Annotated in this window: 94 protein-coding genes, 4 tRNA genes and 5 rRNA genes (2 of these 103 cut by a window edge); 74 read left to right on the forward strand and 29 right to left on the reverse strand. The window is 42.8% G+C overall.

All coding sequences use genetic code 11. The features are described 5' to 3' along the window. Together AADY36_RS01445 and rrf (AADY36_RS01450) are read left to right on the forward strand one after the other, a co-directional pair. Positions 1-2,312 (forward strand): 23S ribosomal RNA (locus AADY36_RS01445) (it extends 571 nt beyond the left edge of the window). A gap of 125 nt (positions 2,313-2,437) precedes the next feature. After that, a 5S ribosomal RNA gene (gene rrf, locus AADY36_RS01450) occupies positions 2,438-2,552 on the forward strand. A gap of 1,089 nt (positions 2,553-3,641) precedes the next feature. On the opposite strand, the gene AADY36_RS01455 is transcribed toward rrf (AADY36_RS01450), so the two are convergent. From AADY36_RS01455 to hslR, 3 genes are all read right to left on the reverse strand, one after another. Next, positions 3,642-5,180, reverse strand: coding sequence for a phosphoenolpyruvate carboxykinase (locus tag AADY36_RS01455; RefSeq protein ID WP_055199452.1), 1,539 nt, complete (start codon positions 5,178-5,180; stop codon positions 3,642-3,644). A 277-nt stretch (positions 5,181-5,457) separates the two neighbouring features. After that, positions 5,458-6,303, reverse strand: coding sequence for an Hsp33 family molecular chaperone HslO (hslO, locus tag AADY36_RS01460; RefSeq protein WP_054564046.1), 846 nt, complete (start codon positions 6,301-6,303; stop codon positions 5,458-5,460). 12 nt (positions 6,304-6,315) lie between these two features. Then, positions 6,316-6,738, reverse strand: a complete 423-nt coding sequence (gene hslR / locus AADY36_RS01465; protein WP_370316790.1) for a ribosome-associated heat shock protein Hsp15 — start codon at positions 6,736-6,738, stop codon at positions 6,316-6,318. Positions 6,739-6,944: 206 nt separating this feature from the next. On the opposite strand from hslR, the gene gspC reads away from it, so the two are divergent. The 13 genes from gspC to AADY36_RS01530 all read left to right on the forward strand — a co-directional run bounded on the left by gspC (position 6,945) and on the right by AADY36_RS01530 (position 19,014). Beyond that, positions 6,945-7,886: a type II secretion system protein GspC gene (gspC, locus tag AADY36_RS01470; RefSeq protein WP_054564048.1), complete on the forward strand. Its 942-nt coding sequence runs from the start codon at positions 6,945-6,947 to the stop codon at positions 7,884-7,886. A 22-nt stretch (positions 7,887-7,908) separates the two neighbouring features. After that, a complete protein-coding gene (gene gspD / locus AADY36_RS01475) occupies positions 7,909-9,972 on the forward strand; it encodes a type II secretion system secretin GspD (RefSeq protein WP_054564049.1) in 2,064 nt (687 codons plus the stop codon). Next, entirely contained in the window at positions 9,965-11,530 is a 1,566-nt protein-coding gene (gene gspE, locus AADY36_RS01480) for a type II secretion system ATPase GspE (RefSeq protein ID WP_054564050.1), read from the forward strand. The genes gspD and gspE overlap by 8 nt, the downstream gene beginning before the upstream one ends. A gap of 2 nt (positions 11,531-11,532) precedes the next feature. Continuing rightward, positions 11,533-12,768, forward strand: a complete 1,236-nt coding sequence (gene gspF, locus AADY36_RS01485) for a type II secretion system inner membrane protein GspF (protein ID WP_054564051.1) — start codon at positions 11,533-11,535, stop codon at positions 12,766-12,768. Between the two features lie 78 nt (positions 12,769-12,846). After that, entirely contained in the window at positions 12,847-13,266 is a 420-nt protein-coding gene (gene gspG / locus AADY36_RS01490) for a type II secretion system major pseudopilin GspG (protein WP_054564052.1), read from the forward strand. Positions 13,267-13,321: 55 nt separating this feature from the next. After that, the gene (locus tag AADY36_RS01495; RefSeq protein WP_054564053.1) at positions 13,322-13,921 is read left to right on the forward strand and encodes a prepilin-type N-terminal cleavage/methylation domain-containing protein; all 600 of its coding nucleotides are present in this window, start codon (positions 13,322-13,324) and stop codon (positions 13,919-13,921) included. Further along, positions 13,921-14,295 (forward strand): type II secretion system minor pseudopilin GspI, encoded by a 375-nt coding sequence (gene gspI / locus AADY36_RS01500; protein ID WP_054564054.1) that lies wholly within the window; start codon positions 13,921-13,923, stop codon positions 14,293-14,295. The genes AADY36_RS01495 and gspI overlap by 1 nt, the downstream gene beginning before the upstream one ends. Beyond that, positions 14,295-14,942 (forward strand): type II secretion system minor pseudopilin GspJ, encoded by a 648-nt coding sequence (gene gspJ, locus AADY36_RS01505; RefSeq protein WP_055022236.1) that lies wholly within the window; start codon positions 14,295-14,297, stop codon positions 14,940-14,942. Before gspI ends, gspJ begins: the two co-directional genes overlap by 1 nt. Before the next feature lie 2 nt (positions 14,943-14,944). Continuing rightward, on the forward strand, positions 14,945-15,940 hold the full coding sequence (gene gspK, locus AADY36_RS01510; RefSeq protein ID WP_054564056.1) for a type II secretion system minor pseudopilin GspK: 996 nt from the start codon (positions 14,945-14,947) through the stop codon (positions 15,938-15,940). Further along, a complete protein-coding gene (gspL, locus tag AADY36_RS01515) occupies positions 15,937-17,148 on the forward strand; it encodes a type II secretion system protein GspL (protein ID WP_055022237.1) in 1,212 nt (403 codons plus the stop codon). The genes gspK and gspL overlap by 4 nt, the downstream gene beginning before the upstream one ends. Further along, complete coding sequence (gene gspM, locus AADY36_RS01520; RefSeq protein ID WP_054554848.1) at positions 17,145-17,618, forward strand: type II secretion system protein GspM; 474 nt, start codon at positions 17,145-17,147, stop codon at positions 17,616-17,618. Before gspL ends, gspM begins: the two co-directional genes overlap by 4 nt. A gap of 3 nt (positions 17,619-17,621) precedes the next feature. Beyond that, entirely contained in the window at positions 17,622-18,380 is a 759-nt protein-coding gene (locus tag AADY36_RS01525) for a type II secretion system protein N (protein ID WP_285222147.1), read from the forward strand. Between the two features lie 19 nt (positions 18,381-18,399). Next, entirely contained in the window at positions 18,400-19,014 is a 615-nt protein-coding gene (locus tag AADY36_RS01530) for a YecA/YgfB family protein (protein WP_342408418.1), read from the forward strand. Here the strand turns inward: AADY36_RS01530 and AADY36_RS01535 are convergent. Beyond that, the gene (locus tag AADY36_RS01535) at positions 19,011-19,214 is read right to left on the reverse strand and encodes a hypothetical protein (RefSeq protein ID WP_054564061.1); all 204 of its coding nucleotides are present in this window, start codon (positions 19,212-19,214) and stop codon (positions 19,011-19,013) included. The two genes, AADY36_RS01530 and AADY36_RS01535, sit on opposite strands and share 4 nt — an antisense overlap. After that, entirely contained in the window at positions 19,214-19,573 is a 360-nt protein-coding gene (locus tag AADY36_RS01540; RefSeq protein WP_054564062.1) for a hypothetical protein, read from the reverse strand. The genes AADY36_RS01535 and AADY36_RS01540 overlap by 1 nt, the downstream gene beginning before the upstream one ends. 277 nt (positions 19,574-19,850) lie before the next feature. Here AADY36_RS01540 and ccoG point away from each other — a divergent pair, with 277 nt between their 5' ends. The 5 genes from ccoG to AADY36_RS01565 all read left to right on the forward strand — a co-directional run bounded on the left by ccoG (position 19,851) and on the right by AADY36_RS01565 (position 24,145). Next, positions 19,851-21,281: a cytochrome c oxidase accessory protein CcoG gene (ccoG, locus tag AADY36_RS01545; RefSeq protein WP_054564063.1), complete on the forward strand. Its 1,431-nt coding sequence runs from the start codon at positions 19,851-19,853 to the stop codon at positions 21,279-21,281. Between the two features lie 65 nt (positions 21,282-21,346). Beyond that, entirely contained in the window at positions 21,347-22,321 is a 975-nt protein-coding gene (locus tag AADY36_RS01550; protein WP_054564064.1) for a serine/threonine protein kinase, read from the forward strand. 30 nt (positions 22,322-22,351) lie between these two features. Continuing rightward, positions 22,352-22,975, forward strand: a complete 624-nt coding sequence (locus AADY36_RS01555) for a thiol:disulfide interchange protein DsbA/DsbL (RefSeq protein WP_054564065.1) — start codon at positions 22,352-22,354, stop codon at positions 22,973-22,975. A gap of 17 nt (positions 22,976-22,992) precedes the next feature. Continuing rightward, entirely contained in the window at positions 22,993-23,631 is a 639-nt protein-coding gene (locus AADY36_RS01560) for a thiol:disulfide interchange protein DsbA/DsbL (protein ID WP_054554856.1), read from the forward strand. Positions 23,632-23,692: 61 nt separating this feature from the next. Further along, a complete protein-coding gene (locus tag AADY36_RS01565; protein ID WP_054554857.1) occupies positions 23,693-24,145 on the forward strand; it encodes a DUF523 domain-containing protein in 453 nt (150 codons plus the stop codon). A gap of 2 nt (positions 24,146-24,147) precedes the next feature. Here the strand turns inward: AADY36_RS01565 and trmA are convergent, their stop codons facing one another. Beyond that, on the reverse strand, positions 24,148-25,245 hold the full coding sequence (gene trmA, locus AADY36_RS01570) for a tRNA (uridine(54)-C5)-methyltransferase TrmA (RefSeq protein WP_342408419.1): 1,098 nt from the start codon (positions 25,243-25,245) through the stop codon (positions 24,148-24,150). A 164-nt stretch (positions 25,246-25,409) separates the two neighbouring features. On the opposite strand from trmA, the gene AADY36_RS01575 reads away from it, so the two are divergent. Both AADY36_RS01575 and murI read left to right on the forward strand, forming a co-directional pair. Next, positions 25,410-26,528 (forward strand): DUF5610 domain-containing protein, encoded by a 1,119-nt coding sequence (locus AADY36_RS01575; RefSeq protein WP_054554859.1) that lies wholly within the window; start codon positions 25,410-25,412, stop codon positions 26,526-26,528. 66 nt (positions 26,529-26,594) lie between these two features. Continuing rightward, positions 26,595-27,389: a glutamate racemase gene (gene murI, locus AADY36_RS01580; RefSeq protein WP_342408420.1), complete on the forward strand. Its 795-nt coding sequence runs from the start codon at positions 26,595-26,597 to the stop codon at positions 27,387-27,389. Here the strand turns inward: murI and AADY36_RS01585 are convergent. Further along, positions 27,352-27,831: an RNA recognition motif domain-containing protein gene (locus AADY36_RS01585; RefSeq protein WP_054564068.1), complete on the reverse strand. Its 480-nt coding sequence runs from the start codon at positions 27,829-27,831 to the stop codon at positions 27,352-27,354. The genes murI and AADY36_RS01585 overlap by 38 nt on opposite strands. A 615-nt stretch (positions 27,832-28,446) precedes the next feature. Here AADY36_RS01585 and AADY36_RS01590 point away from each other — a divergent pair. The 5 genes from AADY36_RS01590 to rrf (AADY36_RS01610) all read left to right on the forward strand — a co-directional run bounded on the left by AADY36_RS01590 (position 28,447) and on the right by rrf (AADY36_RS01610) (position 33,669). Further along, positions 28,447-29,987 (forward strand): 16S ribosomal RNA (locus AADY36_RS01590). A gap of 76 nt (positions 29,988-30,063) precedes the next feature. Beyond that, positions 30,064-30,140: transfer RNA gene (locus tag AADY36_RS01595), tRNA-Ile, on the forward strand. Between the two features lie 44 nt (positions 30,141-30,184). Then, positions 30,185-30,260, forward strand: a tRNA-Ala gene (locus AADY36_RS01600). Positions 30,261-30,544: 284 nt separating this feature from the next. Further along, a 23S ribosomal RNA gene (locus tag AADY36_RS01605) occupies positions 30,545-33,428 on the forward strand. A 126-nt stretch (positions 33,429-33,554) separates the two neighbouring features. Continuing rightward, positions 33,555-33,669: ribosomal RNA gene (gene rrf / locus AADY36_RS01610) — 5S ribosomal RNA — on the forward strand. Together the 16S, 23S and 5S rRNA genes with 2 tRNA genes alongside form the textbook arrangement of a ribosomal RNA operon. An 893-nt stretch (positions 33,670-34,562) precedes the next feature. Here rrf (AADY36_RS01610) and AADY36_RS01615 read toward each other — a convergent pair. The 7 genes from AADY36_RS01615 to cysG all read right to left on the reverse strand — a co-directional run bounded on the left by AADY36_RS01615 (position 34,563) and on the right by cysG (position 41,637). Then, complete coding sequence (locus AADY36_RS01615; RefSeq protein WP_054564013.1) at positions 34,563-35,825, reverse strand: aromatic amino acid transport family protein; 1,263 nt, start codon at positions 35,823-35,825, stop codon at positions 34,563-34,565. Positions 35,826-35,978: 153 nt separating this feature from the next. Then, positions 35,979-36,170: a hypothetical protein gene (locus AADY36_RS01620; protein WP_055022144.1), complete on the reverse strand. Its 192-nt coding sequence runs from the start codon at positions 36,168-36,170 to the stop codon at positions 35,979-35,981. 171 nt (positions 36,171-36,341) lie between these two features. Next, complete coding sequence (gene cysQ, locus AADY36_RS01625) at positions 36,342-37,112, reverse strand: 3'(2'),5'-bisphosphate nucleotidase CysQ (RefSeq protein WP_055199437.1); 771 nt, start codon at positions 37,110-37,112, stop codon at positions 36,342-36,344. 3 nt (positions 37,113-37,115) lie between these two features. Further along, complete coding sequence (gene cysC / locus AADY36_RS01630; RefSeq protein WP_054564010.1) at positions 37,116-37,712, reverse strand: adenylyl-sulfate kinase; 597 nt, start codon at positions 37,710-37,712, stop codon at positions 37,116-37,118. Between the two features lie 144 nt (positions 37,713-37,856). Beyond that, positions 37,857-39,281 (reverse strand): sulfate adenylyltransferase subunit CysN, encoded by a 1,425-nt coding sequence (cysN, locus tag AADY36_RS01635; RefSeq protein WP_054564009.1) that lies wholly within the window; start codon positions 39,279-39,281, stop codon positions 37,857-37,859. Continuing rightward, the gene (cysD, locus tag AADY36_RS01640) at positions 39,281-40,180 is read right to left on the reverse strand and encodes a sulfate adenylyltransferase subunit CysD (protein WP_054564008.1); all 900 of its coding nucleotides are present in this window, start codon (positions 40,178-40,180) and stop codon (positions 39,281-39,283) included. The genes cysN and cysD overlap by 1 nt, the downstream gene beginning before the upstream one ends. Before the next feature lie 35 nt (positions 40,181-40,215). Continuing rightward, the gene (cysG, locus tag AADY36_RS01645) at positions 40,216-41,637 is read right to left on the reverse strand and encodes a siroheme synthase CysG (RefSeq protein WP_054564014.1); all 1,422 of its coding nucleotides are present in this window, start codon (positions 41,635-41,637) and stop codon (positions 40,216-40,218) included. A 271-nt stretch (positions 41,638-41,908) separates the two neighbouring features. On the opposite strand from cysG, the gene deoC reads away from it, so the two are divergent. Genes deoC through AADY36_RS01660 form a run of 3 tightly spaced genes read left to right on the forward strand, consistent with a single transcriptional unit; the run spans position 41,909 to position 44,009 of the window. Then, entirely contained in the window at positions 41,909-42,652 is a 744-nt protein-coding gene (deoC, locus tag AADY36_RS01650; RefSeq protein ID WP_342408421.1) for a deoxyribose-phosphate aldolase, read from the forward strand. Next, on the forward strand, positions 42,642-43,142 hold the full coding sequence (locus AADY36_RS01655; RefSeq protein ID WP_054554823.1) for a hypothetical protein: 501 nt from the start codon (positions 42,642-42,644) through the stop codon (positions 43,140-43,142). The genes deoC and AADY36_RS01655 overlap by 11 nt, the downstream gene beginning before the upstream one ends. Before the next feature lie 18 nt (positions 43,143-43,160). Further along, positions 43,161-44,009, forward strand: coding sequence for an SPFH domain-containing protein (locus AADY36_RS01660; protein ID WP_054564005.1), 849 nt, complete (start codon positions 43,161-43,163; stop codon positions 44,007-44,009). 40 nt (positions 44,010-44,049) lie between these two features. On the opposite strand, the gene AADY36_RS01665 is transcribed toward AADY36_RS01660, so the two are convergent. Both AADY36_RS01665 and AADY36_RS01670 read right to left on the reverse strand, forming a co-directional pair. Continuing rightward, complete coding sequence (locus AADY36_RS01665; protein WP_055022148.1) at positions 44,050-45,180, reverse strand: CsgG/HfaB family protein; 1,131 nt, start codon at positions 45,178-45,180, stop codon at positions 44,050-44,052. A gap of 125 nt (positions 45,181-45,305) precedes the next feature. Then, entirely contained in the window at positions 45,306-49,190 is a 3,885-nt protein-coding gene (locus tag AADY36_RS01670) for a hybrid sensor histidine kinase/response regulator transcription factor (RefSeq protein ID WP_342408422.1), read from the reverse strand. 216 nt (positions 49,191-49,406) lie between these two features. Between AADY36_RS01670 and AADY36_RS01675 the strand changes: the two genes are divergently transcribed. From AADY36_RS01675 to AADY36_RS01775, 21 genes are all read left to right on the forward strand, one after another. After that, positions 49,407-49,483, forward strand: a tRNA-Trp gene (locus AADY36_RS01675). 132 nt (positions 49,484-49,615) lie between these two features. Then, positions 49,616-49,993 carry a preprotein translocase subunit SecE gene (gene secE / locus AADY36_RS01680; RefSeq protein ID WP_036971579.1) on the forward strand — a complete coding sequence of 126 codons (378 nt, stop codon included), beginning with the start codon at positions 49,616-49,618 and terminating at the stop codon, positions 49,991-49,993. Positions 49,994-49,997: 4 nt separating this feature from the next. Further along, on the forward strand, positions 49,998-50,555 hold the full coding sequence (nusG, locus tag AADY36_RS01685; protein ID WP_054554826.1) for a transcription termination/antitermination protein NusG: 558 nt from the start codon (positions 49,998-50,000) through the stop codon (positions 50,553-50,555). 215 nt (positions 50,556-50,770) lie between these two features. Continuing rightward, the gene (gene rplK / locus AADY36_RS01690) at positions 50,771-51,199 is read left to right on the forward strand and encodes a 50S ribosomal protein L11 (protein ID WP_054554827.1); all 429 of its coding nucleotides are present in this window, start codon (positions 50,771-50,773) and stop codon (positions 51,197-51,199) included. A gap of 4 nt (positions 51,200-51,203) precedes the next feature. Beyond that, entirely contained in the window at positions 51,204-51,908 is a 705-nt protein-coding gene (gene rplA, locus AADY36_RS01695) for a 50S ribosomal protein L1 (RefSeq protein WP_054564002.1), read from the forward strand. A 319-nt stretch (positions 51,909-52,227) separates the two neighbouring features. Next, on the forward strand, positions 52,228-52,722 hold the full coding sequence (gene rplJ / locus AADY36_RS01700; RefSeq protein WP_054554829.1) for a 50S ribosomal protein L10: 495 nt from the start codon (positions 52,228-52,230) through the stop codon (positions 52,720-52,722). Positions 52,723-52,803: 81 nt separating this feature from the next. Then, entirely contained in the window at positions 52,804-53,166 is a 363-nt protein-coding gene (rplL, locus tag AADY36_RS01705) for a 50S ribosomal protein L7/L12 (RefSeq protein ID WP_054554830.1), read from the forward strand. A gap of 272 nt (positions 53,167-53,438) precedes the next feature. Next, positions 53,439-57,464 carry a DNA-directed RNA polymerase subunit beta gene (gene rpoB / locus AADY36_RS01710; RefSeq protein WP_055022150.1) on the forward strand — a complete coding sequence of 1,342 codons (4,026 nt, stop codon included), beginning with the start codon at positions 53,439-53,441 and terminating at the stop codon, positions 57,462-57,464. A gap of 97 nt (positions 57,465-57,561) precedes the next feature. Then, positions 57,562-61,734 (forward strand): DNA-directed RNA polymerase subunit beta', encoded by a 4,173-nt coding sequence (gene rpoC / locus AADY36_RS01715; RefSeq protein WP_054564000.1) that lies wholly within the window; start codon positions 57,562-57,564, stop codon positions 61,732-61,734. Between the two features lie 192 nt (positions 61,735-61,926). Continuing rightward, positions 61,927-62,301 (forward strand): 30S ribosomal protein S12, encoded by a 375-nt coding sequence (gene rpsL / locus AADY36_RS01720; RefSeq protein ID WP_002958885.1) that lies wholly within the window; start codon positions 61,927-61,929, stop codon positions 62,299-62,301. Between the two features lie 97 nt (positions 62,302-62,398). Beyond that, positions 62,399-62,869, forward strand: a complete 471-nt coding sequence (gene rpsG / locus AADY36_RS01725) for a 30S ribosomal protein S7 (protein ID WP_054554834.1) — start codon at positions 62,399-62,401, stop codon at positions 62,867-62,869. Between the two features lie 27 nt (positions 62,870-62,896). Continuing rightward, positions 62,897-65,011 (forward strand): elongation factor G, encoded by a 2,115-nt coding sequence (gene fusA, locus AADY36_RS01730; protein ID WP_054563999.1) that lies wholly within the window; start codon positions 62,897-62,899, stop codon positions 65,009-65,011. A 60-nt stretch (positions 65,012-65,071) separates the two neighbouring features. Continuing rightward, entirely contained in the window at positions 65,072-66,256 is a 1,185-nt protein-coding gene (gene tuf, locus AADY36_RS01735) for an elongation factor Tu (protein ID WP_054564107.1), read from the forward strand. Positions 66,257-67,114: 858 nt separating this feature from the next. Next, the gene (locus AADY36_RS01740) at positions 67,115-68,704 is read left to right on the forward strand and encodes an alkaline phosphatase (protein WP_342408423.1); all 1,590 of its coding nucleotides are present in this window, start codon (positions 67,115-67,117) and stop codon (positions 68,702-68,704) included. Between the two features lie 11 nt (positions 68,705-68,715). After that, entirely contained in the window at positions 68,716-70,512 is a 1,797-nt protein-coding gene (locus AADY36_RS01745) for an alkaline phosphatase (protein WP_054561178.1), read from the forward strand. 73 nt (positions 70,513-70,585) lie between these two features. Next, entirely contained in the window at positions 70,586-71,302 is a 717-nt protein-coding gene (locus tag AADY36_RS01750) for a hypothetical protein (protein WP_342408424.1), read from the forward strand. A 185-nt stretch (positions 71,303-71,487) separates the two neighbouring features. Further along, on the forward strand, positions 71,488-72,282 hold the full coding sequence (locus tag AADY36_RS01755) for a VOC family protein (protein ID WP_342408425.1): 795 nt from the start codon (positions 71,488-71,490) through the stop codon (positions 72,280-72,282). Between the two features lie 277 nt (positions 72,283-72,559). After that, positions 72,560-73,225, forward strand: a complete 666-nt coding sequence (locus tag AADY36_RS01760) for an SDR family oxidoreductase (protein ID WP_054561175.1) — start codon at positions 72,560-72,562, stop codon at positions 73,223-73,225. 138 nt (positions 73,226-73,363) lie between these two features. Beyond that, positions 73,364-73,744, forward strand: coding sequence for a hypothetical protein (locus AADY36_RS01765; RefSeq protein WP_342408426.1), 381 nt, complete (start codon positions 73,364-73,366; stop codon positions 73,742-73,744). After that, a complete protein-coding gene (locus tag AADY36_RS01770; RefSeq protein ID WP_342408427.1) occupies positions 73,741-76,077 on the forward strand; it encodes a fatty acid cis/trans isomerase in 2,337 nt (778 codons plus the stop codon). The genes AADY36_RS01765 and AADY36_RS01770 overlap by 4 nt, the downstream gene beginning before the upstream one ends. A 93-nt stretch (positions 76,078-76,170) precedes the next feature. Beyond that, positions 76,171-77,922: a response regulator gene (locus tag AADY36_RS01775; protein WP_342408428.1), complete on the forward strand. Its 1,752-nt coding sequence runs from the start codon at positions 76,171-76,173 to the stop codon at positions 77,920-77,922. A 13-nt stretch (positions 77,923-77,935) separates the two neighbouring features. Here AADY36_RS01775 and AADY36_RS01780 read toward each other — a convergent pair whose 3' ends face one another. Then, complete coding sequence (locus AADY36_RS01780) at positions 77,936-78,559, reverse strand: hypothetical protein (protein ID WP_054561171.1); 624 nt, start codon at positions 78,557-78,559, stop codon at positions 77,936-77,938. A 129-nt stretch (positions 78,560-78,688) separates the two neighbouring features. On the opposite strand from AADY36_RS01780, the gene modF reads away from it, so the two are divergent. After that, positions 78,689-80,146 (forward strand): molybdate ABC transporter ATP-binding protein ModF, encoded by a 1,458-nt coding sequence (gene modF / locus AADY36_RS01785; protein WP_342408429.1) that lies wholly within the window; start codon positions 78,689-78,691, stop codon positions 80,144-80,146. A 26-nt stretch (positions 80,147-80,172) separates the two neighbouring features. Here modF and AADY36_RS01790 read toward each other — a convergent pair whose 3' ends face one another. Continuing rightward, positions 80,173-81,051, reverse strand: coding sequence for a TraB/GumN family protein (locus tag AADY36_RS01790; RefSeq protein ID WP_055198457.1), 879 nt, complete (start codon positions 81,049-81,051; stop codon positions 80,173-80,175). Between the two features lie 535 nt (positions 81,052-81,586). Here AADY36_RS01790 and ilvG point away from each other — a divergent pair. From ilvG to can, 7 genes are all read left to right on the forward strand, one after another. Then, on the forward strand, positions 81,587-83,236 hold the full coding sequence (ilvG, locus tag AADY36_RS01795; protein WP_055198455.1) for an acetolactate synthase 2 catalytic subunit: 1,650 nt from the start codon (positions 81,587-81,589) through the stop codon (positions 83,234-83,236). Next, complete coding sequence (gene ilvM, locus AADY36_RS01800) at positions 83,233-83,478, forward strand: acetolactate synthase 2 small subunit (RefSeq protein ID WP_054554110.1); 246 nt, start codon at positions 83,233-83,235, stop codon at positions 83,476-83,478. Before ilvG ends, ilvM begins: the two co-directional genes overlap by 4 nt. A 103-nt stretch (positions 83,479-83,581) precedes the next feature. Beyond that, positions 83,582-85,438 (forward strand): dihydroxy-acid dehydratase, encoded by a 1,857-nt coding sequence (gene ilvD, locus AADY36_RS01805; RefSeq protein WP_054561167.1) that lies wholly within the window; start codon positions 83,582-83,584, stop codon positions 85,436-85,438. 2 nt (positions 85,439-85,440) lie between these two features. Continuing rightward, a complete protein-coding gene (gene ilvA / locus AADY36_RS01810; RefSeq protein WP_054561166.1) occupies positions 85,441-86,991 on the forward strand; it encodes a threonine ammonia-lyase, biosynthetic in 1,551 nt (516 codons plus the stop codon). A 131-nt stretch (positions 86,992-87,122) separates the two neighbouring features. After that, positions 87,123-88,127, forward strand: coding sequence for an ABC transporter substrate-binding protein (locus AADY36_RS01815; protein ID WP_342409257.1), 1,005 nt, complete (start codon positions 87,123-87,125; stop codon positions 88,125-88,127). A 49-nt stretch (positions 88,128-88,176) separates the two neighbouring features. Beyond that, positions 88,177-89,355 (forward strand): methyltransferase, encoded by a 1,179-nt coding sequence (locus AADY36_RS01820; RefSeq protein WP_342408430.1) that lies wholly within the window; start codon positions 88,177-88,179, stop codon positions 89,353-89,355. Between the two features lie 18 nt (positions 89,356-89,373). Beyond that, entirely contained in the window at positions 89,374-90,036 is a 663-nt protein-coding gene (gene can / locus AADY36_RS01825; RefSeq protein ID WP_054561164.1) for a carbonate dehydratase, read from the forward strand. 50 nt (positions 90,037-90,086) lie between these two features. Here the strand turns inward: can and ubiK are convergent, their stop codons facing one another. Then, positions 90,087-90,350: a ubiquinone biosynthesis accessory factor UbiK gene (gene ubiK / locus AADY36_RS01830; RefSeq protein WP_054561163.1), complete on the reverse strand. Its 264-nt coding sequence runs from the start codon at positions 90,348-90,350 to the stop codon at positions 90,087-90,089. Positions 90,351-90,461: 111 nt separating this feature from the next. On the opposite strand from ubiK, the gene rep reads away from it, so the two are divergent. Then, positions 90,462-92,474: a DNA helicase Rep gene (rep, locus tag AADY36_RS01835; RefSeq protein WP_054561162.1), complete on the forward strand. Its 2,013-nt coding sequence runs from the start codon at positions 90,462-90,464 to the stop codon at positions 92,472-92,474. Here the strand turns inward: rep and AADY36_RS01840 are convergent. The 3 genes from AADY36_RS01840 to elbB form a co-directional block, all read right to left on the reverse strand. Further along, on the reverse strand, positions 92,464-95,028 hold the full coding sequence (locus AADY36_RS01840; protein WP_054561161.1) for a bifunctional diguanylate cyclase/phosphodiesterase: 2,565 nt from the start codon (positions 95,026-95,028) through the stop codon (positions 92,464-92,466). The genes rep and AADY36_RS01840 overlap by 11 nt on opposite strands. 200 nt (positions 95,029-95,228) lie before the next feature. Beyond that, positions 95,229-95,621 carry a c-type cytochrome gene (locus tag AADY36_RS01845; protein ID WP_239963792.1) on the reverse strand — a complete coding sequence of 131 codons (393 nt, stop codon included), beginning with the start codon at positions 95,619-95,621 and terminating at the stop codon, positions 95,229-95,231. A 182-nt stretch (positions 95,622-95,803) separates the two neighbouring features. After that, complete coding sequence (gene elbB, locus AADY36_RS01850) at positions 95,804-96,454, reverse strand: isoprenoid biosynthesis glyoxalase ElbB (protein WP_239963791.1); 651 nt, start codon at positions 96,452-96,454, stop codon at positions 95,804-95,806. Between the two features lie 511 nt (positions 96,455-96,965). Between elbB and polA the strand changes: the two genes are divergently transcribed. Further along, entirely contained in the window at positions 96,966-99,701 is a 2,736-nt protein-coding gene (polA, locus tag AADY36_RS01855) for a DNA polymerase I (RefSeq protein ID WP_248530122.1), read from the forward strand. A gap of 266 nt (positions 99,702-99,967) precedes the next feature. Here the strand turns inward: polA and AADY36_RS01860 are convergent, their stop codons facing one another. Further along, positions 99,968-100,888: a lipase family alpha/beta hydrolase gene (locus AADY36_RS01860; protein WP_342408431.1), complete on the reverse strand. Its 921-nt coding sequence runs from the start codon at positions 100,886-100,888 to the stop codon at positions 99,968-99,970. Between the two features lie 423 nt (positions 100,889-101,311). Here AADY36_RS01860 and AADY36_RS01865 point away from each other — a divergent pair, with 423 nt between their 5' ends. Both AADY36_RS01865 and AADY36_RS01870 read left to right on the forward strand, forming a co-directional pair. Beyond that, positions 101,312-101,899 (forward strand): YceI family protein, encoded by a 588-nt coding sequence (locus AADY36_RS01865; protein ID WP_054561156.1) that lies wholly within the window; start codon positions 101,312-101,314, stop codon positions 101,897-101,899. Further along, positions 101,899-102,417, forward strand: a complete 519-nt coding sequence (locus AADY36_RS01870; protein WP_342408432.1) for a DUF1285 domain-containing protein — start codon at positions 101,899-101,901, stop codon at positions 102,415-102,417. Before AADY36_RS01865 ends, AADY36_RS01870 begins: the two co-directional genes overlap by 1 nt. Positions 102,418-102,421: 4 nt before the next feature. Here the strand turns inward: AADY36_RS01870 and yihA are convergent, their stop codons facing one another. Next, positions 102,422-103,069 carry a ribosome biogenesis GTP-binding protein YihA/YsxC gene (gene yihA, locus AADY36_RS01875; RefSeq protein WP_054561154.1) on the reverse strand — a complete coding sequence of 216 codons (648 nt, stop codon included), beginning with the start codon at positions 103,067-103,069 and terminating at the stop codon, positions 102,422-102,424. A 283-nt stretch (positions 103,070-103,352) separates the two neighbouring features. On the opposite strand from yihA, the gene AADY36_RS01880 reads away from it, so the two are divergent. The 3 genes from AADY36_RS01880 to AADY36_RS01890 all read left to right on the forward strand — a co-directional run bounded on the left by AADY36_RS01880 (position 103,353) and on the right by AADY36_RS01890 (position 105,848). Further along, on the forward strand, positions 103,353-103,985 hold the full coding sequence (locus AADY36_RS01880) for a c-type cytochrome (protein WP_054561153.1): 633 nt from the start codon (positions 103,353-103,355) through the stop codon (positions 103,983-103,985). Positions 103,986-104,736: 751 nt separating this feature from the next. Then, the gene (gene yihI / locus AADY36_RS01885; RefSeq protein WP_239964758.1) at positions 104,737-105,336 is read left to right on the forward strand and encodes a Der GTPase-activating protein YihI; all 600 of its coding nucleotides are present in this window, start codon (positions 104,737-104,739) and stop codon (positions 105,334-105,336) included. After that, positions 105,333-105,848, forward strand: coding sequence for a DUF2489 domain-containing protein (locus tag AADY36_RS01890; RefSeq protein WP_054561152.1), 516 nt, complete (start codon positions 105,333-105,335; stop codon positions 105,846-105,848). The genes yihI and AADY36_RS01890 overlap by 4 nt, the downstream gene beginning before the upstream one ends. Before the next feature lie 62 nt (positions 105,849-105,910). On the opposite strand, the gene hemN is transcribed toward AADY36_RS01890, so the two are convergent. Then, entirely contained in the window at positions 105,911-107,284 is a 1,374-nt protein-coding gene (gene hemN / locus AADY36_RS01895; protein ID WP_342408433.1) for an oxygen-independent coproporphyrinogen III oxidase, read from the reverse strand. A gap of 274 nt (positions 107,285-107,558) precedes the next feature. Here hemN and AADY36_RS01900 point away from each other — a divergent pair. From AADY36_RS01900 to AADY36_RS01915, 4 genes are all read left to right on the forward strand, one after another. Further along, positions 107,559-107,635, forward strand: a tRNA-Ile gene (locus AADY36_RS01900). 256 nt (positions 107,636-107,891) lie between these two features. Then, on the forward strand, positions 107,892-108,599 hold the full coding sequence (locus AADY36_RS01905) for a hypothetical protein (RefSeq protein WP_342408434.1): 708 nt from the start codon (positions 107,892-107,894) through the stop codon (positions 108,597-108,599). A 21-nt stretch (positions 108,600-108,620) separates the two neighbouring features. After that, positions 108,621-109,124 carry an RNA polymerase sigma factor gene (locus AADY36_RS01910; protein WP_054561138.1) on the forward strand — a complete coding sequence of 168 codons (504 nt, stop codon included), beginning with the start codon at positions 108,621-108,623 and terminating at the stop codon, positions 109,122-109,124. 5 nt (positions 109,125-109,129) lie between these two features. Beyond that, complete coding sequence (locus tag AADY36_RS01915; protein WP_054561137.1) at positions 109,130-109,699, forward strand: hypothetical protein; 570 nt, start codon at positions 109,130-109,132, stop codon at positions 109,697-109,699. 241 nt (positions 109,700-109,940) lie between these two features. Here the strand turns inward: AADY36_RS01915 and galE are convergent, their stop codons facing one another. Beyond that, entirely contained in the window at positions 109,941-110,954 is a 1,014-nt protein-coding gene (gene galE, locus AADY36_RS01920) for a UDP-glucose 4-epimerase GalE (protein WP_054561136.1), read from the reverse strand. A gap of 230 nt (positions 110,955-111,184) precedes the next feature. Between galE and AADY36_RS01925 the strand changes: the two genes are divergently transcribed. Then, positions 111,185-111,688, forward strand: coding sequence for a DUF3016 domain-containing protein (locus AADY36_RS01925; RefSeq protein ID WP_342408435.1), 504 nt, complete (start codon positions 111,185-111,187; stop codon positions 111,686-111,688). A gap of 176 nt (positions 111,689-111,864) precedes the next feature. Here AADY36_RS01925 and AADY36_RS01930 read toward each other — a convergent pair whose 3' ends face one another. Continuing rightward, the gene (locus AADY36_RS01930; protein ID WP_054554123.1) at positions 111,865-112,155 is read right to left on the reverse strand and encodes a hypothetical protein; all 291 of its coding nucleotides are present in this window, start codon (positions 112,153-112,155) and stop codon (positions 111,865-111,867) included. A gap of 72 nt (positions 112,156-112,227) precedes the next feature. Here AADY36_RS01930 and AADY36_RS01935 point away from each other — a divergent pair, with 72 nt between their 5' ends. Beyond that, positions 112,228-112,440, forward strand: a complete 213-nt coding sequence (locus AADY36_RS01935) for a hypothetical protein (protein ID WP_054554124.1) — start codon at positions 112,228-112,230, stop codon at positions 112,438-112,440. Here AADY36_RS01935 and epmB read toward each other — a convergent pair. Next, complete coding sequence (epmB, locus tag AADY36_RS01940; RefSeq protein WP_199530000.1) at positions 112,437-113,450, reverse strand: EF-P beta-lysylation protein EpmB; 1,014 nt, start codon at positions 113,448-113,450, stop codon at positions 112,437-112,439. The genes AADY36_RS01935 and epmB overlap by 4 nt on opposite strands. A gap of 41 nt (positions 113,451-113,491) precedes the next feature. On the opposite strand from epmB, the gene efp reads away from it, so the two are divergent. After that, positions 113,492-114,058 carry an elongation factor P gene (gene efp, locus AADY36_RS01945; protein WP_054554126.1) on the forward strand — a complete coding sequence of 189 codons (567 nt, stop codon included), beginning with the start codon at positions 113,492-113,494 and terminating at the stop codon, positions 114,056-114,058. Positions 114,059-114,125: 67 nt separating this feature from the next. Continuing rightward, positions 114,126-115,100: an elongation factor P--(R)-beta-lysine ligase gene (gene epmA, locus AADY36_RS01950; protein ID WP_054561131.1), complete on the forward strand. Its 975-nt coding sequence runs from the start codon at positions 114,126-114,128 to the stop codon at positions 115,098-115,100. Between the two features lie 61 nt (positions 115,101-115,161). On the opposite strand, the gene AADY36_RS01955 is transcribed toward epmA, so the two are convergent. Beyond that, a protein-coding gene (locus AADY36_RS01955; RefSeq protein WP_342408436.1) for a TonB-dependent receptor crosses the window boundary here: on the reverse strand, positions 115,162-115,343 show its end. Its footprint extends 1,918 nt past the window's final position; 182 of the gene's 2,100 nt are visible here — the last part of the coding sequence; its start codon lies beyond the right edge, outside the window; its stop codon occupies positions 115,162-115,164.

The following is a 115,343-nucleotide window of genomic DNA, read 5'->3' on the forward strand; positions in this document are numbered from 1 at the left end:
TTATATTTTGTAGCGAGGTTAACCGATTAGGGTAGCCGTAGGGAAACCGAGTCTTAACTGGGCGCGTAGTTGCAAGGTATAGACCCGAAACCCGGTGATCTAGCCATGGGCAGGTTGAAGGTTGAGTAACATCAACTGGAGGACCGAACCCACTAACGTTGAAAAGTTAGGGGATGACCTGTGGCTAGGAGTGAAAGGCTAATCAAACCGGGAGATAGCTGGTTCTCCCCGAAATCTATTTAGGTAGAGCCTCGGACGAATACTTACGGGGGTAGAGCACTGTTAAGGCTAGGGGGTCATCCCGACTTACCAACCCTTTGCAAACTCCGAATACCGTAAAGTACTATCCGGGAGACACACGGCGGGTGCTAACGTCCGTCGTGAAGAGGGAAACAACCCAGACCGCCAGCTAAGGTCCCAAAGTCATAGTTAAGTGGGAAACGATGTGGAAAGGCCCAGACAGCCAGGAGGTTGGCTTAGAAGCAGCCATCCTTTAAAGAAAGCGTAATAGCTCACTGGTCGAGTCGGTCTGCGCGGAAGATGTAACGGGGCTAAACTATGCACCGAAGCTGCGGATTCAAACTTTGTTTGAGTGGTAGGGGAGCGTTCTGTAAGCCGTTGAAGGTGTACCGGGAGGTATGCTGGAGGTATCAGAAGTGCGAATGCTGACATGAGTAACGATAATGCGGGTGAAAAACCCGCACGCCGGAAGACCAAGGGTTCCTATCCCATGTTAATCAGGGTAGGGTAAGTCGACCCCTAAGGCGAGGCCGAAAGGCGTAGTCGATGGGAAACGGGTTAATATTCCCGTACTTGGTATAATTGCGATGGGGGGACGGAGCAGGCTAAACAAGCATGGCGTTGGTTGTCCATGTGAAAGTGAGTAGGTTGAGAGTTTAGGAAAATCCGGACTCTTAAGACTGAGACACGAGACGAGCACCCAAGGGTGTGAAGTTGTTGATGCCATACTTCCAGGAAAAGCCTCTAAGCTTCAGATTATACCGAATCGTACCCCAAACCGACACAGGTGGTCAGGTAGAGAATACTAAGGCGCTTGAGAGAACTCGGGTGAAGGAACTAGGCAAAATTGTACCGTAACTTCGGGAGAAGGTACGCTCCTATCTGTGATGAGACTTGCTCTCTAAGCGGACGGGAGCCGCAGTGACCAGGTGGCTGGGACTGTTTATTAAAAACACAGCACTGTGCAAAATCGCAAGATGACGTATACGGTGTGACACCTGCCCGGTGCCGGAAGGTTAATTGATGGGGTTAGTTTTCGGACGAAGCTCTTGATCGAAGCCCCGGTAAACGGCGGCCGTAACTATAACGGTCCTAAGGTAGCGAAATTCCTTGTCGGGTAAGTTCCGACCTGCACGAATGGTGTAACCATGGCCACGCTGTCTCCACCCGAGACTCAGTGAAATTGAAATCGCAGTGAAGATGCTGTGTACCCGCGGCTAGACGGAAAGACCCCGTGAACCTTTACTACAGCTTGGCACTGAACATTGACCCTACATGTGTAGGATAGGTGGGAGGCTTTGAAGCAGAAACGCTAGTTTTTGTGGAGCCGTCCTTGAAATACCACCCTTGTAGTGTTGATGTTCTAACGTTGGTCCCTAATCGGGATTACGGACAGTGCCTGGTGGGTAGTTTGACTGGGGCGGTCTCCTCCCAAAGAGTAACGGAGGAGCACGAAGGTTGGCTAAGTACGGTCGGACATCGTACGGTTAGTGTAATGGTAGAAGCCAGCTTAACTGCGAGACAGACACGTCGAGCAGGTACGAAAGTAGGTCATAGTGATCCGGTGGTTCTGAATGGAAGGGCCATCGCTCAACGGATAAAAGGTACTCCGGGGATAACAGGCTGATACCGCCCAAGAGTTCATATCGACGGCGGTGTTTGGCACCTCGATGTCGGCTCATCACATCCTGGGGCTGAAGTCGGTCCCAAGGGTATGGCTGTTCGCCATTTAAAGTGGTACGCGAGCTGGGTTTAGAACGTCGTGAGACAGTTCGGTCCCTATCTGCCGTGGGCGTTTGAGAATTGAGAGGGGTTGCTCCTAGTACGAGAGGACCGGAGTGAACGAACCGCTGGTGTTCGGGTTGTCATGCCAATGGCACTGCCCGGTAGCTACGTTCGGAACTGATAAGCGCTGAAAGCATCTAAGCGCGAAGCAGGCCTCGAGATGAGTTCTCACTAGACTTTTAAAGTCTCTGAAGGGCCGTTGAAGACTACAACGTTGATAGGCAGGATGTGGAAGTGGTGTGAGCCATTAAGCTAACCTGTACTAATTACCCGTGAGGCTTAACCATACAACGCCAAACGCGTTTTATGACAGCGTAACGAACAGAAGTTAAGTTACTAAAGTAGACATTTACTTGATATCAGAATTCCAGATTTATTAATTTGCTCAGATGAGCGAATTAAACCAAATTTGCTTGGTGACAATAGCGTTTTGGACCCACCTGACCCCATGCCGAACTCAGTAGTGAAACGAAACAGCGCCGATGATAGTGTAGCAGCTGCTATGTGAAAGTAGGTCATCGCCAGGCTCCAAATAAGAGAAAGCCCGATTCGAAAGAGTCGGGCTTTTTTGCGTCTGGAGCTTTCAGTTTTCAGCTATCAGCTGTCAGCCGTCAGTTGAACTGTGGGGTTGTTTAGTGCAGATACTCCCTCAGCAACAAACCCCGTAGGAGGCACTTCAGTGCCGAATTTAGACCAGAACAAACACATTCATGGCTAAAGCCATTCCTACGTGATGAGAAGGTTAGACGTTAGATATTAGATGTCAGTTGATCTACCGGGTTGTTAGGTAACTGAGTCACCCTCAGCAACAAACCCCGTAGGGGTACTTCAGTGCCAAATAGACAAGAGACGTTAGATAATAGATGTTAGTTGATCTACCGGGTTGTTAGGTAACTGAGTCACCCTCAGCAACAAACCCCGTAGGGGTACTTCAGTGCCAAATACACAAGAGACGTCAGATAATAGGTGTTAGTTGATCTACCGGGCTGAGTCACCCTCAGCAACAAAACCTCGTAGGAGGCACTTCAGTGCTGAATCTAGACCATAACAAACACATTCACGGCTAAAGCCATTGCATATCTCAGATGTCAGCTAAGCGGTGGGGTTGTCCTGTACAGAGTCTCCTTCAGCAACAAACCCTGTAGGAGGCACTTCAGTGCCGAATTTAGACCATAACATAAGCATTCATGGCTAAAGCCATTCCTACGTGATGCGTATCTCAGACGTCAGTTGAGCGGTGGATTTATTTAGTACTGTGTCACCCTCAGCAAGAATCCGCGTAGGAGGCACTTCAGTGCCGAATTCAGACCTTTACAAACACATTCACGGCTAAGCCATTCCTATAAGTACAATTTCCCTAGAGCCTAGAGCCTAGAGCCTAGAGCCTAGAACCCCCGGCAGAGGAAGACGCAGCACCAAACACCTCCACCGCGCGGCTGATAGCTGACGGCTGAAAGCTGATAGCTCTGTGATGTGTTTGGTTTCGCTCCGCTCTACCCAACCTACGCCAGACCCTAAACTTTCCCCTCGCTAACTTTACTCTTTCTAACTTATACCCCAAAAACAAAAACGCCAGCATTTAGCTGGCGTTTTCTAATCTGAAGGTAAGCTTGTTATTAAGCTTTTGGACCTGCTGATTTGATTGCTTCTGAAACATCGTATTTAGCGAAGTTTTCAGTGAAGTCAGAAGCTAGTTTGTTCGCGTATTCTGCGTACTTCTCTTTATCTTCCCATGTGTTGATTGGGTTAAGAAGTTGGCTATCTACACCTGGAACTGCAACTGGTACATCTAGGTTAAGTACGTCGATGTGTTGCGTTTCAACATCAGCAAGTTTACCTGATACGATTGCATCAACTACAGCACGAGTTGTTGGGATATCGAAGCGTTGACCAGTACCGTAAGGGCCACCTGTCCAACCTGTGTTAACTAGGTATACTTTAGCGCCGAATTCACGTACACGCTTCATTAGAAGCTCTGCATAAACGCCAGCAGGACGTGGGAAGAACGGAGCACCGAAACATGTTGAGAATGTAGACTCGATGTCGCTTGTTGAACCGATTTCAGTTGAACCTACTTTTGCTGTGTAACCGCTTAAGAAGTGGTATGCAGCAGCTTCTTCAGTTAGTACTGAAACTGGTGGTAATACACCGCTCACGTCACATGTTAGGAATACAACCGCTTTTGGCTCGCCAGCACGGTTTTCTACTTTACGTTTTTCAACGTGCTCTAGCGGGTAAGCTGCGCGGCTATTTTGTGTCAGGCTTGTATCATGGAAATCTGGAACACGATTTTCGTCAAGTACCACGTTTTCTAAGATGGTACCGAAGCGAATCGCATTCCAAATAACTGGTTCGTTCTTTTGTGAAAGGTCGATACATTTAGCGTAACAACCACCTTCGATATTAAATACGCTACCAGGTGCCCAACCGTGCTCGTCATCACCAATAAGGAAACGAGTAGGATCTGCAGATAATGTTGTTTTACCTGTACCAGATAGACCGAAGAATAACGCAGTATCGCCTGCTTCACCTACGTTTGCAGAGCAGTGCATTGGTAATACACCTTTTGCAGGAAGCAAAAAGTTTTGTACAGAGAACATTGATTTCTTCATTTCGCCTGCGTAGCGCATACCAGCTAGTAGTACTTTACGTTGTGCGAAGTTAATGATTACAGTGCCGTCACTGTTAGTGCCATCACGCTCTGGGTCACATACAAATGAAGGTACATTCATTACCTGCCACTCAGGGAAGTCAGCAGTATTGTATGTTTGAGGTTCGATAAACATGTTTTTGGCAAAAATATGATGCCATGCAGTTTCTGTTGTAACTACAACTGGTAGATAGTGCTCAGGATCAGCGCCAACTTCTAGGTGAGAGATGAAGTGGTCGTTGCTTTTCACGTGTTCTTCTACACGGGCCCATAACGCATCAAACTTGTCTGCATCGAATGGGCGGTTTACGTTGCCCCATTGGATTTCGTTTTCAGTGCTTGGCTCTTGAACAATAAAACGATCTTTTGGAGAGCGGCCAGTGCGTACACCGGTTTTAGCAACAAAAGCACCATTAGCGGCTAGAGTCCCTTCGCCACGACGAATAGCGTGTTCGACAAGTTCAGCTGCTGTAAGATCAACAAAACTAGTAGCGTTTGCAGTCATGTTTATACCTAAATTGTGAGAGATTGAACGGGATAGCTCTGGGGTTCTTAGTTTTCCCTTTTGCTAAAATAATAGTAACAGAAGGATTAGGGATATTCGAGTGTCTGAAGGGCTTAAAAAGGCATATATTTGGCAAAAAACATGAATAATTTCAATGATACCGGTGTCATAAAATGACGCTTTTTCATGACACCGGTATCATTAGTTTTGATATTTTTTTTAATAAAAAAGCCGCACTGATGGCGGCTTTTAATATAATAATATTTATTGTGGTATATTAATTAAATATGGCTTTAATATCTTGCTCGTTAAAGATGTATTCTTTTAAGCAATAATGACAGCTAATTTTTACTTCACCATTTGCTTGCACGTCGGCAAGTAATTCGTCTTGACCTACATTTACTAATGCAGCAATTGTTTTGTCTCTGCTACAGCCACAACGGAAGCTAATAGACTGTGGTTCGAATAACTGAGGATTATCTTCATGGTAAAGTCGAGTCAGCACAGTATTGGCATCTAAACCTAGTAACTCTTCATCTTTAATCGTGTTACTGATCGCTTCAAGGTGAGTGAAGTCTTCAACTGATTTGTCTTTATTTACAGGTAATACTTGCAAGAATAAGCCTGCAGCTTTGGCTGTGTCTGCTGTTACTTCAGTCGCAAACCAAAGACGTGTTTTTAACTGTTCCGATTGCTCAAAATAGTTTTCAAGGCATTTATCTAAGCTATCGTGCTCTAACGGTACAATACCTTGGTATCGCTCACCTTTTGTTGGCGTAATTGTAATAACCATATAGCCATTACCAATTAAGTCTTTTATTGAGCTACCGGTTACTTCACCTTGTAGACGTGCGATGCCTCGCATGTTTTGTTTATCGTCACCATTAATTACCGCATATTTAACAGGGCCGTCGCCTTGTAGTTGAACGGCAATTTCGCCTTCAAACTTTAAAGTAGCTGTTAATAAGCAGGTAGCAACAAGTAGTTCACCTAATAAGGTTTGCACAGGTGCTGGGTAATTATGGTTTGCGATCATCTCTTGATAAGTGTTTTCAATTTGTACGAGTTCGCCACGTACATCGAGCTGATCAAATATATAACGATGAAGTAAATCTTGTTGCATGAGTTGCATTACCTAACTTGATTTCATTTTTAACAGTTCACGTCTTTGCTTCTTATCTGGTTTACGATCAGGATGTGGAGCAAAGAAGCTGTTGTTCTTACGGGCGATAGCATTTGCTTCGCGTTTTTCAATACTAGCTTGAGTTTCTTGATATAAGGTTTGTGCAATGGGGGCACCTTGACGTTTTTCAAGGATCTTTTCGATTGTCACAACCTTTTCGTCGACCCCTTGTAGCAGTTTTACCACTGCACCTACTTCGACAATTTTGCTGGGCTTGGTACGTTGTCCATTATAATGTACTTTGCCGCCTTGCACCATGTCTCGTGCTATTGAGCGGGTTTTATAAAAGCGGGCAGCCCATAACCATTTATCAAGGCGCACGCTTAATTCGTCTTGTTTGTCTTGCGACTTTTGAGTGTTACCTTTTGACACAATTGTGCTCTTTTAAAGCTGCTTATATGTAGGCAAAATTTACCATGAAACTTAATCACAAAGAAATAGTCATAGTTATTCCTTGCAGCCCCTGTTTGTCGAAATTACCTTGTTTACAAAGTTTAATATACGTGCGCTTGTTGAATGAAAAATGAAAAGGTACTATAGGCCAGCTATCAAGCAGTAAATTAAAATAAGAAATAGAGTTTATGGATCAACACTTACAACAAGTTAAACAGTTTTTAAACGGCTTACCTCATGCCAAGCTAAGTGCATTTGTAGTGCTGTTAGTTGTTGTTTACATTGCTTTTTTGTCATCTAAGCTGTTTTGGCTTGTGTGGCCAGAACCCGATACAAGAGCACTGCCAGTAACCGGTGTTAACAGCATGGCTAAACGAGTTGAGACAGTCAGCTCTCGCCAAATTATTGAACAAAATCTATTCGGCAAAGTTGTTGTCGAAACTAAAAAACCTGCCGCGAAACAAAATCAAGTCATTAACAACGCCCCTGAAACACGTCTAAGTATTAACCTAACTGGTATTGTTGCGGTCAGCCAAAATGATCAAGCGGGTCTTGCTATTATTGAATCTCAAGGCAAGCAAGAAACCTATGTTGTCGATGATGCAATTAAAGGCACTCGTGCCAAGCTTGCTCAAGTATTACCTGACCGAGTAATTTTAGATGTAAGCGGCCGCTTTGAAACTTTAATGCTGGATGGCCTCGACTTTACTAAAAAAGTCTCTATGCCTGTATTGGCGGAGCGCAAAGAGTCAGAATTAACCGCAGGCCCTCAGCTTGTCGAAAATAATGAAATAAATGCGACTGAAGATGAAGATGTAAAAGAAGCTCTTATCGAAACGCGTGAAGAAGTATTAGACGATCCCGGTAAACTATTTGACTACATTCGCGTCTCTCAAGCGATGGTTGATGGCGAGTTAGTGGGTTATCGCTTAAGCCCAGGTAAAGATCCTGCTTTATTCAAGCAGATGGGATTAATGAACAATGATTTAGCTATTGCGATTAATGGCTATCAATTAAATGATTTAAAACAGGCAATGTCAGCAATAAACGAATTACGAAATAGTACTGACGCAAGTATCACTATCGAACGCGATGGTGAGCAAATTGATGTGCAATTTAGCCTGCAATAACTAGCTTTGGAGTTTTTATAGAATGGTTCACGCGCTACACCTCACAAAAATCAAAAAAGGGTTAGCTAAATATGCAGCGCTTTTTTTATTAACAGGATTATCGCTTTCAGTATCTGCTGTTGAGTATGCGGCTAATTTTAAAGGCACTGATATTAATGAATTTATTAATATCGTTGGTAAAAATCTAAATAAAACCGTCATTATTGACCCGAATGTGCGCGGCAAAGTCAATGTGCGCAGTTACGAGCTAATGGACGAGAAGCTTTATTACCAGTTCTTTTTAAATGTACTTGAGGTTTATGGTTATTCAGCTGTAGAGATGGATAACGGTATTATCAAAATTGAAAAAAGTTCTGACGCTAAAAAGTCGAACGTACCGCTGATCACTGAAGATAACCAAGCCAGTGGCGATATGATGGTGACACGTGTTGTACGTGTTAAAAATGTAAGCGTACAAGAGCTTGGCCCTCTAGTTCGTCAATTTAGTGATCAAAAAGATGGCGGCCACGTTGCTAACTTCAATGCAGCAAACGTGATGATGTTGACCGGTCATGCCGCGTCAGTTAACCGTTTAGTTGAAATCATTCGTTCGGTTGACCAAGCCGGTGATAAGCGTGTTGATATCGTCAAACTTAAATTTGCTACCGCTGACGATGTAGTGTCTGTTGTTGAGAATATTTACAAAGATGGCGGCAAAGGGAGTGTTCCTGAGTTTTTAATCCCTAAAGTTGTTGCTGATGGTCGTACTAACAGTGTGATTGTCAGTGGTGAAGCACAAGCGCGTACACGTGCTGTTGAATTGATTAGCCGTTTAGATGGTGAGCTAGAAAACCAAGGTAATACTAAGGTTATCTATCTTAATTACGCCAAAGCAGAAGACCTTGTAAAAGTATTGCAGGGCGTAAGCAAGACATTAGCAGAAGACGCGCAAGGCGGTGCAACAAAAACTCGCTCACGTAATCAAAACGAAACAAGCATTGAAGCACACCCAGATTCAAACTCACTCGTAATCACTGCACAGCCTGACACCATGCGTTCGCTTGAGCAAGTTATTGAACGTCTTGATGTTCGTCGTGCTCAGGTTTTAGTTGAAGCTATTATCGTTGAGGTGTTAGAAGCCGATGGTATCAACTTAGGCTTACAGTGGATTTCAGAGCAAGGCGGAATGATGCAGTTCAACAATGGCACCACAGTACCTGTTGGTTCGTTAGCTGTTGCTGCTGAACAAGCGCGTGATAAAACGATTGAAGGCACGGTAGTCGGTACTGAAACTGGCACTGTAACAAGTACCTCTGAAACACAAGAAGGTGACTTAACAGCACTTGCGTCACTACTTGGTGGTATTAATGGTCTAGCTATGGGTATTGTTAAAAATGACTGGGGTGCAATTATCCAAGCTGTTTCAACGGACACTAACTCTAATATTCTTGCTACGCCGTCTGTAACGACCATGGATAACGAAGAAGCATCAATGATTGTTGGTCAAGAAGTACCTATTATCACAGGTTCGCAAACAGGCTCAAATAACGCTAACCCATTCCAAACAGTTGAACGTCAAGAAGTGGGTGTGAAACTGAAAGTAACACCACAGATCAATGATGGCTCAGCAGTTCAATTAACTATTGAGCAAGAGGTTTCGAGTGTAAGTGGTGCGACTGCGGTTGATATTTCAGTAAACAAACGTGCTATTAAAACCACGGTTATGGCTGATGATGGCGGCATGGTTGTACTTGGCGGCTTGATTGATGAAGACGTGCAAGAAAGTGTCTCTAAAGTACCATTATTAGGTGATATTCCGGTACTTGGTCATTTATTCCGCTCAACCAGCACGAGTAAGCGTAAGCGTAACCTAATTGTATTTATTCGTCCTACGATTGTTCGCGATGGCATCAGCATGAATAAATTGAGCCACTCGAAATATAACTTTATTCGTGGCGAACAACACAAACAAAAAGAAGATGGTATTGATTTAATGCCGTTGACGGATGCACCAATTCTTCCTGAATGGAATGATGCTTTGATATTACCGCCAACGTACGAAGAGTACCTAAAACAACAAAACGCGAATGAGCGCAACGATGACTAATGCAATTACAGAAATCAATGATGAGTTAGCGTCAGAAGCGCCGGCAAGTCATGATGAGCTGCTAACAAGTGATGATCTTGTTAGCTTGCCAACCAAGCGTTTGCCATTCTCGTACGCGCGTCGTACAGGCGTATTATTGAGTAAAGATCAGGATAACTGGACTGTGTATTACCGCGGTGAGTTAGATGTTGATGCTTTACTTGAAGTACGCCGTATTGCGGGTCATGGTTTTTCGCTAGAACAATTACCTGATGACAAATTTGAGCTGTTGCTTGAGGCTTCTTATCAGCGTGATAGCTCTGAAACACAGCAAATGATGGAAGATATCGGTAACGAGGTTGATTTATTCTCGCTTGCAGATGAATTACCGCAAACTGAAGATCTACTAGCTGGTGATGACGATGCACCAATCATCAAACTGATCAACGCAATGCTCAGCGAAGCAATCAAAGAAGGTGCTTCAGATATTCATATCGAAACCTTTGAGCAAGAGCTGGTAATTCGCTTTAGGGTTGATGGCGTATTAAAAGAAGTGTTAAAGCCGAACCGCAAACTCGCTTCACTGCTGGTGTCGCGTATTAAGGTTATGGCAAAGCTAGATATTGCTGAAAAACGTATTCCGCAAGATGGTCGTATTAGTTTACGTATTGCTGGTCGTGCTGTTGATGTGCGTGTATCGACAATGCCATCAAGTTTTGGTGAGCGTGTTGTATTGCGTCTACTTGATAAAAACAACGCGCGCCTAAACCTAGAAGATTTAGGTATGACTGAGCGTAACCGTGAATTGTTTGCTGATTTAATCAGTAAGCCGCACGGTATTATCTTAGTAACCGGTCCTACGGGTTCTGGTAAAAGTACCACCTTGTATGCGGGGATGAGCCAAATCAACTCACGAGACCGCAATATTCTTACTGTTGAAGATCCAATCGAGTACGAGATCCCAGGTATTGGTCAAACTCAGGTTAATACCAAGGTAGATATGACCTTTGCCCGAGGCTTACGTGCCATCCTTCGTCAAGATCCTGATGTAGTAATGGTTGGTGAGATCCGTGACCTTGAAACGGCACAAATTGGTGTGCAAGCGTCATTAACCGGTCACTTGGTTATGTCAACACTGCATACTAATACAGCTGCTGGTGCTATCACGCGTATGGAAGACATGGGCGTGGAGCCTTTCTTACTGTCATCATCGTTACTCGGTGTATTGTCACAACGTCTTGTACGTACTTTATGTAATAGCTGTAAAGAAGGTCACATTGCTGATGAGCGCGAGTGCCAGTTATTAGGTGTTAATCCTGCTGAGCCGCCAACAATTTATCGTGCAGTTGGTTGTGAAGAGTGTAACTTTAATGGTTATCGCGGTCGTACTGGTATTCATGAATTGCTGGTTGTTGATGAAACAATTCGCGAAATGATCCACAGCGGTAAAGGCGAACAAAGTGTTGAAAAATACATTCGCAAACATAGCCCAAGTATTCGCCAAGATGGCTGTAATCGCGTACTTGCAGGTCGCACTACCTTAGAAGAAGTCCTGCGTGTAACACGTGAGGAAGGTTAATCATGGCAGCATTTGAATACCGTGCCCTCGATGGCAGAGGTAAAGAGAAAAAAGGCATTCTTGAAGCTGATACGGTAAAGCAAATCCGCCAAACCTTGCGCGATCAAGGTTTAATGCCTTTAGAAGTCGTTGCTGCTGCAGAAGGTGAAAAGCAAGCGACTGGGGCAAAGGGCTCTCTATTTGGTAGCTTCTTTAAACCAAAAATTTCGACTTCAGATTTAGCATTAATCACTCGCCAGCTCGCAACTTTAATCCAGTCAGCATTACCTGTTGAAGGGGCTGTCATGGCGGTGGCTGAGCAGTGTGAAAAGCCGCGTTTAAAGCGAATGCTTATGGCTGTGCGCTCAAAGGTTGTTGAAGGTTATACCTTAGCAGATGGCATGAGTGAATTTCCGCATGTATTTGATGATTTGTATCGTGCCATGGTGGCAGCCGGTGAAAAATCAGGTCACCTAGACCAAGTTTTAAATCGTTTAGCTGATTACACGGAACAACGTCAGCATATGCGCAGTCAAATCACACAGGCGATGGTTTATCCAACTATTCTGGTGGTATTTGCTATTGCGATTGTCTCTGTATTGTTAGGTACTGTGGTACCAAAAATCCTGAAGACCTTCGAAAAATCAAAACAAGTATTACCCTGGACTACCGAATGGGTAATGGCCGCCAGTAATTTTGTGCAAAACTACTGGTTTATTAGTTTAGTCATTATAACCGTGTTAGCTGTGGCCATTAAGCAAGCGCTTAAGCAGCCGCATATTCGTTACTGGTATGACGAAAAAGTGCTGTATTTACCGGGCATTGGTAAGGTAGCACGCGGTGTTAATACGGCGCGTTTTGCTCGAACTTTAAGTATTTTATCGTCAAGCTCAGTGCCGCTACTTGAAGGGATGCGTATCTCAGGTGGTGTACTGGCTAACGAAAAAATGAAAAAGTCAGTGCAAGATGCTGCAACACGTGTGAGTGAAGGGGCGAGTCTTCGTGCTTCACTTCAGCAAACCAAACTTTTCCCACCTATGATGCTGCACATGATAGCCAGTGGTGAAAAATCAGGTGAACTTGAGCAAATGCTTGAGCGTGCTGCAAATAACCAAGATCGTGAGTTTGAGAGCATGGTAAACGTGTCTCTGAAACTATTAGAGCCCGCGATGATTGCTTCAATGGCGGTAATTGTATTGTTTATTGTTATGGCAATACTACAGCCGATTATGGCAATGAATAAGGCTGTAGGTCTTTAAATTAGGGAACACTAGAGCAATTAGCAGCTAACACTGCCGCTCTATAATAAATTTTTGAAGAAAGTTAGAGGTATTTTTGTGAACAAACAGTCAGGTTTCTCATTACTAGAAGTCATGGTAGTACTGGTTATCATCGGTATGATCATGTCAATTGTGGCGCCAAATATCATGGGTCAGCAAGAAGAAGCTGCAATCGATAAAGCACACCTAGATATTCAACAAATTGAAGATGCGTTAAGCTTATACAAGCTTAAAAACAAAGCGTATCCAACCACAGAGCAAGGCTTAGAAGCGCTAGTAAATAAAACAAGTATTGAGCCAATTCCAAGACGTTTTCCTGATGGCGGTTTCCTTGAGAAATTACCAGAAGATCCATGGGGTAACCCTTACCAGCTAATCAGCCCAGGAGAAGTCGGTAAAATTGATATCTTCTCAATGGGTCCTGACGGTGAAGCAGGTACTGATGATGACATCGGTAACTGGGATGAAGAAAAGTAATAATGCCTAAATTCAGCCAACTGAACAAAGCTTATACACATCAAGGCTTACTATTATGGTAAGCCTTGGTCGTTTGCGTTTGGCTGGCCGTGCTAAGCACGCGAAAGGGTTTAGCCTCATCGAAATATTAATGGTGCTCGTGGTGATTGGTTTTGTCACCAAAATGGTTGCCTACAGTTTTGATGGTGGTGCTGAAGAAGAACTCGAAAAACAAGCGCTCAGATTACATACTACGATTAATATGGCGTCAGAGTTTGCGATTTTAAATCAGGTTGAGCTGGGTTTTCATCTTGACCAAGATACATTTGAATTTTTAGTTTTTGACGGTGATAAGTGGGTTACGTTTGACCGTGAAAAATTGTTTGCCCCAATTAAGGTTGATGAGCGCTTTAAGCTCACTCTTAACCTTGATGATTTAGCCTGGGCACAAGATAACTTACTAGAGCAGTCAAACTGGCGCGAATTAATGAGCGGTGGTGACGAAGACAGCCTACTTGAGCTTCAAAAGCTCAAAATACCGCAGGTACTTATTTTATCTTCTGGCGAAGTCAGTGCGTTTCAATTGGTTTACGAGCTTAAAGAAGAGCGTGAACCTCAGTATTTTATCGAAGGCGAATTTATGGCCCCGGTAAAGTTTCGTATGGAGCCTGAATAATGAATAAGTCAGCAGGTTTTACCTTACTTGAAGTGATGGTTGCACTGGCTATTTGTGCAATGGCCGGTATTGCCGCAATGCAGGCAACCGGTGAGCATATTAATCATCTTTCGTCGATTGAAGAGCAAACTTATGCTTCTTGGGTTGCTGAGAACGTAATGGTTGAGCAACGCGCCAAAGGCGATAAATGGACAGGCAAAAATGGCGTTAAAGGTACTGAAACGCTCGCTGGTTTTGAATGGTATTGGCGTCAGGACGTGGTTCCTACTGCTGATAAAACCTTTGTAAAGGTCACCATTAACGTGTTCGCCGATGAAAAGCTTGAATACCCAGTTTATGAGCTTTCTACTTATTTGAATAAAGGTGATAAGTAGTGAAGCAACGCGGTTTTACCTTACTTGAAGTGATTGTCGCCATGGGCATCTTAGCCTTTGTGGTGTTATCGACCCATCAAATACTGGATTCGACAACCAAAGCAAAAGAAGCCTCAGACGAGACAATTGCTGAGTTAAATGGCTTTCAAACCTTATTTCGTTTGATGGACCAAGATTTTAGTCAAATGACTAAACGTCAGGTGCGAAACGAAGCCGGTGATTTTCAAGACACGTATGTGTTAGCTGGTCGTTATGTTCTTGATAGCCAATACGATGGCATTGGTTTTGTTCGTGATGGTTGGGTTAACCCAATTAACTTACTGCCGCGTTCTGAACTGCAAGCGGTTGGTTATCGCGTTATCGATGACAAGCTTGAGCGAGTGTATCGGGTGTATGTTGATCAACTAGATAACATGGAGCCGCGTTCACAAGTTATTTTGGAAGATATTGAAGATCTTAAATTTGAATTTTTAGATGATAAAGACGAATGGCAAGAACAGTGGCAAATTAAAGCACTGCCAAAAGCGGTGGCAGTTACAATTCAAAAAATAGAACAAGAACCCATTCGTCGCGTGTTTTTAGTGCCAGGTGAAGGCAAAGTCACTGCCCAAGCAAATAATGGTAATAATAACGGAACGGGTGGTTAGCTATGACTACTATTAAACGTTCTAAAGGTGCTGCGCTTGTTATTGTGCTATTTATTGTGGCGCTGGCTGCAATGTTAGCCGTTGAGATGAGTGCTAATTTAATGGTGCAAGTGCAGCGTAGCAGCAATATTCAAAACCATCAACAGGCTAAATGGTATGCCTTTGCAGCTGAAGAGCTGGCAATTAAAGCACTAAAACAAACTAAAAAAGATGATCCTGATAAAACGCATTTAGAGCAGGTCTGGGCGCAGCAGGGTGGGGTCCCTTACCCTGTTGATAATGGTACCTTAAGTGGCACAATTACAGACTTACAAGCATGTTTGAATTTAAATGCATTGCATGTAAAGCCTGATCAACAAACGGATCCAAATAATAAAACGAACCCAGCACATAAGGCATTGTTGGCATTATTAGAAAATATTGAAGACTTACCAACAGATGAGTCTGAAGAAGCCATGGCCGATAGCGTGTTTGATTGGTTAGACGCTGATAGTATTACCTATCGCTCAGGTGCAGAAGAAGATGAGTATTTATCTCGACAATACCCATATATGACGGCAAATAGCTATTTTGCTTCGACCTCAGAACTTCGTTTAGTAAAAGGCTTTAACCCACTCGTTATGGAGAAACTTTTACCATTTGTGTGTGTTATTCCAGGTAGTGAGTTATTGGAAATAAACGTTAATACACTACCTGTAGAAAGCGCCATTATATTAAGCTCGCTTATTGATGGCTTAAGTCTTTCAGGCGCTGAAGCGGTATTATCATCACGTCCTCAAGATGGTTATGATGATTTAGAAGCATTTTTTGAAGAGGTTAATCAACAAGGCGCACAAAATGTGAAAGCCGTTGAAGACCTATTCAGTATCAACAGTGAATATTTTAAACTACAAACGCAGGCTGAATTTGCAGAACTGCGTTTTTCGATGACCACCTTACTCCATGCCACTAATGGTACAGTAACGATACTGGCGCGAAAATTTGGAGGCGTACAGTGACAGAGATATTGTTGATCCGTACGGGTCAAACATTAAAAGACAGCCTTAACTGGCTAATTTACTCACCAACAGAACAAGAAATAATTGCTAGCGGCGAAATTGCCAATGCAACACAACTTGGTGAGCTAACAGAGAGAGCACAATCACGGGAAGTGGTTGTACTACTACCAAGTGATCAAGTACAACTAAAAACGGTCGCATTGCCAACCAAGTGGAGCCGCAAGTTAGAGCAAGCACTTCCTTACATGCTAGAAGAAGAAATAGCCTGTGATGTTGATGACTTATTCATAGCGATTGCAGAGCCAACACTTATTGATGAGAAGCACGCGATTAACATCGCGATGACCGATCGTGAATGGTTTGAGCAATGGCTGGCTGAGTTTAATGAGCATGGCATCGAAGTATATAAAATACTGCCGGATGCTTTATTGTTACCTGATGTCGATGACAACACTCAGTTACGCGCTATTGAGCTTAATGGTCAGTGGCTATGTAAGCAGGGTAACTGGCATATTGCCGCTGTAGAGACAAGTTGGCTTGCTGGCTATTTAACAGCATTAGGTAACCCTGATGTTGCACACTTTAGCCCTGCAACGGCTTTTCCTGATACGGTTAACCTTAGTGCTCAAACGCAGCAATACGATTTACCTTTAGCCTTATTTGCTAAGCAGTTACCTGAGGTGAAATTCAACCTTCGCCAAGGTGTTTATCAGCTTAAGAAGAAATCAGCAATTTGGTGGGGCTATTGGCAAAAAGCAGCTATTGCAGCAGGTGTTGCATTAGTTTGCAGTGTAGGTGTTAAGTCGCTTGAGCTTTATAAGTTAAATAACCAGCTTGAAGCCGCAAAAGCTGAAGTGGTTGCTAATTATCAGCGTGCTTTTCCAAATAAAAAAGTGCGTCCTCAGCTTATTCGTAGCCAAATTCGCAGCGAACTTGCATTGATAGAAAGTGGCAGTACAGCTGGCTTCTTAGATTTGACTAACGATCTGGTTGCGATTTTTAGTGAAGTAAAAGATTTCACACCAGAAACGCTTCGCTATGATCAAGGTCGTAACGAATTACGTATTCGTGCGCGCGGCAAAGATTTCCAGTCATTTAGTAAAGTAAAAGCAATTTTAGAGCAGCGTGGCTTAACCGTAGATCAAGGCTCGCTAAATAATGATGGTGATTTTGTCGTTGGTGAAATTAAGTTACGAGGTGCGGCATGAAAAACCAAATAATCAATTATTGGCGCTCGTTAAAAGAACAAGAGCAGCAACTTGTAATGGTTGCAGGTGGTGTGTTTGTTATTTTTGTGCTGGTTATGGGGGTCTTTCGTCCACTTAACGCTGCTATCGAAAAAGCAGAGCAAGACACAATAAAACAGCAAGAGCTGCTAGCGTGGGTTGATGAAAGTATTGTTAAACTTAAAGCGAGTGGTAACGCGCGTAATACGAGCAGCCGTAGCTTAAGCCAAATCGTTAATAGCACCCGCAATCGTTATCAAATTATCATTAGTAAAATGCAGCCAAATGACAATTCACTTCGTTTAACCATTGACTCTGTTGAGTTTAATAACCTCGTTGAATGGCTTGATGAACTGGTTAATTCTCATGGCGTGCTAATCGAGAATTTAGATTTAAGTAAAGATGACAAATCAGGCTTTGTGCGTGTAAGTCGTTTGGTACTAGAGAAGTAAACGATGAAAAGAGTTATTTTATTAATCACAGTGTTTGTGATGTGTTTTTTGGTGTTTACGCTGGTAAAAACACCCGCTGCCGTTGCACTTGATTTAGCCAAGCCGCATTTACCAAAGCAATTACAATTAGGTAAAGCCAGTGGCACGCTATGGGACGGCCGCATTATGCAGGTACGTTTTGATGGTGAGCAATTAAATAATGTGCGTTGGCAGTTATCGGGCTGGTCACTGTTCACAGGTAAATTAGTGGGTACGGTACGCTTTGGGGATCCTCGTGATAAAGCGGATATTTCAGGCCATGCTGATTTTTCATATGGTCTCTTTAACCAAGCTATCACTGTGAAAAAGACGATGTTACGCTTAACGGTTGAGCGTGCTATGGAGCGTTTACAACTTCCTTTGCCGGTTAGTGCGCAAGGTCGTGTGATTGTAGATTTAGATGAGTACAGCTCAGGCGAGCCTTACTGTGAAAGCCTAAGCGGCGAAATCGCGAGCCCGAACATTGATGTTAAAGGAATGAACAACTGGTTTAGCATTGGTCCTCTGAGCGGTCGTTTAAGCTGTAAATCCGGTGATGTAGCAGTGCTTGTTGACCCAGAAAACCGTTTAGGGCTTGAAGCTGATGCAGTATTAAAAGCGAATCTAGACTTTAAAGTAGCTGGTTATATTAAACCTGAAGCAAGCTTACCAAAAGAAGTGCATGATGCAGCTAAGTTTCTTGGTCGTCCTGATAACGAAGGCCGCTATCCGCTTAACTTTTAAATTGGATTAATCGAACAGTATGCAATTACCTGAGTTTTCAAAGCAGCAAAGTGAGCTTTTAAGTCAGTTTTTAGCGCAGCATCAAGATGCGCTTAGCTTGTCGCAAACCCAAGGCTACTTATTTGCGGTGATCTGTGCTCCTGAGCCGCTTGATGTTCATCAGTGGTTAGAAGAGGTTGCACCTGGCTCTGATGGGAAAATGGACGAGCAAGTGCTGTTTGCATTTATGGCTTTATATCAACAGATCAGCGAACAAGTATTCGAAACGGGTTTTACATTACCTGTGAGCCTACAGTTGAGCTCTCAAGGGCAGCAATACTTAGACATTCAAGAATGTCAGCATTGGAGCCAAGGCTTTATGCATGGTGCACAAGGCTACGTTAACAAGCTATTAAGCGCGCCACAGTTAGCTGATGAGCTTAAAGAGGCGTTGGCTAGTGCACTGCAAAGCTTAGGCTTTTTTACCCTTGAAAGTAGCGATATCGCAGCCCTTGCAACTGATAATGGTTTATCTGAAGGGCAATTATGCCAGCAGCAGTATGAAGTTATGAATGAATTCGCCGCTGGCTTTGCTGAGCTAATTGAAGTCGTTGCTGTAAATAGCCAGCTATATAATGATGAGGGCTGGAACTAACCCAGCTCTAAAAGAATGTCTGTGCAACCTTTGGCACAGCTTACAACGCCTTTACCAGGCTGATCAGTCTTCAAATTTAAGGTAAGGGCGCCTTTACATACTTCACAGTATAAGGTTTGCCCCTTACCCAGCTTTTTTAACATATTGCGCTGTTTGGCAAACGAGTCGCTGGTTTTTTTGTTTAAAGCTGAAAAGTCCATTACTTGTTTAGCCTTTCTTCAAGTGCGTTCGAGACAATACTACATACTCGATTTAAGCGCTCGCCATAAAAATATAAGTTAATATCTTTTTCACGGCAGTAGTGTAAGTGAAAAACTTGTAGTTTATCGTCAGTGGTAAATGTCTCTTCAATATACTCAAGCTCTGAATTAGATAAATTCAGCTGTGATTTAATATTATTCTTAGCCATATTTGCCGCAGGACTTCGGTTGACTTTACTGGCATCAGAAATAAGGCTAACGCCTTCACCTAGTAACCTTTCTCTTGGCTCTTTGATCAAAGGATGATCAATCGTGAAAAGTGCTAAAATAATAAGCACTAAAATAAGAAATTTTTTCATAGCACAATAATCTTTGATCTAAATAAATACGGTATAGGTGCAAGTTTAATAAAATGGTCGTTTTAAAAGCAAGCAGATAAGATTAAATAATTAAAACGTCGTATTTTCGATCAATCCCTGAAATTTTCTATAGATTGAGTATAATGCTCTATAGATTTAAAGTTTCAGAAATCTTTGAACGTAATGAGATGTATTCTGATTTGCTTATTGGCACAGAGAATCTCTTACTGCAAACATATGTTTGAGTATTATTTCCTAGTGGCGTTGAGGAATTTTAATGGATAAACAGATTAAGGTTAAAAATATCCCAACGGAAGTAAAAATCCAGAAACCGGAAAACGCTTCCCTCGATGATAGATTTAATCCACGTAACCGTATTTATGTTCGAGCTGTAACAGGTTTACACCAATTGTTAAGACAACGAATTGGTTTTGTCGGCATGCTTGCATTTATGCTACTACCTTGGATTAACTTCCATGGCCAACAAGCTGTGTTGTTCGATTTGGTAGGGCAAAAGTTTAACATTTTTGGTTTAACGCTTTGGCCACAAGATCTGACTATCCTTGCTTTCATTCTCATGTTGGCGGCGTTTGCCTTGTTCTTAGTAACTACTTTCTATGGACGGGTTTGGTGTGGCTATACTTGCCCGCAAACCGTTTGGACCTTCATTTTTATTTGGTTTGAAGAAAAATTCGAAGGCAGCGCAAATCAACGTAAGAAACTAGATCAACGCCCAATGGACTTTGATAAGTTTTGGCGCAAAAGTGCTAAACACGGCAGCTGGTGGTTATTCTCGCTTTATACCGCATTTACTTTTGTAGGTTACTTTACGCCAATCCGTCAGCTACTGCCTGATCTGTTTACCCTTGATGCAACCGCGTATTCGTATATTTGTCTAGCCGTATTTGCTGTGTGTACCTATGGTAATGCCGGTTGGATGCGCGAGATTATGTGCTTACACATTTGCCCTTATTCTCGCTTTCAGTCAGCTATGTTCGATAAAGATACTTTTACCGTGAGCTATGACGAAGCACGTGGTGAAAGCCGTGGTCCTCGTTCACGTAAGCAAGATCCAAAAGAGCTCGGCTTAGGTGATTGTATCGACTGTAACTTATGTGTGCAGGTCTGCCCAACGGGGATCGATATTCGTAACGGCTTACAATACGAGTGCATTAACTGTGGTGCATGTATCGATGCGTGTGATGGGGTGATGGATAAAATGAATTACCCACGCGGGCTCATTTCCTATACCACCGAGCGTAACTTAGAAACGCCAGACAACAAAACACATGCACTGCGCCCTAAGTTAATTGGCTATTTAGTTATCTTAGTCGTGCTATCAGGGGCGTTAGTAGCAAATATTGCGATGCGCAAACCGATGGAGCTCGATATTATTCGTGACCGTAACCAGCTATATCGTGTTGACTTTAATGGTTTAGTCGAAAACACCTATACACTAAAAGTAATTAACAAAGCTCAACATGAGCAAACCTTTAACATTCGTGTTGAAGGACTCGATAACTTTGAGTACATCGGCAAACAAACATTCACAGTACCTTCTGGTGAATCTTATAATGTGCCACTGTCATTAGTTGTTGATCCTTATGATTTGAAAAAGCCCATGACGAAGTTTGAGTTCGTACTTTCTGTCGATGGTGAGCCAGATGTGCAGATTTCGCAGCCGAGTAACTTCTTTAAGGCGCGATAATTAAGTACACTGAGCGAATGAATAAAAAGCGGGATTTTCCCGCTTTTTTTATATGATGAGGCATTATGAGTAAATTTAGTTTTGTAGACCTTACACCCGATTCAATTTTAGATGCAGTTGAAAGTATCGGTGTTTATGCTGAATCAGGTCTGCTGGCCTTAAATAGCTACGAGAACCGTGTTTATCAATTTAAAGCAGAAGATGGCCATCGTTATGTTGTTAAGTTCTACCGACCAGAGCGTTGGAGTAAGGCGCAAATCTTAGAAGAGCATGCGTTTGCATTTGAGCTTGCCGAGGCTGAAGTGCCGGTTGTTGCGCCTGTAATTATCGAAGGGCAAAGCTTATTTGAGCATAATGGTTATTTGTTTACGTTATTCCCAAGTGTGGGCGGGCGCATTTTTGAAGTTGATAATTTAGATCAACTCGATGTACTTGGCCGCTTAATTGGGCGAATGCACCAAGTAGCTAAGGCAAAGCCATTTGAACATAGGCCTGTGATCAGCTGCGAAGAATACCTTCAGACAGCTAAAGTTCAGTTACAAGCAAGTAACTTGGTGCCAATGGCATTAGAGAACGCCTTTTATACTATTTTAGATTTGGTGATTAAAGAAACCACAGAGCAGTATAAAAATGTTGAAACCATCCGCCTGCACGGCGATTGCCATGCCGGTAATATATTGTGGTCTGGTGACGCGTTAATGTTTGTTGACTTAGATGACAGCCGACAAGGGCCTGCAATTCAAGATCTTTGGATGATGCTCAGTGGCGATCGTAACAACCAACTGTTACAGTTAGACACCTTAGTGGCTGCTTATGAAGAATTTTGCGACTTTGATCACAGCCAATTAAAGTTGATTGAACCACTTAGAGCAATGCGAATGGTGCATTACATGGGGTGGTTGGCAAAAAGGTGGGATGATCCTGCGTTCCCACGGAACTTTTCATGGTTTGCTGAAGACAAATACTGGGAGCAGCAAATACTAGCGCTAAAAGAACAGCTTGCAGCGCTACAGGAAGCACCATTAAAATTATTACCATAAATTTTTAAAGTTAAGAAAGACGAGAAAACAATGTTTAAAAAATTAAAGTTAAGTCTACTCATTTTATGTTTACCTTTTGCGGCCCTTGCTGCTGATTTCGAAGCAGGCAATCAATACGAAGTATTAAAAGTTGAGAAAAGTGCAACACCTCAAGTAACCGAGTTCTTTTCGTTTTATTGTCCACACTGTTTTCAGTTTGAACCGGTCGCAAAAGCATTAACGGCAAGTCTTCCTGAAGGGACTGAATTTGTAAAAAGCCATGTTAACTTTTTAGGTGGTGTATCTAAGCAAACGCAAAGTAACTTAAGCTATGCCTACTTAATTGCTAAGCAACATGGCAAAGGTGAGCAAGTTGCTGATCAAATCTTTAATAGCATCCACAGACAGCGCGCTTTACTAAAAGATATAAAAGACGTGAAAGCATTACTTGCGACCAATGGTATTAGCAACGATGTGTTTGACGCTGAAATTGCAAGCATGCCAGTGATTAGTGCTGAAAAAGCGATGCAAGATAAGCAGCAAAAATATTCAGATATGGGCGCCCTTACTGGTGTACCAACTTTTATCGTCAATGATAAATATAAAATTAATTTAAACACCATCAAGAGCCAGCAGATGCTTGATGAGTTAGTCGAATTTTTATTAAAACAATAATTTTGGAGTAAGAAGTAATGATCAAGTTAGTAAAAGCTGTATTAATGGCTGCCACGCTAGGTTTAGCGGCAAATGCCTCAGCTGCTCAATATGAAGAAGGTAAGCATTATGAAACGATTGATGCACGCGCTTCTAAAAAGCCTGAAGTAAAAGAGTTCTTCTCATTCTACTGCCCACACTGTAATAACTTCGAGCCAGTAGTGAAAGAGCTTAAAACACTTCTTAAAGATGGCGTTAAATTCAAAAAGAGTCATGTTGATTTTTCAGGTCCTCGTGACCCAGAAATTCAGACTATCTTAGCGCAAGGTTATGCGACGGCTAATGTGTTACCACAGAAAGACGCGTTAGTAGCCGCTGTGTTTAATCATATTCACGGTAAGCGTGCTCGTATTAACGAACTAGCTGATATGAAAGACATCTTTGTTTCACAAGGTGTGTCGGCTGAAGATTTTGATAAGTACTACAACAGCTTCTCTGTACGTACTATGGCGTCTAAGATGAAACGCGACCAAGAATATTACCAACAAAAAGGTGCTTTAAAAGGCGTTCCAACTTTTATTGTTAATGGTAAATACCGTGTAATCCTAGGTGCGGATTCAGGTATTAGCGATGCGAAGAGCATGGCAGACTTAATTAACTACCTAGCTGATAAATAAGCTTAGTTAGTTGAATTTAATAGAAAGCTCCGTTCGCGGAGCTTTTTTGTTGGTAAAGCAAATGCAAAAACTATTAGTTTCAAGCTGTTTGTTAGGAAATCCTGTTCGTTATGACGGGCAATCGCAAAATTTACTCCATCCTGGTTTAGAAACTCTTAAACAGCAAGGAAGGCTCGTTGCATTCTGCCCTGAAGTAGCTGGTGGCTTACCTACACCAAGGCCGCCTGCAGAAATCAAAGCGGGTAGAGTACTTACCAAAGATGCACAAGATGTCACAGTACAGTTTGCTTATGGCGCAGAACAAGCACTTAAGCTTTGCAAAAAGCAGGGCATTCGCTATGCGCTGTTAAAAGAATCAAGCCCTTCATGTGGTCGCAATACTATTTACGATGGTAGTCATTCAGGAAAGAAAATTTCAGGGATGGGATTAACTGCAAAGCTGTTAACCGACAATAATATAGCTGTATACAGCGAGCAGCAGTTGCCAGCGCTATTTGCTGCGCTGGCAGATTGATTTTATTTACGTTGTAAAAACACACCTGATTCGATGTGGTGGGTGTAAGGGAATTGGTCAAAAATCGCAAAACGTTTTACTTCATGGGTTTTGCATAAGTGATCAAGGTCACGCTCTAAGGTATCTGGGTTACACGAGATATAAATAATATTGTCGTAGTTCGCAACTAGGTCACACGTTAGCGTGTCCATGCCTGCACGTGGTGGATCCACTAAAATTGTTTGGCAGTTATAGCTTTTCAGGTCTATACCATCTAAACGAGAGAAAGTACGTTCGCCTTTCATTGCTTGGGTGAACTCTTCACTCGACATACGAATGATATCTAAGTTCTCAACCTTGTTCTGTGCGATATTGTATTGCGCTGAGTAAACCGATGATTTTGAAATCTCAGTGGCTAATACGCGGTCGAATGAGCCTGCAAGAGCAATCGAAAAGTTACCATTCCCACAATATAACTCCAGTAAGTCATTATTGAGTGGTTGGCAAAGGGCTTGTGCCCACTCTAGCATCTTGATGTTTACTTTAGCATTCGGTTGCGTAAAGCTATTTTCGACTTGTTGATAAATAAGCTCTTTACCGTTTACGTTTAAACGCTCGATAACATAGTCATTACCAATCACTTCTTTTTGCTTACGAGCACGACCAATAAAATCAATCTTAAACTGTGTGCTCAGTTTTGCTTTAAGCTCTTTAATTGCTTGTAGCCACTGCTCATCTAGTTGTTTGTGATACAACAAGCTAACAAGGATCTCACCACTTAAGCTTGAAAGGTAATCGATTTGAAACAGCTTACGGCGCAGAACTTCATTGCCTTTTAAGTTTTCGATCATCGCTTGCATCACTTCACCCACTAAAGGTGCTGCAGGGTCAAACTCATCAACGCGGATCTTTTCTTTAGTTTGTTGATCAAACATGATGTGAAACAGGTCTTCACCTTCATGCCAAACACGAAACTCTGCACGTTGGCGGTAATGAATAGGATCAGAGCTGAACACTTCTAATTTTTCGACCCCAAAACGTCGAAACTGTGAGGTGATGCGCTGCTCTTTCTCACTCAATTGTGCATCGTATTGAGTTGTATCAATTTTTATAACCGCCATGGCTGATTACCTTTTATCTCTTAGCTTTATAACGGCGCTATTGTAGGGAGCGCTGAGGATTTGTCTAGTTTTGTTATTTATTTTAGTGTCGTTTTTTTATACAAAAAACTTAAGTTTTGTGGTTTTTGGCCGATAATGAGTTAACCATAACATGGAGTCGGATCATGAAAATTGGCAACCTAGGCTATATGCCTAATACAAATGTGAATAAATACAATGGTAAACAGGCACTGCAGCAGCCTACCATTCAAAATCGTCAAGATAGTTATCAGCAACGCGGCAGAGAGCTCGCGGCAAAAGTTCTTGATGATAAACTTGCTGAGGCACTAGGTTTACCTAAAGCCGAAGAGAAAAAAGATAAACCCTTGTTCGACTTTGAAGAGATCGTGAAAAACGTACTCGACTTTGTTGGCGGCGCACTTCGTAAAGCAAAAGCCGATGGTGCTGATGATGAAAAACTCAAAGGCATGCTAGGTGATGCACGTAAAGGTGTGCAAATGGGCATCGACGATGCGTATGATGAGCTTAAAGAGTCAGGTATTCTTAACGATGACATCGAAGAGGGTATCGAAAAGTCTAAAGAAGGTATCTTTAAAGGTATTGATGAATTAGAAGAAGACTTGTTCAATCCTAAACCTAATGCGGTTTCAGTAAGCCAAGCTCAATACATCAGTTTAAGTAATAACGCAGAGTACACTTTCACCACCGCTGAAGGTGACGAAGTAAGTATTAGCTTTGCTGATGCATACGAAAGTAAGTCTGCAAGCAGTTATAGCAAAAATGGCGACAACGAAGCCTTTGTCAGTGAGTCTTCGCAATCACGAGATTTATCATTCTCGATGTCGGTCAATGGTGATTTAAATGAGCAAGAGCAGCAAGCTATCAATGAATTGATGGAAGATTTGCAGAGTGTTAGCGAAACATTCTTCTCTGGTTCATTAGAAGATGCCTTTGAACAAGCTAAAGAGCTTAACTTAGGTAACGAGCAACTCGTTGGCTTTACGATGGATCTGAAACAAACCAAAACAGTAGCAGCGATTAAAGGCTATGAAGAATATAAACCAGCCCCTGAAAAAGAAGTTGCTGAGAAAATAGCGCCATTTAATGACGACTTGAAACAGGCGTTTAATAAAGCGGGTGACATTGGTTTGCAAAATGAACTGGCTGGCATCTTACAATGGTTAAACCAAGATAAAGAAGAAGTCAGTAAGCTGGTGGATTATACCAAAGCAATGTTTGAGCAAATGAATAAGCTTCGCTCGGCAACAGAAGAAGAGGCTTAGTCCTTTCTTTCTTTTTATAAAGCTGCATGGCAAACTGCTGACCTTTGATGATCCGAGGTAAGCAGTTTGTCAGTTCATATAATGGTGTTTGATTCTGGTATAGGTGGAACAACCGTACTTGAACAGATCCAAGTATTGATCCCAGATGCTGATTATAGTTATTTTATGGACAATGCTTTATTGCCTTATGGCGCGCAAAGTCAGCAAACGATCATAGCCCGCCTTTTTGCGCTACTACAGTTTATCGAAACAGCAAACTTAAACGTTGATATCCTAGTTATTGCGTGTAATACCGCCTCTACCTCTGCCTTAGAAACTATTCGCCAGCACACAAATATAGAAGTTGTCGGGGTAGTACCTGCGATAAAACCCGCTTGCGCTATAAGTAACAGCAAACATATTGGTTTACTGGCAACACCATCAACCATCAAGAGTCGCTATACTGCAAACTTAATTAGTAATCATAGCCAAGACACACAAGTGAGCTTATATGGCTCAACTGAGCTGGTAGAAATTGCTGAAACACTATTTCATACGCAGAAAATCAATGAAGCAAAGCTTGAGAATGTATTGAGTGATTTAGCGATAGCAGAAGATATAGATGTATTGGTACTTGGCTGTACACACTTTCCATTACTAGCCAGAGCGATTAGTGACTACTATAAACAACAGATCTTCCTTATTGACTCAGGCAAAGCGATTGCTAAGCGCGTTGAAAGTTTAATTGCTCTACGAGGCTTTACTCTTACTACAGATAAAAAAAAGCCGCTGCACTATTATGCAACGGCTCCTATTGGTCATTCGCAATTAAGCGTTGAGCTTATTACGCTGACTGATCAGATCCCTCACGAAAGCTGTTAGCTTCGTTCTCTTGTTTTTGTTTTGCTTCACGCACTTTTAAAGTACGTTGTTGGAATTCGCTATCATTTAATTGATTGATTGCTTTATCTGCATCAGCTTCAGCCATTTCAACAAAACCAAAGCCACGACGTTTACCTGTATTTTTATCTTTTAATAAACGTACATTGAAAACTTTGCCTTGTTCTTCGAATAAAGCACGAACAACACCTTCATTAGCACGATAAGGTAGGTTGCCAACATAAAGTGTTTTTGTTTTTACTTCGGCCTCCTCACTTGACGCTGATGAAAGTGCTGCAATAACTAAAGCACCAATTAATAAGCCTGCACCAAATAGCAATGCTGGGTCTAAAGCTAAGCTTGCAAGTGCGAACTTAACAACCACAAAACCTAAAACAGCAAGAATAACGGAGAAAAGAAAAGATTTTTGATCGGGTAATTTCATTTTGATCTACCAATAAACAAGAAATAAACATTAATTTAACATTGTGAACTTGCTATCTTAACGAGTTAAATGAACATAGCAATGAAATTTGCATTAAATTATGAATATTGGCTTAAAAAACAGCCATAATAGCGACCGTTTTTGCTGTTTTCGGTAAATTTAGTTCGCTTTTTGAGCGAACAGTAAAAAGATCGAAAAAAAGTGTTGATCTGTTTTTGGATCTCCCTATAATGCGACCCCACTGACACGGCGGGCAGCAACGAAAGATGCTGAACAACGTAGCAGAGAGTTAAGTAAAACTTCGGTTTCAAATAATCGAAAGAAAGTTTGAAATTAAGTGTTGACTCGAAAAATTAAGGATGTATTATACGCATCCCTAGCGACAACGTCGCAACGTTCTTTAACAATATAAAGCAATCATCTGTGTGGGCACTCGTACAGATTGAGTTCTAACAGCAGATTCTAGTTCGCTAGATGACGCAAACAAATTTAGAGTCTCAATTGAACTGAGTGACCAACGGAAACAAGTTTACTTGTTTCAGCACAGTCAATTCGATTCGAAAGAATCAAAATTCAGAATTCATTGAGCACGAAACTTCGGTTTCAAAAAACTTTTAATTGAAGAGTTTGATCATGGCTCAGATTGAACGCTGGCGGCAGGCCTAACACATGCAAGTCGAGCGGAAACGAAGAGGTGCTTGCACCTTTGGCGTCGAGCGGCGGACGGGTGAGTAATGCTTGGGAATATGCCTTATGGTGGGGGACAACAGTTGGAAACGACTGCTAATACCGCATGATGTCTACGGACCAAAGTGGGGGACCTTCGGGCCTCACGCCATAAGATTAGCCCAAGTGGGATTAGCTAGTTGGTGAGGTAATGGCTCACCAAGGCGACGATCCCTAGCTGGTTTGAGAGGATGATCAGCCACACTGGGACTGAGACACGGCCCAGACTCCTACGGGAGGCAGCAGTGGGGAATATTGCACAATGGGCGCAAGCCTGATGCAGCCATGCCGCGTGTGTGAAGAAGGCCTTCGGGTTGTAAAGCACTTTCAGTAAGGAGGAAAGGTTAAGTGTTAATAGCGCTTAGCTGTGACGTTACTTACAGAAGAAGCACCGGCTAACTCCGTGCCAGCAGCCGCGGTAATACGGAGGGTGCGAGCGTTAATCGGAATTACTGGGCGTAAAGCGTACGCAGGCGGTTTGTTAAGCGAGATGTGAAAGCCCCGGGCTCAACCTGGGAACTGCATTTCGAACTGGCAAACTAGAGTGTGATAGAGGGTGGTAGAATTTCAGGTGTAGCGGTGAAATGCGTAGAGATCTGAAGGAATACCGATGGCGAAGGCAGCCACCTGGGTCAACACTGACGCTCATGTACGAAAGCGTGGGGAGCAAACAGGATTAGATACCCTGGTAGTCCACGCCGTAAACGATGTCTACTAGAAGCTCGGGTCTTCGGACTTGTTTTTCAAAGCTAACGCATTAAGTAGACCGCCTGGGGAGTACGGCCGCAAGGTTAAAACTCAAATGAATTGACGGGGGCCCGCACAAGCGGTGGAGCATGTGGTTTAATTCGATGCAACGCGAAGAACCTTACCTACACTTGACATACAGAGAACTTACCAGAGATGGTTTGGTGCCTTCGGGAACTCTGATACAGGTGCTGCATGGCTGTCGTCAGCTCGTGTTGTGAGATGTTGGGTTAAGTCCCGCAACGAGCGCAACCCCTATCCTTAGTTGCCAGCGATTCGGTCGGGAACTCTAAGGAGACTGCCGGTGATAAACCGGAGGAAGGTGGGGACGACGTCAAGTCATCATGGCCCTTACGTGTAGGGCTACACACGTGCTACAATGGCGCATACAGAGTGCTGCGAACCTGCGAGGGTAAGCGAATCACTTAAAGTGCGTCGTAGTCCGGATTGGAGTCTGCAACTCGACTCCATGAAGTCGGAATCGCTAGTAATCGCATATCAGAATGATGCGGTGAATACGTTCCCGGGCCTTGTACACACCGCCCGTCACACCATGGGAGTGGGTTGCTCCAGAAGTGGATAGTCTAACCTTCGGGAGGACGTTCACCACGGAGTGATTCATGACTGGGGTGAAGTCGTAACAAGGTAGCCCTAGGGGAACCTGGGGCTGGATCACCTCCTTATACGATTTAGAACTTATTTGTTCGTAGTGTCCACACAGATGATTGTTAATTGTAAAGAGAACAACACTTATTGTTTGGGTCTGTAGCTCAGTTGGTTAGAGCGCACCCCTGATAAGGGTGAGGTCGGTAGTTCAAATCTACTCAGACCCACCACTTCTTATGAAGTGGCAAAAATGACAATAAGTACCAGCATATGTGGGGCTATAGCTCAGCTGGGAGAGCGCCTGCCTTGCACGCAGGAGGTCAGCAGTTCGATCCTGCTTAGCTCCACCACTTTTACTCCTTAAAAATAAACATTCTTAATCAGGTAATAAACTGCTTGAGAATAGAGTGTGTTTAATTTTGAGAAGTTTATTCTCTTGCTCTTTAAAAATTTGGAAAGCTGATATTAAAATTCTTATAGATATTCGTATCTATAAAGAGTTTTCAAAAGTAAAAAATATGCCATTAATCGAAAGATTAATTGGTATCTACTTTAGTATTCTCATCATTATTTGATGAATTAACTTCTGGCGAAGTTAACAGCTGTCACTAACAAAGACCCGTTTGGGTTGTATGGTTAAGTGACTAAGCGTACACGGTGGATGCCTTGGCAGTTGGAGGCGATGAAGGACGTATTAACTTGCGATAAGCCTAGTCAAGCTAGTAAAAAGCGCTTGAGACTAGGATTTCCGAATGGGGAAACCCACCTGCTTGCAGGTATCTTGCACTGAATACATAGGTGTAAGAGGCGAACGCGGAGAACTGAAACATCTAAGTACCCGTAGGAACAGAAATCAACCGAGATTCCGGAAGTAGCGGCGAGCGAAACCGGACCAGCCCTTAAGCTTATTATGTGTTAGTGGAACATTCTGGAAAGTTTGACGATACAGGGTGATAGTCCCGTACACGAAAATGCATCTTAAGTGAAATCGAGTAGGTCGGAGCACGTGAAACTTTGACTGAATATAGGTGGACCATCATCTAAGGCTAAATACTCCCAACTGACCGATAGTGAACCAGTACCGTGAGGGAAAGGCGAAAAGAACCCCTGTGAGGGGAGTGAAATAGAACCTGAAACCGTGTACGTACAAGCAGTAGGAGCCCTTCGAGGGTGACTGCGTACCTTTTGTATAATGGGTCAGCGACTTATATTTTGTAGCGAGGTTAACCGATTAGGGTAGCCGTAGGGAAACCGAGTCTTAACTGGGCGCGTAGTTGCAAGGTATAGACCCGAAACCCGGTGATCTAGCCATGGGCAGGTTGAAGGTTGAGTAACATCAACTGGAGGACCGAACCCACTAACGTTGAAAAGTTAGGGGATGACCTGTGGCTAGGAGTGAAAGGCTAATCAAACCGGGAGATAGCTGGTTCTCCCCGAAATCTATTTAGGTAGAGCCTCGGACGAATACTTACGGGGGTAGAGCACTGTTAAGGCTAGGGGGTCATCCCGACTTACCAACCCTTTGCAAACTCCGAATACCGTAAAGTACTATCCGGGAGACACACGGCGGGTGCTAACGTCCGTCGTGAAGAGGGAAACAACCCAGACCGCCAGCTAAGGTCCCAAAGTCATAGTTAAGTGGGAAACGATGTGGAAAGGCCCAGACAGCCAGGAGGTTGGCTTAGAAGCAGCCATCCTTTAAAGAAAGCGTAATAGCTCACTGGTCGAGTCGGTCTGCGCGGAAGATGTAACGGGGCTAAACTATGCACCGAAGCTGCGGATTCAAAATTTATTTTGAGTGGTAGGGGAGCGTTCTGTAAGCCGTTGAAGGTGAACCGGGAGGTTTGCTGGAGGTATCAGAAGTGCGAATGCTGACATGAGTAACGATAATGCGGGTGAAAAACCCGCACGCCGGAAGACCAAGGGTTCCTATCCCATGTTAATCAGGGTAGGGTAAGTCGACCCCTAAGGCGAGGCCGAAAGGCGTAGTCGATGGGAAACGGGTTAATATTCCCGTACTTGGTATAATTGCGATGGGGGGACGGAGCAGGCTAAACAAGCATGGCGTTGGTTGTCCATGTGAAAGTGAGTAGGTTGAGAGTTTAGGAAAATCCGGACTCTTAAGACTGAGACACGAGACGAGCACCCAAGGGTGTGAAGTTGTTGATGCCATACTTCCAGGAAAAGCCTCTAAGCTTCAGATTATACCGAATCGTACCCCAAACCGACACAGGTGGTCAGGTAGAGAATACTAAGGCGCTTGAGAGAACTCGGGTGAAGGAACTAGGCAAAATTGTACCGTAACTTCGGGAGAAGGTACGCTCCTATCTGTGATGAGACTTGCTCTCTAAGCGGACGGGAGCCGCAGTGACCAGGTGGCTGGGACTGTTTATTAAAAACACAGCACTGTGCAAAATCGCAAGATGACGTATACGGTGTGACACCTGCCCGGTGCCGGAAGGTTAATTGATGGGGTTAGTTTTCGGACGAAGCTCTTGATCGAAGCCCCGGTAAACGGCGGCCGTAACTATAACGGTCCTAAGGTAGCGAAATTCCTTGTCGGGTAAGTTCCGACCTGCACGAATGGTGTAACCATGGCCACGCTGTCTCCACCCGAGACTCAGTGAAATTGAAATCGCAGTGAAGATGCTGTGTACCCGCGGCTAGACGGAAAGACCCCGTGAACCTTTACTACAGCTTGGCACTGAACATTGACCCTACATGTGTAGGATAGGTGGGAGGCTTTGAAGCAGAAACGCTAGTTTTTGTGGAGCCGTCCTTGAAATACCACCCTTGTAGTGTTGATGTTCTAACGTTGGCCCCTAATCGGGGTTACGGACAGTGCCTGGTGGGTAGTTTGACTGGGGCGGTCTCCTCCCAAAGAGTAACGGAGGAGCACGAAGGTTGGCTAAGTACGGTCGGACATCGTACGGTTAGTGTAATGGTAGAAGCCAGCTTAACTGCGAGACAGACACGTCGAGCAGGTACGAAAGTAGGTCATAGTGATCCGGTGGTTCTGAATGGAAGGGCCATCGCTCAACGGATAAAAGGTACTCCGGGGATAACAGGCTGATACCGCCCAAGAGTTCATATCGACGGCGGTGTTTGGCACCTCGATGTCGGCTCATCACATCCTGGGGCTGAAGTCGGTCCCAAGGGTATGGCTGTTCGCCATTTAAAGTGGTACGCGAGCTGGGTTTAGAACGTCGTGAGACAGTTCGGTCCCTATCTGCCGTGGGCGTTTGAGAATTGAGAGGGGTTGCTCCTAGTACGAGAGGACCGGAGTGAACGAACCGCTGGTGTTCGGGTTGTCATGCCAATGGCACTGCCCGGTAGCTACGTTCGGAACTGATAAGCGCTGAAAGCATCTAAGCGCGAAGCAGGCCTCGAGATGAGTTCTCACTAGACTTTTAAAGTCTCTGAAGGGCCGTTGAAGACTACAACGTTGATAGGCAGGATGTGGAAGTGGTGCGAGCCATTAAGCTAACCTGTACTAATTACCCGTGAGGCTTAACCATACAACGCCAAACGCGTTTTATGACAGCGTAACGAACAGAAGTTAAGTTACTAAAGTAGACATTTACTTGATATCAGAATTCCAGATTTATTAATTTGCTCAAAAGAGCGAATTAAAACCAAATTTGCTTGGTGACAATAGCGTTTTGGACCCACCTGACCCCATGCCGAACTCAGTAGTGAAACGAAACAGCGCCGATGATAGTGTAGCAGCTGCTATGTGAAAGTAGGTCATCGCCAGGCTCCAAATAAGAGAAAGCCCGATTCGAAAGAGTCGGGCTTTTTTGCGTCTGGAGCTTTCAGCTATCAGCTGTCAGCCGTCAGTTGAACTGTGGGGTTGTTTAGTGCAGAGTCACCCTCAGCAAAAACCCCCGTAGGAGGCACTTCAGTGTCGAATCTAGAACATAACAAACACATTCATGGCTAAAGCCATTCCTACGAGATGCGTATCTTAGACGTCAGATAATAGATGTCAGTTGAACTGCGGGGTTGTTTAGTACAGTGTCACCCTCAGCAACAAAACCCTGTAGGAGGCACTCCAGTGACGAATCTAGACCAGAACAAACACATTCACGGCTAAAGCCATTCCTACGTAATGCGTATCTCAGATGTTAGCTAAGCGGTGGGGTTGTCCTGTACAGAGTCACCCACAGCAACAAAACCCCGTAGGAGGTACTTCAGTGCCGAATTCAGACCAGAACAAACACATTCATGGCTAAAGCCATTCCTACGTGATGCGTATCTCAGATGTCAGCTAAGCGGTGGGGTTGTCCTGTACAGAGTCTCCTTCAGCAACAAACCCTGTAGGAGGCACTCCAGTGCCGAATCTAGACCATAACAAACACATTCACGGCTAAAGCCATTCCTACAAGTACACTTTGCCTAGAACCTAGAACCTAGAACCTAGAACCTCTGGCATAGAGAGACTCTTACCTAAACACCCATCACGCGGCTGAACGCTGACGGCTGAAGCTGATAGCTCTGTGTTGGGCTTCACTCCGCTCTACCCAACCTACGCCAGACCTCAAAACTTTACTTTTTCAACTTTCCCCTTTCTAACTTCACTCTCACAACTAAAGAACCAAAAAAGCCCAGCCGGTTTCCCGGCTGGGCTTCTATATCTAACAATGATGAGATTACTTAATCATGCTGTAGATAAGTGCAAACACAGCTAGAGAGCCAACTGTTAATACGAACAGTGTGCTTAAGCGGTTTCTGTATTTGTGTAAGCTAGGTACTTTATAAACGGCAATCATTGGCATGATGAAAAGGATCATGGCGATAATAGGGCCTGATAGCTGATCCATCATGTCTAAAATACTTGGGTTGATCACTGAGCAATACCAAATAGCGAAGAACATGATAACAGTGCCAATTTTATCAACGAGTTTAGGGTTCATATGGGCTTGCTTACTAACAAGACCATTAAAGCTTTCACGGGCACCTAAGAAGTGACCTAAGAACGAAGAGGTAATTGCAATAAAGGCAACTAATGGCCCTAAGGTCGCAATAAACGAGTTATCAGTGATATTGGCAAGGAATGACAAGATAGACACGTTATCAGCTTTTGCTTGTACCATTTGCTCAGTAGATAGTGACAACACACATGAGAATACAAACAGTAAAACAAACACGATTAATAGTAGACTGGTACGCTTCAGAATTGCTTCTGACTTCATTTTAGCATTGTTGCCATAGTGAGCACGCTGTACATGTACAAAGCTTGATATCGCAGCTGCGTGGCTAAATGAGAATACGATGATAGGTATTGATAACCAAAGTGTTTTCATGAAGCCAGAAAACTCAGGCACTGTTACATCTGGCATTTGCCAACTTGGGATCAAGTAAATCGATAAGAAAAACAAGATAGCGACGAGAGGATAAACAAGGATTGCAAAAGCACGTAACATCAATGCTTCACCACCTAGCATTAAACTGATCATACCGCCAACGAGCACACCAGATAACAGTACGCGTGGTGGCGACTCCATACCTAATTGATTAACGATAAAACTGTCTACTGTATTGGTTAAGCCAACACCATAAATAAGTAAGATAGGGAAGATAGAAAGAAAATACAGTAAAGATATTAAGCGCCCTGCATTAATGCCAAAGTGTTCTTCTACAACATCGGTAAAATCCGCTTCAGGCTTTTTTGATGATAAAACAAATCGGGCTAAACCTCTGTGAGCTAAGTAGGTCATCGGAAAGGCAAGACATGCCATGATAATCAAAGGCCAAAATCCGCCGATACCGATATTAATTGGTAAGAATAAAATCCCTGCACCAACTGCGGTGCCAAATAAACTTAATACCCATTGGGTGTCATGAAGGTTCCATTTTGAGTTACTACTTGTTGTCGATGCATCATACGGCATAGCATCTTGATGTGTGTTCATTAGCACTCCACTATTAGAATAATAATTGTCGCGCAGCATATAGAAAAGCGATTAAGAATGCATGTTTTAGCGTTGTATTTAGATAACTATGCTGTAAGGAGAGACTTACAAAGGAAGGTGGCAGGGCTTATTTATAAAGCCCTGTTGTGGTATTTATTCTGCTGCTGCAAGTGCGCGAGCTTTAATGTCTGCGGCAAATGCTAAACCTTTCTTAAAACGTGCCTCAGCTGCAGTGATTTCACTTTCATCACCATTAGCGGCAAGTACCCCTTGTGAAAGGGCTTTATATAGTGCGCTAATTTGGGCCTCGTAGCCGGCTTCAATTGCTTTTTCAACAGTCGTCATGGTTATTCCTTTAATAGTTTGAGAGAGCAAAATACTATAGGAACAAAGGCTTATTGGCTAGGTTAAACTGATTGTAAAATAAGGAGTATTAAAGGGGCTAGAGTTACGATGATAGGATAGATGCTGGGTTTCGCTACGCTCTACCCAGCCTACGATATTTAACGGAACGCTTTAGTTCTGTAATGCAGATACGACAAAAAACGGATTCAGATACTCTTCTTTACTGTTATACAGTAGTGGGCTGCCATCGAGTTTACTAACCGTTGCACCTGCTATTTCGGCAATCGCATGGCCAGCTCCGGTATCCCACTCACAGGTTGGGCCAAGGCGTGGGTATATATCTGCACTACCTTCGGCAACCAGACAAAGTTTTAGCGAGCTTCCCTTTGAAACCATTTCTACATCTTCAAACTGTTTTACAAATTCAGCTAAATCTGGAGAAGGGTGTGAACGGCTGCCGACAACACGAATAAGCCCTTTATTTGGCTTACGAGTTACCTTAAGTTCGATACGTTCATCACCTTTATCTTTAAAGGCACCTATTGCTTCTGCGGCAATATACGACACACCTAATGCTGGTGCATCAACAACAGCTAATACCGGTTTACCTTTTTCTATCAAGGCAATGTTTACTGTAAACTCGCCATTTTTTTTAATGAACTCTTTGGTGCCATCAATTGGGTCTACTAACCAGTAGCGGTGCCAAGTTTGACGAATATCCCAGCTAATATCAGCGCTTTCTTCGCTTAGAATTGGTACATCAGGGGTAAGATGTTGTAAGCCATTCACAATCACTTTGTGAGCTGCTAGGTCGGCGTCGGTCACTGGGCTTTCATCAGCTTTGTACTCAACATTAAAGTCCTTTTCGTAAATCCCCATTATTGCGCTACCGGCTTGGCGTGCGAGGAGTAAGATTTCTTCTAGCAGTTCCGTTTGATTCATGACTTAACCTATAATTTGCTGTTGTTTTAAATACGCTACCAGCTCTTGCACCGATTGGTCTAGGGTGTTTTTGCTAGTATCGATTTTAATTTCTGGCGATGTAGGGATTTGATAGTCTGAGTCGATACCAGTGAAGTGCTTAATTTCACCTGCTCGCGCTTTTTTATAAAGCCCTTTAGGGTCGCGTGTTTCACACACGTCGAGGGGGGTATCTAAAAATACCTCAATAAACTCACCATCCTCTACTAAGTTTCTTACCATATCGCGTTCGCTTTGAAATGGCGAAATAAATGCGGTTAATACCACAAGACCGGCATCGACCATTAGCTTTGCAGTTTCACCAACGCGGCGAATGTTTTCCACGCGGTCTTCATCAGTAAAGCCAAGATCTTTGCACAAGCCATGACGAACATTGTCACCATCGAGTAGATAGGTGTGAACACCTAATTGATTTAATGCGCTTTCTAGTGCGTTCGCAACTGTGCTTTTGCCTGAACCTGAAAAACCAGTGAACCATAGAATGGCAGGCTTATGCTTTTTTTGCTCACTACGCTGTGATTTGCTAATGGCGTAATTATGCCAAACGATATTTTCATCCATTATCTTTACTCCAATGATTGAGGAACCAAAGCTCTCAAAATAAAGAAATAGATTTAAAGGGGTGAGAGTGTGGTAATCAAATATAAATAGTAATGCTGGCTTTAAAACGTTTGTTGTCTTATAGCCAGCATTGTCTTACCTAGCTTATTTAAGTTGGCTTATATCAAGCGCTTGCCAATGAGGGAAGTGCTTGCGTACTAAAGCATTAAATTCAACTTCAAAGTCGCTAAAGCTACTTTGTTGCTCTTCAGTGCTAAGTAATTGCTCAATCATACCTGCCGCAACGGTTAGGTTTGATAGGCGGTCAATTAGGATAAACGCACCTGTTTCATGGTTGTTGTGGTACTCATCAGCCAAAATTGTTTCTGTAAGCTCTAAGGTTACAATCGCAATTTCGTTAAGTTGTAATGAGTCTGCTTGACCATGCTCAAGGGTATTTACATCAATCGTGTGATCGATTTTTCTTACTACTGCCGAGGTGTTTTTGCTGCCTAACTTAAAGTTATAGCTTTTACCTAATACTAACGGTGCTTCATGCATCCATACTAATTTAGCTTTAATACGGTTTGTAACAGCGGCTTTTGAAGCGGCTGGCACAATCACATCGCCACGGCTGATATCAATTTCGTCGTTTAACGTTAAGGTAATTGCTTGACCTGCTTCAGCTGTATCTAAGTTGCCATCGAAAGTCACAATCTCTTTGATGCTTGAGCTTTTACCTGATGGTAATACCTTTACCGCATCACCCACGCTGAACTTGCCAGACGTTAAAGTACCTTGGAAGCCGCGGAAGTCTAAGTTAGGGCGTACCACATACTGGACCGGAAGACGTGCTTCAAACCCGTTATCAAGTTCAGCAGCTGGTGAGTCTTCAAGTAACTCAAGTAGCGGTTTATCTGTATAGTAAGGTGTGTGCTCTGAGCGTGTAACTACGTTGTCACCTTTAAGCGCTGACATTGGCACAAACTTGATATTAGTAACGTTTAGTTGCTCTGCAAACTTAAGGTAATCCGCTTTGATTTTCTCATATACGGTTTCATCGAAATCGACGATATCCATCTTGTTGATAGCAACAACAAACTGCTTAATACCTAATGAGTCACAGATAAAGCTATGACGCTTAGTTTGTACTTGTACGCCGTAACGAGCGTCAACTAAGATAATCGCCACATCACTGGTTGATGCACCGGTTACCATGTTACGCGTGTACTGTTCATGTCCTGGCGTATCAGCAATAATGAACTTACGTTTTGCTGTTGAGAAGTAACGATAAGCAACGTCAATGGTAATACCTTGCTCACGTTCAGCTTGAAGACCATCTACAAGGAGTGCTAAATCGAGCTCTTCACCGGCATTACCGACTTTTTCATTATCTTTATGCAGAGCTGCAAGTTGGTCTTCATAAATTTGGTGACTGTCGTGTAAAAGGCGGCCAATCAGCGTTGATTTACCGTCATCCACACTACCACAGGTCAGCATGCGTAAAAGGCTTTTGTCTTGTTGACGTGCAAGGTAGGCGTCGATACCTAACTCTCTTACTTCATTAATCGTGTCGTTTGTTTTAGACATTAGAAATAGCCCTCACGTTTTTTCTTTTCCATTGAACCAGCAGAGTCGTGATCAATCACGCGGCCTTCACGCTCAGAAGAGGTTGAAAGCAGCATCTCTTCAATAATTTCAGTTAAGGTACCTGCATTTGATTCCACAGCACCTGTCAGCGGGTAACAACCAAGGGTACGGAAACGGACAGATTTCATTTGTGGTACTTCGCCTTCTTCTAATGGCATACGCTCGTCATCAACCATGATTAGCGTGCCGTTACGCTCAACGACTGGGCGTTCTTTAGCAAGGTAAAGTGGAACCATTTCAATGTTTTCTTGGTAGATATACTGCCAAATATCAAGTTCAGTCCAGTTAGATAACGGGAATACACGAATGCTTTCACCCGGGTTAACTTGGCTGTTGTACGTATTCCAAAGCTCTGGACGTTGGTTTTTTGGATCCCATCTGTGGTGTTTGTCACGGAATGAGTAAACACGCTCTTTAGCACGTGATTTCTCTTCGTCACGGCGTGCCCCACCAAACGCAGCATCAAAGCCGTATTTATCTAACGCTTGCTTTAAGCCTTGCGTTTTCATGATGTCGGTGTGCTTTGCTGAGCCGTGTACAAATGGATTGATATCAATCTCTAACCCTTCAGGGTTTTTGTGGACGATTAAATCAAAGCCATACTCTTTAGCTAGGCGGTCACGAAACTCGATCATTTCCTTAAACTTCCAGTTGGTATCAACGTGTAAAAGTGGAAATGGGATCTTTGCTGGATAAAACGCTTTACGCGCTAAGTGTAATAACACTGATGAATCTTTACCGATTGAGTAAAGCATCACCGGGTTTTCAAACTCAGCAGCAACTTCGCGCATGATTTTGATACTTTCAGCTTCTAATTGCTGAAGGTGTGTTAAAGCCATTGTTAGTCGTCCTACTAAAATGATTAAAAGTTAAATTAAGCTACGCCAGTAATTGGCTGGGCAAAGCTGCTGGTTTGCTCTGTTTGACCAAACCATGCAAGCTGATGATGCAATGATGCAACTTCGCCAATAATTAATAAGGCAGGTGAAATAATGCTATGGCGCGAAATCAAGTCGGCTAGCTCACCTAATTGCCCTGTTACCACACGTTGTTCTTTACGTGTGCCGTTTTCAATAATGGCAACGGGGGTATCTGCACCGCGGCCATGTTTTAATAGTTGTGCTTGAATATGCGGTGATTTAATCACTCCCATATAAATCGCTAAGGTCTGATTTGGCTTGGCAAGTGACTGCCAATCTAATTCTTGACCATCTTTTTTACAGTGACCCGTTACAAACTGAATGGCTTGCGCATGATCTCTGTGAGTAAGTGGAATACCTGCATAAGCGCTACAACCTGCAGCAGCAGTAATACCCGGTACGATTTGGTAACGCACTTTATTCGCGGCAAGAACTTGTACTTCTTCACCACCACGACCATAAATAAACGGGTCGCCGCCTTTAATACGGCATACTTTTTTGCCTTGCTTGGCAAAATCGACCAACATCTGATTGGTATCTTCTTGCGCCACACTGTGATCGCCTAACCTTTTACCTACGCAAACTAGGTCGGCATCACGGCGTACTAAATCCATAATTTCATCAGAAACTAAGTAGTCATATACAACTACGTCGGCTTGTTGCATTAACTGCAGTGCTTTTAAGGTTAATAGCTCAGGGTCACCTGGGCCTGCACCTACAACATACACTTCGCCTTCTGGTTCTGGCTTTGCATCTAACAATTGCTCTAACTGCGCTGTTGCAGCTTCGGTATTACCCGCTTGGACTTTGCTTACAACTGATGAATCAAATACGCCTTCCCAAAACTGGCGGCGGTCAGCAAAGTGTTTAAAGCGTTGTTTTACTTTGTCGCGAAAGCTACCAACTAATGTAGCAAGTGGACCAATATGCTGTGGAATAAGCGTTTCGAGTTTTTCACGTAAACGACGTGCTAATACTGGCGCTGTGCCTGCGCTTGAAATTGCAATTGTGATTGGATCACGGTCAACAATTGATGGAAAAATAAAGCTGCACTTAGGTTGATCATCCACCACGTTAACGAAAATATTGCGCGCATTAGCAAGTTCGAACACATCTTTGTTAACGCTGTCTATATCTGTTGCAGCGATTACCAGCATTTGCTGATCTAAATACTGTTCTTTGAAAAAGTCGTTAATGAGTGTTACATCACCTTTCTCAGCAAGTTCTCGAAGTTCATCACAAAATTCAGGGGCGACTAGCGTCACATGAGCACGCGCTTTTAAAAATGCACGGCATTTGCGTAATGCGACATCTCCACCGCCGACTACCAGCACAGGTTTGTCGTCTAATTTGGTAAAGATTGGTAAATATTGCACTTTGTTCTCACCCCTAAAACACATCAAGAAACTGCTTATTGCAGGCAAGCAGAATATAGTGCTCTAAAAAAAGTAAAAAATAATTAAAACCAAGTTTATATAACTAAAAGTTATACCAGGTGGTTTGTTTTGGCTTAAGACTTAGTTAACAAGGGATTGCGGCGAGTTACAAGTAAATAAGCAGCCTTATGGTGATTAGTTATGATTTATAGCCGAATGATAAAAATTTGCTACTATAGGTCACTAATATGGCAACACAAATATAAGAGCTATGACTAAAATGCAAACAAGCGCTGCCCAAGCGGTGGCACTGATGGACTTAACAACTCTGAATGACAGCGACACAACAGAAACCATTAATAACTTGGTTGCCAGTATTGAGCCAACGTTAGGTATTCCTGCAGCGGTCTGTGTGTATAGCCAGTTTGTAAGCGACGCTAAACTAGCACTCGCTGAGCGTGAACTACAGCAAGTTAAAGTGGCTACAGTTACTAACTTTCCTAGTGGGGATGAGCCGTTAGAGCAAGTGTTAAATGAAACCCTATTTGCCATTGAACGCGGCGCTGATGAAATTGATTTAGTGATCCCCTACAAAGCGCTTATTGGTGGTGATGAGCGCAAAGTTTTAGAGTATGTCAAAGCGTCAAAAGAGGCATGTGGTACTCAAGCGCAGCTTAAAGTCATTATCGAAAGTGGCGAATTAAGCGATGACCTCATTGCAACAGCAACTAAACTAGCAATTGATGGCGGCGCTGATTTCGTTAAAACCAGTACTGGTAAAGTGGCTGTTAATGCAACGCTAGCTGCAACAGACATCATGTTGAACAGCATAAAAGCGAGTGGTAAAAAGGTTGGTTTTAAGGCGGCAGGCGGGGTCAGAACAGTTACCGATGCTGCTGAGTATTTAGACCTAGCTAAATCAATCATGGGTGAAGCGTACTTACAACCCGAGCTATTTCGTTTTGGCGCTTCTGGGTTATTAAAAGATGTGTATGCAACATTAAATGAATCGTGAAAGTGAACAAGAAAAAATAGCGCTCGAGCATGGCGCAGCAAAGTTGTTTTTGCGCTGTTACGAAAAGCAGTTTGGCGTAAGTATGCGTAATATTTGGCATAACACGCCGAGTAAACCAGACGTGAGTTGTTATAAAGGTGATGAACGGCTTGATATTGAAGTCGCACATTTATATGCCAGCGAAACAGAAGCAATGGCGGTGTTAGGTCGGCCGCTGTCTATCTCAATGCAACGAGATCTCGCTGAAATGGCTTTAGCACCGAGTAACGAGCGTCTGCACTGTGCTTTGCATCGCTTGCTGGCACAAAAAGCTAAGAAACACTACGAGTCTACTCAGCCTTGGTTATTAATTCGAAATGCAAGTACTATATGGCATCTTGATGATTTTAAGTCAGTACTTACTCACCTTGATGTGCCTAAGCAGCATCCATTTCAACAAATTTGGTTGTTATGTGATTTTTATCGTGGTGAGTTATTACAAATTTTATAATGGAATGAGATAACAACAATGAAATTTAAACGTTCAGGGACGCAAACACTTCTATCGAGTGTTTTTCCAAGTTTAGCATTAGCAGGTTTAGTGGCTGTATCGCTCACGGCGTGTACTAACCCAAGTACACCAGCAGGTGAAGAGGGTTACGTATTTGAAAAGCCGCGGGTGTTTGGCGAAGGCGGTTATCAGGGCACTATGATTGGCCCAGCTAACTACGGCATGTCACTTTGGCGCAATCAGGTGATTAATATTGATATGCGCCCGAATACGTATACTGAGGCATTTAAAATCTTAGCTAACGATGACTTAAATATTAGTTTTGATTTTCATGCGGTCATTTCAATAGAAAGCGGCTCTGTCAGAGCGGTGGTTGAGCAATACGGTGGTGAAGATTGGTATCCGCGATTTGTCCGTGAAACATTTAGAACTTATGTGCGTGATATAGTGCAGCAATACGATAGTGGTGTGTTAAAAACTAATCGCGAGAAAATAGCAGCAGAAGTAACAGCTCGGTTAAAAGCGTATTTAGAACCAACGCCATTTAAGCTCGCCAATGTCGTAGTGGGAAATATTAACTATCCGGCTATTGTTGCTAATGCTGTTGAGAAAAAGTTGGCTGCACAACAATTACTGTCTGAAAAAGAAACGCAAAAAGAAATTGCACGAAAAGATGCTGAGATACGTGTAGAGGAAGCGAAAGGTATTGCACAGGCGCAAAAAATCATTAATGCCACTTTGACGCCAAATTATCTACAGCATGAAGCTATTAATGCGCAGTTAAAGATGGCTGAGTCACCTAACCATACAACAGTTTATATTCCTGTTGGTAACAATGGTGTACCACTGGTGAAAGGCACAAACTAAGGGTTTAAACAGCCAGTGCTGGCACTGGCTGTTAGTTTGCTTAGTTAAATTTAAACATACTGCCAAAGCTTTCTAAACTTGATTTGTTCGTTTTGGCAATACACCCTGAATCATCAAGAGACTTCTTAGTTGTCTCATCAGCAAGGCCTGTCACTTTCAGCTTTTTTTCTTGCTGATACTCAGTGAGCGCAATCACCGTTGCTTCATCGTACTCTACGTCTTCTATTTCATATTCTTCGTAGTGAGGCTGCCTTTTCAAATAACCCAAACAAACCAAGTTCAGTCGTGACATCGCTAAGTCTGTTTTTTCGTAGTAAGGCATTCTGTGAGTTGGAACACTAACCGATGCAACTGGCGCTTTAGCGGGTGCTGCTGCGGTTACTTTTAGTGGTGCAGGGGCTGTATGGCCAGCTGCAATGGTGTTATCGCTATTATAGCGATAATAAGTTGTTGGTACTTTTGATTCTAAAAACTCAACAGCTTTTACGATCACTTCGCGCAATGCTTTTTCTTTTGGTGTGTTTGACCAGCTACTTAAGTTACCACCAACGAGTGCGCCACCAAAATTGGTAGCAGCAGATGTAAAGTCAAAATCTTTACTGCCACCCTCAACACTGGTAGCGGCTAAAATACGTGAAGTACGCGTATCGATTAAGCGTAAATCTATCGCCATGTGCGAACTTGAAAAACCCGCCGATACCGAGCTAAATACATCGCCGATAAAGCCACCACTGCCGACACGAGTGCCTGAGTTGTCATCATCAAACTCTGTGACTGCGGCAACCACAACAATTTCGGCTCCCTCTATTTCACCATACGCAGCTCCTGATGCTGCACTCACACGGCCTGACACAGCAAGGTCTTGTTCTGATAATACGGCATCAAGTGCTTGTCGCTCTAAAACAATAAAGCGATTGGTGCTAACTAATGCCGTTGTGAGTTGATCGGCCATACCTTCACCAATTTCTTTACGCCACCAACGTGAATCGTTTGATTTATCAGTAAAGCGGGCAACAGCGATCCGAGCTTTTGGGCCATTGTACTGCTGCTGTGCAACTTCGTTTATATCTGGGCTATTGTTATTGCTGGTGGTTGTCGAAGTACTCTGGCATGCAGTCAGTGCTGCAGCAAGTAACGTAATCGAAATTGCTTTGTGTGTTTTGGTGAGCATATGACTTTCCTTAACTTATATCTCATGCAGTAAATAACGCCGCACTATGGGCTTTGTTGTTATTGACGTTTGAATGGATAAGCTATAAAAATCAGTGTTTTATTAATAGCACTCAGGCGAAAACTTTATTCACTGACGCGAAATTCGGCATGTTTTTGATATTTTTCTCGATACTGTTTTGGTGATAAGCCAACATAGCTTTTAAAGCTTCGGGCAAAATAGCTTTGTGAACTAAAACCTGCTTGCTCCGCTACTTGACCAATTGCTAACGCGCTATCGGTTAGCTGTTTTTTTGCAAACTCTAAGCGAGTATTACGCAAATAATCAGAAGGTGTTTGTGAGTACAAGGCTTTCATTTTTAGTTGCAGAGCTCGAGAGCTTAAACATAACGCAGAGGCTAGTTGCTCAACCGAGAAGCTTTCATCTTGGTAATGCGCTTGTACTATCTGCTTAAGCTTTTCTGTAAAAGAGTAATCTTTATTTTGTACTGTTACTGCCGCTGTATCGCTATTCAGAGGAGCTGCCAGTTGTGCTGTTAGGTGTTGGTTTAAAATTTGTCTCAGATTAAGCAGTCCTTTTACTCTGCTTACTAGTAGAGTCGGTTCAAAAGGTTTACTTAAAAAGTCATCAGCTAATAAATCAAGCCCTTTTAAGCGACTGTGGGTATCTGCTTTAGCTGAAAGTAATAATGCCGGAATGTGGCTGGTGGCCGGGTTTGCTCGAAGAGCTGCTAATAATTGATAGCCATCCATATTCGGCATCATCACATCACTGATAATGAGGTCAGGCAGGTCTGACTGACAAAGGTCGAGAGCTTGCTGGCCATCAGCAGCACAGATACAGTTAAACTCGTTATTAAATAAAGAAAGGAGTAGCTCTGCCATTTCCTCATTATCCTCAACAATCAGCAATGTCTGTTGTGAGGTAAGAACTTGCGTAGCACTATTAATGTGCTTATCAGCACTTTCAATCATAGGTAATGACACAGTAAAGCAGCTACCTTCAGCAAACTTACTGCTTAAGCTGATAGAGCCACCGTATTGTTCAACGAGTTGTTTTACTAAGCTCAGGCCAATACCACTTCCTGGTTCTGACGATGTTAAGCGAGTAAAGCGCTGAAAAATAGACTGCTGATGCTCACTGGCAATACCCACACCGGTATCATTAATTTTAAACTGTAACGCTTGTTGCACTTCACTAAGGTGAATATCGACAGTGCCACCTGAAGGGGTGTACTTAAGTGCATTGCTTATCAGGTTACTGAAAATCGAGTGGGCATGTTCAGGAGCAAGGTTAATCTTAAGTGCTGTAGTGGTGGTGTCAGTGAAGCTAAATTGCAGCTGTTTTTGCTCATACAGAGGTCTGAAATCCGCCACTAAATCTGTTAAAAATGGCGTAATAGAATAGGGGCTGACAGTGTAAATTGCCGTGCTTGGACGTTGACTCAGTTGTAAAAGTTGATTGATGAGCTCTAGTAAGCGCTGGCAGTTACGTTTGATACTGGCTAGTTGCGTTTGAGCTTGAGAGTCTGCATTGCTTCGCTGTAACTGACTTACCGGAGCGAGTATTAAGCTAAGTGGTGTTTTGAGTTCGTGGCTGATGTTATCTAAAAACTGATCTTTTAATTTGTTTAACTCAATTTCGGTTTGCTTCTCTTGCTCTGCTAGTTTGCGCTTGTACAAGGCATTTAACACAAGCCAAGTCAGTGCTAAAGCAAACGTAAAGTAAATGCCGTAGGCTAATTTAGTTTGCCACCAAGGAGGCACAACAGTAAGTTCTAATAGCTGTGTACTGTCACTCCATTGGCCATATTGATCTTTTGCTTTTAGCAATAACTGGTAGTTACCAGCAGGCAATTGCGGATAGTTAATTTGCCTAAGGGATGCATCGGTATATAAAAATTGCTCATCAAAGCCAGCTAGCTTGTAGCCATATTGGTAATGTTTTGGAGTCGCGCCATTTTTTAATGCACTAAATTTAAAGCCGATAACCCCCGCTGATTTTGCAAACGAGAATGTCTGAGTTGCACTAGCAAGGGTATTGGTTTGCTTATCAAAATGATTACTTTTAATTGCTCGGTTATTAAGTAATAACTCAGTTAACACTGGAGTTGGGGGAGTGTGCGATAAGGTTAGTTGCTCAGGGTAAAAATGATTGTAGCCATTAATACCACCAAAAAATAACTCGCCATCGTCAGCTTGAAAGCTCGCACCCAGTATAAATGACTGGTGTTGAATACCATCTTCAGGCAAAAACTGCTGAATTTGCTGTGTGCTGGGGTTATAGCGAGTGAGTCCGCCATTGGTTGCAAGCCAAAGCGTGCCTTGTTTATCGGCAAGAATGTCAAAAACGTTGTCATTAGCTAATCCTTGCTGCTCAGTTATGTGTTTCACTGTGAGGGTATGTTTATTGACCTGATTCAAGCCTTGCATGGTGCCAACCCAAATGCTGTCTTCACTGAGTAATAAAGAGGTAACCATATTGTGGCTAAGCCCTGTCTCGCCTGAATCTTGCTCATCTAATAAACTAAATTGCTCTGTTGAGATATCGAGTTTATTGAGTCCTGCTCGGGTACCAATCCATAGTGCGTGCTCTTCATTATCATAAGCCAAAGTAAATACGGTGTTGTTGGCAAGGCTATTTTGCGCATTATTGTGCTTATAGTGAGTCACCTTGGCAGAGGTTGGTTCAAAGCGGGTTAAGCCTTGGTTACTACCTAGCCAAAGTGCACCTGTTTTGTCGCTGGTAATTGCGTAAACACGATCACTGGCTAGCTGGTGGCTTTGCATGGTGAAAGTTGTAAACTCATCAAGGCTATCTTGATACTTAATTAAACCGCCACCGTAAGTACCAATCCATAATTGCTGGTTAGCATCTTCGTGTAGGGCAAATATATTGTTATTAGGTAGAGCGTTTTTAAAGTGCTGATAACCAGACGTTGTTTTGCGGTTGAGTCCATCACGGGTGCCAACCCATACCTCACCACTGGCTCTTTTAACTATTGAACGAACAAAGTTATGGCTTAACGAATTTGCTTGAGAGGCTTTTAATTGATGAGAGAACTCTTGTTGCTTAGGATCATAGCGGTGCACACCATAGCCATCTGTGCCTAGCCAAATAACACCTTGCGAGTCTTGAAAAAGAGAAAGCAGATAGTCGCTGCTTAAGCCGTTGGGGTTTTGTTTGTCATGGCGATATTGAGTGAATCGCTCTCGTAAGTCAGCACCTGCAGGTAAAAGGTATAGACCTTGCCCGTAGCTTGTAAGCCAAAGGTTTTGCTGTTGGTCAACGAGGCTGTCTGTTACCCAGGTTCCATTAAACTGTTCGATTTTTTCACTACTTTGCGTAGCTAAATTTAATATATAAAGACCTTTTTTAGCGCCAATAAGCAGCTTTTCGTCATTAAGCAACTTGAGATGCCAGAGCGGCACGGCGATCTGAGCATGCTGAGTAAATTGCTCAGTAATTGGGTCAAATGAAATAAGCCCTTTATCTGTGGCAAGCCAAATTAGTTCATCGGTAATAACAATGTCTCGAACCAATGGCTGCGCTGATTTATAGTGAAAGTGTGTAAAACTATTATTTGATACATCAAAACGGGTTAATTTACCGTGTTCGTGACCTAGCCAAAGAATATCATCTTTAGCTAACGCCATAGACCAGATTTTATCTTCACTCAGTCCATCATTATTAGATGTAGAGTAAGTCTCAAACAGACCGGTTTTAGGGTTGAGTCTATTAAGCCCTTTGCTTGCAGTCGAAAACCATAGCTGGTTTTTACTATCTTTAACACAGCCGGTGATCCAGTTCCCTGAAATGCTTTTATGATCGCTGTTAGCTTTAAAACGCTTAAATTCATAACCATCAAAGCGATTTAAGCCACCTTGTGTAGCAAACCATAAAAAGCCTTGCTGGTCGGTGATGCTGCAAGTGATTGAATTTTGACTCAGGCCTTGCTGACTATTAAAAGTGCCTAGGTGTAAAGAACGTGCACTAGCCTGATTAGCCATCAACAAAGTGAGGCATAACAATACAATATTAAAAGGGGATTTTAATAGCAGCACACTGATCCATGTTATTTTATGTTCCTGTAATGGGTTTATGATAAACTGCTTTTTAATCAATGTTAATATTGATTTTTAAACGAACTGATGAGATTTTAACTAATGGGTATCTTTTACTCTTGTGTTAATGAATTGCGTAAGTATAATAGGCATCCACTTTGCAGGGGCGTAGTTCCAATTGGTAGAACAGCGGTCTCCAAAACCGACGGTTGGGAGTTCGAATCTCTCCGCCCCTGCCACTTTTTACACAATGTGTGCTAAGTCTGAAATTAAAAATCGGTTTAAACAAGTCAGTTTTTAAGTTTAGATTTTAATGGATTAACCCTGCCAGAGCGCAGGGTTGTTGTGTCTGTAGTTAAGGTAAAAATATTATGAGCACGAATGTAGAAACACCATCAAGTGCGATGGATTCAGTAAAGTGGATTGTAGCAATTGCGCTACTAGCAGGCGCAGTCGTTGGTAACCACATGTATGCAGACCAATCTGTATTATTACGTGCTATTGGTGTAGTGGTTGCTGTTGCAGCTGGTTTAGGCATTGCCTCACTAACTGAAAAAGGTCGTACTTTTCTTGCGTTTGCAAAAGAAGCACGTATCGAAGTACGTAAAGTTGTGTGGCCAACTCGCCAAGAAACAACACATACGACATTAATTGTAATGGTTGCAACTGTGATTATGGCGCTTATCCTTTGGGGATTAGATGGCATTTTATTCCGCGCAGTAGGCTTTTTAACTGGATTGGAGATCTAATCCCATGTCGGATGAGAAGAACGAAAAGAAACTACGTTGGTACGTAGTACAAGCTTTCTCTGGTTACGAGAAGCGTGTAGCACAAACTATTCTTGAGCACATCAAGATCGAAGGTTTGGAAGATAGTTTTGGTGAAGTATTAGTACCAACTGAAGAAGTTGTTGAGATGCGCGCTGGCCAAAAGCGTAAATCTGAGCGTAAATTCTTCCCAGGTTACGTACTAGTTCAAATGGACATGAACGATGCAAGCTGGCACTTAGTGAACAGCACTGCACGTGTTATGGGTTTCATTGGTGGTACGTCTGATCGTCCAGCACCAATTAGCCAAAAAGAAGCTGACCGCATCTTAAACCGTCTTCAAGAAAACTCTGAAGCACCTAAGCCAGCTACATTATTCGAGCCAGGCGAAGTTGTTCGTGTTATCGATGGTCCATTTGCTGACTTCAGCGGTGTTGTTGAAGAAGTTGATTACGAGAAGAGCCGCGTGAAAGTGTCTGTTCTTATCTTCGGTCGTTCGACACCTGTTGACCTTGAATTTGGTCAAGTTGAGCAAGACAAGTAAGTAAAAAAATTAAAGCTGCCAAAATCGTTTAATATTTTGGCAATACGCTTGAAAAAGGCCGCTGATTAACTTATAATCAGCGGCCTTTTTGTGTTAGGGCAAGTTACAACTTGTTTTATCACTAAAAAGTGAGAACCAATTTTTAAACTGGGAAGCCGTTAGAGTACGCATCCTCGCGCGCACAAGGCTATGACCCACCAAATGAGGTATTTATTATGGCTAAAAAAGTTGAAGCTATTATCAAGCTACAAGTTGCCGCTGGTATGGCTAACCCTAGTCCTCCAGTAGGTCCAGCACTAGGTCAACACGGTGTAAACATCATGGAATTCTGTAAAGCGTTCAACGCACGTACAGAATCTATCGAAAAAGGCGCTCCAGTTCCTGTAGTGATCTCTGTTTACGGTGACCGTTCTTTCACGTTCGACATGAAAACTCCACCGGCTGCTTACTTACTTAAGAAAGCTGCAGGCATCAAATCAGGTTCTGGCCGTCCTAACACTGAAAAAGTGGGTACAGTAACTCGTGCTCAACTTGAAGAAATCGTTGAGACAAAACGACCTGACCTTACAGCGGCTGATATGGACGCTGCAGTTCGCACTATCGCAGGTTCTGCGCGTGCGATGGGCTTGAACGTAGAGGACTAAGATAATGGCAAAATTAACTAAACGTATGCGTACAATCCGCGAAAAAGTGGATGTAACTAAAGATTACGAAATCAACGAAGCAGTTGCTCTTTTAAAAGAGTTAGCGACAGCTAAATTCGTAGAAAGTGTTGACGTTGCTGTTAACCTTGGTATCGATGCTCGTAAATCTGACCAAAACGTTCGTGGTGCAACTGTACTACCTAACGGTACTGGTCGTGAAGTTCGTGTTGCTGTATTCACACAAGGCGCTAACGCAGATGCTGCGAAAGAAGCTGGTGCTGAATTAGTGGGCATGGAAGATCTTGCTGAACAAGTTAAGAAAGGCGAGATGAACTTTGACGTTGTTGTTGCATCTCCAGACGCTATGCGTGTTGTTGGTCAACTAGGTCAAATCTTAGGTCCACGTGGTCTAATGCCAAACCCTAAAACTGGTACTGTAACTCCTAACGTTGCAGAAGCAGTTAAAAACGCGAAAGCAGGTCAAGTTCGTTACCGTAACGACAAGAACGGTATCATCCATACTACTATCGGTAAGGTTGATTTCACTGCTGAGCAACTTCAACAAAACCTTGAAGCTCTTATTGTTGCGCTTAAGAAGGCTAAACCTTCTCAAGCAAAAGGTACTTACGTGAAGAAAGTAACTATCTCTACAACAATGGGCGCAGGTGTTGCTGTTGACCAAAACTCTCTAAGCACAGTTGTTGCTTAATTAAGAGTTTACATGGCGCGAAATTTGAACTATAATTTTGCGCCATTTTGTTGAGAAAGTTAATTTCGAAACAAGTAAAGAATTCGGGTTGAAGTCCATAATTTCGTAATGCCTTCGGGTAAAAACGATAAATTGGGCTTCCGTCCAAGACCGTAGGCGGCTTCGGCCTTAATATTTTACCTACGTAGACGGTGTGAATCCCCAGATAGATTTTTCCTAATCTTCTGGCTCTCGCCGTAAAAAGCATCTCCATCTTTGATGGGGAAGAGTAGAACAGGGAAGCCAATTTCGGCAACCCATTAAACCAGGAGTAACACCCATGGCTTTAAATCTTCAAGGCAAAAAAGCAATTGTTGCTGAAGTCAACGAAGCAGCCACTGGTGCTCTTTCTGCAGTTGTTGCAGATTCTCGTGGTGTAACAGTTGGTGCTATCACTGCCCTTCGTAAAGAAGCTCGTGAAGCTGGTGTATGGATGAAAGTTGTTCGTAACACTTTAGCTAAACGTGCTGTTGAAGGTACAGATTTTGAGTGCCTTTCTGACTCACTTGTAGGTCCAAGCTTAATCGCTTTCTCTTCAGAGCACCCAGGTGCTGCTGCGCGTATCTTCAAAGATTTCGCGAAGAAGAACGAGAAATTCGAAGTTAAGACGGCTGCATTTGAAGGTAACGTAGTAGACGCAGCTATGCTAGCAACTCTACCTACTTACGACGAAGCTGTTGCACGCTTAATGAGCGCTATGAAAGAAGCGTCTGCAGGTAAATTGTGTAAAACAATTGAAGCAGTACGTGTACAGAAAGAAGAGCAAGCTGCTTAATTTTAAGCTGTTTTTTTGTTCACTTTCGGTGTAATATTTTTTTTGGGCTATATTTAGTCCGTAATAATTAGGAAATTTGTAATGTCTGTAACTAAAGACCAAATCCTTGATGCTATTGCTGAAATGTCAGTAATGGACGTTGTTGCTCTAGTTGAAGCAATGGAAGAAAAATTCGGCGTAACTGCAGCTGCTGCTGTTGTTGCTGGTCCTGCTGCTGAAGCAGCTGAAGAAAAGACTGAGTTCGACGTAATCCTTACTGGCGCTGGCGCTAACAAGGTTGCAGCTATCAAAGCTGTACGTGGTGCTACTGGTCTTGGCCTTAAAGAAGCTAAAGCACTTGTTGAAGCTGCTCCTGCACCTATCAAAGAAGGTGTATCTAAAGAAGAAGCTGAAGCACTTGCAAAAGACCTTACTGAAGCTGGTGCTGAAGTTGAGGTTAAGTAATCTAGCTTACGCTAGGTTCGCTGCCTGAGTAATCAGGCAAGGGCTGGTGATTATTTAATCACCGGCCTTTTTGCGCTATAGAGCGATGCAATCCTGTAACGCAAATAAAATCTAATTTTCTCTTTACTTTCAAGTTGTTACCTAGTTTGGTGTTGAAAGTGTCAGAGCAAAATAGAACAACAATTTAATGTTGTACATCTTGGCTTAGATGCCAGTTAAGTCTGTTCTTACAAGAACAGGTCGGGTCAAAGATCAGCAAGCTGAGGAACCCCATGGCTTACTCTTATTCTGAAAAGAAACGTATCCGTAAGGATTTTGGTAAACGTCCACAAGTTTTGGATATACCTTTCTTACTGTCGACGCAGTTAGAATCGTTTAAAAAATTCTTAGTCCCTGACGCTGATGGCGATCACGGTTTGGAAGCTGCTTTCCGTTCTGTGTTTCCTATCAAAAGCTACTCGGGAAATTCTGAGCTTCAATACGTAAGTTATCGTATTGGTGAGCCAGTATTCGATGTAAAAGAATGTCAAATTCGCGGTGTGACTTATTCTGCTCCACTTCGCGTAAAATTGCGTCTTGTGGTGATGGACAAAGAAGCACCAGGCACAGTTAAAGACATTAAAGAGCAAGAAGTTTACATGGGCGAAATTCCGCTCATGACTGATACCGGTACCTTTGTTATCAATGGTACAGAGCGTGTTATCGTTTCTCAGCTACACCGTAGCCCTGGTGTATTCTTTGATAACGACCGCGGTAAAACTCACTCGTCAGGTAAAGTACTTTATAACGCGCGTGTAATTCCTTACCGTGGTTCATGGTTAGACTTCGAGTTTGATGCAAAAGATAACCTTTATGTACGTATTGACCGTCGTCGTAAATTACCGGCGTCAATCATCCTACGTGCACTTGAGTACTCAACGGATGAAATCCTAGAGATATTCTTCGATACAACTGCGTTTGAAGTTGCTGACGGTAAAGTTCTTATGGAACTTGTTCCTTCACGCTTACGTGGTGAAACTGCCGCTTTTGATATTAAAGGCGAAGACGGTGAAGTCCTTGTTGAAGCGGGTCGTCGTATTACTGCGCGTCACATCAAGAACATCGAGAAAAAAGGTATTAACCAATTAGAAGTACCGCATGAGTACATCATTGGTCGTGTTGTAGCTAGAAACTATGTTGATGAGTCAACTGGTGAGATCATCGCAAACGCGAATGACGAGCTATCACTTGAGCTAATGGCTGAATTGGTTAAAGCAGGTCACACTAAGATTGATACACTATATATCAACGAAGTGGACAGCGGCGCCTACATGTCAGATACATTACGTATCGACACAACAAGCAACCGTTTAGAAGCATTAGTAGAAATTTATCGCATGATGCGCCCAGGCGAGCCACCGACGAAAGACGCGGCTGAAGCCTTATTTGATAACTTGTTCTTCTCTGACGAGCGTTACGATTTATCAACAGTTGGTCGTATGAAGTTCAATAGCCGTGTAGGTTATGACTCAGATACTGGCCCTGGCACATTATCGAAAGAAGACATCGTAGCTGTTATGAAAGTGCTTATCGCTATTCGTAACGGTGTTGGCGATGTTGATGATATCGACCACTTAGGCAACCGTCGTATCCGTAGTGTTGGCGAAATGGCTGAGAACCAATTCCGCGTTGGTCTAGTACGTGTTGAGCGTGCTGTACGTGAGCGTTTAAGCTTAGGTGACCTTGACGCTGTAATGCCACAAGATCTTATTAACGCTAAGCCTATTTCGGCTGCGGTTAAAGAGTTCTTTGGTTCATCTCAGTTATCACAGTTCATGGACCAAAATAACCCGCTTTCAGAAGTAACGCACAAGCGTCGTATTTCTGCATTAGGCCCGGGTGGTTTAACACGTGAACGCGCTGGCTTCGAGGTTCGAGACGTTCACGTAACTCACTATGGTCGTGTATGTCCAATCGAAACGCCTGAGGGTCCAAACATCGGTCTAATTAACTCATTGTCTACGTACGCACGTACGAATGACTATGGTTTCTTAGAAACACCTTACCGTAAAGTGGTAAACGGTGTAGTTACTGATGAAGTAGATTACTTATCAGCCATTGAAGAAGGTCAGTTTGTTATCGCTCAGGCGAACTCAAACTTGAACGAAAACAATGAGTTTGTTGATGAACTAATTCCATGTCGTCACAAAGGTGAATCAACCTTTATGGGCAAAATGGATCAGCAATATATGGACGTATCACCACAACAGGTGATCTCTGTAGCGGCAGCACTTATCCCGTTCCTAGAACACGATGATGCTAACCGTGCATTGATGGGTTCAAACATGCAACGTCAAGCCGTACCAACACTTATCGCGGACAAACCGCTGGTAGGTACAGGTATCGAGCTTACACTAGCGAAAGATTCTGGTGTAACTATCGTTGCTAAGCGTGGTGGTGAAGTAATGTATGCGGATGCAAGCCGCATCGTTGTAAATGTACATGAAGATGAGCGTATTCCAGGTGAAGCGGGCATCGATATTTACAACCTTACTAAATACACTCGCTCAAACCAAAATACATGTATTAACCAAAAACCAACTTGTATGGTTGGTGAGCCGGTAACACGTGGTGACGTATTAGCAGATGGTCCTTCGACTGACCTAGGTGACTTAGCACTTGGTCAAAACCTTCGCGTGGCATTCATGCCATGGAACGGTTATAACTTCGAGGATTCAATCCTATTATCAGAGCGTGTAGTTCAAGAAGATCGTCTAACGACTATCCACATTCAAGAACTACAATGTATCGCACGTGATACTAAATTAGGTCCTGAAGAGATCACAGCAGATATCCCTAACGTAGGTGAGTCTGCACTAGGCAAGCTTGATGAATCAGGCGTTGTTTATATCGGTGCTGAAGTTAAAGGCGGCGATATCCTAGTAGGTAAGGTGACTCCGAAAGGCGAAACGCAATTAACACCAGAAGAAAAGCTACTACGTGCTATCTTCGGTGAGAAAGCGTCAGACGTTAAAGACAGCTCTTTACGCGTACCAAACTCTGTAACTGGTACTGTAATCGACGTACAAGTTTTCACCCGTGACGGTGTTGAAAAAGATAAGCGTGCGTTAGAAGTTGAAGACATGCAGCTTCGCGAAGCGAAGAAAGACTTCAACGAAGAGTTCCGTATCTTAGAAGCCGGTGTATTAGACCGTGCTCGTAAGTTACTTGTTGACGCAGGTCTGAACGCAGATTCAATTGCATCACTAAATGCTGAAAAGCTGCTTACTCAAAGCCTTGCTGAAGAAGACAAGCAAGCTGAACTTGAGCAACTAGCTGCCCAGTACGATGAGCTTAAAGCTGAATACGATAAGAAGTTTGAAAACAAACGTCGTAAGATCACTCAAGGTGATGACTTAGCACCAGGCGTACTTAAGATTGTTAAAGTATACTTAGCTGTTAAACGTCGTATCCAACCGGGTGATAAGATGGCGGGTCGTCACGGTAACAAAGGTGTTATCTCGACTATCGTACCAGTAGAAGATATGCCATACGATGACAAAGGTCGTACGGTAGACATCGTTCTGAACCCGCTAGGTGTACCATCACGTATGAACATCGGTCAGATCCTAGAAACACACATGGGTCTTGCTGCACGTGGTGTGGGTGAGCGCTTAGAAGAAATGATGAAAGAGCAGCGTGAACTGCACGAAATCCGTAGCTTCGTTAAGAAAGTTTACGAATTAGGTGATTGTCGTCAGAAAGTTGATATCGACTCGTTCTCTGATGATGAAGTTCGTCGCTTAGCTGATAACTTGAAAGGTGGTTTACCGATCGCAACTCCAGCCTTTGATGGTGCTCGTGAAAGCGAAATCAAAGACTTACTAGAGCTTGGTGGTTATCCAAGAAGCGGTCAAGTTACACTTTATGATGGCCGTACTGGCGATCAGTTCGAACGTCAAGTAACTGTTGGTTACATGTACATGCTGAAACTTAACCACTTGGTTGATGACAAGATGCACGCACGTTCAACTGGTTCTTACAGCCTTGTTACTCAGCAGCCGCTGGGTGGTAAAGCCCAGTTCGGTGGCCAGCGTTTCGGTGAGATGGAGGTGTGGGCACTAGAAGCTTACGGTGCTGCATATACTCTACAAGAAATGCTAACAGTGAAATCGGATGACGTGAACGGTCGTACTAAGATGTATAAGAACATCGTAGATGGTAACCATAAGATGGAACCAGGTATGCCAGAATCGTTCAACGTATTGTTGAAAGAAATCCGCTCACTGGGTATCAACATCGAGTTGGAAGAAAATTAAGCCATTTAGGTGCGGCGTAAGCCGCACCTGTTAGGCCGAATAGAATGTAGGGGCGATTGGTTCGCCCTCAAGATTAACCTCCGACAGGAGAGCTAAGGTGAAAGACTTACTTAAGTTTCTGAAGCAACAAAATAAGACCGAAGAATTCGATGCAATTCGCATTGGTCTTGCTTCGCCAGATATGGTTCGTTCATGGTCATACGGTGAAGTAAAGAAACCTGAGACAATCAACTACCGTACTTTCAAGCCTGAGCGCGACGGCTTATTCTGTGCCCGTATTTTCGGCCCAGTGAAAGATTATGAGTGTTTATGTGGTAAATATAAGCGCCTTAAGCACCGTGGTGTTATTTGTGAAAAGTGTGGCGTTGAAGTAACGCTTACTAAAGTGCGTCGTGACCGTATGGGTCACATTGAGCTTGCGAGCCCAGTTGCGCACATTTGGTTCTTAAAATCATTACCGTCACGTATCGGCTTAATGCTAGACATGACACTTCGTGACATCGAGCGCGTACTTTACTTCGAATCATTCGTAGTAACTGAGCCTGGTATGACAACGCTTGAGCGTGGTCAGCTTTTAGGTGAAGAAGAGTACCTAGATGCACTAGAAGAGCACGGTGATGAGTTTGAAGCGAAGATGGGTGCAGAAGCAGTATTAGACTTGCTTCGTGAACTTGATCTTGGCCAATTAATTGCTGAAATGCGTGAAGAGTTACCTACAATTAACTCTGAAACTAAGCGTAAGAAGATCACTAAACGTCTTAAATTAATGGAATCTTTCCACCAATCAGGTAACAACCCTGAGTGGATGATCATGACAGTACTTCCAGTACTTCCGCCTGATCTACGTCCATTAGTACCACTAGACGGTGGTCGTTTTGCGACTTCTGATCTGAATGACCTTTACCGTCGTGTTATTAACCGTAATAACCGTCTTAAGCGTCTATTAGATCTAGCAGCACCAGACATTATCGTACGCAACGAAAAACGTATGTTACAAGAAGCGGTAGATGCGCTACTTGATAACGGTCGTCGCGGTCGTGCGATCACAGGTTCTAACAAACGTCCTCTTAAATCGCTTGCTGATATGATCAAAGGTAAGCAAGGTCGTTTCCGTCAGAACTTACTTGGTAAACGTGTAGATTACTCTGGCCGTTCTGTAATCACAGTAGGTCCTACGCTTAAACTACACCAGTGTGGTCTTCCTAAGAAGATGGCACTTGAGCTATTCAAACCATTTATCTACGGCAAACTAGAGCGTCGCGGCATGGCTACGACTATCAAAGCAGCTAAGAAGATGGTTGAGCGTGAAGTGGCAGAAGTATGGGATGTATTAGACGAAGTAATTCGTGAACATCCAGTATTACTTAACCGTGCACCAACACTTCACCGTTTGGGTATCCAAGCGTTCGAACCTGTGCTTATCGAAGGTAAAGCGATCCATTTACACCCATTAGTTTGTGCGGCGTACAACGCTGACTTCGATGGTGACCAAATGGCGGTACACGTACCGTTAACGCTTGAAGCACAGTTAGAAGCACGTGCTCTAATGATGTCTACAAACAACATCCTATCTCCAGCGAATGGTGAGCCAATCATCGTTCCTTCACAGGACGTTGTATTAGGTCTTTACTACATGACTCGTGATCGCATCAATGCGAAAGGCGAAGGTACTGTATTTAAAGATCCTAAAGAAGCTGAAAAAGCATACCGCAGTGGTAATGCTGAGCTACATGCGCGCGTAAAAGTACGTATTAGCGAAACAGTTAACAATGAAGAAGGTGAAGCAGTTGAGCAAGTATCTATTGTTGAAACAACAGTAGGTCGTGCAATTCTTTCACTAATCCTACCTAAAGGCATGCCGTTTGAGTTAATCAACCAAGCCCTAGGTAAGAAACAAATTTCTGGCTTATTAAACGAGTGTTACCGTCGTCTAGGTCTTAAAGATACCGTTATCTTTGCTGACCAAGTAATGTACACAGGTTTCCACTACGCAATGAAGTCAGGTGTTTCAATCGGTATCGATGACTTAGTTATCCCACCGGTTAAAGCAGAAATCATTGAATCAGCGGAAGCTGAAGTAACTGAAATCAACCAACAATTCCAATCAGGTCTTGTAACGGCTGGTGAAAAGTACAACAAAGTTATCGATATCTGGTCACGTGTAAATGAAAACTTATCACGTGAGATGATGGCGAACTTATCAAAAGACACTGTAATCAACGCCAAAGGCGAAGAAGAAGAGCAATCTTCATTTAACTCAGTGTTTATGATGGCAGACTCAGGTGCACGTGGTAGCGCCGCTCAGATCCGTCAGTTAGCGGGTATGCGTGGTCTAATGGCACGTCCAGATGGTTCAATCATCGAGACACCAATCACGGCGAACTTCCGTGAAGGTCTAAACGTACTACAGTACTTCATCTCAACGCACGGTGCGCGTAAAGGTCTTGCCGATACAGCACTTAAAACAGCAAACTCGGGTTACTTAACGCGTCGTCTAGTAGACGTTGCACAAGACTTAGTAATCAACGAAGACGACTGTGGCACAGAAGATGGCTTAACAATGAAACCGCTTATCGAAGGTGGTGACGTTGTAGAAGCACTTCGTGAACGTGTACTAGGTCGTGTTGTTGCTGAAGATGTATTAATTCCAAATACTAACGAAGTACTTGTTAAGCGTAACATCATGCTTGACGAAAAACTGTGTGACCTTTTAGAAGAGCACTCAGTGGATGAAGTACGCGTTCGTTCAGTAATCACTTGTGATAATGACTTTGGTGTATGTGCTAAGTGTTACGGTCGTGACCTTGCGCGTGGCCACATCATCAATCCAGGTGAGTCAGTAGGTGTTATCGCGGCACAATCAATCGGTGAGCCGGGTACACAGCTTACGATGCGTACCTTCCACATCGGTGGTGCGGCATCTCGAGCGTCTGCTGAAAACAGTGTACAAGTTAAAACTAACGGTACATTGAAGTTACACAATGCGAAGTACGTATTAAACACAGACGGTAAGATTGTTATCACGTCTCGTTCAACAGAGATCACTATCATCGATAGCTTTGGTCGTGAGAAAGAGCGTTATAAAGTACCTTACGGTGCGGTGTTAGCAGTACAAGATAATGCAGAAGTTCAAGGTAACGACATCGTTGCTACTTGGGACCCGCATAGTCACCCAATCGTTCTTGAGCACAAGTCAAAAATCTCGTTCAGCGACATTGATGACTCAAATACCGAAGCACAAACAGACGAGTTAACTGGTTTAACACGTGTGGTTGTTAAAGACTTAGGTAAAGCGAATGCGAAAGAACCTAAACTAATCATCGAAAGCGATGAGCGTGGTCTGCAAGAAACACGTCTTCCTTCATTCACAACGATTGAAGTAACAGACGGCGCAACTGCAAACCCAGGTGACGTACTTGCACGTATTCCGCAAGAAGGTTCGAAGACTCGTGATATCACGGGTGGTCTACCTCGCGTAGCTGACTTATTCGAAGCACGTAAGCCGAAAGATCCTGCAATCCTTGCAGAAATCACAGGTACTATCAGCTTCGGTAAAGAAACAAAAGGTAAGAAGCGTCTTGTAATCACTCCAGCTGAGGGTGACGCATACGAAGAGATGATCCCTAAATGGCGTCAACTTAACGTGTTCGAAGGTGAGCAAGTGTCTAAAGGTGAAGTTATCGCCGATGGTCCTGAGTCACCACATGACATCTTACGCCTACGTGGTGTAACTCATGTAGCTAACTACATCGTTAACGAAGTGCAAGAGGTTTACCGCTTGCAAGGCGTTAAGATCAATGACAAGCACATTGAGACAATTATTCGTCAGATGCTACGTAAATGTATCATCCTTGACGGCGGTGACACTGAGTTCTTAGCCGGTGAACAAGTTGAAGTAGCACGCGTTAATATTTCTAACCGTGAACTTGAGAAACAAGGCAAGATCCCAGCGAAGTTTGAAATCCAGTTAATGGGTATCACTAAAGCGTCACTTGCAACAGAATCTTTCATTTCTGCAGCATCGTTCCAGGAGACAACTCGTGTCCTAACTGAAGCCGCTGTAAATGGTAAGAGCGATGAGCTTCGTGGTCTGAAAGAAAACGTAATCGTGGGTCGTCTGATCCCAGCTGGTACAGGCTTTGCGTATCACCAAGACCGTTTAAACCGTCGCAAGCAAGGTGAAATCGTTGAAGAGCAAACAGTAAGCGCTGAAGAGGCAACTCAAGCACTAACTGACGCACTAAACGCAGATATCTCTGGAAACCAATAATCTCAACTTAATCAATAGATTAAGAAATCGTAAGGCAGTTATCTTCTGCCTTACGATGAGTTAAGGTTGACAGGTTAAACTTTGCTCATTAAAATTCCGCCACCCATTTGCCTGCACGTTTTGTAACGAGCATGTAAACAGGGCGGATTTTTTATTTTTTCAGTAGTAATTTTAATTTCAGGAGCTATTTAAATGGCAACTATTAACCAGCTAGTGCGTAAGCCACGTCGTAGCAAAGTTACTAAAAGTAACTCAGCTGCACTTAAAGCTTGTCCGCAAAAGCGTGGTGTATGTACTCGTGTATATACAACTACACCTAAGAAACCAAACTCTGCATTACGTAAAGTAGCGCGTGTTCGTTTAACTAACGGTTTCGAAGTAACATCTTACATTGGTGGTGAAGGCCACAACTTACAAGAGCACAGTGTAATCCTAATCCGTGGTGGTCGTGTTAAAGACTTACCAGGTGTGCGTTTCCACACTGTACGTGGTGCACTTGACTGTGCAGGCGTTAGCGACCGTCGTCAAGCTCGTTCTAAATACGGTGCTAAACGCCCTAAGGGCTAATGGTTCTCCGTTAGTAAGGCCAAGCACTAAATTTTTAAATTAATTGTTTTGGGTATTGACTCTAAAAGAGCAAACCTGAAGATACCGGAGATACAAAATGCCTAGAAGACGCGTAATAGGTCAACGTAAAATTCTTCCAGATCCTAAGTTCGGATCGGAACTTCTTGCTAAATTCGTTAACGTAGTAATGTTAGACGGCAAGAAATCTACTGCTGAAAAAATCGTTTATGGTGCGTTAGACGTGGCTGCTGAGAAATCAGGCAAGTCGCACCTTGAAATCTTTGAAGCTGCACTTGAAAACGTTCGCCCACAGGTAGAGGTTAAATCTCGCCGTGTTGGTGGTTCAACGTACCAAGTACCAGTTGAAGTACGTCCAGTACGTCGCAACGCATTAGGTATGCGTTGGTTAGTAGACGCTGCACGTAAGCGTGGCGAAAAATCTATGGGCTTACGTTTAGCTCAAGAAATCGTTGACGCTGCTGACAACAAAGGCACTGCGGTTAAGAAACGTGAAGACGTTCACCGTATGGCTGAAGCGAATAAAGCATTCGCTCATTACCGTTGGTAATCTGCCCTTAACCTTTAAGAGGATCATATGGCACGTACAACTCCACTTGAGCGCTATCGCAATATCGGTATTTGCGCTCACGTAGATGCAGGTAAAACCACCACAACAGAACGTGTTCTGTTCTACACGGGTCTTTCTCATAAGATCGGTGAAGTACATGATGGTGCTGCAACTATGGATTGGATGGAGCAGGAACAAGAGCGTGGTATCACAATCACTTCTGCTGCAACAACGTGTTTCTGGAAAGGGATGGACGCTCAATTTGACGACCATCGCATCAATATCATTGATACGCCAGGACACGTAGATTTCACTATCGAAGTAGAGCGTTCTTTACGCGTACTAGATGGTGCGGTAGTTGTTCTTTGTGCTTCATCTGGTGTACAGCCGCAAACTGAGACAGTTTGGCGTCAAGCGAACAAATACGAAGTTCCTCGCATGATCTTCGTAAACAAAATGGATCGCACTGGCGCTGACTTCTTAACAGTTGTGGACCAGGTGAAATCTCGTCTTGGAGCAACGCCTGTTCCAATTCAGCTACCAATTGGTGCTGAAGACGACTTTAAAGGTGTTATTGACCTTATTAAGATGAAAGCCATTAACTGGAATGCCGAAGATCAAGGCATGACTTTCACTTATGAGGACATTCCGGCAGAGCTTCTGGAGCTTGCAGAAGAATGGCGTTCTCACATGGTTGAGAGCGCTGCTGAAGCATCAGAAGAACTAATGGACAAATATCTAGAAGGTGAAGACCTGACCGAAGCTGAAATTAAAGCAGCTTTACGTCAGCGCACATTAGCAAACGAAATTGTTCCAATGACGTGTGGTAGTGCATTTAAGAATAAGGGTGTTCAAGCTGTGCTTGATGCTGTTATCGAATATATGCCTGCGCCAACACAAGTGAAACAAATCCAAGGTATCGTTGAAGATGGTACTGAGGAAGAACGTCCTGCTGATGACAACGCACCGTTTGCCGCACTTGCTTTTAAGATTGCGACAGACCCGTTCGTTGGCACCTTGACCTTCTTCCGTGTTTACTCTGGTACTGTTAAACAGGGTGATGCGGTATATAATCCAGTTAAAAGTAAGCGTGAGCGACTTGGTCGTATCGTTCAGATGCATTCAAACTCACGTGAAGAGATCAAAGTAGTCTACGCAGGCGACATCGCAGCGGCTATTGGTCTTAAAGACGTAACAACAGGTGAGACACTGTGTGATCCGAACTCAATTATTACGCTTGAGCGTATGGAGTTCCCAGAGCCAGTTATCTCTGTTGCGGTTGAGCCTCGCACAGTAGCTGACCAAGATAAGATGGGTATCGCGTTAGGTAAACTAGCGGCAGAAGATCCATCTTTCAGAGTACAAACTGACGAAGAATCAGGCCAGACTATTATTTCTGGCATGGGTGAACTTCACCTTGATATCATTGTCGACCGTATGAAACGTGAATTCAGTGTTGAATGTAACGTTGGTAAGCCGCAGGTAGCATACCGTGAAGCTATCCGTTCAGCTGTTGAAGTTGAAGGGAAGTTCGTACGTCAATCAGGTGGTCGTGGTCAATATGGTCACGTCTGGCTTAAACTTGAACCGATGGATATTTCGGATGATGAAGCGCCAACTTACGAGTTCGTTAACGAAATCGTTGGTGGTGCCGTTCCTAAAGAATACATCCCTGCGGTAGACAAAGGCATCCAAGAGCAAATGTCTCAAGGTGTGCTTGCTGGCTACCCATTACTTGGCGTTAAAGCGACTCTATATGATGGTTCATTCCATGATGTAGACTCGAATGAAATGGCATTTAAGATTGCAGGTTCAATGGCGATGAAGAAAGGTGCGCTTGAAGCAAACCCAGCTCTTCTAGAACCAGTAATGAAGGTTGAAGTTATCACTCCTGAAGAAAACATGGGTGATGTAGTTGGTGACTTAAACCGTCGCCGCGGCATGATCGAAGGCATGGAAGAAGCATTCGGTGGTCTTAAGCAAATTAATGCGCAAGTACCACTTTCTGAAATGTTTGGTTATGCAACTGATCTGCGATCTGCAACACAAGGCCGTGCATCTTACTCTATGGAGTTTTTGAAGTATGCAGAAGCCGCTAAAAACGTTGCAGATGCAATAATTGCAGCTCGCGCTGTTATATGATTTAGCTTGTCTGGCCCAATAGTGGGTCAGGCGTTAATTTCTTTATAGGAATTTTTTAAGATGGCAAAAGAAAAGTTTGAACGCGTAAAACCGCACGTAAACGTTGGTACAATCGGCCACGTTGACCACGGTAAAACAACTCTAACAGCAGCAATCACTAATGTACTTGCAAAAGTATACGGTGGTGTAGCTAAAGACTTCGCATCAATCGATAACGCTCCAGAAGAGCGTGAGCGTGGTATCACAATCTCAACTTCACACGTTGAGTACGATACTCCAACTCGTCACTATGCACACGTAGACTGTCCAGGACACGCCGATTATGTTAAAAACATGATCACTGGTGCTGCTCAAATGGACGGCGCAATCCTAGTAGTTGCTGCGACTGACGGTCCTATGCCACAAACTCGTGAGCACATCCTACTTTCTCGTCAGGTTGGTGTACCTTACATCATCGTATTCATGAACAAATGTGACATGGTTGACGACGAAGAGCTACTTGAGCTAGTTGAGATGGAAGTTCGTGAACTTCTTTCTGAGTACGACTTCCCAGGTGATGACTTACCACTAATCCAAGGTTCAGCGCTTAAAGCGTTAGAAGGCGAGAAAGAGTGGGAAGACAAAATCGTTGAGCTTGCAGAAGCACTAGATTCTTACATCCCAGAGCCAGAGCGTGACATCGATAAGCCATTCATCATGCCTATCGAAGACGTATTCTCAATCCAAGGTCGTGGTACTGTTGTAACTGGCCGTGTTGAAGCTGGTATCATCAACGTGAATGACGAAGTTGAAATCGTAGGTATCAAAGAAACTACGAAGACAACTTGTACAGGTGTTGAGATGTTCCGTAAGCTTCTAGACGAAGGTCGTGCGGGTGAGAACATCGGTGCACTTCTACGTGGTACTAAGCGTGAAGACGTTGAGCGTGGTCAAGTACTAGCTAAGCCTGGTTCAATCACTCCACACACGAAGTTCACTTCAGAAGTATACGTACTTTCTAAAGATGAAGGTGGTCGTCACACTCCATTCTTCAAAGGTTACCGTCCACAGTTCTACTTCCGTACAACTGACGTAACAGGTGACGTACAGTTACCAGACGGCGTTGAAATGGTAATGCCTGGTGATAACATCAAGATGACTGTAGAACTAATCTGCCCAATCGCGATGGACGAAGGTTTACGCTTCGCTATCCGTGAAGGTGGCCGTACAGTTGGTGCTGGTGTTGTTGCAACTATCGTTGAGTAATCAACTATAGTGATGCATTAAGCATTAAGCATTAAGAAAAACCCGAGCTTAGTCTCGGGTTTTTTTATGGGTAAAAAAGCTATCAGTTTTAAGTTTTAAGCAGTTTAGAGTGAAAGGCTAATCTGCCGCCTTCAAACTCCCAATGGACGAAGGTTTACGCTTCGCTATCCGTGAAGGCTGAAAGTGGGGAGTTAGGGAGTGAAACTCCCGCCGCTTGAAGGCAAAGAGCTCTGCGATGAGCCGGAGGCCGTACAGTTGGTGCTGGTGTTGTTGCAACTATCGTTGAGTAATCAACTATAGTCATGCATTAAGCATTGAGAAAAACCCGAGCTTAGTCTCGGGTTTTTTTATGGGTGAAAAGCTATCAGCTATCAGCTCTCAGACGTCAGATTCGATCGGTAGGGTTGTTTAGTGTGGTGTCTCGCTCAGCATTTGCCCTGTTCATTCTTCGGGTAGGTTGGTTTGAGCGCAGCGAAACCCAACACAATCCATGTAAACCTTTTCTTTGGTAAACCCAAACCACATTAAAGCACTCCCAAGGTTATGCTTGACCTAGAACCTAGAACCTAGAACCTAGAACCTTTACCCTTGCTAACTCGCTAACTCGCTAACTCGCTAACTCGCTAACTCGCTAACTCGCTAACTCGCTAACTCGCAACTCACCCCTAGCACCTAACCCTATTATTTCCCCTAAAACTAATTGCTTACCTATAGCTAAAGTTGTTTTTGTTTCATCATTTCGTCATGAAAAACCACTTTTTTAGTAACAATGCCTTCTTAGTATGGCTGCGCTAATTATCCAAGTGCAGTTTAGTTAGCACTCAAACTCTTAAAATAACGTACTAACGGAACGTAACGATGAAAATTAATAAAATTGCTACTGCAATTGGTTTAACGCTGGCATTGTCAGCGACGGCCAATGCAGGTGTGTTACCAGACAGTCAAAAACAAAATGATTGGTATAGTGCTGCTGAAACAAAATTAACAGAAAAAGAAGCGGCGGCTCAGGCTGAGCAAACGTTTAAAGCTAAAAATGTCATTTTATTTGTTGGCGATGGTATGGGTATCTCAACGCTAACTGCATCGCGTATCATGGCGGGGCAAATGGAAGGTAAGTCGGGCGAAGAAGGCTTACTTAGCTTTGAAGAATTCCCTTACTCAGCGCAAATCAAAACTTATAACGTTGATGCGCAAACCCCTGACTCTGCAGGCACAATGACAGCAATTATTTCAGGTGTTAAAACCGATGTAGGTGTAATTGGTGTTAACGAAAATATCGAGCGTGGCGAGTGTGCAACGGTTGCGGGTAATGAGTTAATTACCGCAACAGAGCTGGCAGAAATTAAAGGTCTAGCAACAGGTGTTGTCTCAACGGCGCGTATTACTCACGCAACCCCGGCTGCAACCTATGCAAAATCAGCTGACCGTAACTGGGAAGACGTGTCAGACATGCCAGCTGATGCTGTAGAAGCCGGTTGTGAAGATATCGCCTCACAACTTGTTAATTTCGAGAAGAACCTAGAAGCACGCTTCGTAGGTACTGACGTAGATGGTCTTGAAGTTGTGATGGGTGGCGGACGTCGTCACTTCTTACCGAAAGATGCAGCGTTCAATTCAGCTGATGCAGTCAGTGAAGTAGAAGGTGACCGTACTGATGAGCGAGACCTAACTGCTGAATGGCAAGAAATGTACCCTGATGGCATGTACGTCATGGACCAAGCTGGCTTTGATACACTAAATGCTGACAGCAAACGTGTATTTGCATTATTTAACGAATCACACATGCAATACGAAGCAGATCGCGCTAACGATGTTGCGGGTGAGCCGTCATTATCTGAAATGACAGGTAAAGCGATCGACATCTTAAAGAGCAATGAAAAAGGCTTTTTCTTAACCGTTGAGTCTGGTCGTATCGACCATGGCCACCATGCGGGCAATGCTTATAACGCGTTAAACGATACCGTTGAATTTGCCAAAGCAGTGCAAACAGCAGTAGAGAACACCAACCCAGAAGAAACACTTATTCTTGTTACTGCCGACCACAGCCACGTATTTACTATCGCGGGTTATCCAAAGCGCGGTAATCCAATCTTAGGTCAAGTGGTTGCCATTGGTAGCGAAGAGCCAAGCCTTGCGGCAGATGGTATGCCGTACACCACAGTTGGTTATGCAAATGGTTTAGGTTTTCGCGATTTAGGTGATGAAACTGATGCAGATGCATCATATAGCGAAGCGGCATTTGCAGGTCGTGTTGATTTAACGGGTGTTGATACGACGATGCCTGGTTATCACCAAGAAGCTACCGTGCCATTAGGTTCTGAGACTCATGCGGGTGAAGATATTTCACTTCATGCAAAAGGTCCAGGTGCGCAACTAGCACAAGGCGTTGTGGAGCAAAACGTAATTTTCCACATCATTAACCAAGCTCTAGAACTAATTGAAGAATAATGGCGACGACGATGAAAAAACTAAATTTAATTTCTCTTGCTGTAGTAGTGGCATTAGCGGGTTGTTCTGATGACGATGACAACTCACCAAAAACATTAACCGTTGAAAATACATTAGCTGTTGGTTCTGAGCAGTGCGTAAACGGTGGTACAGAAACGCTAACCGGTGCAGATAGCAACGATAACGGTGAGCTAGACTCAGCAGAAGTAACGGACACAACCGTTGCATGTAATGCACCAGCAACGTCGTTAACGGCATCGCAATTAGCGCCGTTGACCGATAATGAATGGTTCAAGTCAGCACAAGTTAAAGTCGCTACTAGCGAAGAAAACATTGCTGCCGTTGTAAAAGAGTCTGGTAAAGCGAAAAACGTGATTCTGTTTGTTGGTGACGGCATGGGTATTTCAACCGTGACGGCAGCACGTATCATGGCCGGTCAGCTTGAAGGTAAGTTAGGTGAAGAGCACCAACTAAGCTTTGAAACACTACCTTTCTCAGGGTTTGCTAAAACCTATAACGTTGATGCGCAAACACCTGATTCTGCGGGGACGATGACAGCAATGGCATCGGGCGTAAAAACGGATGCTGGCGTTATCGGTGTTGATGAAGACATCGAGCGTGGTAACTGTGCAACGGTTGCAGGTAATGAACTAGTTACAGCTACTGAACTTGCAGAGATTGCCGGTAAGTCGACTGGTATTGTTTCGACAGCGCGTATCACTCATGCAACACCTGCAGCAACGTATGCAAAATCGGCCGACCGTAACTGGGAAGACGTATCAGATATGCCAGAGGCAGCAGTTACCGCTGGTTGTGAAGATATTGCATCGCAATTAGTTAATTTTGAAGCAAACCTAGAAGCACGCTACGAAGGCCTAGATGTTGATGGTTTAGAAGTTGTGATGGGCGGCGGTCGTCGTCATTTCTTACCGAAAGATGCAGCTTTTAACTCTGCTGATGCTGTGAGCGCTGTAGAAGGTGACCGTACAGATGGTCGCGACCTAACAGCTGAATGGAAAGCTAAATACCCAGCAGGTCAATATGTGATGGACCAAGCAGGTTTTGATGCAATCGATGCAGAGTCAACAGAGCGCGTATTTGGTTTATTTAATGAATCACATATGCAATACGAAGCCGATCGCGCAAACGATGTAGCGGGCGAGCCTTCGCTTGCTGAGATGACAGCAAAAGCAATTGATGTGTTAGACAACAACGCTAATGGTTTCATGCTAACAGTTGAAGCTGGCCGTATTGACCACGGTCACCACGCTGGTAATGCTTACAATGCACTAAGCGATACAGTTGCGCTTTCAAAAGCAGTCCAAGTTGCTCTTGATAAAACCAGCATTGAAGACACGTTAATCATAGTAACAGCTGACCACAGCCACGTATTTACTATTGCTGGCTACCCAAAACGTGGTAACCCAATCTTAGGTAAAGTGGTACCTGTGGGTAGTGATGAACCATCACTTGCAGCAGATAACATGCCATACACAACAGTTGGTTATACCAATGGTGGCGGTTTCCGCGACTTAGGTGATGAGACTGATGCTGATGCAGGTTATAACTATGCGCCGGTAACGGGTCGTGTAGATCTAACTGATGTTGACACAACAACACCTGGTTTCCACCAAGAAGCCGTCGTACCACTAGGTTCTGAAACACACGCAGCAGAAGATGTGGGTGTGTATGCAGTAGGCCCAGGTGCACATTTAGTAACAGGCACTAATGAGCAAAGCCTTATCTTCCATGTTATGGATTATGCCGCTGACCTTGTTAAACAAGCCGATGCTAAATTAGCACAGTAATGAGTTCTTGGGAGGCTCTGAGCCTCCCTTACTCAATTAGTTATACTGAAAACCAAGACAAAAAGAGAATCCCGTGAAAGCAGCCATCTTACTTGCCTCATTACTTAGCCCACTTGCTGTTGCAGGGCAATGCGATATGAACACCGGTTTTACGCAAGCAGACTATACGGTCACCACAGATATAGTTGCTAATAAGCAGCATACTGAAAACACCTTTACCCTCTGGCGTACGCCTCACCAGGTGGCTAAGCAGAATCCACAGTTTATTGAATTATGGCAACAGTTGCGCAATCAACAAATTCGCCCAATTCGTTATTTTCAGCATGCCCAGCGTGGTATTGAGTATCAACCATCGGAAGTGCAAGGTGAACAAGATTGGAGTAGCAAATATCAGTTAGTAAGTGATAAGTTTTTAGCCTCTATGACGCACCAGAAAAGCACAGATGAAGGCTGTGAGCTAACAGAATATTACACACAACAGCAGGGTGATAGCAAAATAGAGCTAAGCTGGCTTGCCAATCAAAAGTTACTCAAAGCAATTCGTATTTCAACACCAACATATAGCCGTGAAATTACTTTAACAGCCAGCCACCACAATCAACAGAATGTGCAGGCTGAGTTTGCGAAATGGGATAACTACCAAACAACCGATTACGCAGATATCGGTGATAATGAAAGCGATCCGTTTTTAGCTAAAATGATCAACTTAGGGTTTGTTGAGCATGGCGCGAGCGGTTTTTATGATGCGCAAGGTAATCAGCTCAAAGGTGAGCATGGCCATCATCACTAATTAATTATTACAATGCCGCTTTTTTAGCGGCATTTTTGTCTCTGTAACTCCGTGCTTTCTAAAGCAGTTTATTGTTTGTTTAGTTAAGGCAAAATTACTTATTTCTACGAAGTGTTGCAACTATTGTCTGGTTTGATTGGTAAATTGTGCCATTGTTGCTTAAGTTTAACCAAGGAGGAACAGTCATGACAAAAATAAATACAAAACACCCAGCAGGTACTTTCTGCTGGGCCGAGTTATGCGCGAAAGACTGGCAAGCTGCAAAGCAGTTTTATACGCAACTTTTTGACTGGAGTTTTGATGACCAGCCGATAGGCGAAGATATGTATTACACCATGCTGAAAAAACAAGGTGATGATATTGCCGCTATGTATCAACTGCCAGAAAGTATGAGCGAGATGCCAACCCATTGGTTATTGTACATTGCTGTTAATGATGTTGACCAAAGCACAGAGTTGGCAAAATCATTAGGTGCAACTGTATTGGCCGGGCCACATGATGTTATGACGGCAGGTCGCATGGTGATGCTTCAAGAACCAGGCGGTGCAACATTTGCCTTATGGCAAGCCGGTGAGCATATCGGGGCTAAACGAGTGCAAGAGCTTAACCTACCTTACTGGTTTGAGCTTGTATCGAAAGACATGCAAAAAAGTCGCGACTTTTATTGTCAGTTATTCGGGTGGCAGTTTGAGGTGAAACCCATGGAGGGCATGGACTACACCTTATTTACCATCGATGAGCAACCGATTGCGGGCATGCTTGAGATGACCAATGAATGGCCCGATGATATTCCACCCCATTGGATGCCGTATTTTGCGGTAGCAGATTGCGATCAGGCAGTCGCTAAAGCAACGCAGCTTAATGGCGCTATTTGTGTGCCAGCAACAGACATTCCAGATGTTGGACGCTTTAGTGTGATTACCGATCCACAAGGGGCCGTATTTTCTATACTTAAATCAACCATTGATGAATTAACTTAAGCCCTTGGTTTTTGCCAATCTGTCCCAAGGTATATATATCTAAGCCCCCTCAAAATGCACAAACTCGCACCTTGAGGTGGTTTGGGTATAATACCAATTCGCAATAATACTTAGTCATTTTGAGGGATTAAACCTGTCGCTACCTGCGTTAAAAATTTCTGATTTAGAACAACTAAATAACGAAATTTTTGCCTTGTTATCAACGAGGTTTTCTTGCCTCAAAATAGACCATTTAATTAAGCGAATTGGTATAAAAAGCTAATTAAGGAGCAGATTGATGACTAAGCATGTGGTGGTTACGGGGGCCAATAAAGGTATTGGTCTTAATTTTTGTAAACAGTATTCAGCCCAAGGTTACCGTGTTACTGCAGTGGTTCGCACGCCAAGTGAGGAGCTTCAAGCACTCGATGTGAAAATTATTAGCGATATTGATGTGGCTGATGCCGATGATGTTGCAACACTTGCCAATTACTTACACGGCGACAAGATTGATATTTTGGTTAACAACGCCGGTATTTTTCATAACGAAACATTAGCTGATATGGACTTTGCTGCTATAGAAAAGCAAATTAGTGTAAACAGTATCGCACCTATTCGCATTACTCATGCATTACAGCAAAGCTTAGGCATTGATGCCAAAGTGGCGATGATCACATCGCGCATGGGCTCAATTGCTGATAATGGCTCGGGCGGTTACATTGGTTATCGTATGTCAAAAGCGGCACTTAATGCTGCCAGTGTTAGTTTAGCCCATGAGCTAAAAGATAAAAAAATTGCTGTAGGGTTATTCCACCCGGGCTTTGTACAAACGCAAATGGTTAATTTTGCAGGCGATATTAGCCCTGAAACTGCTGCAGAGCGGCTCATCAAGCGGATTGACGAATTAAACCTTAGCAACACAGGTGGGTTTTGGCATTCAAACGGCGAAACGCTACCTTGGTAATGCATTTTTCACTGTTTTTATAATTCGGTTAGTTAGCGGCTAAAAAGCTGCTAACGGCTGATAAGTTTCGCTAATTATTGAACTTATAGTTTGCTATACTCGTATAATTAAAAGTCATTTTGATGTAGAGAGCAGCACATGGAATTAGAGCAAAATAGCGATTTAACCCTTCCTCTTTTTTGTTTCGATGAAAACCTTCACAGCCGCGATATCGAATCTCCAGATTTACTATTACATGTAACGCTAAGCGAAGAGTTACTCGCGCAGCTTTGCCAAAATCCAGCTGTAGATAGCAGTGTCGCAATTGCCATTAATGAATATCGTCTTGAAGCGTTAAATGATGACTATCAAGCATTGATTGATGGTGAGCATGATGCGCAGCTGACACTCGTTCGTGGGCCACTATTAAGCGCGATGCTTAGTTGCGACAACGACCAAACCTTTGTATCGCCGCAAGTCGATATGATGCCAACCTTCGATTTAGGCGATGACGTTGAAGATATCGAGGAGGAAGGATGAGAAAACTCCTCACTACCGTATTTGGTCTTATTTTATTAAGTGGTTGTGCTTATTTAGGTGCTGCTCATTACGATGAACTGTTTGGTGAAGAGCAACCTAGAGAGCGCGTTGTTGCTGCGTCAACACTTGAAGGCGCGGAGTTTTTAAGTGATGTAAAGCCGGTGCTCGACACTCGTTGTGTGGTTTGTCACGGCTGTTATGACGCACCATGTCAACTTAAGTTATCTTCTGTGGAAGGTATTGATCGGGGCTTAAGCAAAGAGCGTGTTTATGACGGCACTCGTTTACTAGCCCAAGAGCCTAGTCGCTTACTGTTTGATGCGACATCTACCGCCCAGTGGCGTGAAAAAGGCTTTACGCCAGTACTTAACGAGCGAGCACAAACCGAAGAAGCGAACCTAGCGGGTAGCGTGCTTTATAATGCCCTAGTACTTAAGCAAAGTAGCCCTCTTCCTAAGCAAGCTATTTTAGGCGATGAGTTTGATTTTTCGCTCGATCGTGAACAAACATGCACCACAATGAATGAATTTGACTCATTCGCTAAAGATAACCCACACAGTGGTATGCCATATGGTTTGCCGGGGATCTCAAGCGAAGAGTTTCAACACCTTGCTAAATGGCTTAAGAAGGGCGGTTACCTTGCTCATATTGAGCCTCCTGAAGAAGGCGTACTAAAACAAGTTGAACGTTGGGAAGCATTTTTAAATCAAGATGGTTTAAAGCATCAACTGGCTGCTCGCTATATTTATGAGCACTGGTATTTAGCGCATATTTACTTCCCTGAGCATGGCGATAAACACAGCTACTTTAAGCTGGTTCGCTCTTTAACGCCACCGGGTGAAGAGATCAAACACATTAGCACCCGTCGCCCTTATGAAGACCCTAAAGTTGAGCGTGTTTACTACCGTTTAATGCATGACCGCTCGACTATCTTAGCGAAAACACATTTACCTTTAGCGTTAAATGATGAAAAGCTTGCGCGCATCCATTCGCAATTTATTGAAGCTGATTACCAAGTAAATAAACTGCCAAGCTATAAACCAGAAGTGGCATCAAATCCGTTTAAAGCCTTTGCTGCAATCCCAGTAAACTCACGTTATCAATTTATGCTTGATGAAGCTGAGCTTATTATTATGGGTTTTATTAAAGGGCCGGTTTGTCGAGGTCAAATCGCGTTAAACGTGATTAACGACCAGTTCTGGGTGGGGTTTGCTAAACCTGAAATGGCGGCGACACCTAAAGTGGGTGAATTGTTGTTACAACATGAAGATGCCTTAGCATTACCAGCAGAAGAAGAAAGCAATGCCTTGCCGATTTCTAGTTGGGTGAAGTATTCAAAACGCCAAAACAAATACCTGTCAGCCAAAGTTGCACTGGCTAATAAGATGTTTGAGAACGGTCAGCACCTAACAACCGATTTACTTTGGCAGGGTGATGGCCATAACCAAAATGCAGCACTGACGGTGTTCCGCCACTTTGATAGCGCAACAGTTGTAAAGGGCTGGATAGGCCAGCAACCAAAAACCGCCTGGATACTAGACTACGCACTATTTGAACGTATTCACTACTTGCTGGTGGCGGGGTTTGATGTGTATGGCAACATTGGTCATCAGTTATTAACTCGTTTGTATATGGACTTTTTACGCTTAGAGGGTGAAGCAAACTACCTTGCATTATTGCCAGAAGCTAAGCGCAAAGAAATTAAAGCTCAGTGGTATCGTAAATCACCACCTAGCTTAACGAGTTTCTTTGAAGATGAATTGTCATTTAGCCAACCTACGGGTATTGAATACAAAACAATGGACTCGCAGTCAGAGTTGTTCAATATGCTAAAAGAGAAGCTTAAGCCAATTTTAAGCCCTCGTTACGACTATACGAAAGTGCCTGAGCCACTTGCTAAAATTAACAACCTTCCGGTTAAAGCAGTGAACTTGCTACCGCAAATTTCGTTTGTGTTAGTCAAAGATGGCGATGATAAGCACAAGGCCTATACCCTGATCCATCATAATGCTCATTACAATATTTCGAGCTTATTGAATGAAGAAGGGCAACGAGCTTATGACGAAGATACAGTAACGATTGTGCCTGGGTTCATAGGTGATTACCCAGAAGCCATTTGGTACTTACACAATGACCAGCAAATTGCAGCTTTTGCAGCTGGGCTTGCTAAAGCAACAGATGAAGCAGCTTACAGAGATCTGAAAAGTGAATTCGCTATTCGCCGAACACATCCACAGTTTTGGCAATACAGCGATATTTTACACCGTGTAGCGAAAGAGTATCGCGGCGTTGAATTTGGGTTATTTGACTATAACCGACTCGAAAATCGATAAATTTCTGTTAATTATCATGTTTAAAGCCCACTTCAAGTGGGCTTTCTTGTATTCTATGAACTACAATTATTTTTAAAAAATAATGAGTAAAACATGTTGCAGCTAGTCACAGATATCCGAAGACGATATCGCTGGGGGTTATTGGCGATTGCCATATTGATCTCTGTATCAGCTATCTTGATACAGAGCCTTTTGTATATCCAAAAGGGTGACGCCAAAGTTATCAACATTGCCGGTAAGCAACGCATGCTGTCCCAAAAAGTAGCCTTGTACGGCAATGCACTCATTTACCATGAATCCGATCATTTCCAACAGCAACACCGAAGACTACTGGAACAAGCCGTTGAGCAATTTATTGCAGGGCATCAATTTTTAATTCAGCAGGATGAACAAGGTCACTATATTCATTTAAATGAGGCGCTTGAGGCCCATTACTTCTCGCCTCCTACCGCATTAGATGAGCACGTGAAGCGTTATGTGAGTAAAGCGCAGCAGCTATTAAACAATACTGATGATTTTGCCTATGTGGACCGCTCAACATTTGTTAGCAATCAGCTTGAAGCACTACTCACAAAGCTAGACCAAGCGGTTAAATTACTTGAACAAAAATCAGTTCAAAAAGTCACATTTCTGGCGGTTTTAGAGTTATTGTTTTGGCTCATCGCCATGGTGTTATTAGCCATTGAGTTATTTTTCATTTTTAAACCCATGGAGAAACTGGTCACTAAAAATATTGCTAAATACAAAGAACAAAAAGAGTTTGCTGAGCGTGTTAATAAAAATAAAGAGCGTTTTATAGCCCGTACCAGTCATGAATTTAGAACACCATTGCAAGGTTTGACCGCATCAATCGAAGCGCTCGATATCAGCGACAGTCAGCAACTGACTAAACAGCAGGCGCTTTATTGCGTTAATAGGCTGGTGGCTATGCTAGACGAATTAATGGACTTACAGCAGCTAACCTCGGGAGAATGGCAGTTAAGTTTTACTAGCAGCAATTTGTTATCAACATTAAAGCAAGCTATCTCACCCTATGAATATGCCTGTAACGATAAAGGTATTACCTTGAGCGTGAACTTAGCTGAGTCACTCAATAAAGAAGTGAGCACTGACCATGCAAGGTTGACGCAAATCGTTGCTGAAATCATTAACAATGCCGTTAAATTTACTCCAAGCCAAGGCCGTATTGCCGTAACAGCTGCATGCCAAGGTGAGCAGCACTTTGTAATGGAAATACAAGATAACGGTAAAGGCTTTGAAAAGCCGCCGACAGATTTACTTAGCTACGAAAATGACTCAGAGCAACATTTTCAAGGCTTAAAAACGGGGTTGCTTAGGGTTATGCACATTGTTAAAGCATTAAAAGGAGAAATCCAATTTCTTAATGCTGAGCCACAAGGTGTGAAAGTGTTAATTAATTTTGAACTAGAAAGCACGCCTAAATCAGCAATGCCAGCGCCGCTGCCGCAAGCATTACATTGTTTAATTGTGGAAGATAACCCATTGAATGCGACAATTTTAGGTCGCATGGTTAGCCATTTAAATTACAGCTTTGATGTGGCTGAAAACGGCTTAATTGCCACAGATAAAGCCTCAGATAAGCATTACGATTTAATTTTTATGGATTTAAATATGCCAGTTATGGATGGCTTTAAAGCGATTGATATTATTCGTAATGAGCAGGGGCAACAAGTGCCAATTTTGGTGGTGACCGCCAATACATCGAATGAAGATTTGCAACGAGTATATGAGCTTGGAGCAAACTTGCACGTATATAAACCGATCTCGCTAGATTCAGTGCAAAAAGCTCTCAGCATTTTATTTACTGAGAGCTCACAGGGATAACCAAAGCGTTAAATTAGTTCGTTACTTTAATGTCGCCAACACCCACCTCGACTTCAATATCGTATTGGCCATTGCCACGATAGCTTGAATGCGAGCTAACCACTTTACGGCTAGTGTTACCGTCATTTTTTAAGCCGCGAATTTTAGTGTCGCCGACACCTGTATCAAGCTCGATACGTTTGTAGTCATCAAGCGCGCTATCAATTCTTACCGCGCCCACACCAAGCTCAATCTCAACTGAATTACTTGCGTCGTTAATTTCAATATCGCCAACACCAAGTTCAACATCAATTGCCATCGATTTAGGCATTTTTACATGCCAGTTTTGTTGAATGTCGTCGTTATCTAATTTTAAGCTAAGTGAGCTGGCGCTTTGCGAGTGGCTTAATTCAATATCTGATAAATCGACATCAGAGCTGAACCAGCTATTGTCATTTTTTGGTTCAATGCGAACCGTAACGACGACTTCGCTACCGTCATAGCTTTCGACCTCTAAGCTGCCCACCGGAAAATCAATATCAAGCTGGCTTGCGCTATTCACTGCGAAGTTGTGATTTAGTTCACGTGAATCTTTTGCCATTGCGTATGTTGTTGTTAGTGCTAAGCCAATTGCTGCTACACAAAGTAATTTTTTCATTGTCTGTTTCCTGTTGATGACCTTTTATACCTTAGTCGCAGCTGTGTTCAAAAAAGGTTTAAACGATTTTTAATTTTTTATCGAATACGGTAACGTCAAGCTAACGGTAACTTAGAATGAGGATTCAAAGTGCAACAAGTGCAGTTGGTTAATGTTAAAGCTAGCCTAAAGGGGCAGGGCAATGACGTTTATTATTTAGATGATCTCAATATCAATGTATCGCCATTGCAGCAATGGGTTTTACTTGGTGCGAATGGGGCGGGTAAATCGGCCGTGGCAGCTGCCATTGCCGGTTTTGCGAAAATAGAAAAAGGCCAGTATGAGAATAGCTTTGAGCGTATAGCATTGGTTTCGCCAGACAGCCAAAAGCAGCTCCTTGCGGCTGAGCTAACTAAAGATCAAGATGATATTATTGATGGCGTTACGCCTTCGAGTACGGTTTATGAGTTAATTATTGCAGGTCGAGACGAGCAACAGCTTGATAGTGATTTGCTACAGCAGTTAATAAGCCTATTTGATTTTAGTGACAAACTTAGCAAGGCATTTCGCGATTTATCGACCGGTGAAACCCGCAAACTGATGTTGATTCAAGCCATAATAGGTCGACCAGATTTACTTGTGCTTGATGAGCCTTTTGATGGTTTAGATGTCACGGCAATGGCAGGGCTTAATCAGCTACTCGCAGAGCTTAGTAAAACAACGACCCTTATTTTTGTGCTCAATCGCTTAACTGAGATCCCTGACTTTGTTGATCATTACGCCTATGTTAAAGAGGGTCATGTCACAGAGCAATTAGCGAAGCCTACACCCGAGCAGCGCGATGATTTACTAAAGCTATTGCATCTAACTCATACTCAGTTACAAATACCTGAGGCTGATATTGACCATCAAGCGCCTCCGCTCACAGATTCTATGCTGGTAAGACTCAATAACGCAGCAGTGAGTTATGGCGGCGAGGCTGTATTTGAAAAACTAAACTGGCAAATTAACCAAGGCGAACATTGGCAGTTAACAGGTAAAAATGGCTCAGGTAAAACCTGTTTGCTGAACCTTATCACAGGTGATAACCCGCAGTGTTACAACAACGATATCAAGGTGTTTGGCTATCAGCGCGGAAGCGGTGAGAGTATTTGGCAAATTAAACAGCACATTGGTTATATTTCTAACGCGCTGCATATGGATTATCGAGTGAGTATCACCGCGCTCAATACGGTTGTTTCGGGCTTTTATGACAGCATTGGTCTTTACCAAAAAGCCACCGATAAGCAACTTGCCATTGCCAAAAAGTGGTTAGCGTTATTAGGGTTAAGTGATAAACAAAGCAGTTCATTTAGCCAGCTGTCTTTTGGTGATCAGCGTTTATTGTTGATTGCTCGGGCTATGGTTAAACATCCTAACTTATTGATCCTTGATGAACCTTGCTTAGGCCTCGATGAAGCGAATAGGCAACGAGTGTTATTACTAGTAGAAAAAATCTGCGCTGCAGGTACCAGCACCGTGGTGTATGTTAATCACCACGCGAGTGACAAAATAGCCGGTATCAACAATTATTTAGAGATGGCAGATTTCACAAAAAAAGCGCCATAAGGCGCTTTTTTAATGATTAAAATCATTTAGATACGGGTAATGGTGAAACCTTTATCTGTTAATTGCTTCAATAAACCGTGTTGCTCTGGTAAGTGCAAAGCGCCCACTGCAATGAACAGCTTTTCTTTACCGATGCGAGTCGATAGTTGATTAACCCAATCGTTGTTACGGTCTATCAACATCACTTGCTCGCTTAGTTGACCATATTCAGAGTCATCAAAGCTTTCGTTATAAAACTGCGTAAGTGTTTTCATATCACCCGATTTCCAAGCCTTGATAAGACCAAAAAAGTAGGTGTCTACGTCTGCAAGTTGCTCGAATGTTTCTTCGATCATCTTGTCATTCATAATTGCTAAGTGCTCAAACATTTCCATTTGGCGTTCAAGAGTTTCGAGCTCACCAATAGATATTTTATGTTCTTGAGCGTAAGCAAGTACTTGCTTGTCGATGCCGTATTGATCTGAAAAACCAACACTTTGGAACTCCATCTGCATCATGGTGACCATCACCGCCCATGGTGCTAAATTCTTAAACATCGCAATATCAATTGATTTATCAGCAAAGTACTTTTGCAGTTTTGCATAGTTTTCTGGTGATAATTCAGATTGTAAGGTTTTGCCATTTTTCAGCATCATAAATGGTAATGAGCGACGCTGCATTTCCATCGGTGAAATGGCGCTGATATCCACCTCAACAATGACTTTATCTGAGTTATCGAGTGCTTTTGTTACCTTACTTGGCAAGCCTTTCATGCTGTTATCGCCAACATGCACGGTACCAAATAAATAAGAAGCAACGCCGTTTTTTTCTACTTTCCATAACCCCGGCTCTGCAAGTGCATATTGGCTAAAACCAAGCAGTAGCACCATAAAAAACAGGGCATTAATACGCTGGACGAATTTCATAACTTTCCTTTTCATAACGTGGTTTTTTCAATACTAAACTAATTTTTCTTTGAGGCGTTAAATTAAATCGGCTTTATGCAGAAAAATCACATCTAATTGCTAAAAATTAATCAATCATATAATTGCAAATAACGAGGTATGAAATTTCAATTTTCAATAAATAGTGAAATATAAATCTTTATATGTGAAATTGTTGAATATTTATTTCTTTAATATTGCTTTTTAGCCTGTTTTTTGAATTGATTTTTGTGTTGACTTACAGGCCCCAGCGCGGTACTAATAGAAAAAGACAGCGGGATGGCTAGATTTCCGCTACAAATGAACAGAATTTGGTTACAGATAAATGCTTACAAACAAACTTTCTCTAATTCTAATTAACGTCGTGGTGATTATTATTACCGCGGGGGCTAGTTAGTGCTTAGAGAAAAGTGAAGCATTTAAAAAGCCCCCCGCACTTAACAGTCCGGGGGGCTTTTTCGTTTTAAGGTTTGAGTTGCAGTAAATACACAATGTCACTGAGGAATGAGGATTTACGATGACAGGCGCAGAGTTAACAATCGATTTATTAGCCAAACATGGCGTTAAGGATGTTTTTGGATACCCAGGTGGTGCCATCATGCCTATTTACGACGCCTTGTACGGTGCGCCAGTCAAACATTATTTGACGCGTCATGAACAAGGAGCGGGTTTTGCAGCTGTAGGGTTTGCCCGCAGCACAGGTAAGTTAGGTGTGTGCTTTGCAACTTCAGGCCCTGGTGCGACTAACTTAATTACAGCCCTTGCTGATGCGATGATGGATTCAGTGCCGTTACTTGCAATCACAGGGCAAGTACCTACCGCAGCGATAGGCTCCGACGCCTTTCAGGAAGTGGATGTGTTAGGTATGTCGTTATCATGTACTAAACATAGTTACATGGTTGAAAGAGCTGAAGACTTAGCCGAAATACTACAAGAAGCCATCCACCTAGCGCAAAGCGGCCGCCCAGGCCCTGTATTAGTTGATATCCCAAAAGACATCCAAATGGCGCAAGTACCATTCCACCCTTGGTTAGCTGCCGAAGATCATTTACCAAAATTAGACGCAAACCAAGTTGCGATAGCTAACCAAATCTTAAGTGAAGCGCAGCGCCCGGTGGCGTATATCGGTGGTGGTGTACAGGCTGCTGATGCACAAAACGAGCTTATGCAGTTTTTAGAAAAAACACATATGCCAGCAGTATCAACATTAAAAGCGCTAGGCAGCGTATTACCTGATTATGAATATGACCTTGGCATGCTAGGTATGCATGGTGGTAAAGCGGCTAACTTAGCAGTGCAAGAGTGTGATGTTTTGGTTTGTATCGGTGCTCGTTTTGACGACCGTGTTACTGGCAATTTAAGCAAGTTTGCCGCAAAAGCAAAAGTGATACACCTTGATATCGATGCCGCAGAGGTTGGTAAGCGTAAGCCTGCAAAAGCATCATTAGTCGCAGATTTAAAAACCTCATTACCGCAACTTGATTGTTTTGTAACGCCTGATGAGTGGTTAACGCACATCGAAAGCATGATGAAAGAGCATGCGTGGCGTTATGACTATCCAGGCGAGAAAGTATTTGCCCCTTATTTATTAAACCAACTAAGCCAAAAAATGCCAGCAACTGGCGTTGTGTGCTGTGATGTGGGTCAGCACCAAATGTGGGTGGCACAGCACATGAAGTTTAGCCACCCAAGTAATCACTTAAGTAGTGGTGGTGCGGGTACCATGGGCTTTGGTTTACCGGCCGCTATCGGCGCTCAAGTTGCTCGTCCAAATGATTTTGTGATCACAGTGTCGGGTGATGGCTCAATCATGATGAACATTCAAGAACTGGCAACAATTCGCCGTAACAATCTGCCAGTTAAAATTCTAATCCTAGATAACCAGCGCTTAGGCATGGTACGTCAATGGCAGCAGCTATTTTTTGAAGGTCGTTATTCTGAAACAAACCTTTCAGATAATCCTGATTTTGTGCAGTTAGCAGCGGTGTTTGGCATTCCAGGTCAAACGATCACTAAAGCAGATGAAGTCGATGCTGCGGTTGATGCGTTAGTAAATAGTGAAGGTCCATACATTCTGCATGCCTGTATAGATGATAAAGAAAATGTATGGCCGCTTGTACCACCCGGTGCTGCTAATGATGAAATGATGACGGAGACAGTAAAATGAAACACACCCTAACGATTGCACTAAAGAATCAAAGTGTCGCTGTAGAGCGCTTTTTACGCGTTGCACGTCATCGCGGCTTTGACCTAACAACCATGAACTTAGAAATGGCTGATGAAGCGTTTCACGTCACCATGACGGTAGACAGCGATAAGCCAATTTATCTACTAACATCACAATTGAATAAATTGGTTGATGTGAAACACGTCAATGTTGAAAACCAATTTCAACAACAAGCAATCTAGTAAAAATCAACAGGTAGCTAGAGCAATCAGATTGATGCTTTAGTGAGAAATAAATTAGGAATGAGGAAGTCAGTGGCATGCCACTGCAACAACTGAGGTAATTATGGCTAAATTAAGAAGTGCAACAACAACAGAAGGTCGCAAACGTGCAGGGGCGCGTGCTTTATGGCGTGCAACAGGGATGACAGATAAAGACTTCGGTAAGCCAATTATCGCTGTTGTTAACTCATATACTCAGTTTGTACCGGGACATGTTCACCTTAACCAACTTAGTGAGTTAATGGCTGAAACCATCACTGAAGCCGGTGGTGTACCAAAAGAATTTAATACTATTGCGATCGACGATGGTATCGCAATGGGTCACGGTGGCATGCTGTATTCACTACCATCGCGTGACTTAATTGCTGACTCTGTGGAATACATGGTTAATGCGCACTGTGCTGATGCTATGATCTGTATTTCTAACTGCGACAAAATCACCCCGGGGATGATGCTCGCAGCACTGCGTTTAAATATTCCGGTTATTTTCGTATCAGGTGGTCCAATGGAAGCGGGTAAAACACGCCTTGCTGATATCGACATTAAACTTGATTTAGTGGATGCCATGGTAAAAGGCGCTGATACCACAGTAAGCGATGAAGACTCTGAAAAAGTAGAGCGCTCTGCGTGTCCTACTTGTGGTTCATGTTCGGGTATGTTTACTGCCAACTCAATGAACTGCTTATTAGAAGCGATTGGTTTAGCACTGCCGGGTAACGGTACCACACTTGCTACGCATAAAGACCGTAAACAACTTTACGTTGAAGCAGGTGCGCGCATTGTTGATTTATGCCGTGAGTATTATCAAAAAGATAATGCAGCAGTATTACCACGTGCAATTGCTAATCGCACTGCCTTTATGAATGCAATGGTGGTTGATATTGCCATGGGTGGTTCATCAAATACGGTTTTACACTTATTAGCTGCAGCGCAAGAAGCGGGTGTTGATTTTGATATGTCGCACATCGATGAGCTTTCTCGTAAAACTCCTTTCCTTTGTAAGGTGGCGCCTGCAACCAATAAATATCATATTGAAGATGTGCACCGTGCTGGTGGCATGATGGCAATTATCCGTGAATTAGGTAAGGCTGGCCTTGTCGATTTAACTGTTGATCACGTGGCAGGACACACTATGGCCGAAATGGTGACTAAATGGGATGCCACCGATCCTAATAATGAAGTAGCGCAAAAATTCTATAAAGCAGGCCCTGCGGGTATCCGCACTACAAAAGCAATGAGCCAAGAGTGCCGCTGGCCAGAACTTGATAATGACCGTGAAAACGGCTGTATTCGCAGTGTTGAAAATGCCTTTCGTCAAGATGGTGGCTTAGCTGTACTTTCAGGTAACTTAGCCCTTGATGGCTGTATTGTTAAAAGTGCCGGTGTAGTTGAAGAAATGCTGCACTTTGAAGGCCCTGCGGTTGTATACGAATCACAAGATGATTCGGTAGAAGGTATTCTTAACGGCGAAGTGAAAGCGGGTGACGTTGTTGTAATTCGTTACGAAGGACCAAAAGGCGGCCCAGGCATGCAAGAAATGCTGTATCCAACGAGTTACTTAAAATCAATGGGCTTAGGTGAAAAGTGTGCGCTTATCACCGATGGTCGTTTCTCGGGTGGTACATCGGGTTTATCAATTGGTCACGTTTCACCAGAAGCAGCAAGTGGTGGTGCAATCGCCTATGTTGAAAATGGCGATAAAATAGTAATTGATATCGCAACCCGTGAAATCACCCTAGCCCTGTCTGATGAAGAACTTGAAGCACGTAAACAAAAGCAACTTGCACGCGGTAAAGATGCTTATAAACCACTTGATCGTGACCGCTATGTTTCATCTGCACTTAAAGCCTATGCGTTACTTGCAACCAGTGCAGACAAAGGAGCTGTTCGCGATTTAGCAAAACTTGAGGAGCTTAGTTAATTATGGTTTCTCAAGAGCTCGATTATTTTCGCGCTATTATCCAAGCGAACATGGAGCCCCTTGCAAAAGTCACTGAGGTCAGCGAAATGGCTGATCTTAGTGCACGGCTAGGCAACCATGTGTGGTTAAAGCGTGAAGACCAACAACCGGTTTATTCATTTAAGCTTCGTGGTGCATTTCATAAACTGAGCAAGTTGCCAAAAGGTTCTGATGTGATCACAGCCTCAGCGGGTAACCATGCACAAGGCGTTGCACTCAGTGCTTCATTTTTAGGCCATAAAGCTACGATTGTGATGCCAGTCACAACACCAGAAATTAAAGTGAATGCAGTACGTTCACTCGGTGGTGAAGTGGTATTACACGGCCATCATTTTGATGCGGCAAAAGCCCATGCTTTAGAGCTGACAGAGCAGCGTAACGGGGTGTTTGTGCCACCGTTTGATGATCCTGATGTGATTGTTGGCCAAGGTACCGTTGCCCGTGAATTAATGCAGCAATTGAATGACCTTGATGCTGTTTTTATTCCTGTTGGCGGTGGTGGTTTGCTAGCAGGCATGGCGGTGTACATTAAGTCGTTACGTCCTGATATCAAAGTCATTGGTGTTGAAGCTGATGAGAGTGCTTGCCTAAAAGCAGCGCTTGAAGCAGGCAAGCCCGTTGAGCTTGACCGTGTGGGTAGCTTTGCAGATGGTGTAGCCGTAAAAGTTATTGGCACAGAAACATTTCGTTTAGCGCAAAAGTTTTGTGATGAAGTGGTCACTGTAACGGGCGACGAAATCTGCGCCGCAATGCAAGATATCTTTGTTTCGACTCGTGCTATAGCGGAGCCTTCAGGGGCGCTATCAACAGCGGGCCTTAAAAAGTGGTGCCAACAAAATGGTGTTAAAGGCTTAAACGTAGCTGCGATTTTATCGGGTGCAAACTTAAACTTTGACCGCTTACGTTATGTTGCAGAGCGAACGGCACTTGGTGAAAAGAACGAAGCACTGCTTGCCGTGACCATAAAAGAAGAAAAGGGTAGCTTTAAGCAGTTTTGTAACTCATTAGGTGGCAGGGCTATCACCGAGTTTAATTACCGTTATGCAGGCCCTGGCGAAGCACAAATTTTTGTTGGTATTGCCTTAAGACAAGGGCAGCAAGAGCTCGATGAGTTAAAAGCAGCACTGACAGAAAATGACTACACGTTTTGCGATCTATCAGATAACGAGCTGGCTAAATTGCATATTCGTTATATGGTGGGTGGTAAAGCGCCAGCTCAACTTCATGAGCGTTTATTACGCTTTGAGTTTCCTGAATACCCAGGTGCACTGGCGCGATTCTTAGATACCCTTGGTAGTAATTGGAATATTACTTTATTCCATTACCGTAACCATGGTGGAGCTATTGGTAATGTGCTGGCGGCCTTTGCTATCGAACCGAGTGATTATGAAGTATTCAATGAGCATTTGAACCGTTTGGGATACAACGTTCAAGATGAAACAAACAACCCATGTTTCACCCAGTTCCTAACCAGCCAAGGTCAGGAGTTGAGCGCAGTGAAAGTGGCTAATTAGTTATAAAACCTGAATAAGGCTGCTAACTAGCAGCCTTGTTTTTTTCTCTATTTTTCCTATAGTTAATGCACGGTTTCAAGCAAGGATGATGCGTGCAAGGTATAAAAAGCCTATTAGGGTTAATCTGTTTAATGCTTTCTATGAGCGCACAGTGTGCTGATAAAGTTAGCTTACAGTTAAAATGGACTCACCAGTTCCAGTTTGCAGGCTATTACATGGCTGCAGAAAAAGGCTTTTATAAGGAAGCTGGCCTTGATGTCTCTATTATTCCTGCTGATCCAAACCACCCAGATACCTTCCCTAAAGTACTAAGCGATAAAGCCGATTTTGCCATTACTCACTCAGGCATATTACAAAAGCGTCAGCAAGGCGCTCCGGTTGTTGCCCTTGGAGCCATACTGCAGTTTTCACCTTACTGCTGGATGGTAAAAAATAACTCAGATATTTTTCAGCCAAGAGACTTTGCTGGTAAAAAGCTAAGTAAAATCGGTTCAATAGAAAATGCTGAATTGCTGGTAATGTTACAGCGCGCAGGATTGAGCCTAGAAAGCTTGATGGCAGCTAGCCATGAAGGCGGTATTAAAGAGTGGCTTGCGGGTGATTTAGATGCGGTGCAAGTTTATGTCACTAATGAGCCTTACACGATGACATTACAAGGAGTAGGTCACCGACTTATTTGTCCGCAAAAGTTTGGTTTGAATGTGTATGGCGATATTTTATATACCTCTGAGCAATTTTTAGCGAAAAAGCCTGAGGTTGTTGAGCGCTTTTATCGTGCCAGCTTAAAAGGGTGGCGGTATGCCTTATTACACTTAGAAGAAAGCATAGATGTAACCAAGCAGCACTATGCCACCCATAAAAGCGTACAAGAGCTGGCCTATGAAGCCCATGTGTTAGCAAGCTACATTCAACCACCGGGCATTAATCTTGGCAATATGTCGATGGCAAAGTGGCGTTTGATTGCAGATTTATATGGCTTAGATCAGGATGAGTTTGATCAGGCCTTTGATGGCTTTATGTATGATCAACAGCAAACAGAAGGGTTTGAGCTATCTTGGATGCTGATCCTAGCCATCATTTTAAGTATTGCATGTGTGCCATTGTACATTCGTTTGATCAGTAGTAACCGACGTTAAATAAGATAAATCTGTTATACTGCTTTTTATTTCTTGTCGCTAAGTAGTTATGACACTTGCCGAGCACTTTGCTGCCTTAGATGCACTGCTATTTTCAACCCGCCAATACTGGCAATGTACCGCATTTGATTTTGATGATCTTCCTTGGCCTGAATTAGCCAACTTATTATGGGCGCTTGATGACCAACAAGTGAGTGAACTTGATGCCGATCAGCAGGCTTTATATCGTTATTTTACTGATGAAATCGAACACATTGAAAAGCTGGCTGAATTGTGTGAGTTGCCAGCGATAAGTGCTGCCCGTAATGAATTTCCGTTTTGGATAAGTAATGGCATTAAAGGCCGTAAATTTGAGCAACTACAAGACTTTGTCGCAGCGATCAGTCAGCAGCCATTAAACCAGCCCGTTCTAGAATGGTGCGCAGGTAAAGGGCATTTAGGTCGCATGTTGGCATTTAATGGTGCACCACGTGTACATAGCATTGAGCTACAACAACACTTGTGCGACCAAGGCCAACACAGTGCTAAGCAACAGCAATTGGCGATGCAGTTTTCACAAGCTGATGTATTAACCGATGACACAGATGACTTTTTTGAAAGCCAGCAGCATGCTGTTGCTTTACATGCCTGTGGTCGCCTGCATCAAACATTTATGCAGCAAGCAAGCAAAGCGAAAACCCAGCAAATCAGTTTTTCACCGTGCTGTTATCATTTATTCACAGATAACGCCTATCAAGCAATGAGCGAGCCTGCCAAGCAAAGCCAACTTGCACTTACTCATCGCGATTTAAAACTGGCGCTGCAAGAAACGGTAACAGCACCGAGCCGAGTTGATAAGGTAAGAAAAACAGAGGTTGAATGGCGTCTTGGATTTGATGCGCTACGTAAATCGCTGACCGGTGAAATGCACTATGTGAGTGTGCCATCAGTGAACAAAGCGATCTTCTCTGATTCGTTTAGCTCATTTTGTTTGTGGGCAGCTGAGAAAAAATCATTATTTTTACCAGAAGACATTGATTATAATAAATTTTTAGAGATAGGTAAAAAGCGCAAAAGGGTTACTGAGCGAGTTGAACTCGTCCGACATGTGTTCAGAAGGGCAATTGAAGTTTGGCTCGTGCTCGATCGTGCTTTATATTTGCAACAACAAGGGTATCAAGTAACAGTTAGTACGTTTTGCGAAAAGCAGCTGACACCAAGGAATATCTTGATCCAAGCTAATTATTAAATACCGTAAAGAGGCGCAATGAGAAAGTTAAAAAATTTATTCGAGAATAATAAACGTTGGGCAGCGCGTACGAGTGAAAATGATCCTGAGTTTTTCAAAATTCTATCAATGCAGCAAAATCCAGAGTACCTGTGGATCGGTTGTTCTGACTCACGTGTACCTGCAAACGAAATCGTAGACTTACTACCGGGTGAGCTATTTGTTCACCGTAACGTGGCAAATGTTGTTGTGCATACCGACCATAACTGTCTTTCGGTAATGCAATACGCTGTTGAAGTACTGAAAGTGAAGCACATCATGGTTGTTGGTCACTATGGCTGTGGTGGTGTTCAAGCAGTATTAAACGAAGCGCGTTTTGGCTTAATTGATAACTGGTTACGACACGTAGGTGATGTAAAAGAAAAACACATCGAACAACTCAATGCATTACCTGAGCAAGAGCGTTTAAATAGCTTAATCGAACTAAACGTTATCGAACAAGTACGTAACGTGTGCCGAACTAACATTGTGCAAGATGCTTGGGCGAAAGGCCAAGAGTTAACAATTCATGGTTGGGTGTATGGCTTAGCAAATGGTCACCTTAATGACTTAGAGTCGGTTGTGACCTGTGCTGAAGAAGCCAGTGATACCTACGGTATTGCCGTTAAGCGCGTATTTGAACGCGTGGCAGAAAAAAGCTAAACCTAAAACTAGCTAGGTAGAAAAAAGGAGAGCTAATTCGCTCTCCTTTTTTATTGTTCGTCTTGTTTGCTAGCAAGTTGCTGCTCGAGCAATGCAACTTTCTCTTCAAGCTCAGTGAGTTTTTCACGAGTACGAATAAGTACTTGGCTTTGAATATCAAACTCATCACGGCTTACAAAGTCCATCTCAGCAAGTTTGTTTTGAATAGCTTGCTTTGTTTTGCCTTCAACTGTTTCGGCAAGGTTTTTCACGCCTTGCGGCATGTTGTCAGTAATTTGCTTAGCGATTTCTTCAAGTTTTGCTGGGTTGATCATCTTCGTCCCTTGAGTCACGTAAAAAAACAATCTTACCTTATTGGCTAGGCGTAGTGTAGTGATTACGGTAAAATTGCCCGTCCTGTCTTTGGATAATTTCTTTAGGGGCTTATGAAACTCAACCCAAAACAAGATGAAGCGGTAAAGTATATCAGTGGACCGTGTCTGGTATTAGCCGGTGCGGGATCTGGTAAAACGCGTGTTATTACTAATAAAATCGCTTACTTGGTGCAAAAGTGTGAGTATCAAGCGCGCAATATTGCAGCGGTAACCTTTACCAATAAAGCGGCAAAAGAAATGCGCGAGCGTGTAACGCAAACACTGGGTAAACAAGAGTCGAAAGGCTTATGGGTTTCAACGTTTCACACCCTTGGGCTTGAGATCATCAAAAAAGAGTTAACAACGCTAGGTTTTAAACCTGGTTTTTCGTTGTTTGATGATCAAGATACCAACCAGTTATTAGCAGAGCTGACCGAAGAAGAACTTAAAAAAGACAAAGACTTACTCAACCTACTAAAAATGCAAATAGGTAGCTGGAAGAACGAATTGATTCTGCCAGAGCGTGCTGTTCGCGAAGCCCGAGAGCCGCAAAAGGCCTTATTTGCTCAGCTGTATGCGCGTTATCAAAATCAACTACGTGCTTACAACGCCCTAGATTTTGATGATCTGATCATGATCCCTACTTTATTGCTAGGCCAAAATGCCACTGCGCGTGAGCGTTGGCAACAGCGTTTTCGTTACTTGCTGGTGGATGAGTATCAAGATACTAATACCAGTCAGTATCAGCTGGTTAAGCTATTAGTGGGTGAACGAGCTCGTTTTACCGTGGTAGGCGATGACGACCAATCAATTTATTCTTGGCGCGGTGCTAAGCCTCAAAACCTTGTGCTATTAAGTAAAGATTTTCCGGGCTTACGTTTAATTAAGCTTGAACAAAACTACCGTAGCGCAGGGCGAATTCTAAAAGCGGCGAATATTTTGATTGCTAATAACCCTCACGAGTTTGATAAAAAGCTATTCAGTGAGCTTGGCTATGGTGAGCCTATCAAAGTGATTGGTTGTCGTGATGAAGAGCATGAATCAGAGCGAGTGGTGGCAGAGATCATTTCTCATAAATTCATGAAACGCACTAGTTATAAAGATTACGCAATTTTATATCGTGGTAATCACCAAGCACGCGTGTTTGAAAAAGCACTTATGAGCAACCGCATTCCCTATAAGATCAGTGGCGGCATGTCGTTTTTCTCGCGTTCAGAGATCAAAGATATCATGGCGTATTTACGCCTATTGGTGAACCAAGATGATGACAATGCCTTTCTACGTATAGTAAATACGCCACGTCGTGAGATTGGTACGGTCACACTTGAAAAGCTCGGCACCCTTGCTAATGAAAAGCATATCAGCTTATTTGCTGCCTGTTTTGAGCCTGAGCTTGCGCACAGATTAAAGGGTCGTGGTTTTAATGCTTTAGCTGGTTTTGCCCGCTGGGTAGTTGAGCTTTCTGATAATGCGGTACGGGGCGATACCCTTGAAGCAGTGAAAGAGTTAGTTAGGCAAATTAACTACGAAGCATACCTTTATGAGTCATCACCGAGTGCAAAAGCCGCTGAAATGCGTATGAAAAACGTTTCAGAGCTTTATCGTTGGATCACCGACATGCTAACAGGGGATGCAGATAATCCACCGCTGAACCTTGCTGAAGTGGTTAGTAAACTGACCCTGCGCGATATGCTTGAGCGTAACGAAGAAGAAGACGAATCTGACGCGGTACAATTACTGACACTGCATGCTTCAAAAGGTTTGGAGTATCCGTATGTGTTCATGGTTGGTATGGAAGAGGGTTTGTTACCGCACCAAGTAAGTATCGATGAAGATAACGTTGAAGAAGAGCGTCGTCTTGCTTATGTAGGTATCACACGTGCTCAGCAAGAACTGGTAATGACTTATGCTAAGTTACGTCGTCAATTTGGTGAAACTTCAGATACTGAGCTCAGTCGCTTTGTACAGGAGTTACCACAAGATGATTTAGCCTTCGAAGCGAAAAAGCCACCGTCTTCGCAGGCTGAGCGCATGGAAAAAGGCCAAGCTCGTGTAGCTAATCTAAGAGCAATGCTTAAGAAGTAATAAATTGTGCGCTCGGTGCTTCGTGTTCGAAGGGCGCCAGCGCATGTTGCTTACCAATAAACAATGACAATCCGTGCTTATCGAGTAAGGTGCGGTAGTTAAAAATTGACGGGCCTTTCGCGATTACTTGGATATTTTGCAGCTTAGTAATCGCCAGCACACCTTGCAGTTGTAGGTGATAGTTTTCTTGCTGTAGTACACGCTTACTGAATGTTGAACTTAATAACAAGTAATCGAATTGGAACTCTGTTAGTAAGTTTAACTCACAGCGATCTTTAGCAAATTCATTTAAACCAATCGAAAATCCTTGTGCGACCAAGTTTTTTAAATTTTCAATTTGTACTGCTGATGCATAACGAATTTCTTGTTCATTGAATAATAAACACATTCTATTTGCATCGTGGGCTTTTAATAGCTTACACAGTGCTTGAAAATTAATACGTTCAAGGACTAAACCAGAGCAAGGGAACAGTACTTTTTCTAGATTACTGTCACTTACTAAGCTGAAGGCTTGTTTTAATAAATTAAGTTCAACCTCAAAGTGCTGTACTCTATCGGTCGCAAATTTCTTAAGTACTTCAAAGCTGGTGCTACCAAGTACTGGGTGTTCACCAAATGCTTCGAGTAAAGACTCTGCGCGAGATTGTTCATCCAAGGTAATGATTTCGGCACTTCTAAAGTGCATAGGCAAATCATCTAAGTGATGCATATTGTCAGCATCATGCTGTACATTGCTGGCATTAAGCAGCGGATGGAAACATTCAAAGCGATTACGGCCTGCATTTTTCGCGTAATACATGGCTGCATCCGCATCACGTATAATTTCATCGGTGTGCTTGTAGCTTGGTTTTGAGTAGGTAATACCAATACTGGCACCACTTTGAATGCACTGACCCTTCATACAGAAAGGTTTTCTCATAATTTCGATAATACGTTTGGCAACATCTTGGGCTTGCTGTTGTTCTGTTAAGTGAGTGAGCAATATCACAAACTCATCACCACCTAAACGTGCAAGCAAATCGTGCTCACGTATACAATGCGAGAAAGACTCGGCAACACCAATTAAAAATTGATCGCCTGCTTGGTGACCAAGGTGATCGTTGATGTCTTTAAATTTATCAAGGTCAATAAATAGCACTGCAAACTGCTGCTCTGGGTAGCGCTGGTAATGCTGCAATGTTTTTTCAAGTTGAGTTAAGAATAAACTGCGATTCGGTAAGCTCGTCAGTGAGTCATGGTGTGCATCGTGATACAGCTGTTGCTCTATTTTTTTACGCTCTTCAATTTGCATTTGCAGGTGCATATTGGCTTGGCGAAGTTCTTTGGTTTTTTCAGTGACCCGGTGCTCAAGCTTTTGGTGACTAAGCTTTAACTCTTGGTTTGCTAGGTGAGTTTGAATAACATTAGCAATTTGATGCGATACAAAGGTGATTAGCTCACAATCATCCTGACTAAATTCATGTTTATTGTTATAAGCTTGGCAAACAATGAGACCTATAACGCCTTGCGAGGTTTTCAGCGGAGCACCTAACCAACTCGTCGCGGTGCGCTCTGGTGGTACATTAACCGGTCTTTCTATAACGCCCAGCTTGATAAGCTCTTTTGCTCTTTCACTATCTATGACTTGGCATTTTTCAGTGCTGAGCACCAGTTCACTGTAGCCTTTAGCAAATGGCCTTGGTTTACCATTGTCGTTAAACTCATCGACGCAGTAAGGAAAACTCAACCAATGTGATTGTTGGTCGTACAATGCGATGTATAAGTTATCTGCATAGGTAATATTTTTTATAATGTTATGTACATGCAGATATACATCGTCGAGGTTTTTACTTTGTGTTGCCAGCTCTGATATTTTAAATAAGATCTGTTGACGTTCTAGTGCACTTTTACGTTGTTGAATTTCGTCGTTAAGTGCTTGGTTACTTTGTGTCAGTGCACGGGTGCGAATTTTTACTTCAGATTCGAGCAGTTCACGTTTTTTTACTCGTTCAATTGCTGTCGCTAAATATAATGACATAGCCTCTAGCAACTCAATTTGCTGCTCAGAATAGCCTTGTTTATTGTCATAGCTTTGCGCGACCATGACGCCAATAATGACTTTATCGCGATAGACGGGCACTCCAACCCAATGCTCAGCTGGCGTACCAAAGCACTTAAGTAAGCCTTGTTCAACCGCTTGCTCTGTTTGTTGTTTGGTAAAGTAACAGGTTTTACCTTGTTTAAATACGTAACCCGTGAGGCCTTCTTTAAAGTACTGCTCATATTTTAACGGTACTGAAAGACCATCTTTTTCATCGGCGAAATAAGATAGCTCAAGGTTATCGTAAACCGGGTTATGCAACACAACGAAGAAGTTTTTACTTGGGATATAGTCTTGCAGAATGTTGTGGATAGCAGGGTAGAGCAGAGTTAATTCGGCAACAGTACTTGCTTGCTCTGATAATTGTAAAAGAGCATGTTGCAAGTGATGTGATTGCTTATACTTTTGTAAAAGCGATTTTAAGCGAGCATTTTTTCGCTCTAGCTTATCAATGTGTGTTGCTGAATCTTCCAATGATTTAGAACCAGATCTTATTGTTGTTTAAATTTCGTCCTTTATAGTTCCACTTTTTTATTAGATCGTCAAGTAACAGGTGTTAACAAAATAGTAATTTATGATGGGGCGTATTTGGCTACAGCATTAGTCTAGCGGCTAAAAGCAGGCACAAAAAAGGGCTTAATAAAATTAAGCCCTTAGTATTAGTTTTTGAACTGTTACTTGCTAGTCATGAAATCGATAGCAGCGCTGATCTCTTCATCAGAACAGTCCATACACGTACCTTTAGGAGGCATCGCGTTGAAACCGTTAAGCGCGTGATCTAAAAGTGTATCTTTACCTTTAGCGATACGAGGAGCCCAATCATCAGCTGATTTAGGTGCACCTAGTGCGCCAGTACCATGACAAGCAAAACATGCTGCTTGGTAAACTTGTTCACCAGAACGAGGACCTGTAGGTTCAGCAGCGACCGCAGCTTTATCACCTTCTAGATATACAGAACCAATTGGCGCTAGACGCTTTTTAATTGCATCTTCAGTCAAAGAGTTGTCATACGCTTGTGCATATGCCGTTGTTGCTAGCAGTAATAATGCAGCTGATAGTTTTTTCATTTTGCCTTGCTCACTTCGATTTGAACGTGATCAATCACGATATCTGACGGAAATTAGAACGATTATAACGCTAAGCCACAATTTATAAAATGATCTAAAAGGCTTTTTCTTGAGAAAAACCGTCATTTTTTTGCGTTAGCGCAAGAAAAGCCAGCATTCAATACTGGCTCTTAGCTTGATGTTTAAGCAAGCTCTAATACTTTGTTAACCAATTTTTTGATACCTGAATCAGCATCTAAAATGCTTTGGGCCAACATATAGGCTGGGGTTGTGACCACTTTATGCTGAGGATCAACAACAATATCATTCACAGCACAGCTTTGGTGGGCTCCACCAAGTTGCTCGATAGCGGCAGCGGTGTCTGCATCATTACCAATGGTTGTTTTTACACCTTTACCATAAATAAGCGGCAGCATGGCAGGAGCAATACACATATAACCAGCTGCTTTGTTGGCATCGACAAAGGCCTTCGCAGTTGTCAGTACATCACCTTGAACTTGGGCATCTGCGCCTTTAACGGCAAAATCTGATAGGTTTTTCGCGGCCCCAAAGCCACCTGGTACAATCAAGGCATCGAATTCATCTACATTTAGCTCAGTCAGCGCTTTAATTTCACCACGGGCAATACGCGCAGCTTCAACTAACACATTACGGTTAGGAGTCATTTCTTCACCGGTTAGGTGATTAATGGTGTGCATTTGGTCGATATCGGGTGCGAAGCATTGATAGCTCGCGCCTGCTTTTGCGATATGTAATAAGGTTAATACGGCTTCATTGATTTCTGCGCCGTCGTAAACACCGCAACCAGCTAAAATTACAGCAACTTTTTTCATTTTTGAACTCTCCTTAATGCGACTAGCTTTAGTTTAACAAGGATACGAGTATGGCGACAAAATAAAAAATTTTCGTCGCTTGATAACTCGCAAAGCGTGATGAATAGCTGTTTATGCCTTTTTATAAATTACTAACGAAAAAAAAAGTATAAAGGATCGCTATGATCTTTGATCCATTATGCTAGAATACTCCTCCGGTTATGAAAAGGGATGTTAATTCGGTATCGAATAAGCAAAAGGTTATCGCTACTAAAACCGTTTTCCACATCGGACAAAAATAATAAAAAAAGAACGCCGTAATATCTTTTTTAAATCAAAACATGAACTTATAAAGTTTTCCTAAATGTTTTTTCATTTCGGGAGAATAGGCTCTGTCTGTTATCTACAAAGTTATCCACAGCTTGCTCTGTCATAAACCTTTATTGGTTAATAATTCACAGTCGTTTTCTTCATGGCCTTATGGCATGCTTACAAACAATTTAATGTTATTCAATTAGGATCCAATTTCACCATGGCTCAGATCCCTGAAAATCCACTTATTCTTGTAGATGGTTCTTCTTATTTATTCCGTGCATACCATTCGCCACCGCACCTTACTAACTCAAAAGGTGAAGCGACAGGCGCAATCTATGGCGTAGTTAATATGCTTAAGAGTTTGATCAAGCAATATGATCCGTCGCACATGGTGGTGGTATTTGATGCCAAGGGTAAAACCTTCAGAAATGACATGTACAGTGAATACAAAGCGAATCGTCCGCCAATGCCGGATGACTTACGCACACAGATCGCACCACTGCATAACATTATTAAAGCAATGGGTTTCCCACTGATTAGTATTGAAGGTGTTGAGGCTGACGATGTTATTGGTACCTTTGCGCGTATAGCGTCAGAGCAGCAGCGTCATGTACTGATCTCAACTGGCGATAAAGATATGGCGCAGCTTGTTAATGAGCATGTAACGCTGATCAATACCATGACAGATAGCATTTCAGATCCAGAGACTGTGGTTGAAAAGTTTGGCGTTGGTCCTGAGTTGATCATTGATTACCTTGCTTTAATGGGTGATAAGGTCGATAACATCCCAGGTGTTGATGGCTGTGGTCCAAAAACCGCAGTGAAATGGCTACAAAAATATGGATCATTGCAAGGTGTTATTGATCATGCAGGTGAAATTAAAGGCAAGATTGGTGAAAAACTTGCTGCTGCACTTGATCATCTGCCACTTAGCTATGAATTAGCAACAATTAAGTGTGATGTTGAGGTTGAGTCAGATCTTGAAACCTTTAAGCTGCAAGAGCCTAATCGTGACGAGCTGATTGCACTTTATGGTGAGTGTGAGTTCCGCCGTTGGTTAGCTGAGCTACTTGATAATCCTAAAGACGCTGACACGCATTTAGATGTGCCAACTGAAGCTAACGAACTACCAAAAGTTGCTGATGCACACTACGAAACTATTTTAACTGAAGAGCAGCTAGATACCTTAGTGGCGCAGTTAAATGACGCTGAATTATTTGCTTTTGATACTGAAACAACCAGCCTTGATTATATGCAAGCGCAATTGGTTGGTATGAGCTTTGCTGTTAAGGCGGGTGAAGCGGCTTATCTTCCGGTTGCTCACGATTACCCAGATGCGCCAGAGCAATTAAGCTTAGAAACCGTAATGGCAAAAATTGGCCCAATCTTAGCTGACGAAAACAAAGCGAAAGTGGGGCAAAATCTTAAGTACGATAAAAGCGTGTTAGCGAATGCGGGCTTTGAGTTAAAGGGTATTAAATACGACACTATGTTGGAGTCGTATGTATTTAATAGTGTAGGTAGCCGCCATGATATGGACTCACTGGCACTGAAATACCTAGGTCATAAGAATATCAGCTTTGAAGATATTGCCGGTAAAGGTAAAAAGCAGTTAACGTTTAACCAAATTGAGCTAGAAAAAGCGGCGCCTTATGCTGCTGAAGATGCCGATATAACGCTACGTCTTCACCAAGTGTTATGGCCAAAAATTGATGCCGATAGCCAGTTGAAGTCAGTATTCGAAGATATTGAGTTACCACTTGTCACAGTGCTTTCTGATATTGAGCGTACTGGTGTTGCAATTGATAGCAACATGCTGGCAGCTCACAGCCAACGTTTAGGTGAACGCCTGTTAGAGCTTGAGCAAGAAGCTTATGATATTGCAGGTGAAAAATTTAACTTAGGCTCACCTAAACAATTGCAAGCTATTTTGTTTGAAAAACTTGAGCTGCCTGTTATCAAGAAAACACCTAAGGGTGCACCTTCGACAGCAGAAGAAGTATTGCAAGAACTTGCTCATGATTATCCATTACCAAAAGTGATTATTGAGCACCGTGGTTTATCTAAACTTAAATCAACTTACACAGATAAACTTCCGCTAATGGTTGATGAGCGCACTAAGCGAGTGCATACCTCTTATCATCAAGCTGTAACAGCAACAGGGCGTTTAAGCTCAACGGATCCTAACTTACAGAATATTCCAATTCGTTCAGAAGAAGGCCGTCGAATTCGTGAAGCCTTTATTGCTGCACCTGGCCATAAAATTGTGGCTGCCGATTACAGCCAAATTGAATTACGTATCATGGCGCATTTATCACAAGATAAAGGCCTATTAACTGCGTTTGCGAATGGTTTAGATGTGCACAGCGCAACCGCTGCAGAAGTCTTTGGGGTTAGCCTTGAAGAGGTTACCAGCGATATGCGTCGTAAAGCGAAAGCGGTTAACTTCGGTTTAATTTATGGCATGTCGGCGTTTGGTTTATCACGTCAGTTAGATGTACCACGCCATGAAGCACAGCATTATATTGATAAATACTTCGAGCGTTTCCCAGGCGTACTTGAGTACATGGAAACAACCCGTGAAAAAGCAGCTGATAAAGGGTATGTAGAAACGATTTTTGGTCGTCGCTTACATTTACCGGAAATCAATGCCCGTAACGGTGCTCGTCGTAAAGCCGCTGAACGTGCTGCGATCAACGCGCCAATGCAAGGTACTGCTGCTGATATCATCAAAAAAGCGATGCTAAAAGTTCATCAGTGGGTGAACGCGCAAGCTGAAGGTTCAGTGAAGCTGCTAATGCAAGTGCACGATGAATTAGTGTTCGAAATTAAAGAAGAATCTGTGGACGACTATAAAGCTGAAATTTGTAAGCTAATGTCAGAAGCCGCGACTCTTGATGTGCCTCTGATTGTTGAAGCCGACAGCGGTGACAACTGGCAACAGGCACACTAATAGTCGCAATAGATGAGAGCTGTCAGCTATCAGCCGTCAGCTTTCAGATTGAAAGCTAGCGAGTTGCTTGATCGTTATACCGTGTTTATCTCGAATCTAGCTTCCAATTTAAGGGTCGCGGCATAAAGCCGCTGCTACAAGTAGGCGTGAAACTTGTTTCGCGCGTCTGACCGCTGAAGGCTGAAAGCTGAAAGCTGATCGCTTCTATATATAGAACATCGCTTCGTGCGACCCGACTCACCCAAAAATAAATCATTACTCGTTAACTATAACCCCAACTCCTGCAACCGCTTTACGTGTTGACGATAAAGCTCAATAGGGTCAATTTCGCGAAAATTGTGTAAGCCAATAAACTGATTAATCTCATCTAAGTGGTTCATTTCATAATCATCTTTGATGACATGTCCTAAATGGCTGCTACAGCGCGATACTAGGCCGTCATCTTTGCCTAAAATAAGTAACGAACCAAGCAGCATGGGCAAGTCGGTTAGATCCAGTATATTGGTGAGTGCTGCTGTACCACTCCACGAAAAATAGTACACCCCATTTTCGGCAACTAGCTGACCTTGCTCGCATTCATTTAACGGTAATCCTTCCGGGTATTTTTGATTAAATGCATGAGCACCCTGTGTACTTAAGCTATTTAATGCACCCAGTGTGTTTTGTGGTAAATCACTGTTACCTGATAGTAGTGAAATAACACCACCAAATGCATCAAATACTAATTGAGCAGCATGTTCAGCTTGAGAATTTGCAGGTAGTTTTTGACTAATTAGATCAATAATGCCACTGCCATAGTTTGCACCGCCAATACTAGTCACTGAGGCAATTAAATCTGGCCTGACTGAAGCAACATAGCGCACTGTTTGCGCACCTTGGCTATGGCCAATCAAGTTTACTTTTTTGGCGCCAGTTAGTGCTAAAATTGCTTTTACGCGAGTGAGTAATTGTTCGCCCCGTACTTCAGAGCTATTAATAGCCGAGACCGCTGGCGTGAACACCAAGGTACCCTCTTGATTGAGACTTGTAGCCACATTATAAAAGTAATCGAGGCCGAGTAGGTTATCGAACCCCATTAGCCCATGAACTAAAATTACCGGATATTGTGTCGTTGTTTTTTTTGCATGGCAGTAGGGGGACATTAAAAAAAGTAAGGTAGCAAATAAAATTAAGGGGATTTTTTTCATACCTTTTACTCTTCTACTGCAATTTTTATCACTAACAAGCCTTAAAAAAGCCTTGTTTTTGCGTGTCGATAATTCACTTTACCCTAAATTACGGCTTGCTGTAATGTTAATTTCAAGTAAACAAGAAAAGATGGTTTTAGTGTTTCGTTATATGTTTATCAATTTGTGTTGTTTCTGCGGTTATGCAATTTATTTTTAATCTGGTATTTGCTAAAGTCCGCGCCGTCCTCATCCTGTAGGACATCCTGTTGATGATGCATCTGAAAGGATGCAACGTATTGATAGCTTCTCCCCAGTTTGCTATAACGGCTCACTCCTTGTTGAGTGAGTCGCTTTTTCTTTTCTTATCATACAATTCATTGCACAAATATACGCAAGTGATACCATCAAAGTGATTCTCATTTACTTTCGAAGGAATGCGTTATGTTTAAATCTATGGCAATTGCTGCCTTTTCATTATCGAGTATTTTAGTTGCCCCTTTAGCCAGCGCAAACTGGCAAGTTAATAATGAACAAAGCAATGTAAGCTTTGTGTCTATCAAAAAGAATTCAGTTGCAGAAGCGCATCATTTCAAAAAGGTGTCGGGTACACTTAACGAACAAGGTCAATTTAAGTTGATGATCGACCTGACATCGGTTGAAACTCTGATCCCTATCCGTAATGAGCGCATGACTAAGTTGTTATTTGAAACAGCTAAATTCCCTAATGCAGTGTTAACTGCTGATTTAAGCAAAGCGCTGTTGACGCTAAAACCAGGTCAACATGTGCTTAAAGGTTTGAAAGCTGAATTAGACTTCCATGGCAACAAGAAAGAGCTAACGATTGATGTGCTTGCCAATATGTCACCGAAAGGCGATGTTACTGTTTCATCGTTTACGCCGGTGATTATTAATGCAAGTGATTTCAAAGTAACAGAAGGTATTAGTGAGTTACAAAAACTTGCGGGTTTACCATCAATTGCGACAGCTGTACCTGTAACATTTTCTTTGACGCTAGATAAAGAAAAGTAATGCAATCACTTGCTGACTTAGAAGCCGCTCTTCAGGCACCCGATAAACCTTTTGATCAATGGCAGCCACAAAACTGTGGGCAAGTGCCTATATTGATTGATGCGCAAGGGCGGTGGTTTTATGCCGGCAGTGAAATAAAGCGCGAGGCAATGGTTAAACTCTTTGCCTCTGTGCTTTGCAAAGAAGCAGATAATTATTTTTTAAAAACACCCGTCGAGAAAATGGCCATCACAGTCGAAGATGTGCCTTTTATTATTGTTGATTGGCGTTTCGAAGAGACAGAGCAAGGCCTTGCGCTTTGTTGTGTCGATAATTTACAGCGCGCTTGGTTGGTATCAGCAAAGCAAACACTATTACTGAGAGAATTTGAAGGTGTCAGTGTGCCTTATCTTCAATTAGCACATGGCTTGGCTGCGAGGGTATCGAGAAATGTTTATTATCAGTGGGCCGAAATAGCCTGCTCAGATGAGCAGGGCTACTATATAGAATCATTAGCCAAGCGTTATTACTTGGCCTAAGCGATTAAGCTTCTGGTTGTTCGTCAGACTCAGGTGCTTGCGCTTCAATGGGTCCTAAGAACCACTCATCGAGCTTTTTAGCAACTTCAGGTAAGCCTGTGCCTTTTAGTGAAGAGAAGGCATGTACTGTAATATCACCATCTAAACTACTTAACTCACGACGAACTTGTAAAACTTGAGCTTTACGGGCGCCTTGTTTTAGCTTGTCGGCTTTAGTTAATAGTGCCAGCACTGGAATTTCGCTGCCCACCGCCCAGTCGATTAAGTCACGGTCTAAATCTTTTAACGGGTGGCGAATATCCATCAAAACAACGATACCTTTTAAGCTTTGACGTTTTTGTAAGTATTCACCTAGCGATTTTTGCCATTTCTTCTTCATTTCGATAGGAACTTTAGCAAAACCATAGCCCGGTAAGTCGATAAGGCGTTTATCGGCATCAAGTTCAAAGGTATTGATCAGCTGAGTACGGCCGGGTGTTTTAGAAGTACGTGCTAACTTTTGATCTGTTAACGTGTTTAAAGCACTTGATTTACCCGCATTAGAGCGACCAGCAAACGCGACTTCAATCCCCGTATCAGCAGGTAAGCGTGAGATATCAGGTGCGCTGGTAACAAAGGACGCAGTATTGTATTTGATACGAGATTTGAGCACAGGCTCTCCTAGTCTTTTATAAAAAATAACAAACAGTGGCTAATTTCCACTTAAGGCACGTATTTTATACTATTAAAGCAGCATTCAAAAGCGTATTTAAGCGTGCTAAATTGGCTTTAAATTAGGAAAATTACTAGGTATAAACTTAATCTAAGTCAAATCCCTATAAATTATGAGCTTAATGTGGGCAGAAAACGTGCCAGAGAATTTATTATCGTGTAGAATATAGAAATCACAACATCCATATTGTAGATGATACAGGGTCGGAAACAGAGAATTCACCATGAAAAAAATAGCACTATCTTTAACTATATTGCTTGGTACGTTGTCAGCAAGCAACGCAACAGCATTTGATGGCGATGTAAACGCAGGTAAAGAGAAATCGGCAACGTGTGCGGCTTGTCACGGCCCAGACGGTAATGCACCGGTTAATATCTACCCTAAAATTGCAGGCCAACACGCAGATTATATCTATAAACAATTACAAGAGTTTAAATTAGGTATGACATCTGGCGGCAAAGAAGGTCGTATGGATCCAGTAATGAGTGGTATGGCTATGCCGCTTAGCGATCAAGACATGAAAGACCTAGCAGCTTACTTCTCTTCTTTAAATATGTCTGAAGGTACAACACCTAAAGATGTAGTAGAAGTAGGTCAGCAGCTTTATAAAGCCGGTGATGCAGAGCGTGGTATTCCAGCATGTGCTGCGTGTCACGGTCCTCGTGGTAACGGTACATCACTAGCTAAATTCCCGAAAGTTTCGTTCCAACATCCAGAATACATCAAGTCACAACTTGAAAAATTCCGTGATGGTACGCGTAATAACGACTTAAACGGTATGATGCAAGACATCGCTAAAAAGCTAACAGACAAAGACATCGAAGTACTTTCAAAATACTTAGGTGGCTTACACTAAAGTCTGATTGCGGGTAGAAATACTCCGCAGTAATATGTGATTAGTGTGAAAAAAGCAGCGCAAGCTGCTTTTTTTGTATTTAAACCATGTCGAAATCTCCTACGTCTTTGTGAGATATTGTCCATATCGAGCTGTAAGCTAAATCTTATTTTTATTTCAATTTTATACATAACTCTTTGTTATTAAATAAGTTGATCTTGTTGTAATATCTTATCTGTAAGAAAAATTATATAAATCAGTTGTAACAAAATTATTAATGAGTAAATTAACCACTGTCGCTGAGACAGCAAAAACAACATGGACAATGTAATAAGGAAAGTGACTGCGGCAAGTCTTTAGGGGTTGACACTGGTTAGGTGTCCTAAAGGAAATAACAAAAAAGCGTCAGGATTGACCGAGAATAATAAAAGCTCATGGAAGTTTAATAATAAAAACAAAATGGAATGCTACACGGAAGGTTAAAACAATAACAAAATGGATAAACAATAATAATAAAAATAATAAAGACTAAAAAGTCGAAGGGAGAAGTGTCCAGATAATTGGCGCTCAGATTAGTAGGCGGTAGAGATGTTTTCTCTACCGCCTTTTTATTTGTCCTGTTACAATAGCCACCGTTTGTACTAAAAGTATGAAAAGTGCGCAGTTCGTCAAGTTGACCAACCACATCCGCACATCGAATTCTTCTGGTTATGCCAGCATTACAATGCCACAAAGGCGTTGTGCACAACCTCTTAAGTGAGATGATCAAGATATGAGTAGAAAGAAAAAGTCGCGTAAAATTCCATCGAATGGTCCTGTACGTCTGAGCAAAGAAAAGCTTAGAGAGATGCGCGCGTTAAAAGAGCAGCGAGTTAAAAAGACCAAAGGTGCTAAACCTGGGTCTCGAAATGCACCTGATGCACAAAATGCAGAAAACACTGCTGCAAACAATCAACCGAAAGATAAGCGTGTTGGTAGTAAAAAGCCGGTTTCTTTAGTTGCGCCTAAGGCTGAGCCGAAAGTTGAAATGAAACGCAACTTAAAACCTATGGTTGAGCTTAAGAAAGTGACTGAGCCTGAACTAACACCAGAGCAAGAGTTAGAAGCGCTAGAGAATGATGAGCGTCTACTTAAGCTGGTTGAGCGTCATGAGCGCGGTGAGTTATTAACAGGTAAAGACGCTAAGTACTTCAATAGCCGTATTGCTCGCCACCAAGCACTTTGCGAGTTATTAGGCATTGAAGATGAAGACGAGTACGAAGATGACTTTGAAGATGATTCATTTGATGAAGGTGAATCTGACTTCGATAAGTACTTATCTGATGACTTAGCCAATGAATGGTTTGATGACGAAGATGAGGATGAGCGATGAGCACAACCTTGATTATTGCCATCGTAATTGGTGCGGCAATTATCGCAGGGCTTGCGTTTTATGCAGGGCAACTTCTGTATAAATTAAAAGAGCAAAATAAGCTTATCGCCAAGAAGCAAGCTGAGCATGAGCAAAAGCTTGCGGCATCAAAAGCAAAGCGTAATGCAAAGCTAGCCGATAGCATTCATTTAATTGCCCGTGCAATGAATGAAGAGCAATGTGAGTTCTCAGAAGGCTGCTTACGTATTTGGGTGTTGATCTCTCAATACAGCTTTGCAGAAGAATTTGAGCTAAGTGAGCGCTACCCAGGCATATTTAAAATGTACGAAGTCGTAAAAGATATGCCAACGCACGATGCCCGTAAGAAATACTCTAAAAAAGAGATTTTTAAAATGGACACCGCTCGCTGGCGTGCTGAAGAGCAGCATAGCGATGAAATCAAAGCAGATTGCGCACGTATAATTGAAGAGTTTAAAGCCGCTCCAGGCAGCGAAAACGTAGTATTCAATTAAGTTGACGTATCGTTGAATTAAACAAAATAAAAAGCAGAGCCTAGGCTCTGCTTTTTGTTGGGCTAGATAACTCGTGAGAAACGAGTTTGCTTGATTTGTTGTTGTAGGTGCGCATCAAAGCACATACAAATAATACGAATAAATAAATTACCGCGAGCTGTTACTGTGATCTTATCTTGGCTCACAGACACCAAGCCATCAGCTAGTAATGGGTCGAGTGCCTGTAGTGCCTCGCAGAAGTAACTGGCAAAATTGATATTAAACTGCTTTTCGATTGCTGGAATATCCAGCTCAAACTGGCAAATCAATTGTTTGATAACCGCTGCACGTAACGTATCGTCATCAGTTAAAGCAACACCTTTACAGATTGCACTGCCATAGCCTTCTTGCACAGCTTTGTAATAGTGCTTTAACTCTTTTTCGTTTTGTAAAATGGCATTGCCTATTTGCGAAATAGATGACACACCCAAACCTAATAAGTCACATTGGCCATGCGTTGTGTAACCTTGGAAATTACGGTGTAACTGACCTGCGTTTTGTGCAATTGCCAATTCATTGTCTTTGCGGGCAAAGTGGTCCATACCAATAAACTGATAACCCGTCGCTAACATCTGCTCAAGGGTATTTTTGAACATAGTGAGCTTATCGCCCGCAGATGGTAAGTCAGCGTCTTTAATTTTACGCTGAGCAGCGAATCTATCTGGTAAGTGAGCATAGTTAAATACCGACACGCGATCAGGATTTAACTCTATCAGCTGTGCAATCGTCTCTTTAAAGCTCTCTGGTGTTTGCAGTGGCAAACCGTAAATCATATCGGCATTAATAGATTTAAAGCCAAGTTCACGAGCCTCACTAATTAAACCTTTTACAGATTGCACGCTTTGCGGGCGGTTAACTGCCAGTTGCACATCATCATTGAAATCTTGAATACCAAACGAAACACGATTGAAGCCAAGCTTACGTAGGTGAACTAGCATGCCATCAGCTAAAGAACGAGGGTCAATCTCAATACCGCGCTCGGCATCATCAGCAAAATTAAAATGCTGCTCAACCAACGTCATTAAGCGGCTCATTTGCTCTGCCGATAAGAACGTTGGCGTACCACCCCCTAAATGCAGTTGCTCAACGTTATAATCGGCAAAAAGCGTTGCTTGCTCAGCAATTTCAAGCGCTAAATTATCTAGGTATAAATCGGCTTTAGATTGATGACGAGTGATCACCTTATTACAACCACAGTAATAACAAAGCTGACTGCAAAAAGGGATATGGATATACAAGGATAAAGAACGGCTTTTCGATGCCGCAATTGCATTAATCATATCTTGTTGGTTATAACCATCAGCTAAAGACAATGCTGTTGGGTAAGATGTATATCGAGGCCCAGAAATATTGTACTTGTTGATCAGAGATTGATCCCAGCTTGGTAAATTTATCACAGTCAGCACTCCGCAATTGATTGAGCGGCTATTTTAACGAGTTTAGTGATTTAGCTATTTGATCTAGAACAATGTCGGAGGCTAGAAACTAATCGGCATGCTTTAAGGTCGTTGTAAAAACAAAGAGTTTACTATTTGAGCAGTTGATTTAGTGATTGTTAAAATAAAGGGTTTTGCTAGTGACAAGGTTACAAAAACTTTTTATACTGCATCCCGCTTTAGTCAGTTAAACCTGCTAAACGCATCAAAAAAATTTAGCTTTCGCTAATACAATGGCCCCTTAGCTCAGTTGGTTAGAGCACACGACTCATAATCGTTAGGTCCCCAGTTCAAGTCTGGGAGGGGCCACCATTTTCTTTCTGTAAAAATCCTAAAACCCAAAAATCAAAGCTTAAATCTATCTTAAGCAGCTGCGTTCCACTATTGTTCCACCTCTTTTTTATCTTTAAAATTCAACGAAATAAAATTATTTTTAATTTTTTAAAAATATTTTGTCAGGTTTTCTGTGTTTGTCTCGTCTATAGCTGCAAATGACACGAAGTTGTTCTATTCGGTGGTAGCAATAGGCAGTGTCTTATGTATCTATTTTTACGAAAAGGACAAACTCATGACGACTACAACATCAACTGTGAATACGCTAAAACTTGATTCAACAAATGCACCATTTAGTGATGCTGCTCTTTGGTTAAAAGAAGGGTGGGGGCTATTTAAAAAAGCACCGTTTAAACTTTTTTTACTTATGACGCTGTTCGCTATTGTGCCAGGTTTAGTGCAGCTATTACCTGCACCTACAGGTTTAACAGCATCAAAATGGTTAGCGCCTATGTTAATGGCAACGGTGTGGCCATTGTTGTTTAACCTGAATAATCAGCAAGGCTTTTCATTTAAGCACAATGCAACATGGGCGAAGTGGGGGCGAGTTGCCGTGTGGTCAGTTGTTGGTATTTTATTGGCGCTGGTGCAATTTGCTGTTGGGAGTACTTTGATTGGTAGTGAGCAGTTATCGGCTTTATTGTCAGGTCAGTTTGTTGATGTTGAGCGCTGGCGCGTAGGGGTCATGTTTGTATCAATTGTTCCTGTAAATATGTTGCTTATGTTTGTGGTACCTCTGTTACTTTTAAACAATGCTTCGCTTAGTGCAGCTGTTAAAGAAGGCATTACAAAGGCACTAAAGGTGATTAAACCATTAAGCATGCTTTGTTTGATTAATATGCTCGTTACCTTTACTGCCCCTTATAGTCTTTTACCTATGTTGTTGGTAGGGCCGGTATTAGCATGTACCTACTTTTGTGCCTATAATCGTTTGTTCAAATAATAATAAAAACATGGAAGTACAGTGAAAGCTGATGTTCAAATAAACACATTGCTGAATGAATACGCGCCGCTGTTGGCGCGTGTTGCTGCAACTTACGAGATCAATCAAGCGCTACAAGATGAGCTAATTCAAGAGATGTCGTTGGCTGTTTGGCGCGCTTTTGAAAGTAATGATTCATCACCCGATGTTGCCTTTCGTGGCGATGCCAGCATAAAAACCTATATTGCCCGAATAGCTCACAATAAAGCGGTTGATCATGTGATAAAAGAGCAAAACCGCAAAGAGGTGGCAAGCTCTGAAAGTATTGATTACACCCAAGCCTTAAGTACGCATAAATCACCAGACGACAGTTTAGATTTAATGGCTGCCCTTCGTAAATTAACGCTGAAATATCGGCAGGTGCTTGCTTTACAGCTTGAAGGGTTTAATCAAAGTGAGATAGCTCAAACACTGGGACTGTCTGAAGATGCCGTGGCTAAACGTGTAAGTAGGGCAAGACAACAACTTGCGAGCCTAATGGAGTAAATAAAGTGGATAAATTCGAAGCAGATGATCAATTAGCTAAGTGGCAGCAGGCATTCGTGCAGGCAACGCCGAAAGTGGATAGTGAAGCGTTAATTGCACAAACGCAAAAGTCGCGAACTAAGTTAAAGCTAAAAGGGTTAATCGACTCATTTTTAGGTGTTGTGGTAACCGTATTTTGTATTTACGCCATGTTGTTTGAGGCAAAAAATACCTATGAAACCATTATGTTTGCGCTATTAGTACCTATTCCTTTAGGTTTTGGAATTTGGTCATACCGTTTAAGACGAAAGCTTTGGCGAGCAGAAACGTTAGACGTTAATGCAATGCTTAATTTTAAAGAAAGCCAACTGAAGCATCAAATTCATTACTGGCATGTGAGTTTTATTGGCTGCGTTGTGCTTTGGTGCGCTTTGTTAATCGTTGCCTTGTTTAATATGGTTATGTTTAAAACATACAGCCTATGGCTTATCCAGCTTGGTGTTAATGGCATTATCGTGCTGGCTGTTTATGTACGCTATAAAAAACTAAAAGCACAGCTAGCTGTAGCGCTTGAGAGTATTCAAGCGATGCGCTGATGTGCGACTTGACGAGCTATTCCTAAAACTTATATAACTTACAATTCAAATAATAATAAAGGATATAGAGATGGAAGTTTTATACAGTATTTTGTTTTGGGGATCGCCTGTCGGCTTAGGGTTGTTCTTTTTCTTATCGTGCACGGGGGCAGGGATACTTTTCTGGGGTATTGCGCAGCTTAAGAAAGCCTCATCAAATTAAAAAGCCGATGTGTGAACATCGGCCTTATAATAACTTTGACTATTTGTAACCGTTCGGGTTATTGCTTTGCCAGCGCCATGTATCTTGCATCATCTCATCTATGCCACGCTCTGCTTGCCAGCCAAGCTCTTTTAACGCTTTTTCTGGTGCTGCGTAGCAAGCTGCAATATCGCCCGCTCGACGCGGCGAAATTTGGTAAGGTACGGCTTGACCGCTGGCTTTCTCAAAAGCGGTAACCATCTGCAGTACTGAATAACCATTACCTGTGCCAAGGTTAAATACATGCGCACCTGTATCACTTGCAATTCGGGTAAGTGCTTTTAAGTGACCTAATGCTAAATCGACGACATGGATATAGTCACGAACACCTGTACCATCTACAGTATCGTAGTCATCCCCAAACACACCTAGCTTTTCTAGCTTACCCACAGCGACTTGCGAAATATAAGGTAATAAGTTGTTAGGAATACCATTTGGGTCTTCACCAATAAGACCAGATTCATGTGCGCCGACAGGGTTAAAGTAACGTAAAATAACAAAGGCAAAGCGTTCATCTGATTTCGCGATATCTTGCAGCATCATTTCAACCATAAGCTTTGATGTGCCATAAGGGTTAGTCGTGCCACCAACTGGGAAGTCTTCGCGAATTGGCAAGCTTGCTGGGTCACCGTATACCGTTGCTGATGAGCTAAATACTAACTTAAATACGCCAGCATCACGCATTGCATCAACCAGAGTCAGTGTACCTTGTACGTTGTTTTGATAATACTCGATAGGTTTTACAACCGATTCACCAACCGCTTTTAAACCTGCGAAGTGAATAACACTATCAATCGTGTGTTCACTGAAGATTTTGTCTAAACAGGCTCTATCTAAAATATCACCTTGATAAAACGTGACGTCTTTGCCAGTAATTTGTTTTACCCGAGCCAGTGACTCATTTGATGAATTGCTTAAGTTATCGAGTACAACAACGTCAGTACCTTGTTGTAATAACTCTAATACGGTGTGAGAACCGATGTATCCGGCTCCGCCGGTGACTAAAATGGTCATAAAATATCCATGAACTATACCTGGTTGAATTAGCCTTATTTCATCACATTTCGGCCTAAATTACATGAATTAATTGTGATTTACGGCGATAAAGCAAAAACATGAATCGCTTGTTTTTGATTACATTTTGCACCATATTGGTTACACCTAAGTGTTTAGATATTAAGCTATAGTTAATTGTCAGCAGCTAAAATTTAATCATTAGCTATACCTGTTAAGTGGAGAAACAGATGAATACAGTAAAAAAAGTTGCCTTAGCAATGATCATTGCACTACCCGCTTTTGCTCACGCAGGAGAAGCAAAAGTTAAATGGCATGACTTTAACGATTACCGCGATGTTGAACCCGGCAACAACTCACCGAAAGGTTCATTTCATAAAAATGTGGCAAAGAATTTTGAAAAACACTTTAATAAACTTGCTGAAAAGTTACCTGAAGGCTACACCTTCAATGTTGAAGTGACTGAGCTCGACCTAGCGGGTGATGTGCGTTTTGGTACTATGAATGAATTACGTATCGTTAAGCCAATTTATTTTCCGCGTATCGACCTAAATTATTCGATTACCGACAAAGACGGTAAAGTGATAAGTGAAGCAAACGATGTAAAGCTTAAAGACATGGGCTTCATGGATCGCATAAAAATGGGGCGCGATGAAGCCTATTACTACGACAAGCGTTTAATCACTGATTGGTTTGAAGATGAGTTACTGCCGTCGTTAAATTTGGGTGAATGATAGCTGTCAGTTTTAAGTTGAGCTGTGTTGTTTGTGGGTCTTGTAAAAGACCTATATCATGGGAGGCGTTTAACGCCGAAAAACAATTAACGGCTAAAGCTGCTCCCACATGTAGGCGTGAAATTTATTTCGCGCTATAGCCTCTATTTACAATAAATAAAATAGAGGCTTCTACGTTACTTAAACGTCGCTAACAGTTGTAGTAACTGTTGCAGTTTAATAACGGTTTTTTTCAGTTTTTCTTCGTCCATACCGTCGTTGCTTAAGCTTTCTACATCAGCAGCAACATCGAGAACGTAAGGTTTAAAGCGTTTCGCTTCAAAATCAAAGCCAGCATCTTTTGCAAATAAGGCTTTGAATTTGCCATGGCCTTGCTGCTGTAAATCATCTAATTTTTTATCAGCATCAAGTGCCTGACGATAAACGATTTTTAGGTTAGCATTGAGTTGTTCAATAATTGAATCCATTTTTTTCCTAAAGCTTTAGACTGCAATGCCGATATAGTACGTGGATTGTCATAAAAAGTCAGGTAATGAACTATGAATATATCAGGATCAAGCTTACCAGCGATGAGTGGCGGTGGTGAAAGCGCAGAGGTTTACAGCGCATCGCTTGCTAAAAAACAGCAAAAGGCTGATGGTGCTGCGGCACTTGCACTTATCGAAGGCGCAGCAATGAACACCAGTGCTGCACAAACACCTGCTAAGTCGGTAACTGCGACACTAGGTAACAACGTAAACGTATACGTTTAACTTAGATTGAGATCGATTGGCGTTTTACTTTTTTCGCCGCCGATCTCGCGCACAAGCTTAGGAACTAAGAACCCCGGCAATGCTGCCAGCATAGCCGTCACGATTTCCCGTGCCTGACTCTCAGCGATATCAAAATGGCTAGCACCCTCAACTTTATCTAGTAGATGTAAGTAGTAAGGAAGTATATCTGCCTCAAATAGCGCTTCACTTAATGCAACTTGCGACTCGACAGAATCATTCACATCTTTTAGTAACACCGCCTGATTTAATAACGTCACTCCCGCAGCTTTTAACTTTTGCATGGCCGCTTTAAAGTCATCATCAATTTCGTTAGCGTGATTGATATGATTTATAAACACCACCTTTAAGGGCGACGCAGCAAAGCGTGCACATAGCTCATCGGTAATTCTTGCTGGGATCACAACAGGTAAGCGGCTGTGAATACGCATGCGTTTAATTTGCGGAAGCTGCTCTAACTCATCCATAAACCAACTAACAGCATCGTCTTTGGCCATCAATGGATCGCCACCACTTAAAATGACCTCGTTGATATTGCTGTCTGCTTTTATGTAAGCCAGTGCGTCAATCAAGCTGCGTTTGTTTAATTGGTTTTCTTGATAAGGAAAATGGCGTCTAAAACAATAACGGCAATTTACAGCACAGCCGGTTTTAAACATCACTAAAACCCGAGAGCGATACTTGTGTAACAAACCAGGTTGGTTGTTATCTTGCTCTTTTAGAGGATCTTTGTCGTAACCTGTTTTTGCTAAAAACTCTTGGTGTCTTGGCATCACTTGCAGCAAAAGAGGGTCGTTTATGTCGCCATAACGCATTTTTTTGATAAAAGGCAGTGGCACGCGGACAGGAAAAAGACTGCGTGCTTTGAGGTCTTTTTCGTCTACTTTGCTTGATAATCCTAGCATTTCTAGCAAGCGTTCAGGACAAGTGACAACATTTGCCAATTCTTTTTGCCAGTTTTTATGCAAATTTACTTCATTTCTTTGTATCATTGACACGTAGATTACTCGAAATTATTTAGACAGAGGAAACGATGGCGAATTATAGCACCAATGAGTTCAAGGGCGGCCTAAAAATTATGTTAGATGGCGAACCTTGCAGCATCTTAGAAAATGAAATGGTAAAACCAGGTAAAGGCCAGGCGTTTAACCGTGTTCGTATTCGTAAACTTATCACAGGTAAAGTACTAGAAAAAACATTCAAGTCAGGTGAATCAGTTGAAGGTGCAGACGTAATGGATACAGATTTAGCGTATCTATACACTGACGGTGAGTTCTGGCACTTCATGAACAACGAAACATTTGAGCAAATCGCTGCTGACGAAAAAGCGCTTGGCGACAATGCAAAATGGTTAGTTGAAAATGACGTTTGTACAATCACGCTTTGGAACGGTAGCCCAATCGCTGTGACTCCACCAAACTTCGTTGAATTAGAAATTACTGAAACAGATCCAGGTCTAAAAGGTGATACAGCGGGTACTGGCGGTAAACCAGCAACATTAAGCACAGGTGCTGTTGTTCGTGTTCCTCTATTCGTACAAATCGGCGAAGTGATCAAAGTTGATACACGTAGCGGTGAATACGTGAGCCGTGTTAAGTAACAGGCTTTGTTAAGCAATTTATTATAAAATCCCAGCTTCTGCTGGGATTTTTTTTGGGAAACACTTTATGTCTAATGTCCTTTGGCAACCAAGCGCCGATATTGAAACTTTACGCCACCGTGCCGCTATCATCCGCCGTATTCGCGAGTTCTTTTATGATCGTGATGTTATGGAGGTTGAAACGCCAAGCTTAAGTGCGGCCAGTGTAACCGATGTGCATTTAGCGACATTTAGTACCGAGTTTGTTGGTCCTGGTCATGCTGGTGGCCTACCACTTTATTTGCAAACGTCACCTGAGTTTGCCATGAAGCGTTTACTTGCTGCAGGCTCTGGGGCTATTTTCCAGCTATGCAAAGCTTTTCGTAATGAAGAGGCGGGTAGTCATCATAATCCTGAATTTACAATGCTTGAATGGTATCGTCCTGGTTTTGATGAATTTGCGCTTATGGATGAAATGGATGAGCTTATGCAATTGGTGCTTGGCGTAGAAAGCGCAGAGCGACTCACTTATCAGCAAGCCTTTATGAACGCCTTAGGTGTTGATCCTTTAACTGCTGATATCAGCACATTGCAGCAACTAGCAACAGAGCAGGGCTTTGCCGATATTGCCGCGAATGAAACACATCGCGATACCTTGTTACAGCTATTATTTTGTATGAAGGTTGAGCCAACGATTGGCCAAGAAAAGCCTTGTTTCGTTTATCATTTTCCTGCATCGCAAGCCGCTCTTGCGCAAATTTGTCAGCACGATGAGCGAGTAGCAGGGCGCTTTGAGTTATATTTTAAAAATATGGAACTGGCAAACGGCTTTAATGAGCTGACCAATGGCAAAGAGCAAGCAGCTCGTTTTAGTGAAGATAATCAGTACCGTGAAGCGAATGGATTAAAACAAGTGCCAATGGATGAGCGTTTAATAGCTGCACTAGAGCATGGCTTACCACAATGTGCGGGTGTCGCGCTGGGTATAGATCGACTCATTATGCTGGCAACAAATAAGCAAAAGATTAAAGACGTACTCGCCTTTGATGTTGAAAGGGCTTAACTTATTTGGCTCTAGGCTCTAGGTGTTTGGGTGCTAGGTAAAAAACCTAGCACCCAATTACTTATAGCTCGTAAATAAATGTCACACCGGCAACCATTGGTTCGCCAAGTTGTGTGTATGTATGAGTGGTGTAACCGTCTAATGGATCGTTACCAAACTCAAAACCACGAGTCGGTACGTCTTCGTCAAATAAGTTACGTGCCCATGCATTAATGCTCCAATTATCACTTTCATAACCAAATG

It is taken from the genome of Pseudoalteromonas sp. D15MCD-2, from assembly GCF_038562745.1.
Classification (GTDB): Bacteria; Pseudomonadota; Gammaproteobacteria; order Enterobacterales; family Alteromonadaceae; genus Pseudoalteromonas.

Bases quoted from the DNA above. Each gene is read 5' to 3' on its own strand.
- AADY36_RS01535 (WP_054564061.1), bottom strand. From the start codon at position 19,214: ATGGACTTTTCAGCTTTAAACAAAAAAACCAGCGACTCGTTTGCCAAA.
- secE (WP_036971579.1), top strand. From the start codon at position 49,616: ATGAGCACGAATGTAGAAACACCATCAAGTGCGATGGATTCAGTAAAG.
- efp (WP_054554126.1), top strand. From the start codon at position 113,492: ATGGCGAATTATAGCACCAATGAGTTCAAGGGCGGCCTAAAAATTATG.
- gspI (WP_054564054.1), top strand. From the start codon at position 13,921: ATGAATAAGTCAGCAGGTTTTACCTTACTTGAAGTGATGGTTGCACTG.
- AADY36_RS01560 (WP_054554856.1), top strand. From the start codon at position 22,993: ATGATCAAGTTAGTAAAAGCTGTATTAATGGCTGCCACGCTAGGTTTA.
- AADY36_RS01540 (WP_054564062.1), bottom strand. From the start codon at position 19,573: ATGAAAAAATTTCTTATTTTAGTGCTTATTATTTTAGCACTTTTCACG.
- AADY36_RS01865 (WP_054561156.1), top strand. From the start codon at position 101,312: ATGTTTAAATCTATGGCAATTGCTGCCTTTTCATTATCGAGTATTTTA.
- AADY36_RS01530 (WP_342408418.1), top strand. From the start codon at position 18,400: ATGCAATTACCTGAGTTTTCAAAGCAGCAAAGTGAGCTTTTAAGTCAG.
- AADY36_RS01585 (WP_054564068.1), bottom strand. From the start codon at position 27,831: ATGAAATTACCCGATCAAAAATCTTTTCTTTTCTCCGTTATTCTTGCT.
- cysD (WP_054564008.1), bottom strand. From the start codon at position 40,180: ATGGCTTTAACACACCTTCAGCAATTAGAAGCTGAAAGTATCAAAATC.
- AADY36_RS01860 (WP_342408431.1), bottom strand. From the start codon at position 100,888: ATGAAAAAAATCCCCTTAATTTTATTTGCTACCTTACTTTTTTTAATG.
- gspF (WP_054564051.1), top strand. From the start codon at position 11,533: ATGGCAGCATTTGAATACCGTGCCCTCGATGGCAGAGGTAAAGAGAAA.
- rplA (WP_054564002.1), top strand. From the start codon at position 51,204: ATGGCAAAATTAACTAAACGTATGCGTACAATCCGCGAAAAAGTGGAT.
- AADY36_RS01820 (WP_342408430.1), top strand. From the start codon at position 88,177: ATGACACTTGCCGAGCACTTTGCTGCCTTAGATGCACTGCTATTTTCA.
- AADY36_RS01935 (WP_054554124.1), top strand. From the start codon at position 112,228: ATGAATATATCAGGATCAAGCTTACCAGCGATGAGTGGCGGTGGTGAA.
- rplL (WP_054554830.1), top strand. From the start codon at position 52,804: ATGTCTGTAACTAAAGACCAAATCCTTGATGCTATTGCTGAAATGTCA.
- AADY36_RS01455 (WP_055199452.1), bottom strand. From the start codon at position 5,180: ATGACTGCAAACGCTACTAGTTTTGTTGATCTTACAGCAGCTGAACTT.
- AADY36_RS01655 (WP_054554823.1), top strand. From the start codon at position 42,642: ATGAATCGTGAAAGTGAACAAGAAAAAATAGCGCTCGAGCATGGCGCA.
- ccoG (WP_054564063.1), top strand. From the start codon at position 19,851: ATGGATAAACAGATTAAGGTTAAAAATATCCCAACGGAAGTAAAAATC.
- yihI (WP_239964758.1), top strand. From the start codon at position 104,737: ATGAGTAGAAAGAAAAAGTCGCGTAAAATTCCATCGAATGGTCCTGTA.
- ubiK (WP_054561163.1), bottom strand. From the start codon at position 90,350: ATGATCAACCCAGCAAAACTTGAAGAAATCGCTAAGCAAATTACTGAC.
- deoC (WP_342408421.1), top strand. From the start codon at position 41,909: ATGACTAAAATGCAAACAAGCGCTGCCCAAGCGGTGGCACTGATGGAC.
- nusG (WP_054554826.1), top strand. From the start codon at position 49,998: ATGTCGGATGAGAAGAACGAAAAGAAACTACGTTGGTACGTAGTACAA.
- AADY36_RS01755 (WP_342408425.1), top strand. From the start codon at position 71,488: ATGACAAAAATAAATACAAAACACCCAGCAGGTACTTTCTGCTGGGCC.
- AADY36_RS01815 (WP_342409257.1), top strand. From the start codon at position 87,123: ATGCTTTCTATGAGCGCACAGTGTGCTGATAAAGTTAGCTTACAGTTA.
- rep (WP_054561162.1), top strand. From the start codon at position 90,462: ATGAAACTCAACCCAAAACAAGATGAAGCGGTAAAGTATATCAGTGGA.
- AADY36_RS01905 (WP_342408434.1), top strand. From the start codon at position 107,892: ATGACGACTACAACATCAACTGTGAATACGCTAAAACTTGATTCAACA.
- AADY36_RS01555 (WP_054564065.1), top strand. From the start codon at position 22,352: ATGTTTAAAAAATTAAAGTTAAGTCTACTCATTTTATGTTTACCTTTT.
- AADY36_RS01775 (WP_342408428.1), top strand. From the start codon at position 76,171: ATGTTGCAGCTAGTCACAGATATCCGAAGACGATATCGCTGGGGGTTA.
- gspM (WP_054554848.1), top strand. From the start codon at position 17,145: ATGAAAAACCAAATAATCAATTATTGGCGCTCGTTAAAAGAACAAGAG.
- AADY36_RS01660 (WP_054564005.1), top strand. From the start codon at position 43,161: ATGAAATTTAAACGTTCAGGGACGCAAACACTTCTATCGAGTGTTTTT.
- rpoB (WP_055022150.1), top strand. From the start codon at position 53,439: ATGGCTTACTCTTATTCTGAAAAGAAACGTATCCGTAAGGATTTTGGT.
- epmB (WP_199530000.1), bottom strand. From the start codon at position 113,450: ATGATACAAAGAAATGAAGTAAATTTGCATAAAAACTGGCAAAAAGAA.
- AADY36_RS01670 (WP_342408422.1), bottom strand. From the start codon at position 49,190: ATGGCTAATCAGGCTAGTGCACGTTCTTTACACCTAGGCACTTTTAAT.
- gspE (WP_054564050.1), top strand. From the start codon at position 9,965: ATGACTAATGCAATTACAGAAATCAATGATGAGTTAGCGTCAGAAGCG.
- gspD (WP_054564049.1), top strand. From the start codon at position 7,909: ATGGTTCACGCGCTACACCTCACAAAAATCAAAAAAGGGTTAGCTAAA.
- gspC (WP_054564048.1), top strand. From the start codon at position 6,945: ATGGATCAACACTTACAACAAGTTAAACAGTTTTTAAACGGCTTACCT.
- AADY36_RS01780 (WP_054561171.1), bottom strand. From the start codon at position 78,559: ATGAAAAAATTACTTTGTGTAGCAGCAATTGGCTTAGCACTAACAACA.
- AADY36_RS01790 (WP_055198457.1), bottom strand. From the start codon at position 81,051: ATGAAATTCGTCCAGCGTATTAATGCCCTGTTTTTTATGGTGCTACTG.
- AADY36_RS01620 (WP_055022144.1), bottom strand. From the start codon at position 36,170: ATGACGACTGTTGAAAAAGCAATTGAAGCCGGCTACGAGGCCCAAATT.
- ilvM (WP_054554110.1), top strand. From the start codon at position 83,233: ATGAAACACACCCTAACGATTGCACTAAAGAATCAAAGTGTCGCTGTA.
- ilvA (WP_054561166.1), top strand. From the start codon at position 85,441: ATGGTTTCTCAAGAGCTCGATTATTTTCGCGCTATTATCCAAGCGAAC.
- trmA (WP_342408419.1), bottom strand. From the start codon at position 25,245: ATGGCGGTTATAAAAATTGATACAACTCAATACGATGCACAATTGAGT.
- elbB (WP_239963791.1), bottom strand. From the start codon at position 96,454: ATGAAAAAAGTTGCTGTAATTTTAGCTGGTTGCGGTGTTTACGACGGC.
- AADY36_RS01665 (WP_055022148.1), bottom strand. From the start codon at position 45,180: ATGCTCACCAAAACACACAAAGCAATTTCGATTACGTTACTTGCTGCA.
- AADY36_RS01765 (WP_342408426.1), top strand. From the start codon at position 73,364: ATGGAATTAGAGCAAAATAGCGATTTAACCCTTCCTCTTTTTTGTTTC.
- cysQ (WP_055199437.1), bottom strand. From the start codon at position 37,112: ATGAATCAAACGGAACTGCTAGAAGAAATCTTACTCCTCGCACGCCAA.
- AADY36_RS01550 (WP_054564064.1), top strand. From the start codon at position 21,347: ATGAGTAAATTTAGTTTTGTAGACCTTACACCCGATTCAATTTTAGAT.
- epmA (WP_054561131.1), top strand. From the start codon at position 114,126: ATGTCTAATGTCCTTTGGCAACCAAGCGCCGATATTGAAACTTTACGC.
- fusA (WP_054563999.1), top strand. From the start codon at position 62,897: ATGGCACGTACAACTCCACTTGAGCGCTATCGCAATATCGGTATTTGC.
- rpsL (WP_002958885.1), top strand. From the start codon at position 61,927: ATGGCAACTATTAACCAGCTAGTGCGTAAGCCACGTCGTAGCAAAGTT.
- galE (WP_054561136.1), bottom strand. From the start codon at position 110,954: ATGACCATTTTAGTCACCGGCGGAGCCGGATACATCGGTTCTCACACC.
- AADY36_RS01845 (WP_239963792.1), bottom strand. From the start codon at position 95,621: ATGAAAAAACTATCAGCTGCATTATTACTGCTAGCAACAACGGCATAT.
- ilvG (WP_055198455.1), top strand. From the start codon at position 81,587: ATGACAGGCGCAGAGTTAACAATCGATTTATTAGCCAAACATGGCGTT.
- AADY36_RS01565 (WP_054554857.1), top strand. From the start codon at position 23,693: ATGCAAAAACTATTAGTTTCAAGCTGTTTGTTAGGAAATCCTGTTCGT.
- AADY36_RS01495 (WP_054564053.1), top strand. From the start codon at position 13,322: ATGGTAAGCCTTGGTCGTTTGCGTTTGGCTGGCCGTGCTAAGCACGCG.
- AADY36_RS01925 (WP_342408435.1), top strand. From the start codon at position 111,185: ATGAATACAGTAAAAAAAGTTGCCTTAGCAATGATCATTGCACTACCC.
- AADY36_RS01615 (WP_054564013.1), bottom strand. From the start codon at position 35,825: ATGAACACACATCAAGATGCTATGCCGTATGATGCATCGACAACAAGT.
- AADY36_RS01770 (WP_342408427.1), top strand. From the start codon at position 73,741: ATGAGAAAACTCCTCACTACCGTATTTGGTCTTATTTTATTAAGTGGT.
- tuf (WP_054564107.1), top strand. From the start codon at position 65,072: ATGGCAAAAGAAAAGTTTGAACGCGTAAAACCGCACGTAAACGTTGGT.
- hslO (WP_054564046.1), bottom strand. From the start codon at position 6,303: ATGCAACAAGATTTACTTCATCGTTATATATTTGATCAGCTCGATGTA.
- AADY36_RS01930 (WP_054554123.1), bottom strand. From the start codon at position 112,155: ATGGATTCAATTATTGAACAACTCAATGCTAACCTAAAAATCGTTTAT.
- rpsG (WP_054554834.1), top strand. From the start codon at position 62,399: ATGCCTAGAAGACGCGTAATAGGTCAACGTAAAATTCTTCCAGATCCT.
- AADY36_RS01890 (WP_054561152.1), top strand. From the start codon at position 105,333: ATGAGCACAACCTTGATTATTGCCATCGTAATTGGTGCGGCAATTATC.
- AADY36_RS01525 (WP_285222147.1), top strand. From the start codon at position 17,622: ATGAAAAGAGTTATTTTATTAATCACAGTGTTTGTGATGTGTTTTTTG.
- rplJ (WP_054554829.1), top strand. From the start codon at position 52,228: ATGGCTTTAAATCTTCAAGGCAAAAAAGCAATTGTTGCTGAAGTCAAC.
- ilvD (WP_054561167.1), top strand. From the start codon at position 83,582: ATGGCTAAATTAAGAAGTGCAACAACAACAGAAGGTCGCAAACGTGCA.
- AADY36_RS01575 (WP_054554859.1), top strand. From the start codon at position 25,410: ATGAAAATTGGCAACCTAGGCTATATGCCTAATACAAATGTGAATAAA.
- AADY36_RS01880 (WP_054561153.1), top strand. From the start codon at position 103,353: ATGAAAAAAATAGCACTATCTTTAACTATATTGCTTGGTACGTTGTCA.
- AADY36_RS01760 (WP_054561175.1), top strand. From the start codon at position 72,560: ATGACTAAGCATGTGGTGGTTACGGGGGCCAATAAAGGTATTGGTCTT.
- gspK (WP_054564056.1), top strand. From the start codon at position 14,945: ATGACTACTATTAAACGTTCTAAAGGTGCTGCGCTTGTTATTGTGCTA.
- AADY36_RS01745 (WP_054561178.1), top strand. From the start codon at position 68,716: ATGAAAAAACTAAATTTAATTTCTCTTGCTGTAGTAGTGGCATTAGCG.
- AADY36_RS01870 (WP_342408432.1), top strand. From the start codon at position 101,899: ATGCAATCACTTGCTGACTTAGAAGCCGCTCTTCAGGCACCCGATAAA.
- cysC (WP_054564010.1), bottom strand. From the start codon at position 37,712: ATGGATGAAAATATCGTTTGGCATAATTACGCCATTAGCAAATCACAG.
- AADY36_RS01740 (WP_342408423.1), top strand. From the start codon at position 67,115: ATGAAAATTAATAAAATTGCTACTGCAATTGGTTTAACGCTGGCATTG.
- cysN (WP_054564009.1), bottom strand. From the start codon at position 39,281: ATGTCTAAAACAAACGACACGATTAATGAAGTAAGAGAGTTAGGTATC.
- can (WP_054561164.1), top strand. From the start codon at position 89,374: ATGAGAAAGTTAAAAAATTTATTCGAGAATAATAAACGTTGGGCAGCG.
- rplK (WP_054554827.1), top strand. From the start codon at position 50,771: ATGGCTAAAAAAGTTGAAGCTATTATCAAGCTACAAGTTGCCGCTGGT.
- polA (WP_248530122.1), top strand. From the start codon at position 96,966: ATGGCTCAGATCCCTGAAAATCCACTTATTCTTGTAGATGGTTCTTCT.